Annotated in this window: 112 protein-coding genes (2 of these 112 only partly in view); 56 read left to right on the plus strand and 56 right to left on the minus strand. The window is 63.5% G+C overall.

Features of this window, described 5'->3' with window-relative positions:
* Nucleotides 1–971 carry the end of a TonB-dependent receptor gene (locus tag ACIOVF_RS19730; RefSeq protein WP_401291823.1) on the plus strand. 1,171 nt of this gene lie to the left of the window's left edge, so 971 of the gene's 2,142 nt are visible here — the last part of the coding sequence; the start codon falls outside the window, past its left edge; its stop codon occupies nucleotides 969–971.
* Nucleotides 972–1,031: 60 nt separating this feature from the next.
* Here ACIOVF_RS19730 and ACIOVF_RS19735 read toward each other — a convergent pair whose 3' ends face one another.
* A complete protein-coding gene (locus ACIOVF_RS19735) occupies nucleotides 1,032–1,943 on the minus strand; it encodes a LysR substrate-binding domain-containing protein (RefSeq protein WP_045201255.1) in 912 nt (303 codons plus the stop codon).
* Between the two features lie 99 nt (nucleotides 1,944–2,042).
* Here ACIOVF_RS19735 and ACIOVF_RS19740 point away from each other — a divergent pair, with 99 nt between their 5' ends.
* The 7 genes from ACIOVF_RS19740 to ACIOVF_RS19770 all read left to right on the plus strand — a co-directional run bounded on the left by ACIOVF_RS19740 (nucleotide 2,043) and on the right by ACIOVF_RS19770 (nucleotide 10,693).
* The gene (locus ACIOVF_RS19740; RefSeq protein WP_123567564.1) at nucleotides 2,043–3,134 is read left to right on the plus strand and encodes a tartrate dehydrogenase; all 1,092 of its coding nucleotides are present in this window, start codon (nucleotides 2,043–2,045) and stop codon (nucleotides 3,132–3,134) included.
* A 196-nt stretch (nucleotides 3,135–3,330) separates the two neighbouring features.
* Nucleotides 3,331–4,929, plus strand: coding sequence for a BCCT family transporter (locus tag ACIOVF_RS19745; protein WP_052676557.1), 1,599 nt, complete (start codon nucleotides 3,331–3,333; stop codon nucleotides 4,927–4,929).
* Nucleotides 4,930–5,100: 171 nt separating this feature from the next.
* Nucleotides 5,101–6,222 (plus strand): aromatic ring-hydroxylating dioxygenase subunit alpha, encoded by a 1,122-nt coding sequence (locus ACIOVF_RS19750; protein WP_045201252.1) that lies wholly within the window; start codon nucleotides 5,101–5,103, stop codon nucleotides 6,220–6,222.
* A gap of 51 nt (nucleotides 6,223–6,273) precedes the next feature.
* Complete coding sequence (locus tag ACIOVF_RS19755) at nucleotides 6,274–7,722, plus strand: NAD-dependent succinate-semialdehyde dehydrogenase (RefSeq protein WP_401291828.1); 1,449 nt, start codon at nucleotides 6,274–6,276, stop codon at nucleotides 7,720–7,722.
* A gap of 57 nt (nucleotides 7,723–7,779) precedes the next feature.
* On the plus strand, nucleotides 7,780–8,751 hold the full coding sequence (locus tag ACIOVF_RS19760) for a PDR/VanB family oxidoreductase (protein WP_093384445.1): 972 nt from the start codon (nucleotides 7,780–7,782) through the stop codon (nucleotides 8,749–8,751).
* A gap of 138 nt (nucleotides 8,752–8,889) precedes the next feature.
* On the plus strand, nucleotides 8,890–9,972 hold the full coding sequence (locus ACIOVF_RS19765) for a helix-turn-helix transcriptional regulator (protein WP_045201249.1): 1,083 nt from the start codon (nucleotides 8,890–8,892) through the stop codon (nucleotides 9,970–9,972).
* Nucleotides 9,973–10,003: 31 nt separating this feature from the next.
* Nucleotides 10,004–10,693, plus strand: coding sequence for a YoaK family protein (locus tag ACIOVF_RS19770; RefSeq protein ID WP_093384453.1), 690 nt, complete (start codon nucleotides 10,004–10,006; stop codon nucleotides 10,691–10,693).
* A 6-nt stretch (nucleotides 10,694–10,699) separates the two neighbouring features.
* Here the strand turns inward: ACIOVF_RS19770 and ACIOVF_RS19775 are convergent, their stop codons facing one another.
* Nucleotides 10,700–11,050 (minus strand): hypothetical protein, encoded by a 351-nt coding sequence (locus ACIOVF_RS19775; RefSeq protein WP_401291833.1) that lies wholly within the window; start codon nucleotides 11,048–11,050, stop codon nucleotides 10,700–10,702.
* A 168-nt stretch (nucleotides 11,051–11,218) separates the two neighbouring features.
* Here ACIOVF_RS19775 and ACIOVF_RS19780 point away from each other — a divergent pair, with 168 nt between their 5' ends.
* A complete protein-coding gene (locus ACIOVF_RS19780) occupies nucleotides 11,219–11,425 on the plus strand; it encodes a YceK/YidQ family lipoprotein (RefSeq protein WP_052676556.1) in 207 nt (68 codons plus the stop codon).
* Nucleotides 11,426–11,437: 12 nt separating this feature from the next.
* On the opposite strand, the gene ACIOVF_RS19785 is transcribed toward ACIOVF_RS19780, so the two are convergent.
* The 3 genes from ACIOVF_RS19785 to ACIOVF_RS19795 are packed head-to-tail and all read right to left on the minus strand — an operon-like array spanning nucleotide 11,438 to nucleotide 13,868.
* Entirely contained in the window at nucleotides 11,438–12,262 is an 825-nt protein-coding gene (locus tag ACIOVF_RS19785) for a methyltransferase domain-containing protein (RefSeq protein WP_213601731.1), read from the minus strand.
* A 26-nt stretch (nucleotides 12,263–12,288) separates the two neighbouring features.
* Entirely contained in the window at nucleotides 12,289–12,651 is a 363-nt protein-coding gene (locus ACIOVF_RS19790) for a DUF1641 domain-containing protein (protein WP_045201244.1), read from the minus strand.
* A 26-nt stretch (nucleotides 12,652–12,677) separates the two neighbouring features.
* A complete protein-coding gene (locus tag ACIOVF_RS19795; protein WP_401291837.1) occupies nucleotides 12,678–13,868 on the minus strand; it encodes an FAD/NAD(P)-binding oxidoreductase in 1,191 nt (396 codons plus the stop codon).
* A 199-nt stretch (nucleotides 13,869–14,067) separates the two neighbouring features.
* On the opposite strand from ACIOVF_RS19795, the gene ACIOVF_RS19800 reads away from it, so the two are divergent.
* Entirely contained in the window at nucleotides 14,068–14,487 is a 420-nt protein-coding gene (locus tag ACIOVF_RS19800) for an RDD family protein (protein ID WP_401291840.1), read from the plus strand.
* 1 nt (nucleotide 14,488) lies between these two features.
* On the opposite strand, the gene ACIOVF_RS19805 is transcribed toward ACIOVF_RS19800, so the two are convergent.
* Nucleotides 14,489–14,887, minus strand: a complete 399-nt coding sequence (locus ACIOVF_RS19805; RefSeq protein ID WP_045201241.1) for a hypothetical protein — start codon at nucleotides 14,885–14,887, stop codon at nucleotides 14,489–14,491.
* A 139-nt stretch (nucleotides 14,888–15,026) separates the two neighbouring features.
* On the opposite strand from ACIOVF_RS19805, the gene ACIOVF_RS19810 reads away from it, so the two are divergent.
* On the plus strand, nucleotides 15,027–16,856 hold the full coding sequence (locus tag ACIOVF_RS19810; protein ID WP_401291843.1) for an SLC13 family permease: 1,830 nt from the start codon (nucleotides 15,027–15,029) through the stop codon (nucleotides 16,854–16,856).
* On the opposite strand, the gene ACIOVF_RS19815 is transcribed toward ACIOVF_RS19810, so the two are convergent.
* Nucleotides 16,828–17,535, minus strand: coding sequence for a DUF3313 domain-containing protein (locus ACIOVF_RS19815; RefSeq protein ID WP_401291846.1), 708 nt, complete (start codon nucleotides 17,533–17,535; stop codon nucleotides 16,828–16,830). The two genes, ACIOVF_RS19810 and ACIOVF_RS19815, sit on opposite strands and share 29 nt — an antisense overlap.
* Nucleotides 17,536–17,537: 2 nt before the next feature.
* The gene (locus ACIOVF_RS19820) at nucleotides 17,538–17,849 is read right to left on the minus strand and encodes a hypothetical protein (RefSeq protein WP_401291849.1); all 312 of its coding nucleotides are present in this window, start codon (nucleotides 17,847–17,849) and stop codon (nucleotides 17,538–17,540) included.
* A gap of 120 nt (nucleotides 17,850–17,969) precedes the next feature.
* Here ACIOVF_RS19820 and ACIOVF_RS19825 point away from each other — a divergent pair, with 120 nt between their 5' ends.
* From ACIOVF_RS19825 to ACIOVF_RS19835, 3 genes are read left to right on the plus strand one after another with little or no spacing between them, the layout of a single operon-like run.
* On the plus strand, nucleotides 17,970–18,722 hold the full coding sequence (locus ACIOVF_RS19825; RefSeq protein ID WP_401291852.1) for a response regulator: 753 nt from the start codon (nucleotides 17,970–17,972) through the stop codon (nucleotides 18,720–18,722).
* A complete protein-coding gene (locus tag ACIOVF_RS19830) occupies nucleotides 18,719–20,050 on the plus strand; it encodes a cell wall metabolism sensor histidine kinase WalK (RefSeq protein WP_045201237.1) in 1,332 nt (443 codons plus the stop codon). The genes ACIOVF_RS19825 and ACIOVF_RS19830 overlap by 4 nt, the downstream gene beginning before the upstream one ends.
* Entirely contained in the window at nucleotides 20,047–20,472 is a 426-nt protein-coding gene (locus tag ACIOVF_RS19835; RefSeq protein ID WP_401291856.1) for a hypothetical protein, read from the plus strand. The genes ACIOVF_RS19830 and ACIOVF_RS19835 overlap by 4 nt, the downstream gene beginning before the upstream one ends.
* A 268-nt stretch (nucleotides 20,473–20,740) precedes the next feature.
* Here the strand turns inward: ACIOVF_RS19835 and ACIOVF_RS19840 are convergent, their stop codons facing one another.
* The 4 genes from ACIOVF_RS19840 to ACIOVF_RS19855 form a co-directional block, all read right to left on the minus strand.
* A complete protein-coding gene (locus ACIOVF_RS19840; protein ID WP_401291859.1) occupies nucleotides 20,741–22,006 on the minus strand; it encodes a hypothetical protein in 1,266 nt (421 codons plus the stop codon).
* Nucleotides 22,007–22,009: 3 nt separating this feature from the next.
* A complete protein-coding gene (locus ACIOVF_RS19845) occupies nucleotides 22,010–22,195 on the minus strand; it encodes a hypothetical protein (RefSeq protein WP_401291862.1) in 186 nt (61 codons plus the stop codon).
* Between the two features lie 103 nt (nucleotides 22,196–22,298).
* Nucleotides 22,299–22,544 (minus strand): DUF6021 family protein, encoded by a 246-nt coding sequence (locus tag ACIOVF_RS19850; protein ID WP_401291864.1) that lies wholly within the window; start codon nucleotides 22,542–22,544, stop codon nucleotides 22,299–22,301.
* 82 nt (nucleotides 22,545–22,626) lie between these two features.
* Nucleotides 22,627–23,805 carry an ATP-binding protein gene (locus ACIOVF_RS19855; protein WP_401291872.1) on the minus strand — a complete coding sequence of 393 codons (1,179 nt, stop codon included), beginning with the start codon at nucleotides 23,803–23,805 and terminating at the stop codon, nucleotides 22,627–22,629.
* Nucleotides 23,806–24,055: 250 nt separating this feature from the next.
* Here ACIOVF_RS19855 and ACIOVF_RS19860 point away from each other — a divergent pair, with 250 nt between their 5' ends.
* Nucleotides 24,056–24,298 (plus strand): hypothetical protein, encoded by a 243-nt coding sequence (locus tag ACIOVF_RS19860; RefSeq protein WP_052676555.1) that lies wholly within the window; start codon nucleotides 24,056–24,058, stop codon nucleotides 24,296–24,298.
* A gap of 46 nt (nucleotides 24,299–24,344) precedes the next feature.
* A complete protein-coding gene (locus ACIOVF_RS19865) occupies nucleotides 24,345–24,761 on the plus strand; it encodes a glycine zipper domain-containing protein (protein WP_045201232.1) in 417 nt (138 codons plus the stop codon).
* A gap of 51 nt (nucleotides 24,762–24,812) precedes the next feature.
* Here the strand turns inward: ACIOVF_RS19865 and ACIOVF_RS19870 are convergent, their stop codons facing one another.
* Both ACIOVF_RS19870 and ACIOVF_RS19875 read right to left on the minus strand, forming a co-directional pair.
* A complete protein-coding gene (locus ACIOVF_RS19870) occupies nucleotides 24,813–25,541 on the minus strand; it encodes an aspartate/glutamate racemase family protein (protein WP_045201231.1) in 729 nt (242 codons plus the stop codon).
* A gap of 22 nt (nucleotides 25,542–25,563) precedes the next feature.
* Nucleotides 25,564–27,081 (minus strand): NCS1 family nucleobase:cation symporter-1, encoded by a 1,518-nt coding sequence (locus tag ACIOVF_RS19875; RefSeq protein ID WP_045201230.1) that lies wholly within the window; start codon nucleotides 27,079–27,081, stop codon nucleotides 25,564–25,566.
* Nucleotides 27,082–27,596: 515 nt separating this feature from the next.
* Here ACIOVF_RS19875 and ACIOVF_RS19880 point away from each other — a divergent pair.
* From ACIOVF_RS19880 to ACIOVF_RS19890, 3 genes are all read left to right on the plus strand, one after another.
* Nucleotides 27,597–28,283 (plus strand): GntR family transcriptional regulator, encoded by a 687-nt coding sequence (locus ACIOVF_RS19880; protein ID WP_045201229.1) that lies wholly within the window; start codon nucleotides 27,597–27,599, stop codon nucleotides 28,281–28,283.
* A gap of 121 nt (nucleotides 28,284–28,404) precedes the next feature.
* The gene (locus ACIOVF_RS19885) at nucleotides 28,405–29,604 is read left to right on the plus strand and encodes an amidohydrolase family protein (protein WP_401291878.1); all 1,200 of its coding nucleotides are present in this window, start codon (nucleotides 28,405–28,407) and stop codon (nucleotides 29,602–29,604) included.
* 97 nt (nucleotides 29,605–29,701) lie between these two features.
* Complete coding sequence (locus tag ACIOVF_RS19890; protein WP_045201227.1) at nucleotides 29,702–30,538, plus strand: bifunctional allantoicase/(S)-ureidoglycine aminohydrolase; 837 nt, start codon at nucleotides 29,702–29,704, stop codon at nucleotides 30,536–30,538.
* 71 nt (nucleotides 30,539–30,609) lie between these two features.
* Here the strand turns inward: ACIOVF_RS19890 and ACIOVF_RS19895 are convergent, their stop codons facing one another.
* A complete protein-coding gene (locus ACIOVF_RS19895) occupies nucleotides 30,610–31,443 on the minus strand; it encodes a 5'-nucleotidase, lipoprotein e(P4) family (protein WP_401291882.1) in 834 nt (277 codons plus the stop codon).
* Between the two features lie 151 nt (nucleotides 31,444–31,594).
* Nucleotides 31,595–32,185, minus strand: coding sequence for a nucleosidase (locus ACIOVF_RS19900; protein ID WP_045201330.1), 591 nt, complete (start codon nucleotides 32,183–32,185; stop codon nucleotides 31,595–31,597).
* Between the two features lie 162 nt (nucleotides 32,186–32,347).
* Between ACIOVF_RS19900 and ACIOVF_RS19905 the strand changes: the two genes are divergently transcribed.
* Nucleotides 32,348–33,526, plus strand: a complete 1,179-nt coding sequence (locus ACIOVF_RS19905) for a diguanylate cyclase (RefSeq protein ID WP_045201225.1) — start codon at nucleotides 32,348–32,350, stop codon at nucleotides 33,524–33,526.
* A gap of 16 nt (nucleotides 33,527–33,542) precedes the next feature.
* Here ACIOVF_RS19905 and ACIOVF_RS19910 read toward each other — a convergent pair whose 3' ends face one another.
* Nucleotides 33,543–34,418, minus strand: coding sequence for a LysR substrate-binding domain-containing protein (locus ACIOVF_RS19910; protein WP_045201224.1), 876 nt, complete (start codon nucleotides 34,416–34,418; stop codon nucleotides 33,543–33,545).
* A gap of 128 nt (nucleotides 34,419–34,546) precedes the next feature.
* On the opposite strand from ACIOVF_RS19910, the gene ACIOVF_RS19915 reads away from it, so the two are divergent.
* The 3 genes from ACIOVF_RS19915 to ACIOVF_RS19925 all read left to right on the plus strand — a co-directional run bounded on the left by ACIOVF_RS19915 (nucleotide 34,547) and on the right by ACIOVF_RS19925 (nucleotide 38,511).
* Entirely contained in the window at nucleotides 34,547–35,179 is a 633-nt protein-coding gene (locus ACIOVF_RS19915) for an ankyrin repeat domain-containing protein (RefSeq protein WP_401292066.1), read from the plus strand.
* A gap of 75 nt (nucleotides 35,180–35,254) precedes the next feature.
* On the plus strand, nucleotides 35,255–35,806 hold the full coding sequence (locus ACIOVF_RS19920; protein ID WP_045201222.1) for a hypothetical protein: 552 nt from the start codon (nucleotides 35,255–35,257) through the stop codon (nucleotides 35,804–35,806).
* Nucleotides 35,785–38,511, plus strand: coding sequence for a dermonecrotic toxin domain-containing protein (locus tag ACIOVF_RS19925; RefSeq protein ID WP_045201221.1), 2,727 nt, complete (start codon nucleotides 35,785–35,787; stop codon nucleotides 38,509–38,511). The genes ACIOVF_RS19920 and ACIOVF_RS19925 overlap by 22 nt, the downstream gene beginning before the upstream one ends.
* 11 nt (nucleotides 38,512–38,522) lie before the next feature.
* On the opposite strand, the gene ACIOVF_RS19930 is transcribed toward ACIOVF_RS19925, so the two are convergent.
* Nucleotides 38,523–39,383 (minus strand): LysR family transcriptional regulator, encoded by an 861-nt coding sequence (locus tag ACIOVF_RS19930; RefSeq protein ID WP_045201220.1) that lies wholly within the window; start codon nucleotides 39,381–39,383, stop codon nucleotides 38,523–38,525.
* Between the two features lie 75 nt (nucleotides 39,384–39,458).
* The gene (locus ACIOVF_RS19935) at nucleotides 39,459–40,550 is read right to left on the minus strand and encodes a DUF3616 domain-containing protein (RefSeq protein ID WP_045201219.1); all 1,092 of its coding nucleotides are present in this window, start codon (nucleotides 40,548–40,550) and stop codon (nucleotides 39,459–39,461) included.
* 501 nt (nucleotides 40,551–41,051) lie between these two features.
* Here ACIOVF_RS19935 and ACIOVF_RS19940 point away from each other — a divergent pair.
* From ACIOVF_RS19940 to ACIOVF_RS19950, 3 genes are all read left to right on the plus strand, one after another.
* A complete protein-coding gene (locus ACIOVF_RS19940) occupies nucleotides 41,052–41,543 on the plus strand; it encodes a GNAT family N-acetyltransferase (RefSeq protein WP_045201218.1) in 492 nt (163 codons plus the stop codon).
* Nucleotides 41,544–41,979: 436 nt separating this feature from the next.
* Nucleotides 41,980–42,321, plus strand: a complete 342-nt coding sequence (locus ACIOVF_RS19945; protein WP_401291889.1) for a DUF6124 family protein — start codon at nucleotides 41,980–41,982, stop codon at nucleotides 42,319–42,321.
* A 189-nt stretch (nucleotides 42,322–42,510) separates the two neighbouring features.
* Nucleotides 42,511–43,383 carry a universal stress protein gene (locus ACIOVF_RS19950; RefSeq protein ID WP_401291892.1) on the plus strand — a complete coding sequence of 291 codons (873 nt, stop codon included), beginning with the start codon at nucleotides 42,511–42,513 and terminating at the stop codon, nucleotides 43,381–43,383.
* A gap of 208 nt (nucleotides 43,384–43,591) precedes the next feature.
* Here ACIOVF_RS19950 and ACIOVF_RS19955 read toward each other — a convergent pair whose 3' ends face one another.
* Nucleotides 43,592–44,449: a helix-turn-helix domain-containing protein gene (locus ACIOVF_RS19955; RefSeq protein WP_401291895.1), complete on the minus strand. Its 858-nt coding sequence runs from the start codon at nucleotides 44,447–44,449 to the stop codon at nucleotides 43,592–43,594.
* Nucleotides 44,450–44,605: 156 nt separating this feature from the next.
* On the opposite strand from ACIOVF_RS19955, the gene ACIOVF_RS19960 reads away from it, so the two are divergent.
* The 4 genes from ACIOVF_RS19960 (at nucleotide 44,606) to ACIOVF_RS19975 (ending at nucleotide 49,242) form a co-directional block, all read left to right on the plus strand.
* On the plus strand, nucleotides 44,606–45,163 hold the full coding sequence (locus ACIOVF_RS19960) for a GNAT family N-acetyltransferase (RefSeq protein ID WP_401291898.1): 558 nt from the start codon (nucleotides 44,606–44,608) through the stop codon (nucleotides 45,161–45,163).
* 85 nt (nucleotides 45,164–45,248) lie between these two features.
* Entirely contained in the window at nucleotides 45,249–45,764 is a 516-nt protein-coding gene (locus ACIOVF_RS19965; RefSeq protein ID WP_401291901.1) for a sigma-70 family RNA polymerase sigma factor, read from the plus strand.
* On the plus strand, nucleotides 45,761–46,684 hold the full coding sequence (locus tag ACIOVF_RS19970) for a FecR domain-containing protein (RefSeq protein WP_401291904.1): 924 nt from the start codon (nucleotides 45,761–45,763) through the stop codon (nucleotides 46,682–46,684). The genes ACIOVF_RS19965 and ACIOVF_RS19970 overlap by 4 nt, the downstream gene beginning before the upstream one ends.
* Before the next feature lie 110 nt (nucleotides 46,685–46,794).
* Complete coding sequence (locus ACIOVF_RS19975) at nucleotides 46,795–49,242, plus strand: TonB-dependent siderophore receptor (protein WP_401291907.1); 2,448 nt, start codon at nucleotides 46,795–46,797, stop codon at nucleotides 49,240–49,242.
* Between the two features lie 11 nt (nucleotides 49,243–49,253).
* Here the strand turns inward: ACIOVF_RS19975 and ACIOVF_RS19980 are convergent, their stop codons facing one another.
* Nucleotides 49,254–49,712: a GNAT family N-acetyltransferase gene (locus ACIOVF_RS19980; protein ID WP_123567529.1), complete on the minus strand. Its 459-nt coding sequence runs from the start codon at nucleotides 49,710–49,712 to the stop codon at nucleotides 49,254–49,256.
* Between the two features lie 302 nt (nucleotides 49,713–50,014).
* Here ACIOVF_RS19980 and ACIOVF_RS19985 point away from each other — a divergent pair, with 302 nt between their 5' ends.
* Both ACIOVF_RS19985 and ACIOVF_RS19990 read left to right on the plus strand, forming a co-directional pair.
* Complete coding sequence (locus ACIOVF_RS19985) at nucleotides 50,015–51,397, plus strand: pyridoxal-phosphate dependent enzyme (RefSeq protein WP_401291910.1); 1,383 nt, start codon at nucleotides 50,015–50,017, stop codon at nucleotides 51,395–51,397.
* Nucleotides 51,394–52,572 (plus strand): trans-sulfuration enzyme family protein, encoded by a 1,179-nt coding sequence (locus tag ACIOVF_RS19990; RefSeq protein WP_401291913.1) that lies wholly within the window; start codon nucleotides 51,394–51,396, stop codon nucleotides 52,570–52,572. The genes ACIOVF_RS19985 and ACIOVF_RS19990 overlap by 4 nt, the downstream gene beginning before the upstream one ends.
* A gap of 33 nt (nucleotides 52,573–52,605) precedes the next feature.
* Here ACIOVF_RS19990 and ACIOVF_RS19995 read toward each other — a convergent pair whose 3' ends face one another.
* Nucleotides 52,606–53,739 carry an aminotransferase class V-fold PLP-dependent enzyme gene (locus ACIOVF_RS19995; protein ID WP_401291915.1) on the minus strand — a complete coding sequence of 378 codons (1,134 nt, stop codon included), beginning with the start codon at nucleotides 53,737–53,739 and terminating at the stop codon, nucleotides 52,606–52,608.
* 33 nt (nucleotides 53,740–53,772) lie between these two features.
* Nucleotides 53,773–54,213, minus strand: coding sequence for a hypothetical protein (locus ACIOVF_RS20000; RefSeq protein ID WP_401291918.1), 441 nt, complete (start codon nucleotides 54,211–54,213; stop codon nucleotides 53,773–53,775).
* A gap of 190 nt (nucleotides 54,214–54,403) precedes the next feature.
* Here ACIOVF_RS20000 and ACIOVF_RS20005 point away from each other — a divergent pair, with 190 nt between their 5' ends.
* A complete protein-coding gene (locus tag ACIOVF_RS20005; RefSeq protein ID WP_401291921.1) occupies nucleotides 54,404–54,781 on the plus strand; it encodes a DUF4440 domain-containing protein in 378 nt (125 codons plus the stop codon).
* Between the two features lie 200 nt (nucleotides 54,782–54,981).
* Entirely contained in the window at nucleotides 54,982–55,776 is a 795-nt protein-coding gene (locus tag ACIOVF_RS20010; protein ID WP_401291924.1) for an aminoglycoside phosphotransferase family protein, read from the plus strand.
* A gap of 695 nt (nucleotides 55,777–56,471) precedes the next feature.
* On the opposite strand, the gene ACIOVF_RS20015 is transcribed toward ACIOVF_RS20010, so the two are convergent.
* From ACIOVF_RS20015 to ACIOVF_RS20025, 3 genes are all read right to left on the minus strand, one after another.
* Entirely contained in the window at nucleotides 56,472–58,898 is a 2,427-nt protein-coding gene (locus tag ACIOVF_RS20015; protein ID WP_401291927.1) for a TonB-dependent siderophore receptor, read from the minus strand.
* Nucleotides 58,899–59,045: 147 nt separating this feature from the next.
* Entirely contained in the window at nucleotides 59,046–59,996 is a 951-nt protein-coding gene (locus ACIOVF_RS20020; RefSeq protein WP_045201530.1) for a FecR family protein, read from the minus strand.
* 71 nt (nucleotides 59,997–60,067) lie between these two features.
* Entirely contained in the window at nucleotides 60,068–60,586 is a 519-nt protein-coding gene (locus ACIOVF_RS20025) for a sigma-70 family RNA polymerase sigma factor (protein ID WP_045201532.1), read from the minus strand.
* A 213-nt stretch (nucleotides 60,587–60,799) separates the two neighbouring features.
* Between ACIOVF_RS20025 and ACIOVF_RS20030 the strand changes: the two genes are divergently transcribed.
* Nucleotides 60,800–61,363 carry a hypothetical protein gene (locus tag ACIOVF_RS20030; RefSeq protein ID WP_045201534.1) on the plus strand — a complete coding sequence of 188 codons (564 nt, stop codon included), beginning with the start codon at nucleotides 60,800–60,802 and terminating at the stop codon, nucleotides 61,361–61,363.
* Between the two features lie 13 nt (nucleotides 61,364–61,376).
* Here the strand turns inward: ACIOVF_RS20030 and ACIOVF_RS20035 are convergent, their stop codons facing one another.
* Together ACIOVF_RS20035 and ACIOVF_RS20040 are read right to left on the minus strand one after the other, a co-directional pair.
* Nucleotides 61,377–61,910 carry an OmpA family protein gene (locus ACIOVF_RS20035; RefSeq protein WP_052676571.1) on the minus strand — a complete coding sequence of 178 codons (534 nt, stop codon included), beginning with the start codon at nucleotides 61,908–61,910 and terminating at the stop codon, nucleotides 61,377–61,379.
* A 30-nt stretch (nucleotides 61,911–61,940) separates the two neighbouring features.
* A complete protein-coding gene (locus ACIOVF_RS20040) occupies nucleotides 61,941–63,155 on the minus strand; it encodes a serine hydrolase (RefSeq protein WP_401291933.1) in 1,215 nt (404 codons plus the stop codon).
* A 118-nt stretch (nucleotides 63,156–63,273) separates the two neighbouring features.
* Here ACIOVF_RS20040 and ACIOVF_RS20045 point away from each other — a divergent pair, with 118 nt between their 5' ends.
* Entirely contained in the window at nucleotides 63,274–64,185 is a 912-nt protein-coding gene (locus tag ACIOVF_RS20045) for a LysR family transcriptional regulator (RefSeq protein ID WP_401291936.1), read from the plus strand.
* Here ACIOVF_RS20045 and ACIOVF_RS20050 read toward each other — a convergent pair.
* From ACIOVF_RS20050 to ACIOVF_RS20060, 3 genes are all read right to left on the minus strand, one after another.
* On the minus strand, nucleotides 64,152–65,654 hold the full coding sequence (locus ACIOVF_RS20050) for an amino acid racemase (RefSeq protein ID WP_401291939.1): 1,503 nt from the start codon (nucleotides 65,652–65,654) through the stop codon (nucleotides 64,152–64,154). The two genes, ACIOVF_RS20045 and ACIOVF_RS20050, sit on opposite strands and share 34 nt — an antisense overlap.
* A 31-nt stretch (nucleotides 65,655–65,685) precedes the next feature.
* Nucleotides 65,686–66,999: an MFS transporter gene (locus ACIOVF_RS20055; protein ID WP_195883659.1), complete on the minus strand. Its 1,314-nt coding sequence runs from the start codon at nucleotides 66,997–66,999 to the stop codon at nucleotides 65,686–65,688.
* A gap of 177 nt (nucleotides 67,000–67,176) precedes the next feature.
* On the minus strand, nucleotides 67,177–68,100 hold the full coding sequence (locus ACIOVF_RS20060) for a carbon-nitrogen hydrolase family protein (RefSeq protein ID WP_401291943.1): 924 nt from the start codon (nucleotides 68,098–68,100) through the stop codon (nucleotides 67,177–67,179).
* A 219-nt stretch (nucleotides 68,101–68,319) separates the two neighbouring features.
* On the opposite strand from ACIOVF_RS20060, the gene ACIOVF_RS20065 reads away from it, so the two are divergent.
* The 7 genes from ACIOVF_RS20065 to ACIOVF_RS20095 all read left to right on the plus strand — a co-directional run bounded on the left by ACIOVF_RS20065 (nucleotide 68,320) and on the right by ACIOVF_RS20095 (nucleotide 74,150).
* Nucleotides 68,320–68,775, plus strand: a complete 456-nt coding sequence (locus ACIOVF_RS20065; protein ID WP_401291946.1) for a multidrug/biocide efflux PACE transporter — start codon at nucleotides 68,320–68,322, stop codon at nucleotides 68,773–68,775.
* 61 nt (nucleotides 68,776–68,836) lie between these two features.
* Nucleotides 68,837–69,502, plus strand: coding sequence for a S24 family peptidase (locus ACIOVF_RS20070; protein ID WP_045201546.1), 666 nt, complete (start codon nucleotides 68,837–68,839; stop codon nucleotides 69,500–69,502).
* A 113-nt stretch (nucleotides 69,503–69,615) separates the two neighbouring features.
* Nucleotides 69,616–69,909, plus strand: coding sequence for a helix-turn-helix domain-containing protein (locus ACIOVF_RS20075; RefSeq protein ID WP_401291950.1), 294 nt, complete (start codon nucleotides 69,616–69,618; stop codon nucleotides 69,907–69,909).
* 99 nt (nucleotides 69,910–70,008) lie between these two features.
* On the plus strand, nucleotides 70,009–71,298 hold the full coding sequence (locus tag ACIOVF_RS20080) for an NAD(P)/FAD-dependent oxidoreductase (protein WP_401291954.1): 1,290 nt from the start codon (nucleotides 70,009–70,011) through the stop codon (nucleotides 71,296–71,298).
* A gap of 12 nt (nucleotides 71,299–71,310) precedes the next feature.
* On the plus strand, nucleotides 71,311–71,868 hold the full coding sequence (locus tag ACIOVF_RS20085; RefSeq protein WP_045201551.1) for a helix-turn-helix domain-containing protein: 558 nt from the start codon (nucleotides 71,311–71,313) through the stop codon (nucleotides 71,866–71,868).
* Between the two features lie 23 nt (nucleotides 71,869–71,891).
* Nucleotides 71,892–73,244, plus strand: a complete 1,353-nt coding sequence (locus tag ACIOVF_RS20090; protein WP_401291957.1) for a glutamine synthetase family protein — start codon at nucleotides 71,892–71,894, stop codon at nucleotides 73,242–73,244.
* A gap of 231 nt (nucleotides 73,245–73,475) precedes the next feature.
* Nucleotides 73,476–74,150 carry a polysaccharide lyase family 7 protein gene (locus ACIOVF_RS20095; protein ID WP_401291960.1) on the plus strand — a complete coding sequence of 225 codons (675 nt, stop codon included), beginning with the start codon at nucleotides 73,476–73,478 and terminating at the stop codon, nucleotides 74,148–74,150.
* On the opposite strand, the gene ACIOVF_RS20100 is transcribed toward ACIOVF_RS20095, so the two are convergent.
* On the minus strand, nucleotides 74,122–75,015 hold the full coding sequence (locus tag ACIOVF_RS20100; protein ID WP_401291963.1) for a LysR family transcriptional regulator: 894 nt from the start codon (nucleotides 75,013–75,015) through the stop codon (nucleotides 74,122–74,124). The two genes, ACIOVF_RS20095 and ACIOVF_RS20100, sit on opposite strands and share 29 nt — an antisense overlap.
* A gap of 125 nt (nucleotides 75,016–75,140) precedes the next feature.
* Here ACIOVF_RS20100 and ACIOVF_RS20105 point away from each other — a divergent pair, with 125 nt between their 5' ends.
* The 8 genes from ACIOVF_RS20105 (at nucleotide 75,141) to ACIOVF_RS20140 (ending at nucleotide 82,564) form a co-directional block, all read left to right on the plus strand.
* Nucleotides 75,141–76,202 (plus strand): agmatine/peptidylarginine deiminase, encoded by a 1,062-nt coding sequence (locus ACIOVF_RS20105; protein ID WP_093384665.1) that lies wholly within the window; start codon nucleotides 75,141–75,143, stop codon nucleotides 76,200–76,202.
* Nucleotides 76,199–77,104: an N-carbamoylputrescine amidase gene (gene aguB, locus ACIOVF_RS20110; RefSeq protein WP_213601802.1), complete on the plus strand. Its 906-nt coding sequence runs from the start codon at nucleotides 76,199–76,201 to the stop codon at nucleotides 77,102–77,104. The genes ACIOVF_RS20105 and aguB overlap by 4 nt, the downstream gene beginning before the upstream one ends.
* Complete coding sequence (locus ACIOVF_RS20115; protein ID WP_045201563.1) at nucleotides 77,101–78,192, plus strand: extracellular solute-binding protein; 1,092 nt, start codon at nucleotides 77,101–77,103, stop codon at nucleotides 78,190–78,192. The genes aguB and ACIOVF_RS20115 overlap by 4 nt, the downstream gene beginning before the upstream one ends.
* 24 nt (nucleotides 78,193–78,216) lie before the next feature.
* Nucleotides 78,217–79,329, plus strand: coding sequence for an agmatine/peptidylarginine deiminase (locus ACIOVF_RS20120; RefSeq protein ID WP_045201565.1), 1,113 nt, complete (start codon nucleotides 78,217–78,219; stop codon nucleotides 79,327–79,329).
* 191 nt (nucleotides 79,330–79,520) lie between these two features.
* Nucleotides 79,521–80,477, plus strand: coding sequence for a hypothetical protein (locus ACIOVF_RS20125; protein ID WP_045201567.1), 957 nt, complete (start codon nucleotides 79,521–79,523; stop codon nucleotides 80,475–80,477).
* A gap of 149 nt (nucleotides 80,478–80,626) precedes the next feature.
* Entirely contained in the window at nucleotides 80,627–81,466 is an 840-nt protein-coding gene (yghU, locus tag ACIOVF_RS20130; protein WP_045201569.1) for a glutathione-dependent disulfide-bond oxidoreductase, read from the plus strand.
* Between the two features lie 115 nt (nucleotides 81,467–81,581).
* Entirely contained in the window at nucleotides 81,582–82,154 is a 573-nt protein-coding gene (locus ACIOVF_RS20135) for a hypothetical protein (RefSeq protein ID WP_052676573.1), read from the plus strand.
* A gap of 80 nt (nucleotides 82,155–82,234) precedes the next feature.
* Complete coding sequence (locus ACIOVF_RS20140) at nucleotides 82,235–82,564, plus strand: hypothetical protein (protein WP_093384710.1); 330 nt, start codon at nucleotides 82,235–82,237, stop codon at nucleotides 82,562–82,564.
* Here the strand turns inward: ACIOVF_RS20140 and ACIOVF_RS20145 are convergent.
* The 3 genes from ACIOVF_RS20145 to ACIOVF_RS20155 all read right to left on the minus strand — a co-directional run bounded on the left by ACIOVF_RS20145 (nucleotide 82,561) and on the right by ACIOVF_RS20155 (nucleotide 84,581).
* Complete coding sequence (locus ACIOVF_RS20145; RefSeq protein ID WP_176794279.1) at nucleotides 82,561–82,734, minus strand: hypothetical protein; 174 nt, start codon at nucleotides 82,732–82,734, stop codon at nucleotides 82,561–82,563. The two genes, ACIOVF_RS20140 and ACIOVF_RS20145, sit on opposite strands and share 4 nt — an antisense overlap.
* Nucleotides 82,735–82,831: 97 nt before the next feature.
* Nucleotides 82,832–83,758 (minus strand): alpha/beta hydrolase, encoded by a 927-nt coding sequence (locus tag ACIOVF_RS20150; RefSeq protein WP_258610287.1) that lies wholly within the window; start codon nucleotides 83,756–83,758, stop codon nucleotides 82,832–82,834.
* A complete protein-coding gene (locus ACIOVF_RS20155; protein WP_401291972.1) occupies nucleotides 83,745–84,581 on the minus strand; it encodes an SDR family NAD(P)-dependent oxidoreductase in 837 nt (278 codons plus the stop codon). Before ACIOVF_RS20155 ends, ACIOVF_RS20150 begins: the two co-directional genes overlap by 14 nt.
* A gap of 144 nt (nucleotides 84,582–84,725) precedes the next feature.
* Between ACIOVF_RS20155 and ACIOVF_RS20160 the strand changes: the two genes are divergently transcribed.
* The 3 genes from ACIOVF_RS20160 (at nucleotide 84,726) to nudE (ending at nucleotide 87,667) form a co-directional block, all read left to right on the plus strand.
* The gene (locus ACIOVF_RS20160; protein WP_401291975.1) at nucleotides 84,726–85,769 is read left to right on the plus strand and encodes a Rieske 2Fe-2S domain-containing protein; all 1,044 of its coding nucleotides are present in this window, start codon (nucleotides 84,726–84,728) and stop codon (nucleotides 85,767–85,769) included.
* Nucleotides 85,770–85,900: 131 nt separating this feature from the next.
* Nucleotides 85,901–87,031, plus strand: a complete 1,131-nt coding sequence (locus tag ACIOVF_RS20165) for a helix-turn-helix transcriptional regulator (protein WP_195883632.1) — start codon at nucleotides 85,901–85,903, stop codon at nucleotides 87,029–87,031.
* Between the two features lie 87 nt (nucleotides 87,032–87,118).
* Entirely contained in the window at nucleotides 87,119–87,667 is a 549-nt protein-coding gene (gene nudE / locus ACIOVF_RS20170; protein WP_045201583.1) for an ADP compounds hydrolase NudE, read from the plus strand.
* A 95-nt stretch (nucleotides 87,668–87,762) separates the two neighbouring features.
* On the opposite strand, the gene dmpG is transcribed toward nudE, so the two are convergent.
* From dmpG to ACIOVF_RS20190, 4 genes are read right to left on the minus strand one after another with little or no spacing between them, the layout of a single operon-like run.
* Entirely contained in the window at nucleotides 87,763–88,797 is a 1,035-nt protein-coding gene (dmpG, locus tag ACIOVF_RS20175; protein ID WP_401291979.1) for a 4-hydroxy-2-oxovalerate aldolase, read from the minus strand.
* Nucleotides 88,798–88,810: 13 nt separating this feature from the next.
* Nucleotides 88,811–89,719: an acetaldehyde dehydrogenase (acetylating) gene (locus tag ACIOVF_RS20180; protein ID WP_045201586.1), complete on the minus strand. Its 909-nt coding sequence runs from the start codon at nucleotides 89,717–89,719 to the stop codon at nucleotides 88,811–88,813.
* Between the two features lie 18 nt (nucleotides 89,720–89,737).
* Entirely contained in the window at nucleotides 89,738–90,529 is a 792-nt protein-coding gene (locus ACIOVF_RS20185; RefSeq protein WP_401291981.1) for a fumarylacetoacetate hydrolase family protein, read from the minus strand.
* Nucleotides 90,526–91,353 (minus strand): alpha/beta fold hydrolase, encoded by an 828-nt coding sequence (locus ACIOVF_RS20190; RefSeq protein WP_401291984.1) that lies wholly within the window; start codon nucleotides 91,351–91,353, stop codon nucleotides 90,526–90,528. Before ACIOVF_RS20190 ends, ACIOVF_RS20185 begins: the two co-directional genes overlap by 4 nt.
* A 154-nt stretch (nucleotides 91,354–91,507) precedes the next feature.
* On the opposite strand from ACIOVF_RS20190, the gene ACIOVF_RS20195 reads away from it, so the two are divergent.
* A complete protein-coding gene (locus ACIOVF_RS20195; RefSeq protein ID WP_401291987.1) occupies nucleotides 91,508–92,281 on the plus strand; it encodes an SDR family oxidoreductase in 774 nt (257 codons plus the stop codon).
* 142 nt (nucleotides 92,282–92,423) lie between these two features.
* On the opposite strand, the gene ACIOVF_RS20200 is transcribed toward ACIOVF_RS20195, so the two are convergent.
* The 17 genes from ACIOVF_RS20200 to ACIOVF_RS20280 form a co-directional block, all read right to left on the minus strand.
* Nucleotides 92,424–93,626, minus strand: a complete 1,203-nt coding sequence (locus ACIOVF_RS20200) for an acetyl-CoA C-acyltransferase (RefSeq protein WP_401291990.1) — start codon at nucleotides 93,624–93,626, stop codon at nucleotides 92,424–92,426.
* A 24-nt stretch (nucleotides 93,627–93,650) separates the two neighbouring features.
* Nucleotides 93,651–94,109 carry a MaoC family dehydratase gene (locus ACIOVF_RS20205; RefSeq protein ID WP_195883627.1) on the minus strand — a complete coding sequence of 153 codons (459 nt, stop codon included), beginning with the start codon at nucleotides 94,107–94,109 and terminating at the stop codon, nucleotides 93,651–93,653.
* Between the two features lie 2 nt (nucleotides 94,110–94,111).
* Nucleotides 94,112–94,894 (minus strand): SDR family oxidoreductase, encoded by a 783-nt coding sequence (locus ACIOVF_RS20210; protein WP_045201598.1) that lies wholly within the window; start codon nucleotides 94,892–94,894, stop codon nucleotides 94,112–94,114.
* A 16-nt stretch (nucleotides 94,895–94,910) separates the two neighbouring features.
* Entirely contained in the window at nucleotides 94,911–96,098 is a 1,188-nt protein-coding gene (locus tag ACIOVF_RS20215) for an acyl-CoA dehydrogenase family protein (protein ID WP_401291994.1), read from the minus strand.
* Nucleotides 96,095–97,267: an acyl-CoA dehydrogenase family protein gene (locus tag ACIOVF_RS20220; protein ID WP_213601819.1), complete on the minus strand. Its 1,173-nt coding sequence runs from the start codon at nucleotides 97,265–97,267 to the stop codon at nucleotides 96,095–96,097. Before ACIOVF_RS20220 ends, ACIOVF_RS20215 begins: the two co-directional genes overlap by 4 nt.
* Before the next feature lie 244 nt (nucleotides 97,268–97,511).
* Nucleotides 97,512–98,387: an SDR family oxidoreductase gene (locus ACIOVF_RS20225; RefSeq protein ID WP_195883624.1), complete on the minus strand. Its 876-nt coding sequence runs from the start codon at nucleotides 98,385–98,387 to the stop codon at nucleotides 97,512–97,514.
* Between the two features lie 30 nt (nucleotides 98,388–98,417).
* Nucleotides 98,418–99,566 carry an acetyl-CoA C-acetyltransferase gene (locus ACIOVF_RS20230; protein ID WP_401291999.1) on the minus strand — a complete coding sequence of 383 codons (1,149 nt, stop codon included), beginning with the start codon at nucleotides 99,564–99,566 and terminating at the stop codon, nucleotides 98,418–98,420.
* Nucleotides 99,567–99,590: 24 nt separating this feature from the next.
* On the minus strand, nucleotides 99,591–100,637 hold the full coding sequence (locus ACIOVF_RS20235) for an acyl-CoA dehydrogenase family protein (RefSeq protein ID WP_401292002.1): 1,047 nt from the start codon (nucleotides 100,635–100,637) through the stop codon (nucleotides 99,591–99,593).
* A 10-nt stretch (nucleotides 100,638–100,647) separates the two neighbouring features.
* Nucleotides 100,648–101,814, minus strand: a complete 1,167-nt coding sequence (locus ACIOVF_RS20240; RefSeq protein ID WP_045201610.1) for an acyl-CoA dehydrogenase family protein — start codon at nucleotides 101,812–101,814, stop codon at nucleotides 100,648–100,650.
* Between the two features lie 10 nt (nucleotides 101,815–101,824).
* Nucleotides 101,825–102,580 carry an enoyl-CoA hydratase family protein gene (locus tag ACIOVF_RS20245; protein WP_045201612.1) on the minus strand — a complete coding sequence of 252 codons (756 nt, stop codon included), beginning with the start codon at nucleotides 102,578–102,580 and terminating at the stop codon, nucleotides 101,825–101,827.
* Between the two features lie 11 nt (nucleotides 102,581–102,591).
* Nucleotides 102,592–103,659: a nitronate monooxygenase family protein gene (locus ACIOVF_RS20250; protein WP_045201614.1), complete on the minus strand. Its 1,068-nt coding sequence runs from the start codon at nucleotides 103,657–103,659 to the stop codon at nucleotides 102,592–102,594.
* A 2-nt stretch (nucleotides 103,660–103,661) separates the two neighbouring features.
* Nucleotides 103,662–104,534 carry an enoyl-CoA hydratase gene (locus ACIOVF_RS20255; protein WP_195883619.1) on the minus strand — a complete coding sequence of 291 codons (873 nt, stop codon included), beginning with the start codon at nucleotides 104,532–104,534 and terminating at the stop codon, nucleotides 103,662–103,664.
* Between the two features lie 39 nt (nucleotides 104,535–104,573).
* Complete coding sequence (locus ACIOVF_RS20260) at nucleotides 104,574–105,377, minus strand: CoA-transferase subunit beta (RefSeq protein ID WP_401292007.1); 804 nt, start codon at nucleotides 105,375–105,377, stop codon at nucleotides 104,574–104,576.
* Between the two features lie 11 nt (nucleotides 105,378–105,388).
* A complete protein-coding gene (locus tag ACIOVF_RS20265) occupies nucleotides 105,389–106,270 on the minus strand; it encodes a CoA transferase subunit A (protein ID WP_401292069.1) in 882 nt (293 codons plus the stop codon).
* Nucleotides 106,271–106,281: 11 nt separating this feature from the next.
* Nucleotides 106,282–107,181, minus strand: a complete 900-nt coding sequence (locus tag ACIOVF_RS20270) for a VOC family protein (protein ID WP_401292010.1) — start codon at nucleotides 107,179–107,181, stop codon at nucleotides 106,282–106,284.
* A gap of 141 nt (nucleotides 107,182–107,322) precedes the next feature.
* Nucleotides 107,323–108,444 (minus strand): LLM class flavin-dependent oxidoreductase, encoded by a 1,122-nt coding sequence (locus ACIOVF_RS20275; protein WP_045201622.1) that lies wholly within the window; start codon nucleotides 108,442–108,444, stop codon nucleotides 107,323–107,325.
* 126 nt (nucleotides 108,445–108,570) lie between these two features.
* Nucleotides 108,571–109,755, minus strand: coding sequence for a flavin-dependent monooxygenase (locus ACIOVF_RS20280; protein ID WP_401292014.1), 1,185 nt, complete (start codon nucleotides 109,753–109,755; stop codon nucleotides 108,571–108,573).
* Between the two features lie 376 nt (nucleotides 109,756–110,131).
* Here ACIOVF_RS20280 and ACIOVF_RS20285 point away from each other — a divergent pair, with 376 nt between their 5' ends.
* Nucleotides 110,132–110,589 carry the 5' portion of a flavin reductase family protein gene (locus tag ACIOVF_RS20285; RefSeq protein WP_045201626.1) on the plus strand. It continues 58 nt past the right edge of the window, so only the first 458 of its 516 coding nucleotides appear in the window; it begins with the start codon at nucleotides 110,132–110,134; the stop codon falls past the right edge of the window.

Genomic DNA, 110,589 nt, shown 5'->3' on the forward strand with positions numbered 1-110,589 from the left:
CGCCGTACAACGATATCGGCGGCGATTTCATCGACCCGTGGCAGCCGGCGCCGGGCTACTTACACAGCGCCAGCCCGACCCGCGCGCAAACCGACAGCACCACCCGCACCTTCGCCCTGTTCGCCGAGAACCGCACCCAGTTGTCGGAGCGCTGGTCGCTGGTCACCGGCATTCGTCGCGACCAGAACCACATTGACCGCAACAACCTGGTCAACGACACCCGCAGCGACCGCAGCCTCAATGGCGGTAACTGGCGCGCCGGCCTGGTGTTCGCGGTGAATGAGCAACTGAGCCTGTACGGCCAGTACTCCACCAGCGAGGATGGCGTCAGCGACCTGGTGACCCTGAGCCCGACCCAGCAGCAGTTCGACCTGACCGAAGCCAAGCAGACCGAGTTCGGCCTCAAGCAGCTGTTCTGGGACGGCCGTGGCGAGTGGACCCTGGCGGCCTATCACATCGTCAAGAAGAAGCTGCTGGTCGACAACCCCGACACCCATCAGAAAGAACAGGCCGGCCAGCAGACCTCCGATGGCCTGGAAGCGACCCTGGAACTGGCCCTGGCCAACCAGTGGCATGTTTCGGCCAACGCCTCGGTGGTGCGCGCCAAATACGACGACTTCGACCAGGTAGTGAACGGCCAGAGCGTTTCCCGCGCCGGCAACCGCCCAAGCAACGTGCCACGGCGCACCGCCAACCTGTGGGTCAGCAAGGGCTTTGGCGACGACGTCGATGCCGGCCTGGGCCTGCGTTATGTCGATGAGCGCTATGCCAACACCGCCAACTCCCAGAGCGTGCCGGGCTTTACCGTGGTCGATGCCAACCTGGGCTGGCAGGTGCTGCCGGATGTGCGCCTGGGCTTGCAGTTGAATAACCTGCTGGACCGGCGTTATGCGGCCACCGCGCATAGCGGCGAGCAGTGGTTGATGGGGCAGCCGCGGTCGTATTTTGCGACGCTGGATTACACGTTCTGAGGTGAGGCCATCGCGGGGCAAGCCCGCTCCTACACAGGCTGTGGGAGCGGGCGTGCACCGCTAATCCGGCAAGCTATAACGCTCGGCAAAGTACTGGCGAAAAAACTCCACCGCCACCCGCACCTTGGCCGAGCTGGCCAAGGGCGAGGTGTACACCGCCCAGATGTCCGCTGGCTGGTGATACTCCGCCAGCACCTGCACCAGGCGCCCGTCGGCCAGGCTGTCGTGCACATCCCACCACGAGCGCAGCAAAATCCCCCGGCCATCCAGGCACCACTGGTGCGCCACTTCGCCGTGATTGCTCGACAGGCTGCCGGTCACCCGCACGCTCTCCTCGCCATTGGGCCCTTGCAGCTGCCAGACACCAAACGGGTGGTCGCGCTCCTTGATCACCAGGCAATCATGGCTGGCCAGCTCGGCCAGCACCCCGGGCGTGCCGCGCCGGGCCAGGTAGGCCGGCGAGGCACACAGCACCCGGCGGTTCCGGGCCAGCGGCTTGGCAATCAGGTTGGGGGCGATGGCGTTGCCGACGCGGATGTCCAGGTCGACGCCCTCTTCGATCAGGTCCACCAGGCGGTCATGCACGTCCAGGCGCACGTCCAGGCGCGGATAGCGCTCGGCCAGCTCCGACAGCGCCGGGGCGACGAAGCGCCGGCCCAGGCCCAGGCTGCTGGCAATCCGCAGCTGGCCCACCGGCTCGCGGTGCTGGGCGCTGATGTCGTCGCCCATGCGCTGCACCGCATCGAAAATCTGCTGCGCCCACTGGTACACCCGCTCGCCCTCCTCGCTCACTGTCACCCGCCGGGTGGTGCGGTGCAGCAGGCGCACTTCAAGGGTTTGCTCAAGCACGCGGATGCGCTTGCTGATGAACGCGGCCGACATGCCGAGCTCTTCGGCCACCGCCGCGAAGCTGGCGCGCTTGGCCACCTGAAGGAAGATATTGAGGTCGTCGAGGCTGGGAAGATTATTCACGATACGTGCACTAAGAATCCATGAATCACGAGATTATCTCTGAATCCTGCCCTTATAGCATGAGCCGCACCTGTTCCCTAGACAACGAGTGCGCCCCTCATGAGCAAGACTTTCAGAATCGCCGCAATTCCCGGTGACGGCATCGGCAACGAAGTCCTCCCCGAAGGCATCCGCGTGGTCGAAGCCGCCGCGCGCAAGCATGGCCTGGACATCAGCTTCGAGTTCTTCGAATGGGCCAGCTGCGACTACTACCTGGCCCACGGCAAGATGATGCCGGACGACTGGTTCGAGCAGCTCAAGGATTTCGACGCCCTGTATTTCGGTGCAGTGGGCTGGCCCGACAAAGTCCCGGACCACATCTCGCTGTGGGGCTCGCTGCTGAAGTTTCGCCGCGACTTCGACCAGTACGTGAACATCCGCCCGGTGCGCCTGTTCCCTGGCGTGCCCTGCCCGCTGGCTGGCCGTGAGCCGGGCGATATTGATTTCGTGGTGATCCGCGAGAACACCGAAGGCGAATACTCGTCCCTGGGCGGGCGCATGTTCGAAGGCACCGCCAACGAGTTCGTGCTGCAGGAGTCGGTGTTCACCCGCCGTGGTGTCGACCGTATCCTCAAGTACGCCTTCGAGGTGGCACAAACCCGCGAGCGCAAGCACGTGACCTCGGCGACCAAGTCCAACGGCATGGCCGTGAGCATGCCCTACTGGGACGAGCGCACCGCAGCCATGGCTGCCAATTATCCGGACATCACCTGGGACAAGCAGCACATTGATATCCTCTGCGCCCGCTTCGTGCTGCAGCCGGATCGCTTCGATGTGGTGGTGGCCTCGAACCTGTTCGGCGACATCCTCTCCGACCTCGGCCCGGCCTGCGCCGGCACCATCGGCATCGCGCCATCGGCCAACCTCAACCCCGAGCGCAAATTCCCGTCGCTGTTCGAGCCGGTGCACGGTTCGGCCCCGGACATCTACGGCAAGAACATCGCCAACCCGATCGCGATGATCTGGTCGGGCGCGCTGATGCTCGAGTTCCTTGGCAACGACGGCGCCGACCCGCGCTACCGCGCCGCCCACGACGACATCCTCAAGGCCATCGAGCAGGTCATTGCCGCCGGCGACACCACCCGCGACATGGGCGGGCAGAAGTCGACCCAGCAAGTCGGCGAAGCCATCAGCGCGCTGATCGAAGGTTGAGGACCAGGGGCCGATTGTCAGAATTGTCTGACAAAACGGCCCCTTGGCTCTTGCGGGTGAAGCGGATTATCTGCAGAATCTGTTAACCAAAAGATTCACGTTAACCATTAGTTAACATAGAAGCAGGGAGTGCTGCCGCAACACCCCGGATTGCCTGCCGGGTATAGCTAAGAACGCCAACGTCCAGGAGACGATGATGTCGCACAAAAATAAAAAGATAGATGTGTTCCTGATTACCGTGAGTTTGATTGCCGTGCTGCTCACTGTCATCGGCCTTGCAGCCTTCCCGGGCGAAGCCGAGCACGCGGCCAACCAGTTGTTCGAACTGTCGACCCGGACCTTCGGCACCAGTGTCCAGGTGCTGGTGTTCGGCAGCTCGCTGGCGGTGCTGTACCTGGCCTTCAGCAAGTACGGCAACATCCGTCTGGGCAGTGGCAAACCCGAGTACGCCACCGCCACCTGGGTGTTCATGTTCATCTGCGCCGGCATGGGTTCCTCGACCCTGTACTGGGGCGTGATGGAATGGGCCTACTACTACCAGACCCCGGGCCTGAACATCGCCGCCGCTACCCCCAAGGCGCTCGAGTACAGCATCAGCTACTCGTTCTTCCACTGGGGCGTCAGCGCCTGGTCGATCTATGCCCTGGCCTCGCTGGCCATGGCCTATCACTTTCATGTACGCAAGAAGAGCGGCCTGAACCTGGCCTCGATCGTTGAAGCGGTGACCGGCTTCAAGGCCACCGGCCCGGTCGGGCGCAGCGTCGACCTGATCTTTTTGCTGACCATGATGGGCGCACTGACCGTGTCGCTGGCGCTCACCGCCTCGACCCTGACCCGCGGCCTGCATGACCTGGCTGGCACCCCGGACACCTTCACCGTGCAACTGCTGGTGATCGGTGCGGTGGCGGTGATGTTCTCGCTCAGCTCCTACATCGGTATCGATGGCGGCCTGCAGCGCCTGAGCAAGATGGTCTGTATCGGCGCCCTGGTGTTTGCCCTGGTGGTGCTGCTGGTCGGCCCGACCCAGTTCACCATCAACAACACCGCCAACTCGATTGGCCTGATGATCCAGAACTACGTGCACATGAGCCTGTTCACCGACCCGGCCGGCGATGGTGCCTTTACCCGCAACTGGACGGTGTTCTACTGGCTCTGGTGGGTGTCCTACGCGCCAGGCGTGGCCATGTTCGTGACCCGCGTATCGCGCGGCCGGCAAATCAAGGAAGTGGTCATGGCCCTGCTGCTCGGTGGCAGCTTCGGTTGCTGGTTCTTCTTCGGTGCGCTGGAAAGCTACAGCATGCACCAGTTCATCACCGGCGCCGTCGACGTGCCGAAGATGCTCAGCGAACAAGGCGGCGAATCGGCGGTGACCCATCTGCTGCTGGCCTTGCCGTGGGGCCAGGTGTTCCTCGGCGTGTACCTGTTCATCATGGCGATCTTCTGCGCCTCGCACATGGACGCCGCCGCCTATGCCGTGGCCGCCACCAGCACCCGCAACCTGCGTGAAGGCGACGACCCGACGCCGACCCACCGCCTGTTCTGGTGCGTGGTGCTGACCCTGGTGCCGCTGGCCATGCTGTTCGCCAAGGCCTCGTTGTCGACCATGAAGACCGCCGTGGTGCTCACCGCCATCCCGTTCATGGTGATCCTGCTGGTGAAGATCTACGGCTTCTTCAAATGGATGATCGAAGACTACGGCCAGGTCCCGGCCTACCGCATCGAGGAAGAAGCGGCGCGCATGGCCGGTGAAGAACCGGCGCAAAAAGCCCCGCGCAGCGCCGCCGCAGTGCACTGATCACACACCTGTGGGAGCGGGCTTGCCCCGCGATAGCGATCTGAGCCTCGTACAGGCCAGATCGCGGGGCAAGCCCGCTCCTACAACAGCAGTACATTTTTTTGCCTGATTTGTTAACTGATAGATACGCGTTAACCAATAACTAAAAACCGTGCTTGTGAGACCCCGATCATGAATGACTTCAAACGCCTGCCCGCCGATTTCTGCGCCAACGCCGAAGAGGCGTTCACCATCCCAGCGAGCTTCTACACCCAGGCCGCGGTGTTCGAGCACGAGAAAGAAAACATCTTCGCCCGCAGCTGGATCTGCGTCGGCCACCGCAGTGAAGTGGCCGAGAACAACGCCTACATCACCCGTGAAGTGATCGGCGAAAGCATCATCGTCGTGCGCGGTCGCGACAGCATCCTGCGCGCCTTCTACAACGTTTGCCCGCACCGTGGCCACCAGTTGCTCAGCGGCAGCGGCAAGGCCAAGAACGTCATCACCTGCCCGTACCACGCCTGGACCTTCAAGCTCGACGGCGACCTGGCCCACGCCCGCAACTGCGACAACGTGGTCAACTTCGACAAAGAGAACTCGACCCTGGTGCAGCTGCGCGTCGAAGAATACGCAGGCTTCATCTTCATCAACATGGACATGCAAGCAGGCTCGGTCGAAGACCAGCTGCCCGGCCTGCAAGCGCGCATGCGTGAAGCCTGCGGCGTGATCGACGACCTGCACCTGGCCGCGCGCTTTGTCAGCGACACCCCGGCCAACTGGAAGTCGATCGTCGACAACTACCTCGAGTGCTACCACTGCGCCCCGGCCCACCCGGGCTTCTCCGACTCGGTCGACGTCGGCCAGTACAGCCACAGCATGCATGGCAACTGGACCCTTCAGTACGGCCTGGCGAAACCTTCGGAGCAGTCGTTCAAATTCGACGAAAGCGTCAAGGACCCCTCCTTCGCAGGTTTCTGGGCCTGGCCGTGCACCATGTTCAACGTGCCGCCAGGAGCCAACTTCATGACCGTGATCTACGAGTTCCCGGTCGATGCCGAAACCACCCTGCAGCACTACGACATCTACTTCCTCAACAAGGACATCAGCGAAGAGCAGCAAAAGCTCATCGACTGGTACCGCGAAGTGTTCCGCCCCGAAGACCTGCGCCTGGTCGAGAGCGTGCAGAAAGGCCTCAAGTCGCGCGGTTACCGTGGCCAGGGCCGGATCATGGCCGACCGCGAGCGCAGCGGCATGAGCGAGCACGGCATTGCTCACTTCCACAACCTGATCGCCGTCGCCCACCTCAACGACTGATACCGCCCGCCGCAGGCCTGACCGCCTGCGGCGCGCTTCGGAGTGCCTTGCGTGAAACTCAATGACAACAAGCTGTTCCGCCAGCAGGCCTATATTGCCGGGCGCTGGTGCGACGCCGATGACCGGCGCAGCCTGCCAGTAACCGACCCGGCCACCGGCGAGCTGCTCGGCAGCGTGCCGCTGATGGCCGGCAACGAAGCGCTGCGCGCCATCGAAGCCGCCGAAGCGGCCCTGGCCGACTGGCGCGGGCGCACCGCCAAGGAACGCGCCCAGGTGCTGCGCCGCTGGTTCGAGCTGCTGCTCGAACACGAACAGGACCTCGCCCGGCTGATGACCTTCGAACAGGGCAAGCCGCTGCACGAAGCCCTGGGTGAAATCCGCTACGCCGCCTCCTTCGTCGAATGGTTCGCCGAAGAAGGCAAGCGCGTCTATGGCGACGTGATCCCCAGCCCCGCCAACGACAAACGCCTGCTGGTGATCAAGCAAGGCATCGGCGTGTGCACCGCCATCACCCCGTGGAACTTCCCGGCGGCGATGATCACCCGCAAGGTCGCCCCGGCCCTGGCCGCTGGCTGCACCATGGTGGTCAAGCCGGCCAACGAAACACCGTTCTGCGCCCTGGCCCTGGCCGAGCTTGCCGAGCGCGCCGGGGTGCCGGCCGGGGTGTTCAGCGTGGTCACCGGCGATGCCCCGGCGATTGGCGCGCAGTTCACCGGCCACCCGAGCGTGCGCAAGCTGAGCTTTACCGGCTCGACGCCTATCGGCCGCCTGCTGATGGGCCAGTGCGCCGAGACCATCAAGAAAGTCAGCCTGGAACTGGGCGGCAACGCGCCGTTCATTGTCTTCGCCGATGCCGACATCGACGCGGCGGTCGAAGGCGCCATCGTCGCCAAGTACCGCAACGCCGGGCAGACCTGCGTGTGCGTCAACCGCTTCTACGTGCACGACAGCGTGTATGAGCAGTTTGCCCAGCGCTTCGTCGAACGCGTACGCGCCCTGGAAGTCGGCCATGGCAGCGCCGCCGGCAGCCAGATCGGCCCGCTGATCAGCGACAAGGCGGTGGCCAAGGTCCGCAGCCTGATCGACGACGCGCTCGGCAAAGGCGCCGAGCTGGTGCTCGGCGGCAAGGCCCATGCCCTGGGCGGCAATTTCTTCGAACCCACCGTGCTGGCCAACATTGGCCCGGGCATGGAGCTGCTCGAAGAAGAAATCTTCGGCCCGGTGGCGGCGCTGGTGCGCTTTAGCCGCGACGAGCAGGTCATTGCCCTGGCCAACGCCACCCAGTACGGCCTCGCCGCCTACTTCTACAGCCGCGATATCGCCCGGGTGTTCAAGGTCGCCGAGCAGCTGGAGTACGGCATGGTCGGGGTCAACACCGGGCTGATCTCCAACGAGGTCGCGCCGTTCGGTGGCATCAAGCAATCGGGCCTGGGCCGTGAAGGCTCCAAGTACGGCATCGAGGATTATCTGGAAATCAAATACCTGTGCCTGGCGGTCTGAGCACAGGTTCCGACACGCGGCAGGGCCTGCCGCGTGCTGTTGCAGTCGAGGTGAAACATGGCCAACAAGTATGAAATGTTCAGCGTGCAGGTAACCGAAGTCGAACAGGCAACGCCGCTGATCAAGCGCTTCACCCTGGCCCGCGAAGACGGCGCGCCGATGCCCGCCTTCACCGGCGGCAGCCATGTCATCGTGCAGATGCAGGGCGCCGATGGCAGCCAGTTCAGCAACGCCTATTCGCTGATGAGCGACCCGCGCGACACCCGCAGCTACCAGATCGGCGTGCGCCTTGAAGAGCAGTCCAAGGGCGGCTCGGCGTTCATGCACCAGCAGGTGCAGGTTGGCAGCCGCCTGACCATCTCCTCGCCGAACAACCTGTTCGCCCTCGACCCCAGCGCCGGGCGCCATGTGCTGATTGCCGGCGGCATCGGCATCACGCCGTTCCTGGCCCAGTTGCACGAGCTGGAAGGTGGCGCCACTGATTACGAGCTGCACTACGCCTTCCGCGCCCCGGAGCACGGTGCCTTCCAGCAGCAACTGGAAAGCGGCCCGCATGCCGGCAACACCCGTTTCTACATCGACAGCCTCGAGCGCAAGCTCGACCTCGCCGCGCTGTGCGCCGGCCTGGCTGACGATGCCCACCTGTATGTGTGCGGGCCCAAGCCGCTGATCGATGCGGTGATCGCCACCGCCGCCAAGGCCGGCATCGGCGAGCAGCGCGTGCACTGGGAGCAGTTCGCCGCCGCCCCGGTGACCGGCGCCGCCTTCACCGTGGTGCTGGCCCGTTCCGGCACCGAGCTGCAGGTCGAGGAAGGCATGACCATCCTCCAGGCCATCGAGAAGTCCAAGGCCGCCAAGGTCGAATGCCTGTGCCGCGAAGGCGTGTGCGGCACCTGCGAGACAGCGATCCTTGAAGGCGAGGCCGAGCACTTTGACCAGTACCTGAGCGATGACGAAAAGGCCGCGCAGCAGAGCATGATGCTCTGTGTCTCGCGGGCCCGCTCGGCGCGCTTGGTGTTGGATCTGTAGGCATCAAGCTCCAAGTTTCAAGCCTCAAGCTGCAAGACAGGTACGCTCAGGCTCCTCTTGCAGCTCGAAGCTTGAAGCTTGAAGCTGCCCCACAGGTATACTGGCAGGCTCTTGGCCCCCGATCAGGACACCCTGCCGATGATGGAAAACAGTTTCGCCTTTCGCCTCAAGGAACTGCTCGAGCATCACAAGCTGACGTTGCAAGCCGTCGGCACGGCCCTGGGGATCTCGCGCACGGCGGTACACAAGTGGACCCGCGGCGGCGAAATCGATTACGACAACCTGCGCAAGCTGGCCGACTTTCTCAAGGTCAACTGGATCTGGCTGCGCTACGGCGAAGAAGCCCTGCAGAACATCCAGCAGCCGCAGGTGGTCGAGCTGCCGATGACCGACCTGCGCCGGCGCTACACCGCCCAGATCATGGAAAGCGAAACGCGCATGAAGCTGGCCCAGGAAGGTGCGCGCATCGTCACCTGGGAGTGGAACCTGATCAGCGACGAAGTCACCTACTCGCCCAACGTCGAGCAGGTCTATGGCTGGCCGGTGCATCGCAACGAAGACTTCTGGGCCCACCTGCCGGCCGAAGACGTCGAGCACATGCAGGCCATGTACGCCCAGGCGGTGGCCGACGGCAGTGGCTGCGAATGCGATTTTCGCATCACCCGCCCCGACGGCGAGGTGCGCTGGATTGCTTCCCGGGCCACGGTGCTGCGCGACAGTGCCGGGCGTTCGGTGAAGATGGTCGGCATCAGCATGGACAACACCGAGCGCAAGGTCGCCGAAGAAGAACTGCGCAACAGTGAAGAGCGCTTCCGGGCGATCTTTGAACTTGCCTGGGGCGCCCTCGCCTACATCGACCCCGACGGCAGCTGGCAGCGGGTCAACAACAGCCTCTGCGAGCTGCTCGGCTACCGCGCCGAAGAACTCTACGGCATGACCTTCCAGCAGATCACCCACCCCGATGACCTGGCCGCCAACCTGCAGTTGCTGCAGGCCATGCTCGCGGGCCAGAGCGAGCGCTACGAGGTGGAAAAACGCGTGCGCCGCAAGAACGGCGAGTACCTCTGGGTGCGCGCGCGCACCTCGCTGCAGCGCCGCCAGGACGGTGCGCCGGAGCACCTGATCAGCGTGTTCGAGGACATCAGCGCCGAGCGCTGCGAGCACGAGCGCCTGCAGGCGCATATCGCCGGGCTCGAAGCACGGCTGACAGAAAAACCCTAAGCCCACTCATCGCGTATCGGGAGCGCCAAGGATGCTGCCAGGTTCCACCTCCACTTCTGCCCGGGTCGCGCGCCTGCGCGGCAGGGTCGGCTTGTATTTTGTCGCCGCGCTGTCGGTGCTGGCCGGCATGACCGACGCCATCGGCTTCATGGCCACCGGCGATTTCGTCTCGTTCATGAGCGGCAACACCACGCGCCTGGCGGTATCGCTGGGTGCCGGTGAGCTGGCGCCGATCCTGCGCATTGGCGCGGTGCTGCTGGCCTTTGTCGTCGGCAATGCCCTGGGCGTGGTAATCGCGCGCCTGAGCGGCCGCCGCCCGTGCCCGCTGCTGCTGATCATCGCCGCGCTGCTGGGGTTGGCGGCACTATTGCCCAGCACCCTGCAACTGCCGGCACTGGTCTCGGCCGTCACCGCCATGGGCATGATCAACGCGGTGGTTGAAGAGGTGAACGGCCTGCCGATCGGCCTCACCTATGTCACCGGCGCGCTCTCGCGCTTTGGCCGGGGCCTGGGCCGGGCGCTGCTGGGCGAGCGCCGGCAAGGCTGGCGGGTGCAGTTGATTCCGTGGACCGGGATGTTCGTCGGCGCCGTGCTCGGGGTGCTGCTGGAGCAGGCCTTCGATCTGGCCGCACTGCTGTTCAGCGCCCTGCTGGCCGCCGCGCTGGGCGTGATCTCGCTGAAGATCCCGCGGCGCTGGCAGCTCAGGTACATGCCGCGCTAGGCCGCTTTACAGGCAGGTGGCCAGGGCCGCCATGCGCCGCAGGGCGACATTGTCGTTGTGCTTGGCGTAGTAACTGACCGCAGTGCTGGCGCCCTTGGCCTTGATGTCGGCAAAGGACTCCGCCTCACGGGTGTAGACGGTGAAGCCGCCTTGCTTGCCAGGCTCGAGGTAGCCGCTGGCATCGACCCCGAAGACGTCCTCGTCCTGCCAGCCGAACTGGATGCACTGGGCAACCACATCCGCCGCCTTGGTCGAGGTGAAGGCCTTGGTCGGCGCCTGGCCGCGCGCCGCCTCCATGGCCGATGACGCACACCCGGCCAACAACGCTGTAGCAACCATCGCCATTACTACCCGCATGACTCATCCTCGTCAGAAAAAAGACGTGACTGTAGCATTGCCCGGGCGTCAAAGAGACAACCCGCGTGCATAAAGCCGCGGTTTCATCTGCCAAGGAAGCGCACCATCAGAACCCTCGCCTGCCTGCTGCTCAGCAGCACCCTCGCCCTCTCTGCCTGCGGCTCGATCATGGGTCGGGGCTCGGGCTACTACTCCGAGCGCCCCTCCGATGGCGCCTTCATGGGCAGCCGCTCGAATGTGGCGATGCTGTTCGCCCCGACCTACCTGCAGTACTGCTGGCCAACCCTGGTCTGCCCGGCGGCCTTTATCGTCTCGCTGCCGGTGGACGTGACCCTGGACGTGGTGCTGCTGCCCTACGACATCGCCCGGCGCTGATGCCGGGCAAATTCACAGGGTGGCGACAATAAAGGTGCGCTTGAACGGGAACAGCGTGCGGCCGTCGTCCTCCTGCGGGTAGTGCGCGTGCAACAGCTTCAGGTACTTGTCGAGAAAGGCCTGGCGTTCGACCTCGTCCAGGGCAGTGAGCACCGGGCGCAGGGCCGAAACCTTGACCCAGTCGAAGATCGGCGAATTGCCCTCGACCACCTGCAGGTGCTCGGTCTCCCAGATGTCCAGTTCGCGGGTCAGCGGCGCCAGTAAGCGGTAGTAGCTGTCCAGCGTCAGCACATTGCGCGCGGCCATGAACTTGCGCAGCTCCAGGGTCCCTAACGGCCGGCCACTGGGCCCGGGCTCGCTGAGAGCGCGCAGCATCAACTGGTACCAGGGCGCATCGCGCCAGTTGGGCATGTGCGCCGCCAGGCAGCCGCCCGCCTGCAACTGCCCGAGCAAGCGCGGCAACAGGCTTTCGTGGTCTTCGATAAAGTGCAGCACGGCGGCAGCGAACAGCAGGTTGGCCGGTTTTTGCGCCTGCCACTGGCTGACATCGACATGCAGCCAGTTGACGCTGATCGGCAGTGCCAGTGCCTCCTGGAGCATCTCGACCGAACTGTCGACGCCGAACAGCTCGGCCCGTGGCCAGCGCTCGGCGAGCAGGCGCGTGGCGATGCCGGTGCCGCAGCCCAGGTCATAGATGCATTCGGGTGAGTCCAGGTGCAGGTGGTCGAGCAATTCCAGCACCGGGCGTTCGCGCAGGCGGGCAAACTGCAGGTAGCTTTTGGGGTCCCAGGCGCTGTTGGCGCCGGGTGCGGTGGTGCGTTTACGCGGTTCGAGCATGACGGTGGTCCTCTAGCTCCGTGCGATCAATCCTGTCGTCCAATGACATTCAATACTCTGAGTACCAGGGCAAGCCCTCGACGGGTGTGCGGGTCTCGTAGCAGCAACAGCAGGCCATACAGGCTGGGGGTGGGTTGGTTGCGGGTTTGCGCCGAGGCCATGCGCAAGGCATTGCCCAGGTTCCAGCTCAGGGCCGTGGCCTCCTCGAACAGCCCCGAGAGTTTCTCGACCATGGCCGCATCGAGCAGGTCGACGAGGTCGGCGCTCAGTGACAGCAGGTCGACGACGTTGTCCAGGCGGCCGCTGTCGAGCAGCGGCTGGAGTTTGCGCACCAGGGCGTCCAGGCCCGGGTTGGCGCTCACTACGGCGGGTGAATCGATAGCATCCATGACACTCGGCTCCTCCCGTTGTCGGGTCAAAGCATTCCACGGGCCACGGCCCAGTACAGGCCGCGGTTGAATCCATTGCGCAACAGGCTGCCAAGCTTGGTCGGCGGCGTCGGCAGCACGTCGTGAAGGTAGTCGTAGCACAGCGGCATGCCCATCCCCAGGCCCATCTGCGCCGCAGCCTGGACCTTGCCGTCGTACACCGCGCAGGTGCTGCCCAGGCGGATTTCGCCGGCGATGTTGTTGGCGATTATCGGTGCCTGGTTATGGCAGGCGCCGCCGGCCTTGCTGATCGGCAGGTCGACGCTGTCGCCGATCACATACACGCCGTCCAGGCCATAGACCTGCAGGGTTTCGTGGTTGGTCGGCAGCCAGCCTTCGTTGTTCGGCGCGCGTGAGGCGCCGCTGTGCAACACAGCATCCACCGCGCGGATTGGCGGCGTGGCCATGAGAATGTCGAACGGCTGCGCGTCGCCCTCTTCGGAGTAGGCAATGCGCTGTGCGGGATCGACCTTGCTGAGGGTGAAGCCGCGCTGGAAGCGGATGTTCTTCTGTTCGAAAATGCCCGGCAGGATCTCGCCGGTGGGCCGCTGCAAGAACAGGCAATTGCGCAGCAGCTGCGCGGTGCTCGGGTAGGTGTAGATGATCTCGACCTTGTCGCGCACCCCGCGCTGGCGCAGGTAGTCGTCGAGCATCAGGGTGGTTTCCACCGGAGCGATGCCGCATTGGTGCGGCACGTTGGGGGTTTGCGGAAACGACACGGTGATGAAAATCCGCCCCTTCTCGATGCTCGCCAGGCGCTGCGCCAGTTGCCGCGCCGGCTCGTACTGGTAGAAGTGGTCGCCGGCCTCCTGCAGGCCCTCGATACGCTCCGGGGCGGGCACGCAGCCGGTGGCAATCACCAGAAAGTCATAGCCGTAGCGCTTGCCTGAGCGGGTATGCAGGGTCTGCCCGGCGAAATCGAAGTGGGTGACTTCCTGCACCTGGAAGTCGATTTCCGGGCGCAGCAACGAGCGCTGCGGGCGCTTGAGCTCGTTCTCGAAGAACTGGTTGAAGGCCACGTACATGAACGCGGGCTTGTAGTAGTGATCGGGGGAATTGGACAGCAGGGTCACGCGCACCTGCTCGCTGAGCACTTCCGGGTAGAGCTTGCTTACCAGTTGATTGGCCAGCATCGTGCCGCCGACGCCGCCACCCACAATGACAATATGCCTGGCCATTGAGTCGCATCCCTGCTGTGGATCCAATCCACATGGTTAAAGCACCGGCGACAATAAGCAAATACTCCTTGGCTATAAGTGTTAATCCATTGGTGCAAGAATTGCGAGCGCATCAGGGGGTTGCTGCCAATCCAGGCCGTGCGTTAAAGCGCCAGGAATGCGACCATCGCCCCACCTCGCAAGGATCAGCGCCATCACCATGCACGTCTCCCGCACCACCCTGATCATCCGCCGCATCGGCGCCTGGCTGCTCGATACCCTGTGCGCCCTCGGCGCCTGGTTTGTGCTGGCCGTGCTCGGCTATGGCCGTGGCGAAGACGGCATGCTGCTGATGCAGCTGCTGTACTTCCCGGTGTTTGAATACCTGATGCGCGGGCGAACCCCGGGCAAGCTGCTGCTGGGGCTGATGGTGATCAACCGCGCCGGCCAGCCGCCGAACCTGTTGCAGGCGCTGGTGCGCGGCATCACCCGGCCGTTCGAGGCCGCCTTTGGCCTGATCGTCATCTGGCTGTGCGCCGAGTCGCGCCATTGCCAGCGGCCCGGCGACTGGCTGGCGCGCACCTATGTGATCGACAGCCGCGACCTCAGGGTGCTGCGCCAGCAGGCAGGCACCGGCTAACTTACAAAGCCTCGTCGGCGTCCTCGTCTTCTTCGACTTCACGCTTGTTGGCCATGCCGTTCATCAGCCCTATCACCCCCGCCACGTACAGCCCGGCCAGGCACATGATCACCGAGGGCTCGACGCCGAAGATCATCTGCGAGATACCCGCTATCGCCAACACCAGCAGGCCGCCGAAGACGTTGGTGTCGATGTTGTGGTGATTGAGCAAAAACGTGCCCAGCAACGCCAGGGCCACCAGGCTGAAGCAGATGGCGATGTAGGAGTAGGCCTTGAAATCCCAGATCAGAAAGACATTGATCGTCGAGGTGTAGTTGATGATGTAGCCGATCAGCGTGATGCAGCCAATGAAACCCAGGGCCACGGCGGTGCCCTTCCAGTTGCTGGTGTTGTGGTCCAAAACGTTCTTCCTTGAATGAGCAAAAATCGGCGGCCACTCTACCACCGATCCGCGGCAATGCCCCGCACGCTGCAGCACATCAACGAACTGGCGCTGATTTTCTGCCAGACTTGCAGCCTTCAGGTATCAGGATGACTGCATGAACCACGATCTGCTCTGGGTACTCGGCCTGCTGTTCAGCGCCGTGGCCCTGTTCATCGCCAACCGGCCACGCATGGACGTGGTCGCCCTGCTGGTGATCGTCGCCCTGCCGCTGCTGGGCATCATCAGCGTGCAGGAAGCCCTGGCCGGTTTCAGCGACCCTAACGTGGTGCTGATCGCCGCCCTGTTCGTGATCGGCGAAGGCCTGGTGCGTACCGGCATCGCCTACCGCATCGGCGAGTGGATGGCCGACCGCGCCGGCAACAGCGAAGCGCGGCTGATTGTCTTGCTGATGGTCTGCGTCGCCGGCCTGGGCTCGGTGATGAGCTCCACCGGGGTGGTGGCGATTTTCATTCCGGTGGTGTTGAGCATTGCCGCGCGCATGCAGGTCTCGCCCAGCCGGCTGATGATGCCGCTGGCCTTCGCCGGCTTGATCAGCGGCATGCTCAGCCTGGTGGCAACCCCGCCCAACGTGGTGGTGCACAGTGAACTGGTGCGCCATGGCGAAAGCGGTTTCAGCTTCTTCAGCTTTACCCCGTTCGGCCTGGTGGTGCTGTTGCTGGGGGTTGGCTACATGCTCCTGACCCGCCACTGGCTGGGCGGTGAAGTGCGCAAGGACGGCAGCGCGCAAACCCGCCGCACCCTGCTTGACCTGATCATCGACTACAAGCTCGCCGGCCGCGAACGGCGCCTGCGCGTGCGCCCCGGTTCGCCCTTGATCGGCCACAGCCTGAGCGAACTGAAACTGCGCACCGAACACGGCGCCAGCGTGGTCGGCATCGAGCGCCAGCACAAGTTCACCACCCGCGTGCTCAGCCCCGATTCGAGCACCACGGTGCACGAAGGCGACGTGTTGCTGCTCGACCTGTTCGCGCCCAAGGACGACCTGCGCAGCCTGTGCCAGAGCATGCAACTGGAGCCGCTGCACTTCAAGGCCGCCTACTTTATCGACCAGTCCCAGGAAGTGGGCATGGCCGAAGTGGCGGTGCCGCCCGGCTCGCAATTGATCGGCAAGAGCCTGCTGGAGCTGACCTTCCGCAGCCGCTGGGGCCTCAACGTGGTGGGCCTGCGCCGCGACCAGAACGCCATCGAAGATCAACTGGTGGAAGAAAAACTCAAGCTCGGCGATACGCTGCTGGTGATCGGCACCTGGAAAGCCATTCGCCAGTTGCAGACCCAGCCGCGGGACTTCCTGGTACTGAGCCTGCCAGCGGAAATCGACAACGTCGCCCCGGCCGGCAACCGCGCGCCCTATGCGCTGATCAGCCTGGCGGTGATGGTCGGGCTGATGGTCAGCGGCGTGGTGCCCAATGTGATTGCCGCGCTGATTGGCTGCCTGCTGATGGGCGCCGGGCGCTGCATCGACATGAACAGCGCCTACCGCGCCATCCACTGGCAGAGCCTGGTGCTGATCGTCGGCATGCTGCCGTTCGCCCTGGCCCTGCAGAAAACCGGCGGCATCGCCCTGGCCGTGCACGGCCTGGTGCAGATGCTCGGCAGCGCCGGGCCCTATGTGATCCTCGCCAGCCTGTTCGCCATCACCGCGATCATCGGCCTGTTCATCTCCAACACCGCCACCGCGGTGCTGATGGCGCCGGTGGCGGTGACCACCGCCGAGCAACTGGGTGCCTCGCCCTACCCCTTCGCGATGATCGTCGCCCTGGCCGCCTCGGCGGCGTTCATGACCCCGGTGTCATCACCGGTCAACACCCTGGTGCTCGGCCCCGGCCAGTATCGCTTCGGCGATTTCGTCAAGGTCGGGGTGCCGTTCACCCTGCTGGTGATGGTGGTCAGCGTGATCATGGTGCCTTGGCTGTTTGCCCTGTGACGGCGCCGCGTTTTTGCCCCTGGAGGGTTTCGGCAGCCTGGCGCCAGTCCCGCGCCCAGCCATCAAGGACCACCTTGAGGTTGTCGGCGGTCATCACCTGATCGTCGTTCTCCAGCGGCAGGCCGGTGCCCTTGCGCACCACCTCGGCAACCACCGCGCGGCTGCCGCCGTCGAGGAACGCCGCCTCGGTGGCGATCACGCTGTCCAGGTCGCGAATACCGACGGCGCTGCTGACCCCGGCGGCGACCAGGGTCACCGGCAGGTATTCATAGTAGTGCAGCGCCTGGGTATGGGCGCCCACCGAGGTGATCGCCGGGCGGATGATCAAGGTGTGCGGACCGGGCTCCGAGACCAGCTTCAGGACCTTGCCCAGCTCGCGCTTGAGCGCCGCGTCGTAATAGCCGGTGACCGCCGTCAGGGTGGTCGCGGGGATGCGTTGGCTGGCTTCAGGCTTGGGGTAGAACTGGCTCGGGGCAATGTACACCTGGCTGTAGCGCTCCATGCGTAGCTTGGGGCTGACCCAGCGCAGCACGGCGTCGCCGGAAGCGGTCTTGTGTTCGCTCAGCTGGTCGTAGTTGCGCAAAAAGCCCGAGTACTCCTTGGGGCTGACCTTGTTCTGGCTGCAACCGGCCAGCAGCAGCGAGGCGCTCAACAGCGGTACGATCAATTGCTTGCGCATGCTCAGACTCCGAAGCCGTCATTGGCCGGGCGCGGCGTGCTGGTCGAGCGGTCCACGTGCAGCTCGCCGTGGCTCATGATCCAGTGCACCAGTTCGACCAGGGGGATCTTGTAGCTGTACTCCATCCACTGGTTGCTGGTCGGGCTGTAGCGCTCGAAATAATGGCTGAGGAGCATGTGCCTGCCATCGCTGGACAAGCCCAGGCGCGAGTCCTGGTAGCTGAGCAGCGCGTTGCGCCACATGTCCTGGGTGCGCAGGTCGAGGGTCAGCGACTGGTTGCTGTCAAAGTCTTGGGTCGGGTGGGTGGCCGGCATGGAAAACTCTCTTGAGTGAACTGGCCACAGCCTGCCCCAGGGCTTTTGCTGGCTGATGTCCGCTTTGTGTCGGCCGTGCAGGAATGTTACGAGATTGAAATAAATGACCGGCAGCGCAGAATGGTTTTAGATACGCACTTTTCACGGCCCGTGGACCACAACGTGAGCAGACTGCTGATCGTCGATGACGACCTGGAAATTTGTGCCCTGCTGAAGAAGTTCTTTGTCCGCCACGGCTATGACGTCGACCTGGCCGGCAACGGCGAGGCCATGTGGGCGGCGATCGAACAGCAGCGCCCGGACATCATCATCCTCGACCTGATGCTGCCCGGCGAAGGCGGCCTGAGCCTGTGCCAGAAACTGCGGGCCAACACCGGCATCCCGATCATCATGCTGACCGCCATGGACGAGCTCAGTGACCGCATCGTCGGCCTGGAGCTGGGCGCCGACGACTACCTGGGCAAGCCCTTCGACGCCCGCGAACTGCTCGCCCGCCTGCGCGCGGTGCAGCGCCGGGCCGGTGAGCAACTGCGCCCGACAACCGAGGAAAGCCGCCCGCTGATTCATTTCGACCACTGGCAGCTGGACGTCACCCGCCGTGAACTGCGCACCCCCGACGGGGTGATGGTGCCGCTGTCGGCCGGTGAGTTCGACCTGCTGCTGGTGTTTCTCGAACACCCGCAGCGCATCCTCACTCGCGAGCAGTTGATCGATCTGGCCCGCGGCCAGGGCCACGAGGCGTTCGACCGCAGCATCGACGTGCAGGTCAGCCGCCTGCGGCGCAAGATCGAACCCGACAGCAAGCGCCCGGAGCTGATCCGCACCGTGCGCAATGGCGGTTACCTGTTCAACGCCAAGGTCAGCCGCTCGTGATCCGCCTCGACCTGCGCCGCGACAGCATCAGCCGGCGCATCGCCCTGACCATCATCGCGGCGATGCTGACCTCGGTGGCACTCAATGTGCTGTTCGTGCAAATGGCCGGGGTCTGGGCGCGCCCGCCGTTGACCCAGACCGGCCTGCTGGAACAGATCGCCGTCACCACCCGCACCCTCGAAGCGGCGCCACCGGAACTGCGCGCGACCCTGGCCAACGCCGCCAGCAACCCGCTGCTCGAGGTGCAGTGGAGCCGCCAGCGCGCCGACCTGCAACTGCCCGGGCCGGGCGCACGGATTACCCTCGAAGAAGCCCCGCCGCTGCAGCGCCTGCTGGCCGACAGCCCACGCCAGCTTGAGGGTTTCCAGCCCAGCGACTGGCCGGCGGACAGCGCCGACGCCCATTACAAACTGGTCATGCAGATCAGCGACGGCAGCTGGCTGGCCTTCACCCCACCCTATCGCAGCTGGGGCCTGAGCTCGGCCATGCGCTTTACCATCATCGGCGTGCTGGCCCTGGTTGCCGCGCTGCTGGTGGCCTGGGTCGGCACCCGCCAGCTGGCCGGCCCGCTGCAGCGCTTCGCCCGGGCGGCGCGGCGCTTTGGCAGCGATTTTCGCGCACCGCCCATCCGTCTCGAAGGCCCGCATGAATGGCGCCAGGCGATCACTGCCTTCAACACCATGCAGGCGCAGATCCAGCACTTCGTCGCCGAGCGTACGCAGATGCTCGCCGCCATCTCCCACGACTTGCGCGCGCCCTTGACGCGCATGCGCCTGCGCGGCGAGTTCATCGACGACCCCGAGCAACAGCGCAAGCTGTTTCGTGACGTCGATGAAATGCAGAGCATGATCAATGCCGCGCTGGGTTTTTTCCGCGACGAAACCCGGCTGGAAGAAACCACCCCGTTCGACCTGGCCGAATTGCTGCAAACCCTGATCGACGACTACCGCGACCAGCAGATCGACATCGCCTTCGAAGGCCCGGCCAACCTGGTGTTCCATGGCCGGCCGCTGGGCTTGAAGCGCGCCGTGACCAACCTGGTGGAAAATGCCCTGAAGTACGCCCGCGAGCCCGAAGTGCAGTTGAGCAGCAGCGCCCACGCCATCATCATCGAAATCCGCGACCGTGGCCCGGGCATTGCCGAGGCCTCGCTGGAACAGGTGTTCATGCCGTTCTTTCGCCTGGAGTCCTCGCGCAACCGTGATACCGGTGGGGTTGGCCTGGGGCTGTCGTCGGCGCGCTCGGCAGTGCGTGAACAAGGCGGCGAACTGCTCCTGAGCAACCGCCAGGGCGGTGGCCTGGTGGCGCGTATCGAGTTGCCACGATGAGAAAATGGCGCCTGCCCCGGCTGCAATGGCGTCACCTGGCTCTTGCTCTGTACCTGCTGAGCCTGGTGCTCCCGGCGGTGCACAGCGAGGAGCACAACTGGCTGCGCGAGGAGTACAGCCAGACCATCAATTCCGGCTTCATTGCTTGCATCCTGGGCTTGCCGGCGATGCTGTTCGGCTACTTCGCCTGGCTGGCGAACCCCTTGTTCCTGGCGGCCTACCGCACTCGCAGCGACAGGCGCCGGCTGATCTATGCCGTGCTGGCGTTGCTGGCCGGGTTGTCGCTGCAGTGGCAACGGGTGAGCCTGTATGACGAGGACGGTCAGTTCACCGTTACCGGGTACACCTATGGGTATTACGTCTGGTTGCTGTCCTTTGTATGGTTGGGTGTTTGCGGCGCCAGGCGAGCAGGCGCCAGGTGATGTGCTAACAGCCTGATCAAGACAGTTGCTCCCACAATAGATCTGCATACACCGGACCTGTAGGAGCGGGCCTTGCCCCGCGATCGAGCGCGAAGCGGTCGCAATCCAGGCGCTAGCTGATGTGCTGACTGCACCGGCCTCATCGCGGGTCAAGCCCGCTCCCACAATAGATCTGCATACACCGGACCTGTAGGACGCTGGCAAAGCCCCACAGTGGAGCGGTGTCCGCTGGACCAGTGGCTGCCAAGACAGAGGCAGGTTGCCCGTCTCAGCGCTGCAGCGACTCCAGGGTCAGGCCGGCCAGGTACACCACCTTCGGGTCTGGATCATCGAGACACTGGCGCAGCGCAACCAGCACCGGTGCCAGTCTGCGTTTGCCCAGCCGACGGTTGTCGAGCACACAGGCGGCATGGCGACGAATGGCGACATGCTCGCACCCCAGGCCGCGCAGCGCTTCGTCGATATCGCTGTTGCTGATGGTGCAGTAGCTGGAGCCCGGCTTGATCACCTCCTCGGCGTCCGCTGCGCACTGCGGGTAACGCTGCAGCAGGGTTTCCAGCGGCCGGTAATCAAGTACCGGCGCCTGCGCGCCCTGATCCCGAAAGGCCCGAAGATTGGCGCAGCAACCCGCCACCGCCAAGCTCGCCAGCGCTGCGTCATCAGCCTGCGCCAGCAACCAGTCGAAATCACCCAGGTAACCCAGCGCGTTGGCGCTCCACCTGCGCGTGCTCGGCTCTGTGCCGTTGACCACTTGCAAGCGCAGCGCCGCGATTGCCGCCGGGTCGGCGACCCCGGCAAGACCCAGGAGCATCGCCGCCCGCCAGCGCTCCGGGCCCTTGTGCAGCATCTGCACCAGCGCCGCCGTGGCACTGGCACCCCGGGCAATCAGCCAGCGGCAGGCCTCTTCAGCGTCAATCGGCATAGGACGGACAAGGCAGCGCAGGTAATAACTCACCTGCTCTTGCTCTGCCAGCGCGGCTACCCGGCGACGCTCCTGGCCGGTGGCGTCCTGTTCGGGGAAGTGCAGCAGAAACTGGCGCGGCGTCAGGCTTTTGGCCGCAAGCTGCGGCCCACCGCATTCATCATGGAAGAACACGATGAAGTCCTTGGCCAGCCGTGGGTCTTTAGCGTAAATACGGTTCAGCGCCTTGGCAGCGCGCGCCACGGTCTGCACAAACCGCTGCTCGGCCGCCGTCCAGGCATCCGGCCCGGCGCGATTGGCGTAGGCTTGCATCGGCGCTTCGAGGGCACTCAGGGTGGGGTTGGCGTAATCGTCCAGCATCCAGTCCCAGCGCCAGTCCGCCGGGTTCCACTGCACGCCCCAGAAGCCTTCCTGCTTGCGCCGCGGATGATCCTCCTCCAGCGCCGCCAGGCTGTTGGCGGCAAACGACGGCAGGTCGATGACCCGCTCCTCTTCGCGGTAGCTGGCATGGAAGGCGGCGCCATACAGCGGCCCGACACCATCAGCGAGCAGCGCCTCCAGGGTGGCCCGGGCCGACTCGACCAGGCTGGTTTCCAGGGCTTTCCAGTCCATGGCTCAGCGCACCACTTGCCGCGGGCGTTGCGGGCGCAAAAAATAGCCCATGAAGAACGCGATCATCACCAGCATCGCGCCCAGGTCGGTATTGCCGCCAGGCCCGACGAACTGGAACAGCCCGGTACCCATGACAATCCCGGAGGTAACACACAGGACAAACCACACAGTTTTTTTGAGAAATTTCACGATCGATCGACATCCCTGCCAGAAAAAACAAAAGCCCGACCGAGGTCAGGCTTGAAGGCGGCCAACTTGGCGCAGATGCGGGCGCCTGTCAACTGCGCGGTTGCTAACCACCATCGGTATCAATGTCGGCGTCCTTGCGCGGTTTGTCTTCGGGCTTGGACTTGAAGTCCGGGCTGTAGTCGTTGTCCCGGGCGGCCTGGTCGGGTCGGGGCTGGTTGGGCGCCTTGGCCGGACCGGTGGGGTCGACCTGCGGATCATCGAGGTCCGGCGAGTCAGGATCGAAGCCCAGGTCATCGGGTTTAGTGGCGTGTTCAGACGAATGCGGGCCGCTGTCGCTGTGCTTGTTCATGTAGTCCTCCTGATCGCGCCTCCAGAAACCAGAGGCATGCTATTGAGAGGCCGGCGCGAACCAATCGTGCGATCGGATCTGATCAGTGGCCCGCGTCACGCGGGAAGGTTACGGTAAAGGTGGTGCCCGCCTTCTTCGATGAATTCACCACCACCTCGCCACCATGGGCGTGGACGATCTCGCGCACGATAAACAAACCAAGGCCGACGCTGCGCAGCTCGGCATTGTCGTGGCTGCCGCGGATCATCGGCTCGAACAGGTTTTCCAGCAGCTCCGGCGGGATCGGCGTACCTCGGTTGTGCACCGCCAGCACCACCCGCTCGTCCTCGAACCGCGAACTGACGATGACCTCGCTGCCGGTCGCACCATAGGCCATGGCGTTGGCCACCAGGTTGCCGACCAGTTGGTAGAGCCGGTCGCTGTCGGCGATGAACTCGCCGTCGCCCACCACCTGATGAACCAGGCGATGGTCGGGAAACACCAGGCGCAGCTCTTCAAGGCAATGGCTAATCAGTTCGTGCAGGCGCACCGGCTGCACGCTCACGGCGATGCCGCGCCCGACCTGCACCAGGGTGAAATCGAGCAAGTCGGCCACCAGGCGCTGCGCGCGATCGGCCGAATGGGTGATATGGCCCAGCACCTGGGTCTGCTTGGCATCCAGCAGGCCGCGGCCGAGCAGGTCGGCGGCCATCTTGATCGCTGCAAGGGGGTTGCGCAGGTCGTGGCTAACGATGCCGACCATCTGCTCGGCAAACAGCGCACGGTTTTCGGTGGCGGCATGCATGACCCGCAACTTGCCCTGGGCGATGTCCAGCGCCCGGCGGGTTTTCAGGTGCTTGGCCAGGTGCTGCTCGGCGAGCATCCGCGCGTTGAGCAGCGCCCGCTCGTAGCGCGGGCGGCCTTCGGCCTTGAACAGCGCCAGCTCATGAAAAACCCCACTGTCGTGCTCGCAACTGATGGCGCTGAGCATCATCGGCAAGGTGTAGCCGTCATGGTGCAGCAGGTCGAACTTGACATCGACCACCGAACCCTGGATTTGCAGCAGCGGCAACCAATAGGCCTGGTGGAACGTACGCGCATCCAGGCTCATCAGGCTTTGAATGGGGCGGCCCAGCAGTTCGTCGCGGCGATAGCCGATCCAGCGACAGAAGGTCAGGTTGACCCGCTCGATCTGGCCATTTTCGGCGGTCAACAGCAAACCGCAATCAGCATCGTCGAAGAGGATCTGCGACGCGGGAAGCGGCTGGTTCTCTGCAGGCATGGCGGCACCGACCCGGAGCGGGATGTGGCAGGCAAGACAGACAAATCGAAAAAATTATAGACCCTGCCCGGCCTTAACGACGGCTTAACCACCGCAGATTTATCCTCCAATTCCTCCCTTCAGAACGTTTGGCCCACCTCGGTGGGCCTTTTTTGTTGCGGCAAATTACAACGCTCATGGGGAAACAAAATCCCGAAAACACAGTCTGAGTTTGTACCTTCCCTACCGCCCTGCGGATCAAGGACCCTCAGTGCTGAAACAGCTGACGCAAATCGCCGTGATCACCAGCGTACTGGCCGCCTCCGGCTGCTATTACCACGATTACGACCGCGACGATTACCGCCGTGGCGACCGTGACCATCGCTACTCCCGCGACTGGGACGACCGCGACGATCACGACCATCGCAACTACAAGCGCTACCGCGATGACGACCGCTACCGCAACTACGACCATGACCGGCGTCGCGACCGTGACGACGATGATGACGACTGATCTGCCTGCTGTTCCCATAACCCCCGTATTTCCTGAGGCTAACAACATGCGTATCTCATTACCTGCATTGACGCTGGGTATCCTGCTCTCCCAGGGCGCCATGGCTGCCGGCGACGGCACCGCCGCCATTGGTGGTGGCCTGGGCGGGGCGTTGGGTAACGTGGTCGGCCAGCAGATCGGCGGCAGCACCGGCGCAGCCATTGGCGCCGGCGTCGGTGGCGCCGCCGGTAGCGCGGTCGGCGCACGCAAGGGCAACCGCACCGAAGCGGCGATCGGCGGCGGCCTGGGTTCGGCTGGTGGCTCGGTGATCGGCAACCAGGTGGGCGGGCGCACCGGCTCGACCATCGGCGCCGGCCTCGGTGGCGCGGCCGGCGGCGCCCTGGGCAACAACATCGCCGACGATAACCGTCACGATTCCAATGGGCATAAACACAAGCACAAGCGTAAGCACAAACACCGTTGAGTAAGAAAGGCCCGCACAATGCGGGCCTTTTTCATAAGTGGACCAGGCCATTCACTCCAACATCGCCCGAGGCCAGCCCAGAATCTGCTTCTGCCGCGGCTTGGCGTAGGTGCGCACCTTCGAGGTACTCAGCTTCAGGCGCACCAGCGACTCCGCCAGCGCCACCGCCGCCGTCACCCCATCGACCACCGGCACCCCGGTGCGCGCCTGGATCCGTTCCTCCAGCCCGACCATGCCGCCACAACCCAGGCAAATCACCTCGGCCTTGTCGACCTTCACTGCTTCCTCGGCTTCGCGCACCACCGACTCGATGGCCCGCTGCGGATCTTCTTCAAGCTCCAGAACCGCCAGACCACTGGCGCGCACCGAGGCGCAGCGGCTGTCCAGCCCGGCCAGCTTCAGGCGGTCTTCGATCAGCGGCACGGTGCGGTCCAGGGTGGTCACCACCGAATAGCGATGGCCGAGCAGCATCGCCACGCTGGCCGCCGCCTCGGTGATGTCCACCACCGGTACATTGAGCAGCTCCTGCAGGCCTTCGCGGCCGTGCTCGCCGTAACCGGCCTGGATCACCGCATCGAACGGCTGGTCATAGCTGAGCACCCGCTCCATCACGGCCACCGCCGCCAGGTAACTTTCAAAATTGCCCTCCACCGATTCGGCGCCAAAGCGCGGGGTCAGGCCGACGATCTCGGTGCCCGGCGAGGCCACGCTGCGTGCCTGGCGGGCGATGGCGTCGGTGATCGACTGCGTGGTGTTGACGTTTACGACCAGAATTCTCATTGCGGTATTCCTTGTGCAGAACTCAGTGCTGGGCGCTGTCGACGGCAAAGTGCTCGCCGGAACAGTCCACGTAATGTTTGTTGCGATCAGAGATCAGGTAGTACACGCCGCCGGCAATGGCGGCGCCGAAGAACCAGGAGAACGGCGTCAGGGCGCTGAAGGCCGGTACCAGCGACAGCACCACGGCGGCAATGGCCGAGGGCACCAGGGCGGCGACTGCCTTGTAGTTGACCCCGCGGGTGTAGTGATAGGTGCCGCTGGCCGCTTCGCTGTAGAGGTCGGGCACGTGCACCTGGGCTTTGCGGATCAGCCAGTAGTCGACCATGATGATCCCGTACAGCGGCCCCAGCAGCGCGCCCAGGCCGGAAAGGAAGTAGACGATCACCAGTGGGCTGTTGTAGAGGTTCCAGGGCAGGATCAGCACCGCCAGGGTGGCGCTGATCAAGCCTGCGCGGCGAAAGTTCAGGCGGCTTGGCGCCAGGCTCGAGAGCACGAAGGCCGGGGCGACGAAGTTGGCCATGATGTTCACCGCCACGGTGACGATCAGGAACGCCAGGCAACCGAGCACCAGGAATACCTTGTCGGGGATCGCCGCGACGATCTGGGTCGGGCTGTCAATCACCCGGCCATCGATGCTGAACTGCGCTCCGGCCAGCACAAAGCTGATCACCGCGAACACCAGGATGTTCACCGGCAGGCCCCAGAAGTTGCCAACGCGAATGGTCTTGCGGCACGGCGCGGAACGGGCGAAGTCGCAGAAGTTGAGGATCAGCGTGCCGTAAATCGCCAGCCACAACGCGCCACCAGCAAACACCTGGGTCCACATCGTCCAGCCGGTCAGCGGCTCGCCGACCGACCAGGCCAGGTTGCCATCGACCCGCAGGTACATCCACACCGCCAGGATCAGCACGGTGGAAAGAATCACCGGCCCGGCGAAGGATTCGTACTTGCGCACCATCTCCATGCCGAAGGTGAGGATCACCAGCTGCACCAGCCAGATGGCGATAAAACTCGCCCAGCCAAGGCTCGACAGGCCGAGGATCGCGTCCTGATCGAAGCGTGCGAGGTCCGGCGACACCGCCACCAGCAGCACCCGCAGCACCACCGAGGCCAGGTAGGTCTGGATGCCGAACCAGGCGATGGCGATCACCGCGCGGATGATCGCCGGCAACTGCGCGCCATAAATGCCGAAACTCATGCGGCTGATCACCGGGAACGGCACCCCGGTTTTCTGCCCCATGTAGCCCGAAAGGTTCATGAAGAAGTACACCAGCACGGCGCCGATGCTCAGCGCCGCAAGCATCTGCCAACCGGACAACCCGAGGGCAAACAGGCCCATGGCGAAGGAATAGTTGGCGATGTTGTGCACATCGTTGGTCCACAAGGCAAAGATGCTGTAGCCGCCCCAGCGCCGGCCTTCGGCCTTGGTTGGCGCGAGGTCGGCATTGTGCAGCCTGGGGCTCAGCGCCCCCGGCTCGAGCGGCGCGGCCTGCGGCGGCAGGTAGGCGGTTTGCAGCGGGTTGGAAGTATCCAGTTGCATGTTCCCCGGGCTCCTTCTGCAGCCCCTGAGTCAGGGTGTTGCAGCGAATTATTGTTGGATTTGAAGAGTGGGACCGCAGTGTTGGCGCTGCCCTGCGCCGATGCATACAAAGATTGCATACAATTTTTGTCTAACGATTTTCGACGAACAATATGTGTGCCAGATGGGTGGCGAAGTGGTTGAACATGCATCCTGCATACACATTTAAATTATTGATTTTTATAGAATTAATTTTTCACCTGAACACTCGAAAAGCGAATAAACCTGATCAAGTGGTCAATCGCCTACAGCGTTACGGTGAGAAAACCAGTAACGCTACGGCTAGTTTTTGTATCCATAAATTTGCTACTCAAGTACACACTTGTGTATTCAGGAACTGTCGCGGGTCAAGCCCGCTCCTACAGCTCGATGCGATTTCTGTAGGCGCGGGCTTGACCCGCGATGAGGTCATCAGTGGTGCACAGCAGCCCTCATTTACGGCATGCTTATAAGGTCAAGGCATATCGGAGCTGGTAATGACGGAAAAACACCCCGCATCGACGGTAGAGCGCGTCTACCAAGGGGTTCACGAGGCCATCAGAAAACGTACCCTGCGCCCCGGCATGAAGCTGGGCGAGTCGTCGTTGGCCGAGCTGTTCAAGGTCAGCCGCACCTCGGTGCGCGCCGCCCTCAAGCAACTGGAAGCCGACGGCCTGGTGTCCACCGAGCTGAACAAGGGCGCCTGGGTCTCGCTGCCCAGCGACGATGACATCCGCTCGGTGTTCGAAACCCGTCGGCTGATCGAAATCGGCATCGTCACCGAACTGTGCCGCCGCGCAGATCCCGCCATCCTCGCCCCGCTGCACCAGCACGTTGCCGCCGAAGAAGCCGCCGCCGACGCCGGCGACCATGGCCGCTACGTCCACCTGCTGGGCGAATTCCACCTGCGCCTGGCCGAGGTGCTCGACAACCCGGTACTGCTCGACTGGTTCCGCAAGCTGATCGAGCGCGGCTCGCTGTACGCCTCGACCCTGGATGACGAGCGCCACGAAGCCTGTCGCGGCAACGAGCACCTGCGCCTGCTGGGCTTTATCGAAGCCGGTGACCAGGCCGCCGCCATCGAGCTGGTGTGCACCCACCTGCGCGGCATCGAAGAGGCGATTCTCAAAGCCACGCAAACGCTCAAGGCCGACTATCACCCGCTCAAGCACCTGCTGGGCTGAGCCCGCCTCAAGCCCGGGGTTCGCATTCAGAAAACCACTGCAACCGATTCCAATATTTAATTTGTGGATAGGTGCGGTCTTTCTATAGGGTGTGAATCAGTAGCAGGCAAAGGGCTGGAAAATGATCGATCGAGTATTCGTCAACGCTGTTGCTGCCGATGGCAGCCCGCTCAACCTCGCGGTTGCCGACGGGCGCATTGTCAGCCTGGGCAGCGAACGTGCGCCCAGCGCAGGTGCCGAGGTCGTCGACCTGGCTGGCCACCTGGTGCTGCCCGGCCTGATCGACGGCCACATTCACCTGGACAAGAGTTTTGTCGGCGATCGCTGGCACCCGCATCAAGCGGTGGGCAGCCTGCGTGAACGCCTGGCCATCGAAAAACGCGAACTGGCCGCTGCCCCGCCGATGCTCGAACGTGCCGAGGCGCTGATCCGCCAGGCAGTAGCGTTCGGCACCGTGGCCATGCGCAGCCATGTCGACGTCGACGCCACCACCGGCCTGCGCAACCTGCAGGCAGTGCTGGAGGCGCGGGAGAAATGGCGCGGCATCGTTGATATCGAGCTGGTGGCCTTCCCGCAAGCCGGGGTGATGTCCTGCCCTGGCACTGCGCAGGTGCTGGAAGCGGCAATTCGTGAAGGCGCTGACGTGATCGGCGGCATCGACCCGACCACCCTCGACGGCGACGCCGACGGTCAGCTCGATGCGGTCTTCGGCATTGCCGAGCGCCATGCGGTGAAGATCGACATCCACCTGCACGAGCCCGGCCTGCAAGGCATCGAACAACTGCAACGGATCGCCGCCCGCACCCGTGCCGCCGGCCTCGATGGCCGCGTCGCGGTCAGCCACGCCTATGCCCTGGGCCAGGTCGACGACGACGTCGTGGCGCGTACCGCTACCACCCTCGCCGAGGCCGGGGTAGCGATCATGACCAACGCTCCGGGCGATCATGGCTTCCCGCCGATCTTGCGCCTGCGCGCCGCCGGGGTGAACGTGTTCGCCGGCAACGACAATATCCGCGATGCCTGGTGGCCCTACGGCAACGCCGACATGCTCCAGCGCGCCATGCTGATCGGCTACCGCTCGGGCTTCTACAGTGATGAAGATTTGAACGTGGCACTGGCCATGGCCACTACGGCCGGTGCGGCAGTGCTGGGCAAAAGCGACTACGGTCTGAAGGTCGGCAACGAAGCGACCTTTATCGTGCTCAAGGCTGACAACGGCGCCGCTGCGGTTGCCGCCGCACCTGCCGAGCGCCGCCTGGTGCGCCGCGGCCAGTTGGTGCCGGCAGCGCCGGCCCTGCAGTTCGAGGTCCGCGCCCGCTGAACAAACATGTTTCTGCCGGCTTGCGCCGCAGAGAAAGACAATCGCCCACGGGCGATGCAACACAAAACCCCAGAACAACAACGACAGAAGGTGTTCCATGTCGAAGTCCAATTACTACGCTCCCCACGGCGGCCATCCGGCGCAGACCGAACTGCTGACCGACCGTGCCATGTTCACCGAGGCCTACGCGGTCATCCCCAAAGGCGTGATGCGTGACATCGTCACCAGCCACCTGCCGTTCTGGGACAAGATGCGCATGTGGGTCATCGCCCGCCCGCTGACCGGCTTCTCCGAGACCTTCTCGCAGTACATCGTCGAAGTGGCGCCAGAAGGCGGCAGCGAGCGTCCTGAGCTGGACAAGAACGCCGAAGCGGTATTGTTCGTGGTCGAAGGCGAAATCGACATCACCCTGCAAGGCAAGCCGTACACCCTCAAGGAAGGCGGCTACGCCTTCATTCCACCGGCCGCCGAGTGGAGCCTGCGCAACAACAGTGGCAAGAACGTCACCTTCCACTGGATCCGCAAGCACTACCAGGTGGTTGAAGGCCTGGCCCTGCCGGAAGCGTTCGTCACCAACGAAAAAGACATCGCGCCGATCCCGATGCCGGGTACCGACGGCGCCTGGGTCACCACCCGCTTCGTCGACATGGCCGACATGCGTCACGACATGCACGTCAACATTGTCACCTTCCAGCCAGGCGGCGTGATTCCGTTCGCCGAGACCCACGTCATGGAGCACGGCCTGTACGTGCTCGAAGGTAAAGCCGTTTACCGCCTGAACCAGGACTGGGTCGAGGTCGAGGCCGGTGACTTCATGTGGCTGCGCGCCTTCTGCCCGCAGGCTTGCTACTCCGGCGGCCCGGGCCCGTTCCGCTACCTGCTGTACAAGGATGTAAACCGTCACATGAACCTGGTGCTCAACCCGCAGCGCTAAGTTTCACGCTGGCATTGAAAATCCCGCAGGCCTCACGGCCTGCGGGATTTTTTGTTTCAGGGCCGGGTCAATCAGCTGGCCGGCTTCCAGGCGCCCTGCTCTGCCGCCTCGCGGAATTTGGCCCGGTTGGCCGGGGTGTCGGCCGGTTCCGACTCGCCGAAAATAGCCTTGAGCCAATGGCCGTCGGTGGGGTTGGGGAAGATGATGTACTGGCCGCCAAACTTGCTGCGGCTGGCGTCCACCAATTGCCCACGCTGCTCGACCTTGTCGACGTAGAAGCTGCGCTCGAAGTCGTTGAGGTTGTCACCGAGCATCAGCAGCACGTTGTACTGCTCGGCGATCTTGTGCTGGGCCGGCTCCTTGTTCGAGCTTTCACGCAGGATGGTCACGTGGGCTTCGTCGGCATACGGCACCTTGAGCGCGCGCAGGTTGTTGAGCGCGTACTCGTAGGTCTTGTCGCCCTGGTCGCGGCTGGAAACGTAGAAAACCTCTACCCCACGGGATTTCGCATACTCAAGAAACTCCAGCGCCCCCGGGGTCAGGGTCGGGCCATTGGCGGCGACCCAGCGGTCCCACACCGCGTCATCGAAGAACTCCTTGTCCTGGCCGATCAGAAAGCCCCAGTAGGTGTTGCTGCTGAGGATGGTGTCATCGATATCGCTGATGATCGCAGGCTTCTTGTCGCCCGGCTTCTGCTGGGCCAGGGCCTGGTCCAGGCGCGCCTTGGCGACGTTGAAACCCTGGTAGTACAGGGCGCGGAACTCGGCCGCGGTCTGGCGCCAGGCCACTGCATCGACCAGCAGGTTGGAGCGTACGGTGGTTTCGGGGGTGGTGGCTTGCGCGTGAACCAGAGGGGTGGCCAGCAACAGCAAGGCCAGAGAGATCGCGTTCTTGAGCTGAGGCATTCGGGGCGTTCCTTGTGATCTCCCGCTCTTGGGCGGCGGGAGTCGGCTACTCATACCGCACGCAGCCAGGCGCCACAATCGCCGCGACGCGCAGGCGCAACAATGTGGCGCACCCGCGCATCTTGGCCGGTTTCAGGCCGCCACCACAGGCTCAACCCTGGGGGCTGAACAGCACCCGCTTGAAGGCTTCGGCGGCCAGGTGCACCTGCACCGACCAGTCGTCTGCAGCGTCGCTGCCAGCGTCATCGGAAATGTACTTAAGGCACAGGAAGGGAATACCTTCGTTGCGCGCGATCAGCGCCAACACGTAGGCCTCCATGTCGACGATGTCGTACGGGGCAGCGCCGTGACTGATTTCGAAGCTGTCACCGCTGCCGCAAATGCCCAACGGCAAGCCCGCAACGCGCTGGCCATGCTCAAGCAGCACCGGGATGTCGGAGAGCGGCGTCTCGTAGCGGGCAAAACCCAGCGGCGTGACGTCCATGTCGCGCTGCACGAAGCCTGTGCAGCACACCAGCGCGCCCTTGCCATGGCCGGCGCTGCCGGCCGAACCGAGGTTGACGATCAGTTTGGGCTTGCGTTGCTGGATGGCCTTGGTCAGGGCAATGGCGGCATTGACCTTGCCGATGCCGGTGAACAGCGTGTTCATCTCGGTAAACAGCTCGCCGGCCTCTGCCTCGAGGGCGAAGACGAACAGGGTGTCGGCCAGGGAAATATCGGGAAATTGCTGGGTCAGCATCATGGAGCGAAGATTCCGAATGGGCTGCAGATCGGCCATCAGCATAGCCCAAGCCGCAGTTCAAGGCAGCCGGATGCTGACAATGCAATGGCGGCTCGGCTAGCATGCCGCTGAAAACCGGCGCTGGCCGGTGGGCCACCCGGCCATGAGCGGAGAGCGATACCCTTGCTGCTGAGCATCCCGACCCTGTTGCTGGTGGCCATTTTCATCTTTGCCTTGATGGGCCTGCTGACCCTGCACGCCTGGAGCCGCGGCGTGCGCGAGCGAACCCTGGGTTACCTGGGCAGCATGCTGTTGCTTGCCGCTGGCGGCACGGCGTTGATCAGCCTGCGCGGTAACGCCCCGGACTTTATCGCCCTGGTGCTGGGCAACATGGTGCTGCTGCTCAGCGCCGCGTTGAACTGGGCCAGCATGCGCGCGTTCAGCGGACGCCCGGCGCACCTGCCGGGGATTTTCGCTGGCGCCCTGTTCTGGTTTACCTGGTCGCTGACGCCAGGCTTTACCGATGACCTGGGCCTGCGCGTGACGGTGTATTCCATGCTCACTGCCTGCTACGGCTGCCTGGCGGTGCTTGAGCTGTGGCGCGACCGCAAGCGCCTGGAAGTCGCCTACCTGCCAACCCTGCTCCTGCTGCTGGGCCACAGCGGCTTCTACTGCGTGCGCAGCTTCGCCGACCATGGCGTATCGCTGGAACAGGCGATCGCCAGCGACGGCCACGGCACCGGGTTTTTCTCGTTCATGCTGTTCGAGTCGATGCTCTACGCCATCGGCATCGCCTACGTGACCCTGGCCATGGTCCGCGAACGCACCGAGCTCAAGTTCAAGGCTGCCGCCTACACCGACCCGCTGACCGACATCGGCAACCGCCGCGCCTTCATGTCGCGCGGTGCCGAACTGCTGGCCGACTGCGCCCGGCGTGGCGAGCCGGTGAGCCTGCTGCTGTGCGACCTCGATCATTTCAAGCGCCTCAATGATGTCTACGGCCACCAGACCGGCGACCAGGCGCTGATCGCCTTCAGCCAGGTGACCCGCCTGAGCGTGCGCGAGGAAGATGTCTTCGCCCGTATCGGCGGCGAAGAGTTCGCCTGCCTGCTGGCCAACACCGACGAGCACTCGGCGCTGCGCGTGGCCCGGCGCATCTGCAGCAGCTTTTATGAATTGCCGCTGCTTGAGCCTGGGCTGCTCAGCGTCAGCATCGGCATCGTCGGCGCCAGCCGCCCGGGCGAGCACGACCTGTCGCGCCTGTTGTCGATGGCCGACAACGCCCTGTACGCGGCCAAGCGCCAGGGCCGCAACCGCGTCCAGCTGTACCGCCCTGCCGCGCAGCCTGCCGATACGCTGTGAGCCTGGCGAAACCGCCCTACTCGCTGGCCAGGGTGCGCGCCAGTTCCGCGGCCAGTTCCTTGACCATGGCATCGGCGGTCGGCCGATGAATGATCGCCACTTCCATGGCATCGATCGACGGCAAGCCGTGTTCCGAAGTCAGCTTTAAATGCTCGGCGGTAACCGCCCGCAGCGGCAGCAGGCTGATGCCCATGCCGTTGGCCACCGCCGCCTGCAGGCCGCTGAGGCTGGAGCTGGTGAAACTGATGCGCCAACGGCGGCCCATGCGCTCGATGGCGCCGATCATGTCGTCGCGGTACAGGCCGCGCGGCGGAAAAGTCACCAGCGGCACCGGGTCCTGGTCGAAGGCCGGGTTCTTGGCGCTGTCGATCCATTGCAGCTTCTCGGGCCAGCAGGCCACCGCCTCACGGCTGTTGCGCCGCTGCTTGAGCAAAATCAGGTCGAGCTCGCCGTTGTCATAGCTGGCGCTGAGGTCGCGGCACAGGCCGCTGGTGACCTCCAGCTTGACCTGCGGATGCTTGCGGTTGAAGGTCGAGAGCAAATGGGTGGTGCGCCCGGCGGCAAAGTCTTCCGGCACGCCCAGGCGCACGGTCACCGCCACCGTGGCGCCCGACATCGCCTCAAGCATCTCGTCGTTGTAGGCAAGCATCTGCCGGGCGTAACCGAGCAGCGTCTGCCCGGCGTCGGTGGCCAGCACGTCGCGGTTGCCGCGCTCGAGCAGCTTGTGCCCGACCATCTCCTCCAGCCGCCTGACCTTCTGGCTGACCGTCGACTGGGTTGAATGCAGGCGCGCCGCCGCCGTGGTGAAACTGCCGCAGTCGCTGACCATCACCACCGCGCGCAACAGGTCAAGATCAAACAGCGGCCTATTCGATTTTTCACTGACAGACATGCTTTTATTTAACTTCTAAATAAGGAGCCCGACTTTTAACATGGCCCGACCCTGCGAGCAATCGCCCACCAGGAGGTACTGCCATGCTCCTTGAGCGCCTGTCCACCCACCTTGCAATGGTGTTTGCCATGCTCACATCGCTGACTGCCAGTGCCGACGGCGGCACCCTTGAAAACCAACTGCGCAGCGCCGCCGAAAACGGCCAGGCCGCCCAGGTACGCAGCCTGCTCGACCAGGGCGCTGCGCTGGAAGCCCGCGACAAAATGGGCCGCACACCACTGCTGCTGGCCACCCACAACAACCAGGTCGACGCCGCCAAAGTGCTGATCGACGCCGGCGCCGACGTCAACGCCAAGGACTCGATCGAAGACAGCCCCTACCTGTACGCCGGCGCCCGTGGCCACAACGACATTCTTAAACTGACCCTGGCCCACGGCGCCGACCTCACCAGCACCAACCGCTACGGCGGCACCGCACTGATACCGGCAGCCGAACGCGGCCACGTCGAAACAGTACGCCTGCTGATAGCCGCAGGTGTCGCGGTTGACCAGGTCAACAAACTGCACTGGACCGCCCTGCTCGAAGCCATCATCCTCGGCGACGGCGGCCAGCGGCATGTCGAGATCGTGCGTGAGCTGATCAAGGCCGGGGCGGATGTCAACTTGGCTGATGGTAAGGGGGTGACGCCGCTGCACCATGCGCGGCAACGGGGTTACAAAGAAATGCAGGCGCTGCTGGAACAGGCGGGTGCGAAAAGCTGAGCGCGATAGATAGTTACCCCAGCCCTGCTCCTACCCCTGATTAGGCTGCGAAACTCCAGAGCGAGGAGTTTCACCATGAGCCAATCAGCGCCGCCCCCGACAACGTCTACAAGCCCCCCCGCAAGCTGGGACCTGCTGCACATCAGCCAACGGCTACAACAGCGTCCGACACTGTCGGACGTTGCCAACAACCTGGTCCACGCACTCATCCCCGACGCCACGAGGACAGCGGTGGACCCGGCGCCGTTCTATCTCGCACAGCCCTGCGGGCGTTCTACCCCGCTTGCGGATCTGATAATCCAGCGCTACCTGCTCAATATGGCTATTGAGCTTCCAGTGGATAGCGTGGTGACTCAAATCTCCAATGGCACAGAGTCGGGGGCGACCTTGATCAGCCAAGCGGACCTCAGCGAAATCCTTGATATCGGTGGCCCGCGATTGCCAAGGGTCTTTGAGTCACAACTGCTCGACTTCTGGAACGCTCAGGATGAGCACGCACTGAACTTGCTGCAGCGAATTTCACTGTTTGTGGCAGGCGACATGCAGGCAGAGGCAAGCAAACTCCTGACGGCCAACCGCAATGGCTGCAACTGCCGGCCAGCATTGTGTTCTTCAAGCCAAGCCTGAGTGACGGTGCGCAGCAAGGCATCGCCATCAGGCACACCGACCGCTCAGCCAACGCGGTGCTGTATACCCTCAACAGCGGGCTCGTTATTTATCCCAGTGCCGATGCGCTTGAAGCTCATTTGAGCGATCAGCTCAGCGATCCCAGCCCCGGATTTCGTCCTGAGCAGAATGTTTTCGAGGCGTTCGCAACGGGGTTGCTGGAGCAACAACTGCAGGGGTTATCAACCATTGTGCCTGGCGACTTCAAAACCTCGACCGCACTGGCTCAGCACGTCGACCAGCTGATCAACCTCAACGAACTGTTCTGCCGGTTTCGTCCACCGTCACTCTCGGCCTCGGCTCATTCGAGCGATCCACTGCCGGCCTGGATGCACCAGGCCAGTACTGCCGACCGGCAACTGATCGCCCGGCAACTCGCCGCGCTGGCAGCGCTTGAGCAGTCAAGCCAGGCCATCGCCCTGCCCAGCCTGGAGCGTTACACCGCGAAAGTACTCGATGCGCAGATGAAGCGCGACCACCCAGGGCAGGGACTACCGCCCGCAGCTGATTTCATCGTGCAGGTCATCGACTATACGCCACCGTTCTTTGACCCTTTGCACCTGACGCCGGGCAGCTCTTCTCATCCGCAAACGCCGCGCTCGCTGATTGAGGTAGCGGCCCTCAACACCCAGGCGCTGCCGCTGGAGCGTTCGCAGATCAGCTTGCAGTCGGGTAAACCGGTACCGAGCTGGGCAACCGCTGCCTACTTTCGCCAGCTGATCAGCCGTGTTGATGTGGGCAAGACCTACCCGGCACTGCTGCAACACACATTGCTCGACGACGCGCCGCAGGCAAGCACCCAACAAGCACTGTTTGTCGAGCGCTTGCGCATCCTGCTGCCGATTCTGCTGATCACCCCCAGGCCGGAGGGCAAAAGCGTACTCACAGAACCTGCACGCCGCTGCGTGGACGCCGCCTTCACCCCAGGCAACGACCCGCTCAGCGACAGCATCCAGTTCGCTCACCTGGCCTTGCAACTGAGCCACAACGCAAGCCCGGCCGTGCCAGCGCAAGGTCTATTCATTATTGAACCGGCAGGCTCAGCACCCAGCCTGTTGGTGTTGTACGCACCCCAATGCACCCCGCAACTGATGGAGTTCAGTTCGCGCGCGGCGCTGCTATCGCGCCTGAAACAACCTGGGCCATTGCATGAAACTGTGCTCGGCGCCCTGCCTGAAGGGCAGGTCCGTACCGCGCTGCGCCGGGGTGACAACTGGAGCCCTGCGCTGGACAGCAACTACCTTGGCGGCGAGCTTGGCTTGAGGCATGAGTCGATCTTGTTGGCCCAGGCTCCCATCACCAGCCATGCACTGGGTCTTGTCTACCAGGCCAACGCGCGGTCGCTCATCGAACAGGCCCGCCAGGCCACAACCTCCAATGCCGAGCAGCACTGGTTAAGTGCAGAACAGACCCTCGGTATGCTGCTGTCGGTATTGCTGCCTATGCTTGAGGGACCGCTCGCTGATATCGCCTGGATTGCCCAGTTCTATGCCAGTGTCTATGCACTGCATACAGCGGCGCAGAACCAAGACTCCCAAGCGCAAAAGAGCGCACTGGTGCAAGTGCTGATACAGCTATCGCTTATGCTCATTCATGAGAGCGTGCGCACAGGCAAGGTTGGTTCCAGGCAAGCCCAGCCGGCAAGAGAACTGGGCAATGCCATCCGCAAACGCCGCTCGCTCCTGAACTTGCCCCAACAACCCACCGCCACCTTGCTGGATTTCAGCGGATGGAGTTCCCCTGCCCTTTCCCGGCAAAACCTCGAACGGTTGCGTGCTCTGGCCATTGCACCGATCGACCCTCTGGATGGCGCGTTGAGCGATCAAAATGAACAAGGCTTGTTCATTCATCAGGGGCAACGCTGCGTGCGCCTGCCCCAAGGGTGGTTTCGCATCGAACAAGGCGCGGATGAGGCCTGGAGAATCATTGATCCACACACCTCTGCACCTGGCCCACACATCGCCCGTGGCAGCGCAGGCACTTGGCAACTCGACCTGCGTTTGCACCTGCGCGGCGGCGCGCCGGTTTCCAATGCGGCGCTTAAACGACTGCATACCCAGTTAAGCCAAGCCCGCCTGCTGCTCGCGCAGGAAGCGCACGAGATCGCGGCAGGCGAGCACTTTCGCGGGCTGCCGATAGAAGTCGAAGAACAGCTGGAAAGCAAAGCCCAAGCCCGACGAGTCTGCGCCACCGCCCTGGAAAAGCAGATTGCCAACTCACCTGATCAAAGCACCTTGCAAACCATCAGCCAGCTGCGCTCAAGTGCCCAACGCTTGCAGCGTGCGGGGCGACGCCTGCGTATCGAACGCCTGAAAACCTTACCCCCTACTGCCACCGGGATAGACTTTCTGCAGGAGCAAAACGAGATTGTCATCACCCGCCTGGGTGAGCGCACCGATGTATCGGGTGGCAAGGGCACGGACTTTCTTCAGGAGTTCTCGGTACAGGATCGCCGAGGCAAACCCCTGGCCTATGCGCACTTCCACTACAGCTCTGCCAGCAGCGCCGAGTCCAACTTCCAGGCCGCTCACCTCAAAAAGCCCGAGCAGCGCTTCATGGGTTTGAGCGGGCAAAAGGATCAGGCAAGCCGAGGAATGCCGGTAACCGCCATCTACCGTGATCGCATCAGCCCGCAACTGGCGCGCAAACTGTTTTTCAAAGACTGACCTTGCAGCGCTTAGCTGCTTTCCAGCAGACGATCGAGCAACCACAACCCCGCCGGCCCCGGCGGGGTCAGCTTCGACCAGGCCACATCCACTGCAATCGGCCGCGGCCAGCCGCGCAGCTTGAGCTCGGTGAGCTGGCCATGGCCGTACTGGCGGACCAAGCCGTGGGGCAACTCGGCCCAGCCAAAGCCCTCCTCGGTCATCTCCAGCAGCATCAGATAATCCGGCGCCGACCACACCCGCCCCTGGGGTTTGTTGACACTGTCGGTGTAGGTATTCAAATACAACTGCCGATGCCCGGCCAGGTGCGCCTGGGTCGGCTGCGCAAGCTGCGCCAAGGGGTGGCTGCTGGCGACGAAAATGCCCATCTGCGCCTGCGCCGCCAAGCGCGTCGCGGCCACATCCGCCGGGTAGCCGGGTTGCGCCGCGAGCATGCCCAGATGTGCGCGGCCACTCTGCAGCAGGTTCAGCACGTCGCCCGCCTCGGCGATCATGCATTCCAGCTCGATGTCCTGATAGCGCTGCTCGAACAGCTGCATCACCCGGTTGTCCGGGTTGAGCTGATGCATGTCGGAAAACACAATGGTCAGCCGCGGCTCGACCTTGTCCGCCAGGCGAATGCTCAACTGGTCGAGGCGCTCGCTGGCGGCGAGGATCTCCTGCACATGGCCGAGCACCTTGCGCCCGGCTTCGGTGAGCAGCGGTTGCCGGGCCTGGCGGTCGAACAGGGTAACGCCCAGGTCGGCTTCGAGGTTGGCGATGGCGGCGCTGACGGTGGATTGGCTTTTGCGCAGCTTGCGCGCGGCGGCGGAGAACGAGCCGAGGGCGGCGGCTTCGACGAAAGCTTGCAGGGCTTCTGGGGAGTAGCGCATTGGGGGTATCGGTTTTTTCGATGCTGGTAGCCGCAGTGTAGCGGCAAAAGCGATCTCAATGCCGCGCAGCCGCCGTTAACTTAGGGTAAACAGGTCGCCTTCCACACTGCGGTCGCCATGTTTACGACGCTGCGCTGCGGCGTCGTAGACGATCAGCAAAAGCTCGCTCTGCTTCTCAGCCGACTGGAACAAACACATACCCTCGGCATGGTCGTCGCCGTTGCCGAACGGTACCTCCAGCACCCTCTGCAATTGATCGGCAAACACCACCTGCTCTTCATCGGCCGCAAAGCCGCCGCGCCAACGGAACACCGTGACCGGGCCATCCAGGTCCATGGACGGCCCGGCCAGAATCAGCAGCTCGTCGCCGCGGCTGCACAGGTCGCGCACCCCCAGGCCGTTGAGCGCAAAGAAGTGCTTGCGGTAGCGGCGCCCGTCCGGGCCGATCTTCTTCAGCACCAGGGTGTCGGTGGAGTCGCCATCGGCTTCAGGCTCGATCTCCAGCAGCACGCTCCAGCCGCGCAGCACCGGCCCCCGCAGCCCCAACAGCAGGCGCGAGCCGATGACGGCCAAGCCCTCGATATCGAAACCGTTGTCTTTGCCCGGGATGCGCAAAAAGTCGCGTAGCTGATCGTCCCTGGCAATTTCCGCCGTGAGGTCGTTGCCGAGCGCATTGCCATGCAACTGCGCCGCCGTACGTCCATCGCCATCCAGCTTGTCGGCAAGCACATAACTGTCGTTCTGCTGCACCACCGGGAGGCGCGCCAACAGAAAGCGATTGCCATCCGCCTCTACCGTCGACAGGCGCTTGATGTTCTTCTGCGCAGGTTTGTCGGCGTCCGCCTTCTTGCGCTTGAGGCTATGGGAGCCGACGACCCAGAGATAACCCGCGTCAGCGGCATAAGCCAGGCCCTCGATATCGATCTCGGCATCTGCATCGGGTATGGGCAGGCGCAGATACTTCATCAGCGGGAAGGAGTGGTGCTCATCGCACGTCACCGCCCCACCGGATACTGCGGGCTGGATGGTCAGGCGTTCGAGGCTGGTGGTTTCGTCGTTGGCCAGCCACAGCGTGTTGCCGATCTGCAGGGCAACTGAAAGGCCATCGCGCAATGAGGCAGATGCTGGATTAAAGCGCAGCATCAGGGTGTTGGCTGGCTTGTTCATGGGGGCTCGCCTGGGTTGATGCGAAGGTGTGTGAAGGCTAGTGGCTGTTGGGTAGGAATCAAGGTTGTTGGCAGGGGGGCTGACTCTGCGGCACTTCTTTTGGTTGTGGCGGCTGGGCGTGGGGCGCCGTCATGCGTGCCGGGTTTCTTGATCGCTGGCCTGGGAGCCGGCGGATAGCCGCTGCTCTCTTGGTTAGAGTGGCCGAGAAGCCACCTATCGTGAAGGGCTGTAATCGACCCAAAGCTGCCGGTGGCGAAAGGAAGCAATCGGCCAAAAGCGGTCAAAAACAATCATCCAACAATGTCGTCCCGGTCAACAGCTTCGGAGTGCTTAGCTACGCTCTAGGGCGTATATGCCATGACCAGCGTTGAAGTCGTAGCGTATCCGTTGAACAGCGGATGCGTGCGCCGCGATCGCTGTATGGCGCGTTTTTATTCAATCTGTGTCTAACATTCTCCTATTGACCGCCCTACCATCGGCCGCTCCGTCCAGGTGCATACGATGAAAGATATTCCCGGCAACATCGATTTTTCAGGCTTGACGGCCCGTCGGCTAGGGCCAAATGACCGTGAGATCATTTGTGTGCACCGTGAAACGATGTTCCTTGAGGCGGGAGGAGACCCATCGGAGTTGCGGGTGATGACTGAGCACTTCCGGCCCTGGTTGCACCAGCGCCTATTCGATGGCCGCTACTACGGTTTTGCGCTGATGGACACGGGGCAGCCTGTGGCGGCGATAGGTCTGATGACTATCGACTGGCCACCTCATCCGTCCCATCCGGCCTTAGACCAGCGCGGCTATGTGCTAAATGTTTTCGTCGAACCTGCTTACCGGCGCCGGGGCCTGGCTTCAACCCTGATGAAGTTGGCTGAAGCCGAATTTGCGCAACGCGGAATGAGTTTTGCCGTGCTACACGCGACCAAGGCCGGCAAGCCGGTGTATGAAGGACTGGGCTGGGCGAATACATCTGAGATGGCAAAAACCGTTTCGTGATTTGACTGCCTATCTAGGAGCCTGGTCGCCGATTCTAGCTGTTGATGAAAGGCTGCTTCGGGTCGAAAGCAGCCGATCACGACTAATCGCTGACGCCCCAAAGCGGCCGGTGGCGAACTGCAGAAATTGTAAAGGGCCAAATGCCCTCATTCAGAATCCCAGCTTGAATCCCCACCCCAACCCCGTTACCCTCCCCCAGTCGCTGCAAATTCAGCGACTCGGGCTTGGCGGTCCGGAACGAAGGCGCAAAGCGCCCCACAATCACCCTCGCAGGCGCTTTTTTTGTGCCCGCGATGATGCTTTATGGCGGGCTGCGCATGGACTTCTTCGGAAGTGCCGGGTTCCTTCGTACCGGTCCGCCAACCTTGCGTAGTCCGTCACCCTTCCCTGCTTGGCGGCAGGCGGTGGCGGATCCTTTCTACGAAGGAGCACCACCATGACCAAACCCGTCCCCGATCCACCCCTCAGCACCCAAACCAGCACCACCTTCGGCTCCTGCAATGGCAGCCACGATCCGCTGTTCGCTGTGCGTGCCGGCGTCTCGTCCGAAGACGCGCTGATCCACACCTCCACCCTGCTCAAAAGCGCCTACCAGACCAACGCCCACGCCTGTGAACGGGTCGATGCCGAGGTGCGCGGGTTGCTTTGGGCCACCGAGCAGTCGCTGGAGATGAGCATCGCGCTGGTCGACTCATTGCTGGATGAGGTCGAAGCGCGCTCGGCAACCGCTGCGTTGTTACGCCGTTCGCTGCAAGCAGGGCAAGCGGCGGTGGAGTGATCGCCTGCGCTTGTTCTGGGCCGCCGATGCGGCCCGCTTATCCCGTGCTGTAGCGTTGCCTTCCCTACTCCTTTGACCCAAATCAAGCCGCCGGGCCTGGTTCGCGAGACGATGGCTGCAAGCAAGGAATGGATCGACACCGGCCTCGGCCATCGATCCCTGTGCGCGGCATTGCATAAGGAGCCCCCCATGAGCCCGCTGAACCACGTTCTGGTCGCCACCGACCTGTCTTCTTCCGCCCGCAACGCGGCAGAGCGCGCTGCACTGCTGTGCAAGGCGCAGCCTGCGGCGCTGGACCTGCTGTATGTGGCCAACCCTGCACCCTACGAGCGATTGAAGCAGGTGCTGGTGCCCGATGAAGATTTACTGAACCGGGTGCTGGAAACCGCCGGCGAAAATGTTCACGCCCTGGCCACGATGCTGTTCGAGCGCTATGAGATCAGCGCGGGCGTGCAGGTGGCGCCCGGCTCGGTGGTGACTGAAATTACCCGGGTGGTGCAGGACAAACGCAGCAACTTGTTGGTGTGTGGGGCCAAGGGCCAGAGCCTGGCCCGGCGCCTGCTGGGCTCGACCGTGCAGCGCACGCTCAACCGCATGCTCTGCCCGATGCTGGTGGTCAAGCAGGCGCCGCGCGACGCTTACCGCAGCGTGCTGGTGCCGGTGGATTTTTCACCCTCGTCGCTGCGCGCCATCGAACGTGCGAAAAAGCTGGCACCGCAGGCCGAGATCATTCTGTTGCATGTGTACGAAGCGCCCTTTGAAGGCAGCATGCGCTTTGCCCACATCGACCAGGACACCCTCACCCACTACCGCAACGTCATCAAGAAAGATGCCGTGGAGCAACTGGCGGCCTTGAGCGAAGCTGCAGGGGTCGGCGATGCCCGGCAGGTCGTGGTGCACGGCGACCCGGCCTGGCGGATTGTCGAGAAAGAGCAGGAGCTGGACTGCGATCTGATCGTCATCGGCAAGCAGGGCGACAGCGCGCTGGAAGAGCTGTTGATCGGCAGCGTTACCAAGCATGTGCTGAATGAATCGCAGTGTGATGTGTTGGTGTCGTTGTAGGTTGTAGGCCGGCATGCACCGACCCGGTGGGAGTCGATCGCGATCCAGCCACATCTGATGTGCTGACTGCGCCGGCCTCATCGCGGGTCAAGCCCGCTCCCACAATGTGCACCTGCATTCAACGGCCCGGTGGGAGCTGGCCTTGCCGGCGATCGAGCGCGAAGCGGTCGTGATCCAGGCGCCACCTGATGTGCTGGCTGTACTGGCCTCATCGCGGGTCGCCACCCGCTTGCTGCTCATGCCTTCGATAGCCCGTCAGCGACACTCCGGTTTGGCGCTTGAAGTAGCGGCACAGGTAGGACGCGTCAGCAAAGTTGAGCTTGTCTGCGATCTGCCCGATCGCAAGGTCGCTGTATGAAAGCAGCGCCTTGATCTCCAGGGTCACTTGCCGGTCGATCAGGCCTTTGGGGCTGTCGTTGAAAAACGCCCTGGTGAGCTGTGACAGGTAGAACGGCGTGATGCTGAGCGCGTCGGCATAGAACTTCACGTCGCGGTGGCGCAGGCAGTTTTTGCCGATCAGTTCCCAGAAGCGCCAACTGAGCATCTCCTTGCGGCTGAATTCCCTGCGGCCTTTTTCCAGGCTGGGCAGTTGTTCGGCAATCTTCAAAAAGAAGGTCTGCAGCTGGTTGCGCAGCATGATGTGCCGGTAGCCGGGACAGCTGCGGGCAATATCGCGCATGTGCATCAGCCAGCCGTCCAGCAGCGGCCGCTCTGCCCTGGCCGGTATGCAGTGGGGATGGTCATGCAGAAACACGAACAAGGGGTTGGGCAGCGGGTAGGCAACCTCCGCGGCAAAGCCTTTGGGCATCAGGCAGTAAAACACCCTGAAGCCGCGTGAGCGACGCTTGAGCAAGGCAATGCTGTCTTCGGCCAGCACCAGCACATCGCCGCGCCGGACCGCATGCTCGTTGAAGTTGAGGGTGAAGCAGGCACGTCCCGACAGGCACACCAGCAGCGTGATGTAGGCATGCCCGAACGCCAGCGGCAGCCCTACCCCATCGGCCAGCGTGGTGTCGCCCAGGCGCAGCGGCTCGTCAGGCGCATAAAGTTTGGGAATGTGCTGCATAGTGGCCCACGTCAACCCGGTACAAGAGGCCTGAGCCTATCACGCCAGGCCATGGAGTTTCGAAAAGTACCGAAAGTGCCGAGGTACTGCTGTTTGCCGATCAGCCGCTTGCCACTACCGTGTCTTACCTGAATCAAGCCAACCCGAGAACAGCACATGAGACTGGAAACACCACGGCTGCTGCTGCGCCCCTGGCACGCCGACGATGCCGCCGACTTGTACGAATACGCCAGCGACGAGCGCGTCGGCCCCATCGCAGGCTGGCCCCCGCACACCAGTGTCGAGCACAGCGCCGAGATCATTCGCAGCGTGTTCAGTCACCCCGAGGTGTATGCGCTGCAACTCAAGGACAACCAGCGGGCGGTGGGTTGCGTCGGCATTCTCATCGGCGCCAACAGCAACTTCGACATCAGTGAGCAGGAAGTCGAAATCGCCTACTGGATCGGGGTGCCGTACTGGGGCCAGGGCCTGGTTCCGGAGGCGGTGCGCGAAGTGATGCGCCACGGCTTCGAAACCCTCAAGCTCAAGGCGTTGTGGTGCGGCTACTTTGCCAACAACAGCCAGTCGTTTGCTGCCCAATCGAAATGTGGCTTTCGCCATCACCACACCGAAGAGAACAAATACAACCCGTTCCTGCAGGACTATCGGACCGAACACATCAGCTGCATCACTTACCCGCAGTGGTTGCAACAGTACCAACCGGCAGGCCGCTGAAAACCGCGGCGCTTCCCTGCGGCCGCTGTCTCTCTTACAATCGCGACAAATTCCTATTCGCATTGGTTGTCGTTGAGAGAGCGGGATGTCCACACCAGGCTGTGATACAGAGCGCCATGAGCACCTGCAGACGCTTTACCAGGATTACAACGGCTGGCTGCGTGGCTGGTTGCGCAAGCGTCTGAACAACTCGGCCGATGCGGCGGATCTGGCCCAGGACACCTTCGTGCGCGTCCTGCTGGCGCGCACATCCGGCACCTTGCTCGAGCCTCGGCGCTACCTGGCGACCATTGCCCGTGGCCTGGTGATTGACCTCTACCGGCGCCGCAGCCTCGAACAAGCCTACCTTGAAGCCCTGGCGCTGCGCCCCGAGGTGCACGCGCCATCGGCCGAGGCGCGGGCGTTGATCTTCGACAGCCTGATGGCCATCGACCGCATGCTCGACGGGCTCGGTGCGCGCACCCGGCAGATCTTCCTTGCCGTGCAACTGGACGGGCTCACCTACGAGAAAACCGCCGAACGGCTCGGGGTCTCGGTGACGACGGTGCGCAAACATCTGACCAGTGCGCTGATGCACTGCCTGCTGCTGGATGAAGCATGAAGCGCATTCTTGCCCAGGCGGTGGACTGGTATGTGCGCCTGCACGAGAGCACCGTCAGCGAAGCGACCCGCAGCCAATGGCAGGCCTGGCTGGCCGCCGACCCGCAACACGCCGCGGCCTGGAAGCGTATCGAACAGCTGCAGCAACGCCTGACCCAGGCGCCGAGCGCCCTCGCCTCCAGCACCCTCGAACGGGCCCGCCACGGGCGACGGGCGACGCTGAAAACCTTCGCCCTGTTGCTCGGTGCCGGTGTGCTCGGCTGGCAGGGTTACCAGGCTTCGCCCTGGCGCGCGGACTACACCACGCGGGTGGGGCAACGGCGTAGCCTGAGCCTCGCCGATGGCAGCCGGCTGGTGCTCGACACCGATACCCGGGTCGATGTGCGCTTCGATCAGCAGCAACGGTTGATCATCCTGCGCCAGGGCGAAATCCTCGTCGAAACCGCCAAGGACGCCCGCCCCCTGAGCGTGCAGAGTGACCAAGGCCTCATCCTCGCCCTGGGCACGCGCTTTACCGTGCGCCAAGGTGATGGCGTCACCCGGGTGAGCGTCGAGGCGCACGCCGTCGAGGTGCGTCCGCGCCTGGCAACGGCGCAAGCCGTGCGCGTTGATGCCGGGCACACATTGAGCTTCGCCGCCGACCGTGTTGGCCCCGTGCAGCGCGCGCCGGCACAGGCCTCGGCCTGGACCCGCGGCCTGCTGGTAGCGATCGACTGGCGGCTGCAGGACCTGCTCGCCGAGCTCTCGCGCTATCGCCATGGCTACCTGGGCTGCGCCGCCGATGTGGCCGATTTGCGCCTTTCCGGCACCTTTTTGCTGGATGACAGCGAGGCGGTGCTGGCCAACCTTGAGGCCTCCCTGCCAGTGCAACTGCGCCGGGTAACGCGCTACTGGGTGCGGGTGGAAAGCCGCACGGCCTGAGGGTGAAAAATATTTTCAACGTTTGGGTAACAGATTTTCATTCCTGTTTCGGCTCTTCCTGCACGTGCGCATCAGACGCAGCCCCTGCCAACCCGAACAGGAACCTTTGCATGTCCTTCCAACCGTCTTTTCTCGGCCGCAGCATCCACCGCGCGGCGCTTGCCCTGGGCTTGTCCGGCTCGCTGCTGGCGCTGACGCCAGCCTGGGCCAAAGCGCAGGCCTACGACATCCCCGCCGGCAGCCTGTCGCTGGCGCTGAGCCAGTTCGCCGCAGCCAACGGTGTGATGATCACCTTCAGCTCCGAAGACACGGCCGGGCTGTCATCGCCGGGTTTGCAGGGCGATTTTGAACTGGACCAGGGCTTTGCCAGGCTGCTGCAAGGCAGTGGCTTGCGCGTGGTGCAGGCCGGCGACAAGCGCTACGTGCTGGCCAAGGCTGACAGCAGCGCCGCCGTGGAACTCGGCGCCACCAGCATCAACGCCGCCGGCCTGGGCGCCACCACTGAAGGCAGCGGCTCGTACACCACCGGCATCACCAGTACCGCCACCAAACTGCCGCTGTCGCTGCGCGAAACACCGCAATCGATCAGCGTGGTCACCCGTCAGCGCATGGACGATCAGGGCCTCAACGATCTCACCGAAGTACTCAAGCAAACCCCAGGCCTGTCGGTGCAGAGCCTGGGCAGCGAACGCTTCAACATCTACGCGCGTGGCTACAGCGTCGACAATTACCAGTTCGACGGCATTCCCACCACACTCGACATTGTCAGCCAGGTCTCGGCGCAAAGCCTTGCCGACATGGCGATCTACGACCGCGTCGAAGTGCTGCGTGGCGCCACCGGCCTGATGACCGGTGCCGGCGACCCATCGGCGACCATCAACATGGTGCGCAAGCGCCCCACCGCCGACTTCAAGGGCCACTTCACGGCAGGCCTGGGCTCGTGGGACAAGTACCGCACCGAGCTCGACCTGTCCGGCCCGCTGACCCCGACCGGCAACCTGCGCGGGCGCATGGTCGCGGCCTATCAGCAGAACAACAGCTACGTCGACCACTACTCCCAGGAAAAGCAGATTTTCTACGGGATTGTTGAAGCGGACCTGAGCGACAACACCCTGCTCACGGTCGGCGCCGACTACCAGAAAAACAACCCGCAAGGCTCGTCCTCGGTGGCCTTCCCGCTGTTCTACAGCAACGGCCAGCAAACCGATTTTTCGCGCTCGACCAACAGCGCCGCGCGCTGGAGCAGCAACCCCCAGGATGTCCTCAACACCTTCGCCAGCCTCGAACACAAGCTGGGTTACGACTGGAGCCTGAAGGTGGCCGTCAACCAGATGTACATCAACCGCGATGACTACAAGCTGGCCACCGCCAGTTGGGGCTTCCCCGACATCAACACCGGCGCCGGGGTGCGCCTGTACGGTGGCGCCGGCAGCACCTGGCAGAAGCAAACCGGCGTCGATGTTCAGGCCCAGGGGCCTTTCCAGTTGTTCGGCCGCCAGCATGAGCTGATCGTCGGCTACAACTTCTCCCGCTACGAAAACCGCCACTCGCCCCTGCGCGGCACCGCCATCGAAGGCACCTCGGTCAATTTCTACGACTGGGACAACTACACCAAACAGCCGAACACCAGCAACGGCAAGCTGTATGACGGCGACACCAGCATCTACCAGAACGGCACCTACATCGCCACGCGCCTGCGCCCGACCGACGCGCTGTCGATCATCCTTGGCGCCCGCGCCAGCGACTACAAGTACAACTACGACATGGAATACGTGCTGACCCCCAACAGCAACCGCAATACCCAGTACCGCGAGAGCGGCGTGGTCACGCCCTACGCCGGTGTGGTCTACGACCTCAACGACATTCACTCGGTGTATGCCAGCTACACCAGCATCTACAAGCCACAAAGCGTGCGCGACGCCAGCGGGGCGACCCTCGAGCCGCGCGAAGGCGACAACTATGAAATCGGCCTGAAGAGCGAGTTCTTCGGGGGTCGCCTGAACACCAGCATCGCGGCGTATGAAATCAAGCAGGACAACCTGGCGGTGATCAACCCCGGCCAGGTCATCCCCGGCACCACCTCGGCGGCCTACAAGGCCGTCAGCGGCGCCACCACCCGCGGCTTCGAGATCGAAGCCAACGGCGAGCTGCTGCCGGACTGGAACCTCGCCGCCAGCTACAACCACAGCATCACCGAAGACGCCGACGACCAGCGCATCAACACTGAAGCGCCGGCGAACATGCTCAAGCTGTGGAGCACCTACCGCCTGCCCGGCGACTTCAACCGCCTGACCGTCGGTGGCGGCGCCAACTGGCAGAGTGGCACCCACATCACCGTGACCCCGAGCACCGCGATGGGCACGGTCAAGGCCAAGCAACAGCAGTTCACCGTGGTCAACCTGATGGCCCGCTACCAACTGAGCGAGCAGCTTAGCGCCACCCTCAACGTCAACAACCTGTTCGACAAGAAGTACATCAGCGCCCTGGACACCACCTTCTTCAGCGGCTACTACGGTGAACCGCGTAATGTGATGCTCTCTACCAAGTACAGCTTCTGAAATCGAGGTGCTTACAACGCCATTCGGTACTCGATAACCCCAGGCTTTTCGGCAATCCAGTCATAGAGCCGTTGGGCGGTGTGATTGGACTCCTGGGTGTGCCAGTACAGCCGGTCGCAGTGGTGCTCCCGCGCTTGCCCTTGCACGTACTCGATCAGCTGCTTGCCGAGCAGCTGGCCGCGCACGCCGGGGCAGACGTACAGGTCTTCGAGGTAGCAGAAGTCGTTACGGCCCCAGGTCGAGCGATGGAAGACGAAATGGACGAAGCCGTGGACCTGTTCGCCGTCAGCGGCCACCGCGCAATGCACGGGTTCGCGGCTGTCGAAGAAGCGCGCCCAGGTGGTCTGGGTGGTCGGCATGCCGATGTCGACCTTGTAGAACGCCTGATACTGGGCCCAGTGCGCGCACCATTGCTTGAAGTCGTTTTGCGTGACGGGGCGGATCGATACAACGGGATGTGCTGCGGTCATGGTCAATCCTTAGTGACGGTAGAAACTGCAGCGATTTATAGCGCGACAATGGCTTGGTTAAACCATCCAGTTTTGAATGGTTGAGCAGACCACTTACCATCTGAATGTGCCGGCTGCACCGGCCTCATCGCTGGCAAGCCAGCTCCCACAGGTCCGGTGCTTGCAGTTCCACTGTGGGAGCCGGACTTGCCGGCGATCGAGCGCGCAGCGCTCGCAGTACCGGCTGGCTGCAGACGGTTGCAGGGGTTGCAATCCCGGCCTATGTTCCATGCGAGGCTTTACCTGCGCTGCGAGGTGACTCCATGGCGAACGACTCCCGCCCGGCCGTGCTCGAACTGATCGGCAATACGCCGCTGGTGCGTGTCAGCCGCTTCGATACCGGCCTGTGCACGCTGTTTCTCAAGCTCGAATCACAGAACCCCGGCGGCTCGATCAAAGACCGTATCGGCCTGGCGATGATCGACGCCGCCGAGCGCGATGGCCGCCTGCGCCCCGGCGGTACCATCGTCGAGGCCACCGCCGGCAACACCGGCCTGGGCCTGGCCCTGGTCGGCCGCGCCAAGGGCTACCGGGTGGTGCTGGTGGTGCCCGACAAGATGTCTACCGAGAAGGTCCTGCACCTCAAGGCCATGGGCGCCGAGGTGCACATCACCCGCTCCGACGTCGGCAAGGGCCATCCCGATTACTACCAGGATGTCGCCGCGCGGCTGGCGCAGGAAATTCCCGATGCGTTCTTCGCCGACCAGTTCAACAACCCGGCCAACCCGCTGGCCCATGAGTGCAGCACCGCGCCGGAGATCTGGGCGCAAACCCAGCATGATGTCGATGCCATCGTCGTCGGTGTTGGCTCGGCCGGCACCCTGACCGGGCTGACCCGCTTCTTTCGCCGCCTGCAGCCGAACCTGGCGATGATACTGGCCGACCCGGTCGGTTCGGTGGTCGCCGAATACAGCCGCAGCGCCACTCTCGGCACTCCCGGTTCCTGGGCGGTCGAGGGCATCGGCGAGGACTTCATCCCGTCGATTGCCGACCTTTCCAGCGTGCGCCAGGCCTACTCCATCAGCGATGAAGAAAGCTTCGATCACGCCCGCCAACTGCTGCGCGCCGAAGGCATTCTCGGCGGCTCGTCGACCGGCACCTTGCTGGCGGCCGCGCTGCGCTACTGCCGCGAGCAAACCGAACCGAAGCGGGTGGTCAGTTTTGTTTGCGACACCGGCACCCGCTACCTGTCCAAGGTCTACAACGACCAGTGGATGACCGACCAGGGCCTGCTGGCGCGCAAACACTATGGCGACTTGCGCGACCTGATCGCGCGGCGTTTCGAGGATGGCCGGGTGATCAGCGTCGGCCCCGACGACACCCTGCTCACCGCCTTCCAGCGCATGCGCCTGGCCGATGTCTCGCAACTGCCGGTGCTGGTCAACGGCCAGAAGCTGGTCGGGGTGATCGATGAGTCCGACATCCTGCTCGGTGTGCACCAGGACGCTTCGCACTTTCACCTGAGCGTGGCCAGCGCGATGACCGCCAAGCTCAAGCTGGAAACCCTGGCCCCCAGCGCCAGCCTGGCGCAGCTGCAGGCCGAGCTCGACCGTGGGCTGGTGGCGATCATTGAAGACGCTGACGGCTTTTACGGCGTGATTACCCGTGTCGATTTGCTCAATCACCTACGCAGGTCCTTACCATGAGCCAGCACGATGAAAACGGCGCGCCACGCGCCTTCGCCACCCGCGTGATCCATGCCGGGCAGGCACCAGACCCGTCCACCGGGGCATTGATGCCGCCGATCTACGCCAACTCCACCTACTTGCAGCAAAGCCCCGGGGTGCACAAGGGCCTCGACTACGGCCGCTCGCACAACCCCACGCGCTGGGCCCTGGAGCGCTGCGTGGCGGACCTTGAGGGCGGCACTCAGGCGTTCGCCTTCGCCTCCGGGCTGGCGGCGATCGCCAACGTGCTCGAGCTGCTCGATGCCGGCGCCCACGTGGTCTCGGGCAATGACTTGTACGGCGGTACCTTCCGCCTGTTCGAACGGGTGCGCCGGCGCAGCGCCGGGCACCGCTTCAGCTTCGTCGACCTGGCCGACCTTTCGGCATTCGAAGCGGCGCTTGAGGCCGACACGCGGATGGTCTGGGTCGAGACCCCGAGCAACCCCTTGCTGCGCCTGACCGACCTTGCCGCGGTCGCGCGTATCTGCCGCCAGCGCGGCATCATCTGCGTGGCCGACAACACCTTCGCCAGCCCGTGGGTGCAGCGCCCGCTGGAGCTGGGCTTCGATATCGTCCTGCACTCGACCACCAAGTACCTCAACGGCCACTCCGACGTGATCGGCGGCATCGCCGTGGTCGGCAACAACCCGGAGCTGGCCGAGCGCCTGGGCTTTTTGCAGAACTCGGTGGGCGCCATTGCCGGGCCGTTCGACGCCTTTCTCACCCTGCGCGGGGTGAAGACCCTGGCGCTGCGCATGGAGCGCCACTGCAGCAATGCCCTGGAACTTGCGCAATGGCTTGAGCGTCAGCCGCAGGTGGCACGGGTCTACTACCCAGGCCTGGCCTCGCACCCGCAGCACGCGCTGGCGCGCCAGCAGATGCGTGGCTTTGGCGGGATGATCTCCCTTGACCTGAACAGCGACCTGGCCGGCGCCAAGCGCTTTCTTGAAGCGGTGCAGATCTTCGCCCTGGCCGAGAGCCTGGGCGGGGTCGAAAGCCTGATCGAACACCCGGCGATCATGACCCACGCCAGCATCCCGGCAGAGAACCGCGCGCAACTGGGCATCGGCGATGCCCTGGTGCGCTTGTCGGTGGGGGTCGAGGATGTCGACGACCTGCGCGCTGACCTGGCCCAGGCGCTGGCGCAGGTTTGAGTGGTCGGGGTGCTGGTGGCTGGGTGAGCGGGCTTAGTTCACCATCACCTCGTCCAGTGCCTGCTCGAGGGTGCTGACCGTGCGCTCGATATTGTGCAGCTTTTCGAGCCCGAACAGGCCGATGCGGAAGGTCTGGAAGTCGGCCGGCTCGTCGCATTGCAGCGGCACGCCGGCGGCGATCTGCAGGCCCTGGACGGCAAATTTCTTGCCGTTCTTGATATCGCCATCATCGGTGTAGCTCACCACCACGCCAGGGGCCTGAAAGCCGGCGGCGGCCACGCTTTTGATGCCTTTGCCGGTCAACATTGCGCGCACCCGATCGCCCAGAGCCTGTTGCTCGCCGCGCAGCTTGTCGAACCCGTAGGCTTGCATCTCTTTCATCACCTCGTTGAATCGCGCAAGGGAATCGCTGGGCATGGTCGCATGGTAGGCATGTCCGCCCTGCTCATAAGCCTGCATGATCTGCAGCCACTTTTTCAGGTCGCAGGCAAAGCTGCTGCTTTGCGTCTGCTCGATGCGCTCGAGGGCCAAAGCGCTGAACATCACCAGGGCGCAGCAAGGGGAAGCGCTCCAGCCTTTTTGCGGTGCGCTGATCAGCAGGTCGACTGCGCATTTGTGCATATCCACCCAAATCGTGCCTGAGGCGATGCAGTCCAGCACGAACAGGCCACCCACCGCATGCACGGCATCACCAACGGCCCGCAGGTAATCATCGGGCAGGATAATCCCTGAGGAGGTTTCAACGTGAGGGGCGAAGACAACCTGCGGCTTGTGCGTCGCAATGGCTGCCAGCACTTCATCCAGAGCGGGTGGCGCGTAGGCCGCCTGGCGACCCGCGTCGAGCGGCCGGGCTTTGAGCACCGTGGTGGCCGCCGGGATGTTGCCCATCTCAAGGATCTGGCTCCAGCGATAACTGAACCAGCCGTTGCGTATCACCAGGCATTGCTGGGCGCTGGCAAACTGTCGCGCAACCGCTTCCATGCCGAACGTGCCGCTGCCCGGGACCACCGCAACAGCCTGGGCGTTGTAGACCTGTTTAAGGGTCGTGGAGATGTTGTTCATCACGCCTTGAAAGGACTGCGACATGTGGTTGAGCGAACGGTCGGTGTAGACCACCGAGTACTCGACCAGCCCCTCAGGATCAATACTGGGATATAGCTTTGACATGGAGTGACTCCTTTGGCAGAGATATCAGTGGTATTACTCGGGAATGCCGGTCAACGTATGCACTACCCGCATTGCACAAGGCGGTCGAGCCGCTTGCGGGTCGATCTGTTCGCATTTCTTCAGCAGCGGATAGGCATCGGCAAACTTCATGGCCGCCACTTGTTCAGCGTGCTGCTGCGAAACAAAGCAGTGCTCGAACCGGAAGGCGGCATACACCTCGGGCAGCAGTGCCGGATAATCGTAAACCTCGTCGACGATACTCTTTAGCATCTTTGACATCTGCCCGTCGGCCGCGGGGGAAATCCTCGTGAGCAGATCACCCTTGGCGACGCCCGCTTGCCTGGCCGCAATGACTTCCTTCGACGCACCGATGGATGCCTGCATTCCCTGCGGAAACGGACAATCAGACGCCGCCAATGCCGAGGCCGACGCCATGCAACTCAGTAAAGTGAAAACAGCAGCCATCCTTGTCATGGAACTTCCTTATGTGTAGCAAGCATTGTTGAAATAAGCTGCGGATTCTAACCGATACCAGATGATGTGTGCTCCATTGACCTGGTCCGCTGCGGGGTTTGGCGATGTATAGCGACGGTCGAAGTCAGGCTGTCGCTACCGCCACGCCGTGGCGCGCAGGCATGGTGAATCGCAGACGGAGGTCAATTAGATGAAAATTTCGAAGGCATGTCTGGAGCCTGTTATTCACGCACTGGAGGCGAGCCTGCTTGAACGCAAGACTCGCCTTGATCGCGACATGCTGACCCGCCTGCTGGCTCAGGACTTCGTCGAGTTTGGCGCGCAGGGTATCGCCTGGAACCGGTCACAAACCATCGACGCTTTGCTGATGCAGGATTTTGTCCAGCGTCAGATCACCGATTTTCAGATTCGTATCCTCTCCGAAAAGGTGGTGCTGGCCACCTATCGGTGCACGGTCGATAGCCCGAACGGCACCCGTGATTCTTTGAGAAGCTCCATCTGGCGCCGGCTGGGAGACGATTGGCAGATGGCATTCCACCAAGGTACGAGAAGGGCAGCAGAAATTTGATCAGCTATTGGTGCCATGCTTGGGTGAGTGGCCGCTTTGGGTTGTGGATTCAACCGGTCGATAGCGGTCAGTGGCGATCGGCCGTTTTCGACCCAAAGCGGCCGGTCGGAGAAGGCAGCAACCCGCCAAAACCGGACATTTAGTCTCACGTCTCAATCATTCATAATGCTGCTCCGGAAAGTGCGAAAGTTAATGAATTCATGTTTGATCAATACTTGAAACGATGGGAACTGACCATCGACGGTGATGCTTTCGCCTCGCTGAATGGACATCTACTGCCCGTTCGCCACCACGGCCTACCAGCCATGCTCAAAATTTCGCAAGAGCTGGAAGAGCGGGCAGGCAATCTGCTCATGGCTTGGTGGGACGGTGAAGGAGCAGCTCCAGTGCTGGCACATGACGGTGAGGCCTTACTCATGGAGCGTGCGAACGGCTCGGTCTCCCTGGCGCACATGGTGAGCTGCGGCCAGGACGACGAGGCTACTCGTATTATCTGTGCGGTGGTCCGCCGCCTCCACATACCAAGTACAAAACCGCTGCCTGCTTTGGTCCCCCTGGTTAACCGGTTCGAAGCCTTATGGAGCGCAGAGGCAACGCACAGAGGAGTCTTTGAACACTGTGCAGAAACCGCCCGCCAACTTTTAGGTGCACCTCGCGAAGTCACGGTACTGCATGGCGACATCCATCACGGAAATGTCTTGGATTTTGGCGCCAAGGGATGGCTCGCTATCGATCCTAAGGGACTGTACGGTGAGCGCGGCTTCGATTACGCGAATATTTTCTGCAATCCGGATAGCAAAAGCGCTTTGGCTCCAGGGTGTTTCGAGCGCCGTATAGGGGTCGTGGCACACGCCTCCGAAATTGATCGCCACAGGTTGTTGCAGTGGGTGCTCGCATGGGCGGGGTTGTCAGCAGCCTGGATGCTCGAGGACGACATTGAGCCGGATGCCCCCCTTGAGGTGGCGAAGCTTGCAGCGTTGGCGCTCGGTTTGTGAGTTGGCCAGTGGCTAAGGTCCATGTGATGGATTGGACGCACTAAGCACAAACCGCACTAAAACACTGGCTTGTAGACTCAGCTCAATTTCCTCGTACCATTTCTGTACCACCACACCCTTCGCAAGTGACGTTCCGCAATGTAGAAAGTCCGTCTACATTCGGGGCAGCTAACGGCCCAAAGCGGTCAGTTGTCAGCTCCGATAACTGCCTCAAGTAGCTGGCCTTCGAAGTATTCCGTGTCATCGCGGGGCTCTGTATCCAACCGCCGCCTAGCCTCAGCCAACATTTGAGGAACTGCGATTCGCTGATTCAGAAAAGTAGCGACCATGAGATCTGAAAGCTCTTTAAAGGGCGTGTCCCAGGCATCTCGACAGCGTTGTAGTAACGTTGTCGGCGCCTCTCCTTTCCAAGGGCCAATGATGCTGGTTAGTGTCGTCGGTTGGGCCATTGGCATCTGTTCGTGCTGGTTGGGAAAAGGGATCTTACCGACAGTTCTAACGCAGTGCGAAGCACAACGATCCGTTGCGACTGAGCGTGATGTTCTTCCAAGCGGCTGCTACAGCCGCTTGAAAATCGGTTTATTGACCGGTGCTCACGATCGTGGGCGGCAAGGCGGCCTTCATCGCAAGACCAGGCCGTTGAAGTGGCAGCCGATGTGATACACACAAAGCCCTCTGCAACGTCCGGCTCGCAACTAGTTCTCGTAGCGTAGGGTGATGGCAAAGTTGCGGGGTTCGCCGTAATAGTTTCCGGTGTCTTGACTAAAAATCGCGGTGTAGTACTTCTCGTCGAAAACATTGTTGAGGTTCAATTGAACGCTCAGGTTCTGGTCGATTCGAAAGTTAGCGTTCAGGTCCACAAGGCTGTAGGCACTCTGCGAAATATCGTTCAGGTACAGCTTGCTCTGATGGTAGACGCTGGTCCCCACTCGCCATTGATCCAACTTCCCTGGCAGCTGATAGGTGGTGGCGGCCTTGAACAGTCGCTGTGGCGAATTTTCTGTGCCATAAGCGTCACCCTTTTTGGTACCAGCGACGTATTTTGGATGACTGTAGGTGTAGCCCATCAAGGCATTCCAGCCGGGCATCAACTCGCCTGAAACCTCTGCCTCGAACCCGCGGTTTCGCACTTTCGCACCCTCGGTGTAGCACCGCGAATCACGCGTTGGCCCGCAGACACGTCCAGCATCGGGAACGACCTGCGCAAGGCCTGACTGATCCACCTGGAAGAGCGCCAGGGCGGTATTCAACCTGCCATCGAACAGCTCGTTTTTCACGCCGACTTCGTAGTTACTGCCCGTCGTGGGTTCCAGCAATGTGTTGTCGACGCTGTAGTTGCCCTGCATCTTATAGATCTCGGTATAGCTGGCGTACACCGAGGTGTTGTCATTGACGTCGTAGACGATGCCGCCGTAAGGGATGACCTTGCGATTTTCCTTGAAGCGGTCCGTCTCCCAGGGGCCTTGGGTGTCGTAATCGACCCAGCTCAAACGGCTGCCGAGAATGACGTGCAGATCATCGAGCGGATTGAGGCGGGTGGCGGCATATATGCCCTTGTCCTTACGCACATGGCGGCTGGGCGTCAGGCTGCCGACTATGTGCGGTTCAGGGAACTGCGAGGTGTCAAAGTCCAGAATGTCGACGATAGGGTTCACGCTTGATGAGCCTGTCACGTACTGCAGCCTGTCGCGCCTCATGTTGGTCCCTATCACCACCTCATGCTTGCCCCCCAGCAGGGTGAATGCGCCGTTAAGCGCCGCGTCGAGATTGATCTGTTCGTCATCGTAACGGGCGCTGTTCGGCCAGTACTGCATCGTCGAATCGGAGTCTTTGCTGTGATACCCAACCTGAGCGAGAAAATCTGCATTGGACCAGATCAGATTGGTGGCGACGGTGAGGTTCCAGTCCTCATTGAAGCTGTGCTTGATATCGGCAAAAACGTTGCGGTTGATCTTGTCCAGGTGGGCCCACTTACCGGCGAACGACTTCGAACGCGAGAAGTTGTAAGAACTGCCATCCAGGTGGGTGGGCAAACCACCCCAGTCGTAGCCGCCGTTATTGTCCTGCTGGAAAGATGCCCCCACCGCGATCGTGGTCGAGTCACTCAAGTCGGCTTCGCCAATGGCGTAGAACAGCTGATTGTCCTTGTCAGCGTAGTCCTGGTAGCTATTTCGACTGTTGTACATCAGGACCGTACGGCCACGCAGGGTGCCCTCTGCGTTCAGGGGGCCGCCAACATCGAGTTGCGTGCGGTAGTTGTCCCACGAGCCAGCACCGAGCTCCGCCTTGAGTTGGTATTCACGCGTCGGTCGCTTGCGCACCATATTTATCGCCGCAGACGGGTTACCTGCCCCTTGCATCAGGCCTGTCGCACCTCGGACAATTTCCACCCGGTCATACATGGCCATGTTGTTCACTGACATGACGTCCATCGAGAAACTTTCCGTGACGCTGCTCGGCAGGCCATCGAACTGCAAGTCGTCGACCTGGAACCCTCGCGAGTAGTAAAGCGCACGCTCTGTGCCGAACCCTTTAACCGTGCTGATGCCTGTCGCTGCCCTTGCAACGTCTTCCAACGACTGCATGTTCTGGTCATCCATCTGTTGCCGAGTGACCACACTGATGGACTGAGGCGTTTCACGCGGCGAAAGCCCCAACCTTGTCGCCGTGTTGGTAAGGCCAGTGGTATAGGCGCCGGTCCCCTCAGTTGTCGAGGCCAGCCTGAGTGCATTCACATCGGTAACGCCCAGCTCCAGCACTGCCGAATCAGTCGATAGCTTGCGCAAGGTCAGCGTCTTGTCATTGACGAACTCATAACCGAAACCACTGCCGCTGAGCAGATGATCGAGCGCCTCATTGACCTTGTAGGGCCCGCTCAACCCAGCGCTGTTCATTCCACTTACCTCGTCGGAATTGAAAATGATGCGCAGGCCGGCTTGATCGGCGAATCGGGTTAGTGCGCTGTCCAGTGGCTGGGCAGCGATATTGAAGAGCTGAGTGACAGCGAAGGCTTCGGAGCCCCTGGCATGAACATCGACCGGTGCCAGCAGTCCGAGCAAGGCAGCCAGTGCCATTGCCTGGCGCAACGAATGCGCACGGGTACGTAAGGAGACATGAAACATGAAAGCAACCTTTCCCTAGAGTTGGCTGCGCGACTTTAATGTGAATGATTCGCGCTTCGTATCTACGACGAAACGACGTGGAGGACCTTGCCAAAGAATTTTCATTTTTTTGCAAGGTGCTCTCCGGGAAGGGATGCTGGCCCTGTATCAGCGCTTGGGCCGCACCAGCGTGAGTAACGGCAACCGAGTGATGCGAAGTGGCTGCGTTTGCTCAAGCGCATTGAGCGCAGCGTGTGGATCCTCCACTTCGAATGTGCCGCTGATACGCCGTGCCGCCAGCGTTTCATCCGTCAGGTAGAGGACGCCTGGGATGTACCGGTCGAGTTCGGCGAGCACCTCACCCAGCGGCCGCGCATTGAAAATCAATTTGCCTCGCTGCCAGGTGGCGACATCCTGCACATCGACTTCCACCGCCATCTGCGGCGCCAGACCCTGGCGATAGGCCGTGGATTGCCCTGCGGGCAGACGCAGGGTCTCCCCGCCCGAACTGAGCTGGACTATCCCTTCGCTCACCTGGACGGTGACTTTGTCGCCGCGCTGATCCACATCGAAACGTGTGCCGATTGCCTGCACATCACCTTGAGCGGCGTGAACGATGAAAGGCCGCGATGAATCCTTGGCAACTTCGAAGAGTGCTTCCCCTTGATACAGCGTGATGCCACGTTGGTTATGGCTGTAATTCACCGACAGCACGGTGTCACCATTCATCCACAGCCGACTGCCGTCTTCAAGGCGCAATTCCCGTCGCTCGCCAGGGTCTGTCACATGATCGGCATAGAGCGCTGACCAGGGGCGTTGCAGCGCTGCACTGAACACCACTATTGCAACACAAGCAGCCATGCCGGCTGCCCATAAAGCGCGTACAGGTTTACGACGTTTCTCGGGGGGCGGAGCAACGAATTGTCGGGCTTTTTGTGTGAGGGGGAACGCGCCCCACAATGCCTCGGCCCTGCTTGCGGCGTGAGCATGGAACGCAGAGCGCTGGCACCAGTTGTCATAGGCCAGGTGATCGGCTGTAGTAGCCCGACCTGAGTGCAGATGCACCAGCATCTCGATGGCCTGGTCTTCCAGATCGGAAGGATCAACACTGTCGGTCATGGGTTCTTCAAGCTTGGAAGTGTGAAGAGGCGTCCGAGTCTGGGGGGGCACGTTCATATAAGGCAAGCGGTTCATCTCCACTGCGTCCGGCTCAGCGAGTCGCGACAATGACGTACAGCTTGAACAATGTACTTCCCCACGGTGCTTTCGGAAACGCCGAGTCTTATGGCGATCTGCGCATGGGTCAGCCCCTCGAGACGGTTGAGCAGTAGCGCCAACCTTGCGTTGGTTGGCAACTTGTCCATGGCGATATCGAGCTGTGCCAAAGCCTCATCTGTGATCAGAGCAGTCTCTGGTGAAGGGCGTGGATCGCATACCTCCAGGGCCTGTGATTCATCGGCATGCAAGGCATTGAGTCGCCCCTCCCGACGCATACGATCAATGGCCAGGTTGCCAGCTATGCGGAACAGAAACGCGCGAGGCTCCTGTATCGGTTCGCCCGCCGGCAGGTTAACCAAACGCAGATAGGTATCCTGGGCCACATCGGCAGCTTGCTCAACGTTACCCAACCGCCGAGCCAGGAACGCCAACAGTTCTGCGTAGTGCTCATGGAAGTTGGTTAGCAAATCAGAGGTGCCAATGCGTGACATGCTCAGCCCTATTTCGGTGAACCGGCCCCGCCGGAGAGCGGCGAATACTACATTAACTGAGAAGCATTATTAAATGGATTAAGAGCAGCGGCCCGTTTTGCAGCGGAGTTCCGCGCAGACACGTCGGTGATTAAAGCCGACAGTCAAACCCAGCCTTAAGGCAATGGCGTCAATTTGATATCATGGCTGTCAGTCGAAGCAAGGAACTGCTCCATGATCTCACGCGCAAAAAAAATCCTCTGCCTGCCTGGCATTCTGCTGCTGGCGGCAGTTTCCTCCCAGGCTGTCGCTGGGCACTTCGTCATTGACATGCAAACCGATGAAGGCCGCAAGCTGGCGAAAACCATCGGCACCGATAAGTACCGCTACGCCTTGTTCAACGAGTTCAGCAAGGACGCGCCGTACAGTGCGATCGCGCTGAGCAACTCGGAGGGTTTCAAGGACGGCGTTGTCGTTTACAACGCCGTCATCAATGCCACGGAACAGGGCGCAAAAATGATCTTCACGCAGTTTGTCGACTGCGGGAAGCTGCAGACCAATGAGGGCTTTATTGAAGTCAACGATCAGCCGATCAAGGTGCTGCATGAGTGCCGCGAGGAAAAACCAGGCACCAAGGTGTCGATCTTCCTGCCGGTCTCCGATGCCGCGCAGCACTATATCTACAACGCCTTCGCCAAGGATGTCCCGGTGAAGGTCAGGATGGATAAACACCCCGTGGTGTTTCCAACCGACGGTTTCCTTGAGGCCTGGAGCGTGAGAAACAAGAAGGCGCTTTGAACTCAAACCCTGCTCACTGTTGCTCAAACTCATAGCCCAAACTGTGCCCATGGCTGACCCACTCCACCACGCCCCGGCGGTTGAGCTTCAAGTCGTCCTTGCCACTGCCCTCGCGCACCGGTGAATGCTCGCCATAGGCGTGAACATTCACCTGTTCATACAAGGCGCCGTACTTGACCAGGTAATAGGCAATCATCGCGGCACGCGCCTGGGCCAGGACGAAGTTCTGCTCGGGCGAGCCGATGTCATCGGTATGGCCCTCGACAAAGACTTCGGCCTCGGGATGGCTCACCAGGTAGTTGGCCACATAGGCAAGCCTGGCCTGATAAGGCGGCTCGATCGCCGAGCTGTCGGTGTCGAAATACACCACCAGGCCGCCGGCCACATCGGGCTCATCCGACAGCGCTTGCAGGGCGCGCTGGTTGTTGGCATCGGCCTCGGCCGCCGAGACGAACAGCGAGTGTTCGCTGGTGCTTGCAGGGTTGCTGCAGCCTGTCGCCGTCAATACCAACAGCACGGGCAGGAAGCAGCGCAGATAACGGTTCATAGGCCCCTCTTCTCGTCTACAGGATCGCAACTAACCCGCGCACAACAGGCACACGCCCAGCCATTGGTACACCTTGAGCAACAGGTAGTCCCAGGCCCGACTGAACCAGCCGCCCTCTTCCACGCTTTCCATCACCACCAGCGGCTTGCTGGCGACGTGTTTTGAGCCCACCTGGAAGTTGACCACCCCCACCACCTGCCCCGCCTGCAACGGCGCGTGAAGTTCGGCGGTGTCGACGATGGCGCTGGCCTGCACCTCGGCCGAGTGCCCGTAGGGCACGCTGATGGTCGCTTGCGCGCCGGCATTGAGCTTGACGTTGCGGGTCTGGCCAAACCACACCCGCTTGCTCATGAACACTTCGTCGGCCTGGATCGGCGTCACCGTCTCGAATGCGCGAAAGCCCCACTTGAGCAGTTTTTCCGACTCTTGAAAGCGCAGCCGATCGGACTTGGCGCCCATCACCACGGCAATCAGGCGGCGCCCGTCACGTTGCGCCGAGGTGACCAGGCTGTAGCCGCCTGCGCTGGAGTTGCCGGTCTTTAAACCGTCGACATCCAGGCTGGTACTCCACAACAGGCGGTTGCGGTTGTATTGCTGAACGTTGTTGAAGGCGAAGGCCTTTTGTTTGTACAAGGCGTACTCCGCCGGCAACTCGGCAATCAGCGCACGGCTGAGTATCGCCATGTCGCGGGCACTGCTGTATTGCCCTTCGGCGGCCAGGCCATGGACGGTCTTGAACTGGGTATTGGTCAGGCCAAGTTTGCCGGCCTGTTCATTCATCAGGTCGATAAAGGCGTTTTCGCTGCCGGCAATGTAAGTGGCCAGGGCAATGCAGGCGTCATTGCCAGACTGCACCACAACCCCGGCATTGAGGTCTTGTACCGAGACCCGGTCGCCGGGCTTGAGAAACATCAACGAAGAACCCTGCAAGTGCGGATTGCCTGCGGCCCAGGCATCGTGCTCGATGGTCACCCGGTCACTGGCGCTGAGTGCGCCGGACTGCAGAGCCTCGCCGATCACATAACTGCTCATGATCTTCACCAGGCTGGCAGGGTCGATGCGCGCATCGGCATTGCCCTGGGCCAGGACTTCGCCACTTTCATAGTCCATCAACATCCACGATTCGGCGGCGACGCCCGGTGCCGCGACAAGGTCTGCAGCACTTACCGTAAAAGACGCACTGGCCACTAACCACGGTGCAAGTAATACACACAACAACCCCTTAACTACTGCTGAACCTTTCATACGCTCCCAAACTCGACTGCCCAACTCATCAGCCACTGCAAATACGCTGATGAAGTATTTGTCTGCGGATTGTGCGTACGCCTATACTATAAATCAATCAACTATCAAGATATCTGATATGCATAGCATTGATATCGACTCTGTCGACTTGAACTTACTGCAAGTGTTTGTCGCCCTGATCGAAGAAGGCGGTGCCAGCCGCGCTGCGCTGCGCCTGGGGGTGACCCAGCCTGCGGTCAGTGCGGCCCTTGCGCGGCTTCGGGAAATTTACGCCGACCCGTTGTTCGAACGCACCGGCCGTGGCCTGCGCCCGACCCTGCGCGCCAACGAGCTGGCGCCGCTGATTGGCGAGGCCCTCAATCGCTGCCGGCAAGCCTTTGCGTTGTCGGTCGCGGGTAAAGACATCAAGGGCCGGACCATCACCATCGGCCTCTCCGACGACAGCGAAATCGCCCTGGGGCAAAGCTTGGTGGCGCTGATCGATGAACAACTGCACGGCCTGCGCATTCTGTTCCGCCAGACCCACAGCGGCCTGGTGCAGGACATGCTCATGCATCATCAGATCGATATCGCCGTGTCTGCCGGCGGGCTGTCGTCGCCGCTGATTGCCCGCCACCGCCTGGGCCGCGGCAACTACCTGTGCATCGCCGATGCTGACAACAGCATTCCCAGCAGCGCCGAGGACTACGCCCAGCGGCCGCACCTGCTGGTGTCGTCGGGCGGTTTCGTCGGCATCGTCGACGAGGGGCTGAATGCGGCCGGCTACAAGCGCAGCATCCGCGCCTCGACCTCGCACTTTGCCGCAGTGCCGTTTCTGCTGGTGGGCTCGAAGCTGATCACCACGGTGCCCACCCACGCCGCCCGGGCCATGGAACGGGTCAGCACCCTGCAGACCTTTCCCTGCCCGGTGCCGCTGCCCTCCTACGACCTGGAAATCGGCACGCGGGTGGGCAGCAAGCACGACAGCACGCTGCAAACGGTCAAGTCGCTGATCATTCAACTGGTGGACAACACCTTCTGTCTGTCCTGAGGCCGGGCATCGAGCGCCAGTTGCACGCACGCGCGGGCCAGTACCGTGGTCGGGTCGACCACCGCCACCCGGTGCCGGCCCAGGCCCATGGCCGGCGCCGGGCTGAGCACCAGCGGCAGCTCAGTGCAGCCCAGAATCAACACCCCGGCACCCAGCTCGCACAGGTGCTCGGCGACCACCAGCAACTGCTCCTTGCAGATGCCCTCGGTAAACCCGGCCTTGATCCCGCGCGCGCCGTAAATGGCCTCCATCACCAGCGCCTGGTATTCGTGCCCCGGGGTGATCAGCTGCAAGCCGGCCGCCCGCGCGGCCTCATGATAGACAGCGCTTTGCAACGTGCCCGAGGTGGCCAGCAGCCCCACTGGCGTGCTCGCGCCATGCTGCTCGACGATGCAGGCGATGGTCTCGTCGAGCATGTTGACGATCGGCACCTCAAGGTGCGGCTGGATACGCGCTACGAACGCATGAGCGGTGTTGCACGGGATGGCGATGGCATCGGCACCGGCGTCCGCCAGGCGCTGGCAGGTGGCGTAGAGGGCAATGGTCGGATCGGTTTCAGCCCTGAGCAGGTTCGCGGTGCGGTCGGGAATCTGCGGGTTGTGCTCGACCACCATTTTGATGTGGTCCTGATCCTTGCCGGCGGGCGTGTTGGCCACGACCTTATCCATGAAGTCCACCGTTGCCGCCGGCCCCACGCCGCCGACGACGCCGAGCTTGAACGGCGCCTCGGCGCGCCGGTAGTGCTCACTGGCGGCGTAGTCGGCATAGATCGCATTGCTGTCGAGCATGGCGATGCCGCTGCGCTGCAAGGCCGCGCAGACCAGGGCCAGTTCGGTCATGCCCGGTATGATGACGGCCGCGCCCTGCGCCTGCAGCGCGTCAGCCAGGCGCTGTACGGCTTCGAGCGGCGCGCCGTCGAGCCCGCCGTGCTTGATGCCAGCGTCGCCGTACACCGCCGCCATCAAGGCTGCCTGCTCGGCCGCCGGCGGGTAGCTGAGGCGGTAGTCGCCGCCCAGGTAGCGCTCGAACAGCCCGGACCCGCGAACCACATCCGAGGCCAGCACGCCGAGCACCGTCCCCGGCGCATACCGGCCGGCAATGTGCTGCTTGAGCGCCGCCATCATGTCGAGAATACGCAGGCTCAGTTGCTCCTGGATCTCGCCAAGGAAGGTATGGCTGGCGAAGCACGGCAGCATCACCGTCTCGATACCGCGGGCCTCGAACGCCTTGCACAGTTCATAGACATAGAACTTGCGCGAGGCGACGCTGGCCCCGGCGTAAAGGGGCAACGCGGCGTCGCTGAAAGCCTGCTGCTCCAGCAGCAGGTGGCAGTTGAACTGCTCGGCCAGCACGTGGCGCGAGCGGGTCAGCTTGTAGAACAGGTCTGCCCCGGCCAGCGCCCCCAAGCCGCCGATCACGCCGATTTTGCGTACCGCGACAGCTTCATCCGATTGCACTTTTGTCTTCATTGCCTTGACCTGTTGGTGGCTTGCGTCGGGTTCACAGTGATTCGCAGACTTCACCCTGCACCGCCAGCGTTGGGCTCTCTTTGATAAGCCGGGCCGGCAGCGCCAGGATCAGCGCGCCAGCGCCGACCACCAGCAAGCCGGCGAACAGGTACAGGCCGATATCCAGGCTGCCGGTGCTGGCCTTGACCAGCCCCAGCACCGTTGGGCTGGTGAAGCCGCCGAACAGCGCCAGGGAGTTGATCAGGGCAATGCCGCCGGCAGCTGATTCACTGCCCAGGTAACGGGTGGGGATGGTCCAGAACAACGGCATCGAGGCATACAGCCCGACCGCCGCCACGCTCAGGGTCACCAGGCCCAGCACCAGGTTGCCCGGCACCAGGGTGCAGGCGATCAACGCGCAGGCGGCCACCAGCATGCAGCTTGCCAGGTGCCAGCGGCGCTCGCCGACGGCATCGGAATGCCTGCCGATGACGATCATGCCCACGGCGCTGGCGATGTAGGGCACCGCCGTCAGCAGGCCAATATGGAAAGGGTCGTCGACGCCGTAGCTTTTGATCATCCCCGGCAGCCAGAAACCGAGAATGTAGAGCCCGGCCATTACCGAGAAATACACCAGCGCCAGGGCATAGATGCGCGGGTCGCGCACCACCACACCGAGTGCGTGGCTTGTGCTGCCGGTGGGCGTGCCAACCTCTGCGGCGATGCGCTGGCGCTCTTCGCGGCTCAGCCATGTTGCCTGCTCGGGCCGGTCGATCAGCAGGAAGCCGGCCAGAATACCGAGGATGACCGCCGGCGCCCCTTCGAGCAGGAACATCCACTGCCAGCCGTGCAAATCATGCACGCCTTCCATGGCGCGAATGATCCAGCCCGACAGCGGCCCGCCGAGAATGCCGGCGATGGCAATGGCCGACATGAACACGGCGATCACGCTGCCGCGCATGCGCACCGGAAACCAGTAGGTCAGGTAAAGGATGATGCCCGGGAAGAACCCGGCTTCGAACACCCCGAGGAAAAACCGCGCCAGGTAGAACTGCAAAGGCGTCTGCACAAACATCATGCAAGACGACACCAGCCCCCAGGAAATCATGATGCGCATGATGGTCTTGCGCGCACCGATGCGGGTCAGCAGCAGGTTGCTGGGCACTTCAAACAGCACATAACCGAGGAAAAACACCCCGGCGCCGAGCCCGTAGACCGCATCGCTGAAGTTCAGGTCCTGTTGCATGCGCAACGCGGCGAAACCGATATTGACCCGGTCCAGGTAAGAAACGATGTAGCTGACAAACAGCAGCGGCAATATCTTCCAGGCGATCTTGCGGTACAACAGGTGCGAACCAGTATTCATTTCTGACAAGCCTCTAGTATTTTTGTTATTGGTGCAGGGCAACGCAAAGCGCAGAAACTTCAAAGCAACGATCAACCGCAGAGCGTGTCGGAATCGACAGGCACCTGGCTTCAGGACGAAGCCAGGTGTGCAGCAACATCAGGGCAACCGGCGCACGCGCGCCCTGCCCACTTCGGGTTATTGCTGGAACTTCACCGAGCTTTTCGCCCGTTCATCAACCAGCAAGGTGAAGACATCCGGGCGCGAATAGTGGCCGACCACATCAAAGTCATACCGCGCTTTGACCAGCTCGGCCGAATCGATCTGCGCCACGAGCAAACCGGGGCCGTGCTTCAATGGCCCGGCAATCACCTCGCCCATGGGGCCGATGATCACGCTGTTGCCCTGCATCAGCGGTCGGTCGTCATCCCAGTGCGGCAGGCTGGTACCCAGGTCGCGTGGCGACGGCTGGTACTGGCAGGCGCTGACCAGAAAACAGCGCCCTTCGTGGGCGATATGGCGCATGGAGATTTGCCAGTTGTCGCGCTCGTCCACCGTCGGCGCGCACCACACCTCGATGCCTTTGGCGTACATCGCCGTGCGCAGCAGCGGCATGTGGTTTTCCCAGCAGATTGCCGCGCCGATCTTGCCCACCGGGGTATCGATCACCGGCAAGGTCGAGCCGTCGCCCTGGCCCCAGATCAGCCGTTCGCTGCCGGTCGGCATGAGTTTGCGGTGGTTGGCCACCAGGCCCTGCTCCGGCGAGAAGAACAGCGCCGAACAGAACAACGAGCTGCCACTGCGCTCGATGACACCGACCACCAGGTGCGCGCCGGTACGTTGCGCCAGGGCTGCGAGTTCGGCGGTTTCGGCGCCCGGCACATCGATGGCATTGGCGAAATAGCGCTCAAAGGCCTGGCGGCCTTCCGGCAGGCGATAGCCCATGTAGGTGCCGAAGATTTCGCCTTTCGGATAGCCGCCCAACAGGGCTTCGGGCATGACCACCAGCTGGGCGCCAGCGGCCTTTATTTCAGCCTCGTAGGCAAGAATCGCCTCCAGGGTGGGTTGTTTGCCGTCGGGGTGCGAACCCAGTTGCAGTGCTGCCACAGTAGAGAAGGTCATGGGTCGTTATTCTTGGGTGATGGATGGTGTGTGCATGCTCCTCCGGCGCTTGATATCGAGCAATCCGCCAAAAATTAAATCTGATATCAATTGTACTGATATCAGCACTTGAGCCAGGCAACCCCATCAATCCATCGCTTTTAGCGATGGAACCTATTTTTTAATTAAGCAAAAAACCGATGAGAATGGCCTCACCGAAACACACCTTCAGGTGACGTCATGAAACTGCAAGCCTCCCAGAAATCCTTTGCTGAACGCATCGTCCACGCCGTCGGCTTCGAACTGATCGCCGTGCTGATCTGCGCACCGATCGGCGCCTGGCTGCTGAACCGCTCGATGCTGGAAATGGGCGCGCTGGCGGTGATGCTGTCGACCGTGGCGATGATCTGGAACATGCTCTACAACGCGGCGTTCGACCGTCTCTGGCCGGTCAGCCGGGTCGCGCGTACGGTCAAGGTCCGTGCCCTTCACGCCAGCGGCTTTGAAACTGGCTTTGTGCTGATCGGCGTGCCGATCGCAGCGCTGATGCTCGACGTGTCGCTGGTGCAGGCGTTCTTGCTGGAGATCGGTTTCTTCGCCTTCATGCTGCCCTACACCATGGCCTACAACTGGGCCTACGACCTGCTGCGCCAGCGCCTGCTGAGCGCACCGGCAAGCGTAGTGCGGGTGCAATAATCGCGTGAGTAACGCCGGGCCCCTCTTTAGCATCGAGCTAAATAGTGGCATTCTGCACCCCATGGATATCTACGCGATTCGCAAGCACAACCTGCTGCAGTTGCTCGGCACCCAACGCAAGGCCAGCTGTGCCGAGCGCTGGGGCATGAGCCCGGCGCACCTGAGCCAGATCCTGTCGCTGCGCACAGAAAAAAACCTCGGCGATGAAGTGGCCCGGCGCATCGAGCAGGCCGAGCGCCTGCCTGCCGGCTGGATGGATGTGCTACAGGGCGAGGCTGGTGTACCGGCCAGCGGCGAGTTCGTCAGCATCGCCCACTTCGACATTCGCGGCTCGATGGGCAACGGCAACACGCCGCCGGCCCATGTCGAAGTAATCCGCGACCTGACCGTGCACCTGGACTGGCTGCGCGGCCAGGGCATCAGTTTTTCTGCCGCGCACAACCTGGCAATCATCAGCGGCGATGGCGACAGCATGGCCGGCACCTTCAACGACGGCGACCCGCTGCTGGTCGACCGTGGCATTCACGAGGTGCGCAGCGACGCCATCTACGTGTTCAGCCTCGACGGCGACTTGTTCGTCAAACGCCTGCAACGCCTGACCGATGGCGCCTTGCGGATGATTGCCGACAATCCGCTGTACCCGCCGGTATTGATCGAAGGCGCGGCGCTGGAAAAACTGCACATTCATGGCCGGGTGCTACTAGTTTGGAACGCACGAAGAGTATGATGGCAAAACAACCGACCGCTTTGGTCGGTTAATGGACACTAGACAACAGCAGTAGGATGTAGCGATTCCAGCAACGGATTGCTCGACCGAATCCGTGTGACTGAGATCGAATCATGAGCGGTAATCTGTGGGTGTGGGAAGAAGAAGAGCTGCTGGCAATGCGCAGGGCATTTGCTGCACTCAAGGCCGGGCAACCCCAGGCAGAGCGGGTGTCGCAGCGGCGTATGGCCGCCGAGATGGGCGTCAGCGTCACCACCCTGAATGCCTATATGACCGGCAAGCGGGCGCTGGACGTCAAGTTCGCGCTGATGTTTGAACGCCTCACCGGCATCCACACGCGCAGCTACAGCCCGCGCCTGGCTGACGAGATCGCAAGCCACCGGCACCATCACAAACCTGCGGTCTAGAGCCTGCGCGCCATTGAACGTTGAGCCTCGCTTGGCCTCGTGAAATTTATCTGGTAGTTTTTCATGAAAAAATACCAATAAAAATTCATGAGGTCCGTCGTGTTCAAGCAATCCGCCCAGCATGTCGCCAGCTATTACGCCCAGACCTACCCCGCCGCCATCCCTCTGCGCCCTACCCTGCAGGAACGCCTGGACACCGAGGTGCTGATCATCGGCGCCGGCTTCAGCGGCCTGCACACCGCCCTGCGCCTGGCGCTCGCCGGCAAGCGGGTGACCCTGGTGGAAGCCAGCCGGGTGGCCTGGGCGGCGTCCGGGCGCAATGGCGGGCAGGCGTTGCTGGGGTGGTCGTGCGACATGCCGCCGCTGGAAAAGGCCCTTGGCCAGGAACGCGCACGGTGCCTGTGGGACAGCATGCGCTGGGCCGCCAGCGAGCTGCGTGAATTGCCCGAGCGCCACGGTTTTGCCGTCGATTACCAGCGTGGCAGCCTGTGGGCGGCGGTGCTACCGCGACGGGTGGCCATGCTCCACGAGGCCAGGCACGAAGCCGAAACTAAATGGGGCTATGACCAGTTGCGGGTGATCGAGCGCGACGAATTACCCGAATGGATCGGCAGCCCGCGCTACCAGGCCGCGCTGTACGATGCCGAAGGCGCCCACCTCAACCCGCTGAAACTGGCCCAGGGCCTGGCCAACGCCCTCGAAGCGGCCGGCGGGCGGATCTTCGAGCAAAGCCGGGTGCTCAGCTACCGCGATACCCCGGCAGGCTTTGTCGCCCGCACTGAGAAAGGCGAAATCCGCAGCGACGTGCTGGTGCTGGCCTGCAACGCCTACATCGACCAGCTCGACCGACCACTGTCGCAGCGCCTGCTGCCGGTGGGCTCCTATCAGGTGGCCACCGTGCCCCTGGACCCGGCCCTGGCCCGTTCGCTGCTGCCGCGCAACAGCTGCGTGATCGACAACCAGTTCGTCCCCGACTACTTCCGCCTGACCCCGGACCAGCGCCTGCTGTTCGGAGGCGGCTGTACCTACCTGGGCGGCATCCCCAAGGACGTTGCCGCTGCCACCCGCCCGGTGCTGGAACGGGCCTTCCCGCAGCTACAGGGCGTGGCGATCGACTACGCCTGGGGCGGGCATATCGATTGCAGCCTGCGCCGCACCCCGGACATCGGCCGTCAGGGCCAGCGCTACTGGCTGCAGGGCTTCTCCGGGCATGGCGTGCTGCCGACCCTGGCCGGCGCCCGCGCGGTGAGTGATGCGATCCTTGGCAACCACGATTTGCTGGCGTTGTACCAGGCCATCGACAACGGCCGTTTCCCCGGTGGCGACCTGCTCGCCGCGCCGCTGGAAGCTGCCGGCAAAGCCTGGTACCGCCTGCGCGACACTATTTGAGAGAGCCCCTTTATGGACATGCAGGAAGAAATCGAAAGCCTGGCGATCCTTATTCGCGACCTGCGCAAGCACCGCAACCTGACCCTCGGCGAGCTGGCCGAACGCATCGACCGCTCGGTGGGCTTTCTGTCCCAGGTCGAGCGCGGCCTGTCGCGCCCGACCGTGGCCGACCTCACCGCCATCAGCGAAACCCTGTGCGTGCCGACCACCTACTTCTACAACCTGAGCAAGCCGCGGCAAGTCGACTGGGTCACCCGCCCCGGCGAACGGCGCACCCTGTATTACGCCGCCGGAGTCACCGACGTGCTGGTCTCGCCCAAGCTCAACGGCGGTTTCTCGATGCTTGAAAGCCACCTGGCGCCCGGCGCCAGCAGCGGTGACGGGCACCTGGACGACAGCTCCGAGCAAGGCGGGTTTGTCCTCGAAGGCGAGTTGAGCCTGTGGCTCGATGACGCCCCAGAGCCGGTCACCCTGCAGGCCAACGACAGCTTCCAGTTGCCGGCGCACAGCCAGTTCCGCTACGCCAACCTGACCGAACACAGTACCCGGGTGCTCTGGGTATTCCGTTGAAACCAAGCGCAGGATCGCACGTGATGACAACAATAAAAGACTGCCCTGATCTGCTTAGTGAAGTACGCGCATTTCGCGCCGAGCATCCTCAGGTGCGTTATGTCGACCTGATCAGCCTGGACATCCCCGGGCACTTTTATGGCAAGCGCTACCCGATCGACATGCTCGAAAAAGTCGCCGCCGGCAGCGCCCTGAAACTGCCGCAGAACTGCGTGCTGCTCGGTGTTCAGGGCGGCCTGCACCCGATCGGCGACTACTGCTTCAACGACGGCGACCCGGACGCGCCACGGCGGCTGATCCCCGGCACCCTCAAGCCGGTGCGCTGGGAGAACCAGCCGCTGGGGCAGATGCTGATCAGCTCTGACGGCACCGCCGCGCCCATTGAGTTCGAGCCCCGAGAAGTGCTAGCGCGGGTGCTGCAACGCCTGGAACGGCGCGGCATTCGCCCGGTGGTGGCCTTTGAGCTTGAGTTCTACCTGTTCGACCGCGCGCTCAAAGACGGCCTGCCGCAGTTCCCCCGCGACCCGTTCAGCGGCGATGCCGATGACCAGCCGAACATGCACATCGAACGCCTGTCGCGCTACTCCGACGTGCTGCGGGACATGGTCGAGGCCGCCAACGAGCAAGGCGTGGATGCCAACGTGATTACCGCAGAACTGGGCCCTGGGCAGTTCGAAATCAACTTCGGCCACTGCGACGACGGCCTGCGCGCCGCCGACTGGGCCGCGCTGTTCGCCCGCAGCACCCGTGGCGTGGCGCTCAAGCACGGCCTGCGCGCCAGCTTCATGAGCAAGCCCTACCTCGACGCGCCGGGCAGCGGCATGCACGTGCATGTCAGCCTCTACGACCAACAGGGCAACAACCTGCTGGCCGCCGACAACCAGCGCCCGCTGCGCCATGCCGTGGCTGGCTGCCTGGAGTTGCTGGCGCAGTGCATGCCGATCTTTGCCGCCAACCACAACGCGATGCGCCGCTACGGCGCCATGGTCAACGCTGCCAGCCGCGCCAGCTGGGGCTTTGAAGACCGCGACGCGTGCATCCGCATCCCCGAATCGGACCCACGCAACCTGCGCATCGAACACCGTCTGGCCGGCGCCGACGCCAACCCATACCTGGTGCTGGCAGCGATTTTAAGTGGCATGGAACACGGTTTGGAGGCCGGCAAAGAGCCGATTGCGCCGCTCAACGAAGACCGCAGCAGCGGCATCGACTTTCCCAAGGACATGCTCGCGGCGGTGGCGGCCATGCGTCATCACCCGGTGGTCAATGAGCGGTTGGGGAGTGAGTTCGTCATGGTCTATTGCGAGAACAAGAGGCAGGACCACCTGGCGTTCATGCATGAAGTAAGTGCGCGGGAGTATCGCTGGTTTCTTTAACGACTGAGGGCAAAACCCTTGCTGGCTGTACCGGCCTCATCGCTGGCAAGCCAGCTCCCACAGGGTGCGGTGTATACAGATCCATTGTGGGAGCCGGACTTGCCGGCGATCGAGCGCGAAGCGGTCGTAATTTATTTAGCCATTGACGCCACTTTAGCTTGCAGCTAAATATTAGCTCAAGCCCACATCCATTTCAGAGAGGGCCCACACCGAAAACCGAAGGAGAAACCCATGAGCGTCAACATTGACCGCCTAACAATCACCACCCCGGTACCCAAGTCCACCAGCGACCCCACCGCCCTGGAACTGACCGGCGCCCAGGCCCTGGCGCAGTTGCCGAAAATCATCGCCAGGCTCGACGACGGCTCGGTCCGCTTCACCGCCCCAACCAAGGGCGCCTCAAGCAAAAGCACCCACCGCACCCGCTGCGAATGGAAAGAACCGACCTACTGGTCGCTCGCCAGCGCCAGCAAACACCACAACCACCAGAGCATGACCCTGAGCAAGGTCAACGCGGCGCAGAAGGTGGTGATCTCGCAACTGCACGTCAAAGACGACGACAGCCCGGTGGTCAAGGTGTTCTGGAACAAGGGCAAGCTCACCTATGGCTTTCGCCGAAGCTACAACCAGAGCGCCCCGGCCAGCGTCACCCTGCTGGCCAATGTGCCGCTGGGCACCGCGTTCGAGATCATTCTCGATGTCACCGCCAAGGGCGTGGTGACCCTCGCTGCCACCTGCAAGGGCAGCACCGCCAGCAGCGGACCATTGCAGATGGATGCCAGCTGGAACAGCCGCACCTTCAACTTCCACGGCGGCGTCTACAACCAGGTTGATTACAGTGACAGCACGCCGGCCAGCGACGGCTCGGTCTGCATCCTCAGCGCGCTGGCGCTGGGTCACCATTAAGCCCTGAGCCCTCTGCCAGGCACTGCTCAAGCCACTGGCAAAAACTCACAGTCAAGGCCTCCCCTTCACTGATGCGGTGCACCAGCCATGCCCACTTGGGCCCGCGCACGGTCTGCTCGGTCAGCGCCACCAGGTTGCCTTGCGCACGCGCCTGCCCGGCCAGCAAGCCACTCACCAGGGCAATGCCCAAGCCCTGGCTGGCAGCGTCAAGCAACTGCCCGGGGTCGGAAAAATTCAGGCCCTGCAGCTTCTGCCCCACAGCCTCGCCACCCTGGGTGTGCCAGTAGCTCCAGTCCATTTCCCGCTCACCGTGCAGGGTGGTCCGCTGCGCCATGTCGAGGTCCAGCAGGCGCGGGTGACAGGCCGGGTACAACCGATCCTGCAACAAAACGTGAAAGCTGCAATCGGCCTGGGCGCTGATGTCGTCGCGCACGGCAATGTCGATGGTCTGGGTGGTCATGTCAGGGATTTCATCGCTGGTGAACAGCCACAGGTCCACCTCCGGGTGCCGCCGATGAAAGTCGCCCAGGTGCGGCACCAGCCAGTGCCGGGCGAATGCCGGCGTGGTGTTGACCACCAGTTGGTTGGGCTTGCGGTACTGCTCCAGGCGACGGATCCCGACGGTCAGTTGCTGCAGCATCACCTGGGTGGTGCTGAGCAGGTCGTGGCCGGCATCGGTAAGCGACACGCTGCGCCCTTCGCGAAAGAACAGCGGTTGCTCCAGGTAGTTTTCCAGGCTGCGGATCTGCTGGCTGATCGCCGATTGGGTCAGGTGCAGCTCTTCGGCAGCCTTGTGAAAACTGCCCAGGCGCGCCGCCGCTTCAAAACCGCGCAGCGTGTTCAGAGGTGGCCAGTGTTTCAGCATGATTGATAAGCCCAGCTAATCATATATCGGCAAAATCCATCGTTTGTTCAGGTGCAGACCCCAGTTATAGCATGGACACCCCGGCAACCTTGCTGAAAACAATTACTTAACTGAAGGGTATTGCAATGCACAACGACAGCGCCAACAACAACGGCTGGTTCATGCCCGCCGAATGGGCTCGCCACGCTGCCACCTGGATGGTCTGGCCGCACAACCAGGCCCTGTGGGAGTCGACCTGGGGCGTCACCCTGGCCGCTGTGCAGGTGGATTTCGCCCGGGTCGCCAACGCCATCGCCCGCTTCGAGCCGGTGAAAATGGTCGTCGACCCCAGCGCCGTCAGCCAGGCCCGGGCGCTGTGCGGGGCCAACATCGAGCTGATCGAAATCGCCGTCAACGACAGCTGGTGCCGCGACTCCGGCCCAAGCTTCATCTGCCACCCGCAACAGGGCCTGGCCGGGGTCAGCTGGCGCTTCAACGCCTGGGGCGGCAAGTCGGCCCACGACCTCGATGAAGGCCTGGCCCGGCGCGTGCTCAATGGCCTGGGCCTGCCGTGCTTCGGCAGTTTTCTGGCCAACGAAGGCGGCGCGATTCATGTCGATGGCGACGGCACGCTGATCACCACCGAATCGGTCCTGCTCAACCCCAACCGCAACCCGGGCCTGGGCAAGCAGGACATGGAAGAAATCTTCGTCCGCCTGCTGGGGGTGAACAAGGTCATCTGGCTGCCGGGCGACCCGGACTACGTCACTGGCGACATGACCGATGGCCACGTCGACGGCGTCTGCGCGTTCGCCCGGCCGGGCGTGCTGCTGGTCGATGCCACCGAAGATCAAACCTCGGTCTACGCCCAGGTGGCGAAGGAGAACCGCCGCGCCCTGGAACTGGCGACCGACGCCCGTGGCCGCAGTTTCGAGCTGATCGACCTGTACGAAGCCTCCGCTGCGGTCGACACCGATGCCGAAGTGTTCTGCGCCTCCTACACCAACTTCTACCTGTGCAACGACGCGGTGATCATGCCCGCCTACGGCATCGACGCCGACCAGCAGGCCGCCGCCACCCTGCAGCAGGCCTTCCCCGGCCGCAGCGTGGTACCGGTGCAAATCAACCAGCTGGCCCATGGCGGTGGCGGCGTGCATTGCATCACCCAGCAGCAACCGGCCTGGCCCCTGAAAGGAGCCAAGCCATGAGCGCGCTGAGCGTCGCCAGCCTGCAGCTGGCCTGCAGCTGGAACCTTGAAGACAACCTCGATAACGCCGAGCGGCTGGTGCGCGAGGCGGCGGCGGCCGGGGCCAGGCTGATCCTGCTGCCCGAGCTGTTCGCCACGCCGTACTTCTGCATCGAGCAATGCCACGAGCACCTGGCCCTGGCGCAACCCTATGAAAACAGCCCGCTGTTGCAGCGCTTTGCCGCCCTGGCGGCGGAACTGAACGTGGTATTGCCGCTGAGCTGGTTCGAGCAGGCCGGCAATGCCTACTTCAATTCGCTGACCGTCGCCGATGCCGACGGGCGCTTGCTCGGCGTCTACCGCAAGACCCACATCCCCAACGCCATCGGCTACCAGGAAAAGGAATACTTCAGCCCCGGCGATACCGGTTTCAAGGTCTGGGACACCGCCGTCGGGCGCCTGGGCGTGGGCATCTGCTGGGACCAGTGGTTCCCCGAGACCGCCCGCTGCCTGGCCTTGCAAGGTGCAGAAATCCTTTTGTTCCCCACCGCCATCGGCTCCGAGCCCGGCGCTGCGGCGCTGGATTCGCGCGACCATTGGCAACTGACCCAGCGCGGCCACGCCGCCGCCAACATCCTCCCGGTGATCACCGCCAACCGCACCGGCGTTGAAGTGGCGCGCAGCGATGCCGAGCTGCACATGCGTTTTTATGGATCGTCGTTCATCACCGACCACAAGGGCCGCCTGCTGGCCGAAGCCGATCGCGACAGCCCTTGCATGCTGCTGGCCGAGCTGGACCTGGCGCACATGCGCGAAGAGCGCCTGACCTGGGGCATCTACCGCGACCGCCGCCCGGAAATGTACGCCACCCTGTTGAGCCTGGACGGCCGTCACCCACACAGCACCTGGAGGCATGGCGCATGAACAGCCTGAAAACCCTGCTCGCCCTTTCCCTGGCCCTGGGCTGCAGCCTGGCCAACGCCGAAGACAAAGTGCTGCGCCTGTACAACTGGGCCGATTACTTTGCCGAAGACACCCTCAAGGATTTCACCGCCCAGACCGGCATCAAGGTCATTTATGACGTCATGGACAGCAGCGAAACCCTCGAGGCCAAGCTGCTCTCGGGCAACAGCGGCTACGACCTGATTTTCCCCGGCGACACCGTGGCCGAACGCCTGGCCCGCGCCGGCGCCCTGCAAAAGCTCGACCCGGCCAAACTCGAACACCTGGCAGACATCGAGCCCGGCCTGCAGCGCCTGCACCAGCGCTACCCCAACTCGCGCGAGAGCACCGTGCCCTACACCTGGGGCAGCATCGGCCTGACCTACAACCGCGCGGCCATCGAGCAGCGCATCGCCAATGCCCCGGTCAACAGCCTCGACCTGCTGTTCAAGCCAGAAAACGCCGCGTTGCTGGCCGACTGCGGCATCTCGATGATCGACTCGCCCGACGAAGTGCTGGCGGTGGTGCTGCACTACCTGGGCAAGGACCCGCGCAGCGGCAAGGCCGATGATTTGCTCGCCGCCCGGCAGATGCTCGGGGCAATCAAACCGTACATCCGCAAGTTCCAGTCGCAGCCGGTGACCCAGCTGGTCAATGGCGACACCTGCATTTCCCTCGGTTACAGCGGCGACATGATCCAGGCCCAGCGCACCGCCGATGCTGCCGGTAAAAAGGTCGAGTTCCGCTACCACATCCCGGTGGAAGGCACGACCATCTGGATGGACAGCATGGCCATTCCCGCCGATGCCGCCCACCCGGAATACGCCTACGCTTTTATCAACTTCGTCATGCAGCCGCAGCAGATGGCCGCCATCAGTTCGTTCACCGGCTACCCCACCTCCAGCGCCAAGGCACGGCCGCTGGTCGAGCCGCAGATGCGTGACAACCCGGACATTTACGTCAGCGACGATACCTACGCGCGGCTGATCCCGGGCAAGGACATTACCCAGAAAGACATGCGCGCGCGCATGCGTACCTGGACCACCCTCAAGACTTCCTCGGCCCATTGAGCCGTCACTACGAGAGCCACACCGATGACACCCCGTCGTACCTTTCTCAAGCATCTGTCAGTCGCCGCCGGCATTGCCGGCCTGGGCCTGGGCCCGTTGCGCCTGGCCATGGCCGCTGACCAGCGCTGGTTCATGCCCGAAGAAGACCAGGCCCAGCGGCGGATCTTCCTGGCGTTTGCCGCCGCCGAAAATGTCTGGGAAGACCAGGCGGACGCGGTCAACAGCTGCATCGCACAACTGGCCCGGACCATCGCCCGCTACCAGCCGGTCAGCGTACTCTGCCGCCCCGAAGACCTGGCCGATGCACGCGAGCAATGTGGCAGCGACAACATCGAGTTCCTGCCCATGGCGCTGGACGACATCTGGATCCGCGATTACGGCGGCTGCTTCGTCATCGACGACGACGGCAACAGCGCGCTGATGGACTTCAACTTCAACGGCTGGGGCAACAAGCAACGCCACCGCAACGACAGCCGCGTGGCGGCAACGCTGAGCGAAACCCTGAACGTGCCCTACCTGCAAAGCGAGCTGACCGGCGAAGGCGGCGGCATCGAAGTGGACGGCCACGGCACGGCGATCATCACCGAAAGCTGCTGGGTCAATGCCAACCGCAACCCCGACTGGAGCCGCAGCGATGTCGAGGCCGAGCTTAAAGCCAACCTTGGCCTGCGCAAGATCATCTGGCTGCCGGGCATCAAGGGTCAGGACATTACCGATGCCCACGTCGACTTCTACGCGCGCTTCGTCGAGCCGGGGGTGGTGATCGCCAACCTCGACAACGACCCGGACTCCTACGATTACCGGGTCACCCGCAAGCACCTGGAAATCCTCAAGCAGGCCACCGACGCCGACGGCCGCCGCTTGACCGTGCACCTGCTGCCGCCACCGGGCAAATTGCGCAGCAACCGCTTTACCCGCGACAACCCGGAGTTTGCCGCCGGTTACATCAACTACCTGCCGATCAATGGCGCGGTGATTGCCCCGCAGTTTGGCGACCCGAAAGCTGACCAGTACTGCAAGCAGTTGCTGGCCAAGTTGTACCCGGGGCGGACCATCGAGCAGGTCGATATCGACCCGATTGCTGCGGGCGGCGGCGGAATTCATTGCGTCAGCAAGAACAGGCCGGCGACTGATTAGCCCCGAGCAAACGACTTAGCTTAATCGGCGATAAGAAACACCGTTATAAACGCCAAGTTCCAATCTGATTAATTATCATCAGACCTGACCTTTACAAACCAATAAAAAGCGCTATTGTTCTCTTCGCCAGGGACTGGCAATTTGATGTCATTGAGCCTTGGCATTAAACCCCACGACAAGGATGAGCGAAAATGGGCAGAAGCAATAGTGTCAACAAACTGTTGGAAGAAGAGAAAAAGAACCGTGAACGGCTTGAGCAGATCTCCAGGGACTTGATCACCCAACAGAAAAATGCTGAATCCGAATTACAGGCAGACCAGATTCAATTTTATACAAACAGCCAACGCACCTGGAAGTATTCTTCCTACGTCACCGGGGCGAATTCAGATTTCCAGCTTTCAGACACCTGGAGCCTTGAGAATCTGAAGAAAATAATCGATCAGATCACCAATGCAGTCGTCGGCACGGTCACCGGTACCATCACCGGTCTGCCGGAAGGTACCACGGCCTCGCCTGATGCAACCAAAACCAACGCCAGCGGTGGTTTGACCGAAGACACTCGGCTAATGATCGCCGCCAACTGCCTTAACCTGCTGTCGGGCCTGATCAACTCGTTCGGCCACTCAAGCAAGATTCAGGTGAGCACTGCAAAAAGTAGCGTACCGCTCGGCCAAGGCTTGAGAATTTTTGCATCGGTTGCCTGCAATGTGTCTCAGGAGCGAAGTTTCTTCAATAACAAAATCATGAGCTGCTACCGCTATTGCTACAACGTCAACTATTCACTCGACGAGTTCTCCGAGCAAGCCGAAAGAACATTGGTTGCACAGTACGAGTTGACCCTCAACGCACTGAACACCGCGGCAAAACTCAACTATGACAACTTCGTTTCAAAACAGATCGATATTCGCCAATACATGGAGACCGCCGACTACATTGAAGAAAAAACCGTGCAAGTCGTTGCCAAGATCGAAGCATTAAAACGTAAAGATGGTGACCTTGCCGGTATTTCCACGCTGTACCAAAAACAACTGGCATTCCTTCAAGGTTGCAAGGTCGAGTTTGGCTTTGACAGCAAGGTTTCGACACATATTCAAGGGCAGGTGGATAAATTCTCCGGTGATTCGAAAGTTGCACTAGGCAAACGTTAATCCACGCAGTATTTGCCCTGCCGGCGCAATGCCGGCAGGGCAAAGCGGTGCCCGATACCATGATCGGGCAGTTGCTTGCAGGCCTGTTTGACAACCTCTCATACCAGGCCCGAACATGAGCCCCTCGAGCACACCAGGAGGTTCATCGCATGAGCAAGGCACCCTACGTCCCGCCTCGGGTCTGGCAGCACGACGCGCCGTCGGGCGGCGAGTTCGCCAACATCAACCGCCCGGTGGCCGGCCCGACCCACGACAAGGCCCTGCCGCTGGGCAAGCAGCCGCTGCAACTGTACTCCCTGGCCACGCCCAATGGCGTCAAGGTCACCATCCTCCTCGAAGAGCTGCTGGCCCTCGGGCATGCCGGCGCCGAGTACGACGCCTGGCTGATTCGCATCAGCGAGGGTGAGCAGTTCTCCAGCGGTTTCGTCGAGATCAACCCCAACTCGAAGATCCCCGCCCTGCTCGACCGCAGCGTGCAACCGCCGGTGCGGGTGTTCGAGTCGGGTTCGATCCTGCTCTACCTTGCAGAAAAATTCGCCGAGTTCCTGCCCCGCGACCCAGCGGGTCGAACCGAAACCCTCAACTGGCTGTTCTGGCAGATGGGCGCAGCGCCCTACCTGGGCGGCGGCTTCGGCCACTTCTATGCCTACGCGCCAGAAAAATTCGAATACCCGATCAACCGCTTCAGCATGGAAACCAAGCGCCAACTGGATGTGCTCGACCAGCGCCTGGCGCAAAGCGCGTACCTGGCCGGCGACAGCTACACCATCGCCGATATCGCCGTCTGGTCCTGGTACGGCCAACTGGCGCTGGGCAGGCTGTATTCGGCGGGCGAGTTCCTCAGCGTGCAGGACTACACCCACGTGCAACGCTGGGCGCAAGCCATTGCCGAGCGCCCGGCGGTCGTCCGCGGCCTGCGGGTCAACCGCACCTGGGGCGATGAAGCCAGCCAGGTGCCCGAGCGGCATTCGGCGCAGGACCTGGACTGAGGCAACAGTATTCGACATCAAACGCGAGTACTGTGCGACAAACACTGGCAGGGATAGCCATTGTGCTCCACTGTCAGGTCAAGCAAACGACCCTGAAGCGAGATAACTGAAGAACATGAAGTTCACCACACGCACCGCAATCATCACCCTTGGCGCCTCTGCTCTCCTGGCGGGCTGCAACAACGAACCTGAGTACAAGGTCACCGGCACCAACGCCAACGAAATAAGCCAGTACAACCAGCAGCGCGAAAGCGCCGCCGCTTACCTGACCAAAGTTCAGGCTTATGTCGCTGAGATCAAGGCCATGGAAGCGCTTCCGGTTGGCCCTGCCCTGCCTGCGCAACACCAGAAGATGCAAGCACTTAAAGTCGAAGGCGACGGAGTTGGCTCAATTGTTTCTCCGCTTTCTCACTGCCGAGCAAGCGGCTACGCAGCCTCGGAATACTGGCAAACCGTAGCAGGCATGATCACGACTCAGCCCCCTTCCGCTGCCCTTGAAAGCTTTGCCAGCGAGGTCCAGCAATGCCAGCAGCAACTGCAAAACCCACCCAAGGCCATCACCTACATTGAAGGGCCTGCCGATAAGCAACCAGCTTACCCGGGCTGCCTGGAAATCATGGCACTGGGTGAGGAAGACGGCGATACCCGGACATGGAGCTGCCCTACCGAATCCATGCCTTCGACATGAGCCTTTAACGCCCACAGGCGGCGCTCAGACCTCAAACAAGCGCCGTCCACTACAAGAATCAAGGGCTAATCAAATCCAGGATGGAGCACTACAAATCACTGTTACAGGCGCTGTTCTTCTTTGCGCTGACCTTCGGCCTTGGCTATCTGTCGATACGCCGCATGCGCAAGCTGCGCGAGGCCGTCGATAGCGAGTTCGAAGCGGCGCTGCGCCGCCTGCACATCGACCACCACGAAGTGCTGCTCGACCGCACCCAGCGCCAGTATCACCCGGAGACGACCCAGGTGCACCGGATACTGCGCGATGACCAAGGCCAGCACTACCTGTACGTGCACATCAGCGGCTCGCCCGGGGTCCTCCAGCCACTGAGCCGCGAGCGGGCGCTGCTGGCCCTGGGCAACAAGGCCTAGGGCATCAGCCTGGCGACGCTCGGCACCGGGATGTAACACGGCTGGAAGCTGGGCTGGCAGTAATAGGCCATGGTCACCGGCGCCGGCAGCGGGCGGGTCAGCAAGGCGCTATAGACAGCGCCAAAGGCGCAGACGGTCAAGGCAAGGCAAATTGTTCTTGTTGTTTTCATGGCCATTCCACCACAGGTGAGGAAAAGACGTTGTGCGCTCAAGACTAGAAACTGCTGCGACAACCTGCTTCGTCCAAACGGACTAGGCCGCCGCCATTCAGCCCAGCGCCCGGCGCAGGTCGGCCGCGGCCCCGGCCAGGGCCAAGGCAGCGCCCTCGACAAACGCGCTCATGCTGATAAAGCCATGCACCATGCCCTGGCAACGCTCCAGGCGGGTGGCCACACCTGCTTGTTGCAAACGTTGGGCAAAGGCTTCGCCTTCGTCGCGCAATGGGTCGTACTCGGCGGTGATCAGGGTGGTGGCGGGTAAACCCTCCAGTGACTCGGCGAGCAGCGGCGAGGCCAGTGGCTCCTCGACCTGCTCGGGCTGTTGCAGGTAGCTGCGCCAGAACCAGGCCATCATCGCCCGCGACAACAGATACCCTTCGCCATACACCTGGTACGACGGGGTGTCGCAGCGGCCATCGGTGACCGGGTAGAACAGGCACTGGTAGCGAATCTGCGGGCCCTGGCGCTCTGCGGCCAGGCGGCTGACGGCGATCGCCAGGTTGGCCCCGGCGCTGTCGCCGGCCACGGCCAGGCGGCTGCCGTCGACGCCCAGGCTGGCGGCATGTTCGACCAGCCAGCAGGTGGCGGCATAGCAATCGAGCGGCGCCGCCGGAAAGCGCGCTTCCGGTGCCAGCCGGTAGGCGACCGACACCACCACCGCGCCAGTGGCGCTGGCCAGTGCCCGGCACAGATGGTCATGGGTATCGAGGGTGCCGATGACAAAGCCGCCGCCGTGGAAGAACACCAGCAGCGCCAGGTTGTCTTGCGCCAGCGGCCGGTACAGGCGGGCATCCAGCTCGCCAGCGGCGCCCGCCACGCGCAGGTCGCGCACTTCGGCCATTTGCGCGCCAGGGATCGGCGGCAACAGGTGGTCGGCATATTGCCGATACTGCACGGCATCGAGCCGGTGGTAGTCGGGCTCCCCCTGGGCGCTGAACTGTTCGAGCACGGCGGCGATCTGTTTATCGAGCGGCATGGGCGTCTCCTTCGGCGATCATCTGGAACTGCGGGTTGGTTTCTTCAAGGATGCTGCGCAGGCGCAGCTCCAGGGCGGGCTTGAAGTCTTTGTGCGGGAAGATCCAGAAACGCCGCTCGGCCAGCGCGGCGAATACCTGGGCGGCCAGCTCGCGGGGCGTCATGCCCTGGCGAATGTGCTCGTCGAGCACGGCGCTGAAAGTGGCGTCGGCCTGCTCGCGGGCCTGGTTGGAGGCCATGATGTCACTGGCCACCGGCCCCGGGCAGAGCACCGACACCGAGACCTGCGCGCCGAGCATGTCCAGCTCGTACTTGAGGGTTTCGGATAACGCCACCACCGCCTGCTTGGTGACGTTGTAGGGCGCCATCAACGGACTGCTGAGCAAGCCGGCGAGCGACGCGGTGTTGATCACCTGGGCCGGGTGGCCCTGCTCGAGCATCATCGGCACAAAGCTGCGGATGCCATTGATCACCCCTTGCAGGTTGATGGCGAGCATGCGCTGCCACTGCTCGTGGCTGATCTGCCAGCTGTAGCCGGTCTGCATCACCCCGGCATTGTTGAACAGCAGGTCGACCCGCTGAAAATGCGCCAGGGCGACATCGCGCAGGCGCTCGACCTGGGCCACATCGCTGACGTCGGTCAGCTGGGCAATGGCCTGCACGCCCTGGCCTTGCAGTTGCGCGCTCAGCGCCTGCAAACCCGGGCCATCGACATCGGCCAGTACCAGCTGCATGCCCAGCCCTGCCGCATGCTCGGCCAGGCCCCGGCCGATCCCGCTGGCGGCGCCGGTAATCACCGCCACCCGCCCCTGCTCGTTGCTCATTGCGTTCTCCTGCTGCTGGCTTGATTGCGCCAGTAGAGCCGTCAGCCCACGGCCGGCCATCGTCCGTTCAGACGATGCCTGCTGGTACAGGGGCGGCAGAATCACTCGCACAGCACACCCCGTGATACCCCGGAGAACAATAAGATGAGCACCCTGCACCGCATTGAAGCCAAGCTGCTGGAAGACCGTTACGCCCGTGGTTGGCACTGCCTGGGCCTGGCCGCGCACTACCGCGACGGCAAGGCCCACCGCCTGGACGTGTTTGGCACCCGCCTGGTGGCGTTCCAGGGTGAAGACGGCCAGCTGAACATTCTCGACGGCTTTTGCCCGCACATGGGCGCCGACCTGAGCACCGGCTGCATCGAAGGCAACTCGATTCGCTGCCCGTTCCACAGCTGGCGCTGGGGCGCCGATGGCGTGTGCGACGACATTCCCTACGCCAAGCGCATTCCACCGCGGGCCAAGGTCAAGCGCTGGCCGATCATGGAAGAAAACCAGCTGCTGTTCGTCTGGAACGACCCGCAAGGCAACCCGCCGATTGCCGAGCAGACGATCCCGCGCATCGACGCCTGCTTCAGTGACCAGTGGGCCGCCTGGGAAGTGGCCGAACTGCAGATCGACACCAACTGCCGCGAGCTGATCGACAACGTCGCCGACATGGCCCACTTCGGCACCGTGCATGGCGCGCCGGTGGCCGAGTTCAGCAACGTCTTCGCAGGCCACCTGGCCACCCAGGTCATGCGTGCGCGCAGCGAGCGGCTGTCTGGCGACAGCGAGCTGAGCACGGAGGCCACCTACTTCGGCCCGGCCTACCAGATCACCGAAATGACCGGGGCGATGAACGGCCAGCCGATCCATTCGATCCTGCTCAACTGCCATGTGCCGATCGACCTCAACAGCTTCACCCTGCGCTACGGCGTGCTGGTGAAAAAGATCCCCGGCCTGAGCGAGGAGCAGAACCAGGCCATGGCCAAGGCCTACGTGCAGCAGGCCCAGGCGGCTTTCTACGAAGACGTGGCGATCTGGCACAGCAAGACCCGGGTCGACAATCCGCTGCTGTGCGACGGCGACGGCCCGGTGTACCAGCTGCGGCGCTGGTATGAGCAGTTCTATACCGACGTCGACCTGCTGCCTGCCGAAACCGCCGACAGCAAGCGTTTCGTGGTGCTTGACGGCGAGCGCGCCTGAGCCTTGCCGAGCGCTTTGGACAGGCGTGCGCTACGCCTGTCCGGATGCGTGTACGGAGCGTTGCGTGCACGCGTTAACGCCGACTATTCTCTGCCATCGCCAACGCTAATAATAAAAAATGGTAGTTCCCTATGCAGCCGTGCCTCACCCTCGAGTCATTCAGCGACTTGCTCGGTCACCTCTATCAAGGGCCGATGGAGAACATTCCCTGGGTCACCTTCCTCAACCAGCTCAACCTGCAGCTACAGAGCAAATACGTCACGTTCATTCTGCGCCCGCCCAGCGCCCACGTTGACGGCCTGATGGTCAACACCACCGGCAGTTCGAGCGAAACCACCGCCTCGTACAACAAGCACTTCTTCGCCCTCGACCCGTTCGTCGACCTGCCCAACCGCGAAGTGGTGACCCTCGCCAGCTACGTCTCCAACGACGAGCTGTTGCAATCGGAGTTCTACAAGAACTTCCTTGAACCCGTGGACGTGTTCCATATCCTCGGGGCCGACATCAATACCGGCGACGGCGCCCAATGCCGCATCCGCATCAGCCGCGGGCGCGATGAGCAGGCCTTCGGCGACCAGGAAAAAACCCTGCTGGCGCGCTTCATCCCGCACCTGGAGCGCTCGATCAAACTGCACATGCAGCTCAACCGCATCGAGACCGAACGCAACCTCTACGCCGGCGCCGTCGACCAGCTGGCGGTGGGCACCATCATCCTCGACGAAACCGGCAAGGTGCTGCAGACCAACCAGGTTGCCGAGCGGCTGATCCAGGAAAAGGACGGCATCAAGCTGGTCAATGACGGCTTGCAGGTTGGCACCGCGCGCGACACCCAGGAGTTCCGCCGGCTGGTCAAGCAATCACTGCTGTCGCAAAAAAGCAGCAACCCCTCGGTGGTCGAGGCCATGCGCGTACAACGCCCGTCCGGGCGCGCCGACCTTGGCATCATCGTGCGCTCGGTGCCGCTGTCGACCTGGAGCGAAGGCAAGCAATGCCCGACCGTGGTGATCTTCATCAGCGACCCCGAGCAGCAATCCTCGGCGCCGCAGGAGATCGTCCGGGCGCTGTTCGATTTCACCCCGGCCGAAACCCAGCTGGCGATGCTGCTGGCCAACGGCCTGACCCTGGACGAAGCCTCGGAGGAACTGGGCATCAGCCGCAACACTTCGCGGGCGCACCTGCGTTCGACCTTTTCCAAGACCGGCGTGACCCGCCAGACCATGCTCGTGCGCTTGATCTTGCGCAGCGTGGCGACCCTCGGCTGAAGCACCCGCCCTCGTCCGCTTGGACGATGGCGGGTTGCCGGGCACAGCGCACAGTGCAGGTATCCACCCGCCGCCAGGGGCCTGCACATGCGCAACTGTCCGACCATCCTCAAGACCGAACTGCTGGCCCAAAGCAGTCATTTCCAGATCGAAGCCCTGCACCTGCAGTTCAGCAACGGCCAGCGGCGCATCTACGAACGCTTGCGCGGCACCGGCTACCGCTCGGTGATGCTGGTGGCGATGCCCGACCCCGAGCACGTGCTGCTGGTGCGCGAGTACGCGGTGGGCGTAGAGGGCACCATCCTCGGCCTGCCCAAGGGCGGTGCCGAGGCGCATGAAAGCTACCTGCAGGCGGCCCAGCGCGAGCTGTGCGAAGAAGTCGGCCTGAGGGCGGCGCGGCTGACCGAGCTGGGCGAACTGACCTTGGCGCCCGGGCATTTGTGTCATCGTTATCGGGTGGTGCTGGCCCAGGACCTGAGCCCCTGTGCTCTGCAAGGTGACGAGCCGGAGCCGCTGGAATGCATCAAGGTGCCGCTGGCGCAGATCCCGGCACGGGTGGCCAGTGGCGAGTTGCATGAGGCCCGGGCCATTGCCGCGTTGTTCATGGCCATGGGAGCGCTGGCTCAACTGCGATGAGGCCGCTGCACTCGATCGCGGGTCAAGCCCGCTCCCACAGAATTGTGCGGGACCTGTGGGAGCGGGCTTGACCCGCGATGAAGCCAGCGCGCACCTCAGGTCGGCATCACCCCTCGCGCCCGCGACATTGTCAGGGCCAGGTCTTCGATCATGTCTTCCTGACCGCCCACCGTGCCGCGCCGCCCCAGCTCCACCAGCAGGTCGCGGGCAGCAATGCCGTACTTGAGCTCGGCACGCTTGGCAAACAGCAAGAACGAGCTGTACACCCCGGCATAGCCCAGGGTCAGGGCATCGCGGTCAAGGCGGATCGGTTGGTCCATCATCGGCACCACCAGGTCCTCGGCGACGTCCATGATCCGGTACAGGTCAACGCCGCTGCTCACGCCCATGCGCTCCAGCACGGCGACGAACACTTCCAGCGGCGTGTTGCCCGCCCCCGCCCCCAACCCGGCCACCGAGCCATCGATGCGCACGGCGCCAGCCTCGATGGCCGCCAGCGAGTTGGCAATCGCCATGCCCAGGTTGTGATGGCCATGAAAACCGACTTCGGTGCCGGCGCTTAAACCTGCCCGCAATACGCCAATCTTCTCGCTGACTTCAGTCGGCAGCATGTAGCCCGCCGAATCGGTGCAGTAGATGCAATTGGCGCCGTAGCTTTCCATCAGCCGCGCCTGTTCCAGCAGCTTTTGCGCGCTGACCCTGTGCGCCATCATCAGAAAGCCGACGGTATCCAGGCCCATCTTCGCCGCCATGCCGATGTGCTGGCCGGAAACATCCGCCTCGGTGCAGTGGGTCGCCACGCGGATGGTCGAGACGCCATGCTCATGGGCCATTTTCAGGTGATCGAGGGTGCCGATCCCCGGCAGCAGCAAGGCCGATACCTTGGCCTGCTTGAGGGTGGGAATTACCGCGGCGAAGTATTCCTCATCGCTGTGGGCGGCAAAGCCGTAGTTCAGCGAAGCGCCACCCAGGCCATCGCCATGGGTGATTTCAATCAGCGGCACGCCGGCGGCATCCAGGCCGCTGGCCACTGCGATCATCTGTTCCAGGCTGATCTGGTGACGCTTGGCGTGCATCCCGTCGCGCAGGCTCATGTCGTGCAGACGGACGCTTTTACCTTGCAGATTCATGGCAGTTCTCCACTCAACGGACGGGCAGTTGCAGGGTGCCCTTGTGGGCTTCTTCGGCAAACATCTCGGCGGTGCGCAAACCGGCAGCGGTCATGATGTCGAGGTTGCCGGCAGACTTGGGCAGGAAGTCGCCGAGGCCTTCGACCTCGATGAAGATCGACACCTTGCGGCCATCGAAAATCGGCCCGTTGATCAGGGTGTAGCCGGGCACGTAGCGCTGCACCTCCTTGACCATGCTCAACACCGAGGCGCGAATGGCCTCGCGGTCGGGCTCTTCGTCGGTCAGGCAGTGGATGGTGTCGCGCATCATCAGCGGCGGTTCGGCAGGGTTGATGACGATGATCGCCTTGCCGCGCCGGGCACCGCCGATCTGCTCGACGGCACCGGCAGTAGTGCGGGTGAACTCGTCGATGTTCTGCCGGGTGCCCGGGCCCACCGAGCCGGACGACACCGTGGCGACGATTTCGCCATAGGCCACCGACTGGATGCGCGACACCGCCGCGACCATGGGGATGGTCGCCTGGCCGCCGCAGGTGACCATGTTGACGTTCATCGCCAGGCTCGCCGCGTGCTGCTTGAGGTTGACCGGCGGCACGCAGAACGGGCCGATGGCCGCCGGCGTGAGGTCGACCATGATCACCCCCAACTCGTTGAGCTTGCGGCTGTTATGCGCATGCACATAGGCCGAGGTGGCATCGAAGGCGATGCGGATATCGTCGTCGAGGACATGTGGCAATAATCCGTCCAGGCCGTCGGCGGTGGTCTTCACCCCCAGCTCACGAGCGCGCTTGAGGCCTTCGGACTGCGGGTCGACGCCGACCATCCACACCGGCTCGATCCACTCGGAGCGGCACATTTTCATCAGCAAGTCGGTGCCGATGTTGCCCGGCCCGATAATCGCCGCTTTCAGTTTTTTGCTCATTCGCTTGAACCTCGCACGTCACGCACAGAACGACACCCGGGCGCTGCCCAGGCCGTCGATGGTCAGGGCAAACTGGTCGCCGGCCCGTGCAGGCTCCAGCGGCACCAGCGAGCCGGAAAGGATGATTTCCCCGGCCTTGAACGGGATGCCGAAGGCGCCCAGGGTGTTGGCCAGCCAGGCCACCGCGGTCAGCGGGTTGCCTTGCACCGCCGAGCCAAGGCCCTCGCTGATCAGCTCGCCGTTCTTGAACACCTGCATGCGCAGGTTCGGCAGGTCGAGCCGGCGCGGATCGACCTGGCTGTCGCCGAGCACGAACACCCCGCAGGAAGCGTTGTCGGCGACGGTGTCCTGGATGCGGATGCGCCAGTCCTGGATGCGCGAATCGACAATCTCGAAACACGGCATCACGTACTCGGTGGCGGCCAGCACATCGGCCTCGGTGACGCCGGGGCCGACCAGGTCATGCTTGAGCTTGAAGGCGATCTCGCCTTCGGCGCGCGGCTGGATCAGGCGGTTGGCGCCGAGGGAAATCTGCGCGCCATCGGCAAAGGCCATCTGCTCGGTGATAAAACCGAAATCCGGCTGGTGCACATTAAGCATGCGCTGCACCGCCGCCGAGGTGACGCCGATCTTCTTGCCGACGATGCGGTCACCCGCCGCCACCCGCCGCTCGATGCTGTAGAGCGAGATATGGTAGGCATCCTCGATGCTGATGGTCTCCCAGCGCTCGCTCAAGGGCGCCAGGGTGCTGGCGCTGCACAGGGCCTGGTACAGCTCTTCGCCATACTGGCGACGCAATTGCTCGCTCATGCCCGCGCCTCCCCAAGAAACGCCAGGCATTCACGGTTGAACAGCTCGCGGTGCTCGACCATCACCCAGTGTCCGCATTCGCTGAGCAGCACAAAGCGGATCCGCCTGCAGGCTGCAAGCAGGGTCTGCGCCCCGGAGGCCGGGCAGAACTTGTCGTTGATCCCCCAAAAGCCGAGGATCGGGCACTGCAGTTCAGGCAAGCGTGAGGTCAGGTTCGGCACCTGCATGCTGGTCAGCACGCAGGCCGGTTGCTGGCTCACCACCGCCACGCGTTCGACCACGGTTTCATCGCTGATCAGCGCCGGGTCGAACAACTGCAGGCTGAGCAGGCGGCGCATGCCGGCGGCATCGTTGAGCTCGCCGTTGGCAAAGGCCGCGCCCATCTTCTGGATGCCTTCCATTTGCAGGTAGTACTGCTCCTTGTCCATCAGCCCGCCAGGGGCCATGAGCACCAGGCGGCTGACCCGCCCAGGCTGGTCCAGCGCCAGCTTGATGGCAATGGCGCCACCCAGGGAATTGCCGACCAGCACGCAGCGCTGGATATCCAGGGCATCGAGCAGGCCGCTGAGGGCGCTGACGAAAAAGTCCAGGCTGTAGACCGTTTGCGGCTTGCTCGAAGCGCCGTAGCCGGGCAGGTCGGGGACGATCACCCGGTAGCCGGCCGCAGCGAATGCCGGGTAGTTCTGTTTGAAGTTGCTGTGCCCGCTGGCACCCGGGCCGCTGCCGTGGATGAACACCACCGCCTCGCCCGTGCCAACGTCCTGGTAATGCAGCTGCAGACCATCGGCCAGCGTTACCACGTGCCCTTGCGCGGATGCGCCCATGAGGTGTCCTCCCGGCTTGTTGTTGTACCGGGATTATTCAGAGCGGCCAGGGCGCCAACATCGTCCGTCAGGACTACTAGTCCCTTCGGACGTTGGCCCCTGCCCGCGCGCTGCCTAGCATCGAGCTCATTACTGTGGCGAACACGAGGCAGGCATGCACGACCCAATGGATTTTCGCGGCAAGGTGGTACTGGTGACCGGTGGTGGCAAGGGTGTGGGCCGCGGCATCAGCCGGCGCTTTCTTGAATGTGGCGCCGAGGTGGTGATCTGCGGGCGCCAGGCGCCTGCGACACTGCCGGCCAGTGGCGGGCGCGAGGCGCTGTTCCTGGCCTGCGATGTGCGTGACATCGAGCAGGTCCAGCAGATGATGACGGCTTTAGTCGAGCGCTTCGGGCGCCTCGATGTACTGGTCAACAACGCCGGCGGCGCGCCCTATGCCGAAGCCGCCAGCGCCTCGCCGCGCTTCAGCGAATCGATCATCCGCCTCAACCTGCTGGCGCCGCTGAACCTCAGCCAGCTGGCCAACCGCATCATGCAGGCCCAGGCCGAGGGCGGCAGCATCATCAACATCTGCAGCGTCAGCGCCACCCGCCCTTCCCCCGGCACCGCTGCCTACGGCGCGGCCAAGGCCGGCTTGCTCAACCTGAGCCGCTCGCTGGCGGTGGAATGGGCACCCAAGGTGCGGGTCAACGCTGTCACCGCCGGGCTGATCCTCACCGAGCAGGCGGCCCTGCACTATGGCGATGAAAGCGACCTGGCCGAGGTGGCCGCGACCATCCCCCTGCAACGCCTGGCCAGCCCCGAAGACATTGGCGACAGTTGCCTGTACCTGGCCTCATCGCTGGCCCGTTATGTCAGTGGCGCCGACATTGCCGTGCATGGCGGTGGCGAGCGCCCGGCGTTCCTCGACGCGGCAAAATCGCCGTAAGCGCTCCCCCTGCGCAAGGCCACACCCTGGCGGGTGTGAGCCTTGCTTGCGCGCTATTGCGGCTCGCGCACGCTGAAGTTGACCTCGCTCCAGTAGGCTTGCATGGTCTGGATCCGGCCGTGCTCATCAAAACGGTTCATGCTTAGGCCACCTCGAACAATGCAGCGGCACCCATGCCGCCGCCAATACACATGCTCACCACCACGTAACGTACGCCGCGGCGCTTGCCCTCGATCAAGGCGTGGCCAACCATGCGCGCCCCCGACATGCCGAACGGGTGACCGATGGCAATCGCCCCGCCATTGACGTTCAGGCGCTGGTTGTCGATGCCTAAGGTATCGCGGCAGTACAGGACCTGGCTGGCGAAGGCTTCGTTGAGTTCCCACAGGCCGATGTCCTCGACTTTCAGGCCGTGGCGCTTGAGCAGTTTGGCAATCGCATAGACCGGACCGATGCCCATCTCGTCGGCATTGCAACCGGCCACCGCCAGGCCGCGATAGATGCCCAGCGGCGCCAGGCCGCGCTGCTCGGCGAGCTTGGCGTTCATCAATACCGAGGCCGAAGCGCCGTCAGACAACTGCGAGGCGTTACCGGCGGTAATGAAGCGCCCGGCCTCGGTCCACTGCCCGCCCTGCCATACAGGCTCCAGTGCAGCGAGGCTGGCCAGGCTGGTGTCGGCGCGATTGCATTCGTCGTGCAGCAGGGCCACGGTCTCGTAACGGGTCTCGCCGCTGGCCTTGTCGATGATCGCCTTGCGCGTGCTCAGCGGCGCCAGCTCCAGGTCGAACAGGCCCGCGGCTTGCGCCTGGGCAGTGCGCAACTGGCTTTGCAGGGCATAGGCATCCTGCTCGTGGCGCGTCACACCATAGCGCTGGGCGACGATCTCGCCGGTTTCGATCATCGGGATATAGGCCTGCGGGTCGCGCTCAAGCACGGCGCCGGACTGGTTGCGGTAGAGGTTCTTGTGCTTGTTCTGCACCAGCGAGATCGACTCCAGGCCGCCGGCGACGGCGATGTCGATTTCGTTGCAGATAATGCCCTTGGCCGCCAGGGCAATGCTCATCAGGCCCGAGGCGCATTGGCGCTCCACGGCCATCCCGGCTACCGACGGCGGCAGGCCGCCGGCAATCGCACACAAGCGCCCGAGGTTGTAGGCCTGGGTGCCCTGCTGGGCGGCGGCGCCGATGATCACATCGTCGACCTGCCCGGCCTCGATCCCCGCGCGCCGCACGGCCTCGCGCACCACATGGCCGCCGAGGGCCGGCGCTTCGGTGTCGTTGAAGGCACCGCGAAAGGCCTTGCCGATCGGCGTGCGCGCGGTTGAAACGATAACGGCTTCATTCATGTTCACATGCTCCGATGCCTGGACTCAGGCGGGGTAATAACGGCTGATGGTGTCGACCACACAACCCGGGCGCTGCTGGCCCTCGATCTCGACGCTGACGCGGATCAGCGCCTGCACACCGCCTTTGACCTGCTCGGCGCTGATCAGCTGGGCGTTGCCGCGCACCCGCGAACCCACCGGCACCACGCTGGGAAACCGCACGCGCTCGCAGCCGTAGTTGACGCCCATGGCGATGCCGCGCACCTCGACGATCTGCGGCAGGAACAGGTTGACCAGCGCCAGGCTCAGGTAACCGTGGGCGATGCAGGCCCCAAACGGGCCGCTGGCGGCGCGTTGCGGGTCGACATGAATCCACTGGTGATCGCCACTGGCCTCGGCGAACAGGTCGATGCGCGCCTGGTCGATGAGCAGCCAGTCGCTGACCCCCAGGACTTCACCGACGGCGTCTTGCAGCGCGTGCGGGGTTTCGAATAGGCGCGTCATGCTCAGGCCCTCTGGCTGGAAACCGACAGCACTTCGCCGGTCATGTACGAGCTGTAGTCGCTGGCCAGGAACATCATCACGTTGGCCACCTCCCAGACTTCGGCGGCGCGGCCGAAGGCTTCGTTGGCCGCCAGTTGCTCGAGCACTGCCTGGGGCGCCGAGCGGGCGAGAAAATCATGCAGGGCAATGCTCGGGCTGACCGCATTGATGCGGATGCCGTGACTGGCCGCCTCGACCGCCGCGCAACGGGTCAGGGCCATGACCCCGGCCTTGGCTGCGGCGTAGTGCGACTGCTCCTTCTGGGCCCGCCAGCCAAGCACCGAGGCGTTGTTGACGATCACCCCGGCGCGCCGAGCCATCATCTTCGGCAGCATGGCGCGAGTCATACGCATGGTGCCGGTGAGGGTAACATCGAGGACCCGCTGCCATTCTTCGTCGGGCATTTCCACCAGCGCCCGCGAGCCACCGAGGCCGGCGTTGTTGATCAGCACGTCGACGCCGTGCAGGTCGCGCTCGGCGCAGCTCACCAGGTGCTGCACCTGGGCTTCGTCGGTGACGTTGCAGAGCACGCCGAAGACCTCGGCAAGCCCGGTGGCCTCGCGGATCTTGCTCACTGCCTCAAGCAGGCGGCCTTGGTGGATATCACTGATCATCAGGGCCCGGCAGCCCTCTTCGGCGGCGCGCAAGGCAGCGGAAAAACCGATCCCGGAACCTGCCGCCGCAGTGATCAGCACGGACTTGCCGCGCAACAGGCCATGGCCCGCTACATAGTTGGGGGTGGACATCGACTAACTCCTTGGGTCAGGGACGCAGGCGCGGTTCTTTGGGCATGCCCAGGGCGCGCTCGGCAATGATGTTGCGCTGGATCTCGTTGCTGCCGCCGTACAGGGTGTCGGCGCGGCTGAACAGGTACAGCGATTGCAGCCGGGTCAGCTGGTAGGGCGCGGCCTCGAGCAGTTCGGCCTCGGGCCCGAGCACGTCCATGGCCAGCTTGCCGAGGTTGGCGTGCCAGCTGGACCAGAACAGCTTGTAGATGGTCGCCTCCTTGCGCAGCGCGCCGTCCTGGGCGCCGGAAAGCATGCGCAGCGAGTTGAAGCGCATGATCCGCAAGCCGCACCAGGCTTCGGCCAGGCGCTGGCGCAGCAGCGGGTCGCGGGCTGCGCCGTTGGCCTTGGCGATGGCGATGATCTCGTTCAGTTCGTTGGCAAACTGCATCTGCTGGCCAAGGGTCGAAACCCCGCGCTCAAAACCGAGCAAGGCCATGGCGATCTTCCAGCCATCGCCAGGCGACCCGATGAGGTTGGCGGCGTCGGTGCGGGCGTTGTCGAAGAACACTTCGTTGAATTCCGAAGTGCCGGTCATCTGCTCGATCGGCCGCACGCTGATGCCGGCCTGGGCCATCGGCACCAGCAGGAACGACAGGCCGCGATGGCCGACGCTGCCAGGCTCGGTACGGGCGATCACAAAGCACCAGTCCGACTCATGGGCCAGCGAAGTCCAGACCTTCTGGCCGTTGATCACCCAGCTGCCGCCCTCAAGGCTGGCGCGGGTCTTGACGTTGGCAAGGTCAGAGCCTGCGCCCGGTTCCGAGTAGCCCTGGCACCAGAACTGCGTGCCGCTGACGATAGCGGGCAGCAGGCGGCGCTTTTGCTCGTCGTTGCCGAAGGCGGCGATGGTCGGCCCGGCCAGGCCTTCGCCGATATGGCCCATGCGCCCGGGGCCGCCAGCACGGGCGTATTCTTCGTGGAAGATCACCTGCTGGCTGATCGACAGGCCCCGGCCACCATGCTCCGGCGCCCAGCCGACGCAAGTCCAGCGGCCCTCGGCCAGCTTGCGCTCCCAGGCTTTGCGCTGCTGCGGGAACATGTGCTCATCACCCGGGCCGCCGCGAAAACGCAGGGGCTCGAACTCGCCGCAGAGGTTGGCGGCCAGCCAGCCGGCGACCTCCTGGCGAAACTGCTCGTCCTGTTCACTGAAACTGAGCTTCATGGCTGCTCTCCGATGATCAGCGTGGCGATCTGCTGCAGATGCCAGGCCGGCGCGCCGAGGTAGCTCTCGCTGGCGCGGGCACGCTTGAAATACAGGTGCGGGTCGTATTCCCAGGTAAAGCCGACGCCGCCATGCAGCTGGATCGACTCCGCCGCACAGTGAAAATAGCTGTGCGAGCACTGCGCCTTGGCCAGGGCGGCGGCCAGCGGCAGCTCGGCGGCCACCTGCGGGTCGCCGTCGGGGTCGAGCACTTCCTGGGCGACACAGGCGGCGTAGTAACTGGCCGAGCGCGCGCATTCGACCTGCAGCATCATGTCGGCGGCGCGGTGCTTGAGCGCCTGGAAGCTGGCGATCGGGCGGCCGAACTGCTGGCGCTCCTGCATGTAGGCGACGCTCAGGTCGAGCACCTGCTGGGCGCCGCCGACCTGCTCGGCGGCAAGCCCGATGCAGGCCAGTTGCAGCACCTTGTGCAAGGTCGGCCAGGCGTTGCCGACCTCGCCCAGCAGCGCCTCGGGGCCCAGGTACACGCGGTTGAACTCAAGGCGCGCCAGGCGTCGGGTCTGGTCCATGGTCGGCAGCCACTGGCGCTCGATACCGTCACGGTCGGCCTCGACGGCGAACAGGCTGATGCCAGATTCACCGCTGCTGCCGGGCGTGCGCGCGGCGACGATCAACAGCCCGGCGCTGTCGCCATCGATCACCTGGCCGAACAGGCCATCGACGACAAAGCCCTGGCCTTCGGCGCTGGCGCTGGCCTGGATATCCTCCGCGGCCCAGCCGCTGCCGCGGGTGAAGGCCAGGGTGGCGGTAAGACGGCCCTCGGCGATAGGCGCAAGCCAGGTGCTTTTCTGCGCCTGGTTGCCGGCCAGCAGCAAAGCGGGTGTGGCCAGGCAGGCGGTAGCGAAAAACGGCGAACAGAACAGCCGCCGGCCCATCTGTTCGAGCAGGATGTTCAGCTCGACAAAGCCCAGGCCCAGGCCGCCGTAGGCTTCGGGGATGTGGATCGCCGGCCAGTACATCTCGGTGCACAGGCGTTGCCAGAGTGCCGGGTCATAGCCTTTGTCGCTGGCCATGGCCGCGCGCACGGCGGCGCAATGGGAGACATCGGCGAGAAAGCCCTCGGCCGAAGTACGGATCATTTCCTGCTCGTCGCTGAATGCAAATTCCATCGCGGCGCCTTTTACTCGTCTGGCGGAAGTACCGGCGAGTGTGGCCAGATGTGCGGGCGACAGAATCGTTTGCCTCGCCTAGTCCGGATGGCCGATGCGCCTGGGGTGCGGCCGATCGCGGGTCAAGTCGGGTCGCCGCACCGCCGCTCCCACAGGATTGGCAGTGCCTTCAAGACGGGTAACGCAAAAAAGCCGCGCCACCCTCACAGATGGCGCGGCCCGCCTAAGCGGCGCACAACCTCAATCAACTGCCATAGACTTTCTGCGCCGGCAGCGCCTCGGCCAGCAGTTGCTGCACCGCCGCACCCACCTCAGCCAGCGCCCAGCGGCCCTGGTTGTCCACCTGGGGCCCGCGCCGCCAGCCGTCGGCAATCGACAACTTGCCGCCCTCGACTTCGAACATCTGCCCGGTCACCGCCTGGGACGCCGCCGACCCCAACCACACCACCAGCGGCGCGACGTTCTCCGGAGCAAAGTAGTCAAAGCCCTGCTCCGGGCGCTTCATCACCTCGGCAAACACCGCTTCGGTCATGCCGGTACGCGCCGCCGGGGCCAGGGCGTTGGCGGTAATGCCGTAGCGCCCAAGCTCCGCTGCCTGCACCAGGGTCAGCGAAGCAATCCCGCCCTTGGCCGCGGCATAGTTGGCCTGGCCAATCGAGCCCTGCAAACCGGCGCCGGAGCTGGTGTTGATGATCCGCGCAGTGAGCCTGGCGCCGCCCTTGGCCTGCTCGCGCCAATAGCGCACGGCATGGCTGGCCAGGCAGAAGTGGCCCTTGAGGTGCACGGCCATCACCGCATCCCAGTCGGCCTCGGTGAGGCTGGCGAACATGCGGTCGCGGCAGATGCCGGCGTTGTTGACCAGCACATCCAGGCCGCCAAAAGTCTCGATGGCCTGGCGCACGATCAGCCCGGCGTCGTCATAGCGGGTGATGTCGTCGCTGTTGGCCACGGCCACGCCGCCTGCCGCCTGGATCTGTTCGACCACGGCCTGGGCCGCATCGCGGTTGATGTCGTTGACCAGCACTTTCGCGCCTTCGCTGGCAAAAGCCTGGGCATAGGCGCGGCCGAGCCCGCCACCGGCGCCGGTGATGATCACTACGCGGTTCTCGCAGCTGTGCATTGTCGCTCTCCCCTGTGTGGTTGCGGGCGCTTAAAGGCGCTCGATAATGGTCACGTTGGCCTGGCCGCCGCCTTCGCACATGGTCTGCAGGCCATAGCGCCCGCCACTGCGCTCCAGCTCATGGAGCAGGCTGCACATCAGCCGCGTGCCGGTGGCGCCCAGCGGGTGGCCGAGGGCGATGGCGCCGCCGTTGACGTTGGTCTGCGCATGGGGGTAGCCGGTCTCCTTGAGCCAGGCCATGGCCACCGAAGCAAAGGCTTCGTTGATTTCCACCCGATCGATGTTAGCCAGGGTCATGCCGGCACGCTTGAGCGCATGGGCAGTGGCCGGGATCGGTGCGGTGAGCATCCATACCGGGTCGTCGCCGCGCACGCTGAGGTGATGGATGCGCGCCCGCGGCGTCAGGCCGTAGCGCTTCAAGGCCGCCTCCGAGACGATCAGCAGCGCACTGGCGGCGTCGCAGGTCTGGCTCGACACCGCCGCCGTGACCCGCTCGCAGCCAAACAGGTATTCCAGCTCGGCCATTTTCGCCAGGCTGGTGTGGCGCGGGGTTTCGTCGTGCTCGACCCCTGCCAGCGGCACGATCTCGCGCTCGAAGTACCCCTGCTCGATGGCATGCAGGGCCCGCCGATGGGACTCCAGCGCATAGACTTCCAGCTCGGCGCGGCTCAGCCGCCAGTGTTCGGCAATCATCTGCGCCGCGCGAAACTGGGTCGGTGGCTGCGCGCCGTAACGCCGCACCCAGCCTGTCGAGCCGCTGAACGGGTCGCTAAAGCCCAGGGGTTCGGCGGCGGTCATGGCCGAGGAAATCGGGATCTGGGTCATGGTCTGCACGCCACCGGCGATCACCACGTCCTGGGTGCCGCTCATCACCGCCTGCGCGGCAAAGTGCACGGCCTGCTGGGACGAGCCGCACTGGCGGTCGATGGTGGTGCCGGGCACCACTTGCGAAAGGCCGGCCGCCAGCCAGCTGGTACGGGCGATGTCGCCGGCCAGCGGGCCGATGGTGTCGACACAGCCGAAGATCACGTCGTCGTAGTCGTCTTCGGGAATGCCGTTGCGCTCGACCAGCGCGCGCAGCACATGGGCGCCCAGGTCGGCGGCGTGGATCTGGCTCAGGCCGCCCTTGCGCCGCCCGGTGGGGGTGCGCAGGGCGTCGACGATATAGGCTTCAGGCATGCTCTACCTCAACAGGAAACAGGATCAGAAGGTGCTGCCGGCGCCAATCGCCAGGCCGCTTTCGAACAGCGCGGTACGCACCCGCGCCTTGTGCAGGCCGCGGTCGCCCCAGCATTTGTCCAGGGCCCAGGCACGCTTCATGAACAGCTGCAGGTCGACCTCCCAGGTGTAACCCATGGCGCCATGCACCTGAATGGCGTTCTTCGCCGCCAGCGCCGCTGCTTCGGCGCAGGCGAGCTTGGCGTGCGACACTTGCACGGCCTGGCCCGGCAGGTTGTGGGCGACGGCATGGGCGGCGCGGTACAGCGGGCCCTTGGCGAATTCGATGTGCACCGCGACGTTGGCCATCAGGTGCTTGACCGCCTGGAACGAGCCCACCGGCTTGCCGAACTGCTTGCGCTCGAAGCTGTAGTCCACCGCCAGATCAACCATGCGCTTGGCCAGCCCCAGCAGTTGCGCGGCATTGCCCAGGGCGCCGCGGTTGAAGGCATCAGCCCACAGCTGCCGCCCTTGCTCAGCGCTGGCAACACAAGTAGACGCACTCGGCGTCCACTGCACCTGGAACAACTGGCGGCTGGGGTCGACCGACACATTGCGGGTCAGGCTGACTGCGCTGCGCTCCACGGCATGCACCTCGTCGCCATGGGCCAGCAACAGCAGCCCGGCCACATGCGCATCGCTGACCAGCGGGTTGCCCGGCTCGGCCACCGCCAGGCGCGCCTGGCCCTCGGCAACCTGCGCCAGCCAATGCTGGCGGCGCGGCGCGTCGACACCCGCGAGCAGCGGCACGCCCACCAGCATGGTCTCGACCAGCGGTTCGGGCAGCCCGGCGTAACCGCACTCCTGGGCCAGGAGGATGAAATCCAGCGCGTTCATGCCCATGCCACCGCAGGTTTGCGGCACGGTGATGGCGCTCAGGCCCAGGTCTACCAGTTGCCCCCACAGCGCATCACAGCGCCCGCTGTCGCTTTGCCACAGTTCACGCAGGCGTTCCGGGGGCACTTCGTTGAGCAAAAAACTGCGCACGTTGTCCTGGAACAGCAATTGATCGCTGCTGAAACTAAAGTCCATGGTCTGCTCCTCAGGCGCGAGGCATGCCGAGCATGCGCTCGGCGATGATGTTGCGCTGAATCTCGTTGGTGCCGGCGTAGATCGGCCCGGCCTGGGCAAACAGGAAGCCATCCAGCCACTGGCCGACATCGCCGGCGGCGGGTGCCTCGGGCAGCAGTTCGGCGCGCAGGCCAAGGATGCTCAGGGCGGTTTCGTGCATGCGCTGGTCGAGCTCCGACCAGAAGATCTTGTTGGTCGAGGATTCCGGGCCGATCTTGCCGCCCTTGCCCAGTTTCGAGGCGCTCATGTAGGTCGCCAGGGTGTAGGCCTCGGCGTCCAGCCAGGCGCGCATCACCGCCTCGGCAATCGCCGGGTCGCGGTCGGCAGCTTCACGGTTGTCCAGGTACAACTGCACCAGGCGCCGGGCGGTTTCCTGGAAGCGCGCCGGCGAGCGCAGCATCAATCCGCGCTCGAAACCTGCGGTGGACATCGCCACGTGCCAGCCCATGCCCTCGCCGCCCAGGGCGTTCTCTACCGGCACCTTGACGTCGTCGAAGAAGATCTCGGCAAAGCCCGGCAAGCCATTGAGCTGCGCAATCGGCCGCACGCTGATGCCGGGGCTGTCGAGCGGCAACAGGATGAAGGTCAGGCCGTGGTGGCGCTGGGAATCGGGGTCGGTGCGAAAGATGCCGAACAGCCAGTCGGCCCAGACCGCGCGGGTCGACCAGGTTTTCTGGCCGTTGATCACATAGTGGTCGCCAACCCGCTCGGCGCGGGAGCGGATCGCCGCCATGTCGGAACCTGCGCCCGGCTCCGACCAGCCCTGGGCCCAGATGTCCTGGCCGGTGGCCATGCGCGGCAGAAAGCGCGCTTTCTGCGCTTCGCTGCCGTATTCCATCAGGGTCGGGCCGAGCAGAAAGATGCCGTTCTGGTTGACCCGTGCCGGCGCCCCGGCGCGGTAGTACTCTTCTTCGAAAATCAGCCATTCGATCAGGTCGCAACCGCGCCCGCCGAGTTCGGTCGGCCAGGTGACCATGCCCCAGCGGCCTTCATTGAGGCGGGCCTCCCAGGCCCGGTGCTGGGCAAAACCGAGTTCGGTGTCGAACGATTGCAACGCTTGCGCCGGTACGTTGGCCGCGAGCCAGGCCCGGGCCTCGGCACGCAAGGCCTGTTGCGCCGGTGTGTAAGTCAGGTCCATCGCAGTACCTTCAGCCGTTGAAGTGGGCATCGCGTTTCTCGACGAACGAGTCACGCGCTTCCTGGGAATCCTGGGTGCGGTAGGCTTCGAGGGTGAAGCCCTGCTCCCAGCGGTATTTGTCTTCGAGATTGCCGTCCTCGATGCCGTTGAGCGCCTCCTTGGCCAGGGCGATCATCGCCGGGCTCTTGGCGGCAATGCTGCGGGCGATCTGTAGCGCGGTGTCGCGCAACGCCTCACGCTTGACCACCCGCTCGACGGCGCCCAGGCGGTAGGCCTCGGCGGCATCGATCATCTCGCCGGTGAAGTACATGTGACGGACCTTCTGCACCGGGAACAGGCGCTGCAGGTGGGCACCGCCACCCATGGCGCCGCGGTCCACCTCGGGCACGCCAAAGCGTGCGCAGTCGGCGGCGACGACGATGTCGGCAGCGCCGCAGATACCGATGCCGCCACCAAGGACAAAGCCGTGCACGGCAACGATCACCGGTTTCGGGTTGCGGTGGATGGCCTTGAAGCTGTCGTAGTTGCCCTTGTTGACCGCGACGATCAGGTTGCCGTCGGCGGCCAGTTCCTTGATATCGACCCCGGCGCAAAAACCACGGCCTTCGGCGCGGATGACGATCACCCGCACCTGCGCATCGCAGCCCAGCGCTTCAATGGCGCTGGCGATTGCCGCCCAGCCCTGGCAGTCGAAAGCATTCACCGGTGGCCGGTCGAAGACCAGCTCGGCAATGCCGTTGTCGATACTGACGCTAAATGTGCTCATGCCCTTCCCCTTCATGAAATACGGCGGCTCAGTTCGCCCAGGCGCGCTTGCGCGTCACCGACGATCTGCGCGATCAGTTCGGCGCAGCTGGGCAGGCTGTGAATGTTCGCTGCCACTTGCCCGGCCGGCAGTACGCCCTCGGCGGGCAGGCCGTCGACCATGGCCTTCTGGATCACCATCGGCGCGTTGGCGGCCATCAGTGCCTGCGCCGCGCTCAGCTCGCCGCTGCCGCGCATCTTCAGCGCGCTGGCGAGCAACTGCGCCAGGCTGGTGCCGCTGTGGCGGCGGTAGGCCAGGCCACTTTTGAGCGCCAGCAACCAGCGCTTGAGGCCGCCGCTGGCTTCCAGCGCATCGAGCAGTTCGTTGCGGATCATTCGTTGCGGCATGCCGTCGATGGCGCGGCTGACGATCACCGCCGCCGGGTCGTTGACTGCCAGGTAGCGGGCCAGGGTCGCACTCGGCACCGGGCTTTCGGCGCTCATCAAAAAGCGTGTGCCCATGGCAATGCCAGCGGCGCCATAGGCCAGGGCGGCGACCAGGCCCTGACCGTCCTTGAAGCCGCCAGCGGCGACCACCGGCACCTTGAGCGCCTCGACCACCTGGCCGAGCAGCAGCGAAGTCGGCACCGCGCCGGTATGCCCGCCGCCCTCGCCGCCCTGGATGGTCACCGCGTCGGCGCCCATTTCCACCGCCTTTTGCGCATGCTTGAGGGCGCCAACGGTGGGGATGCAGACCACGCCGGCATCTTTCAGTCGGGCGATCATCTGCTTGCCCGGCGAACGGCTGTAGCTGACCGCCTTGACTTTGTGCCGAAGCACCAGCTCGACGATGTCGGCGGCATTGGCCTGGTACATGTGAAAATTGACCCCGAACGGCTGGTCGCTAAGGCGCCGGGTCTCGACGATCGCCGCTTCCATGCGTGCCGGCTCGATGGTCGCGCCGGCAAGAAAACCGAAGCCGCCGGCGTTACCGGTGGCCGCCACCAGGCGCGGCTCGGCAACCCAGCCCATGGCGGTCTGGATGATCGGGTAGCGACAGCCCAACAGTTCGGTGAGCGGCGTTTGCAGGCAGACCGTCATGCTTACGCCCCCTCCGGCTTGCGCTGGGCACTGGCCATGGCGCGGGCGTCATAACCGCCCAGGCGGTCGCCGGACACCAGCTCGTTGTGGGCGTGAGCGAAGTGATGCAGGCCGAAGACCATGTCCATGGTCGCGCGCTTGCCCATCAAATCCTCGGCGTTGTTCACCGCCTGCTTGCTCAGTTGCAGGCCCAGGCGCGGCATTTGCGCGATGCGCTCGGCGATGGCCAGGGTTTCCGGCTCCAGGGCCTCGCGCGCCACCACCCGGTTGACCATACCCATCTGGTAGGCCCGCGGCGCCGGCATCGGCGTGCCCATGAACAGGAATTCCTTGGCGATCCGCGGGTTGAGCTCATGCACGTGGGCAAAGTATTCGACCCCGGGGATGCCCATGCGCACCACCGGATCAGTGAAGTAGGCATCCTCGCTGGCGACGATCAGGTCACAGACCCAGGCCAGCATCAGGCCGCCGGCAATGCACGCGCCCTGGACCATGGCGATGGTCGGCTTGGGCATCTCGCGCCAGCGCCGGCACATGCCCAGGTACACCTCCTGCTCGCGGGCATAGAGAAACTCGCCGCCCGGTTTGTCGACGTGGTCGTACCACAGGCTGACGCGCTCGAAGCTCTGGTTGACGTCGCGCTCCGGGGTGCCGATGTCGTGACCGGCGGAAAAATGCCGGCCGGCCCCGCACAGCACGATGACCTTGACCGCGTCGTCGGCGCAGGCCCGGCGAAACGCCGCGTCCAGCGCGTAGGTCATGCGCGAGTTCTGCGCATTGTGGTACTGCGGGCGGTTCATGGTGACCATGGCCACCGCGCCACGGACCTCGTACAGCACCACCTCGGCCTGGTTGTTATTGTTCTGTTCGCTCATCGATTGCTACTCCGGCAAGGCGTACTGCCCGGGCCTGGCTCAACGCAGGTTGCGCTGGCCGGCGGGGTTGTCTTTCAACTGGCTGGCCCGCAGGTTGTGCGGGTCGAGGCGCCTGATCAGCTGCAACTGCGCCTCGCTGGGCGCGGCAGTAACCGGGCAATCGGCGTCCACCTGCAAGGCGAAGCCGGTGTTGTCCTGCACCTCATCGACACTCACCCCCGGGTGCAGCGAGCGGATCCGTACCTGGTGCTGCGGGCCGTGGAAATCGAGGACGCACAGGTCAGTGACGATCAGACGGATATCCACCTCATCCAGCGCCCAGCCTCGGGCCAGGCGCGCCGGGTTGTAGCCGATCGAGGAGACCATATCGACCTCGCCTTCGACGAACACCCGGCGGTTGTGGTTGGGCACGAAGAACGAGTTGGCATGGCTGATCGAGTTGCCCGGCAGGCCGCGCACCCCGAGCATCTGCGCCTTGGGCCGGGCGTAGTCGCCGATGCATGAGAGGTTGGCCTGGCCGAAGCGGTCGATCTGGATCGGGCCGACCAGGGCATGGCGCTTGCCGCCCCAGACGTTGTCGAAAATCCGTGCAAAACCCATCCAGCTGTCGCGCTTGGGTTGATAGCCGTTGCGTGCGCCGAGGGGCACAGGTTCCGCGACCATGTAGGCTTCGGAATCGGTCATCAGCAACTGCGGGTTGCTGGTCAGCATGCTCAGGGAGGCGGCCAGGCGCGGGATCACCCCGATGCCGGTGGCCAGGACTTCACCGTCGTCGCGCCAGGCCTCGGAGGCGGCGCAGATCATCAGTTCGGCGAGGCTGTACGTCGTAGCTGGCGTGGTCATAGAAAACTCGCTTAGAAAACCGGCAGGGGAAGCTGACGGATGGCGCCCAGGCCACCGACCTGTTCCAGGTACTGCTCGTGGGAGCAGGCGACAAATTGCTCGACATAGGTCTGCCAGCCCTCCTCGGCCTGGGCCGAGGCGGTGTAGGCCTTCAAATGCGGCACATCGAAACCGTACAGCGGCGCGCATGACGAGGGGTGCGCACCGCCCGGCACATGGGCCACGGCGGTGGTCAGGTTGCGCTCCCAAAACACCTGGTGCGCGCGCTCCGGCGCACTGTGGAAGTAGTCGCTGTCGACCAGCTGATCGCAGGTCACGTAGCTGTGGCGGGCGGCGCGCACGAACAGGTCGTCCATGTAGTGGTCGGGGCCGCTGATCTGGCAGACCCCGCGGGCATCGGCACGGTCGACGTGGATCAGTGCCGCGTCGAGGTCAAGCGCCGGCATCGCCACCCAGTCCTTGCCGTCGGCATAGGGCGAGGCCACCAGTTTGATTTGCGGGTTGTGGCGCAGCACATCGGTGCCCAGGCCGACCGCCGTGGGAATGAACGGCACGCCCATGGCCGCCGCGCGCAGGCCAAGCAGGAGCATGCCTTCGTCGATCTCCATGACCTCGATGGCGGCGTCCTGGCGGGCCTTGCGAAAGTACGGCTCGAGCGGAATGAAATCGAGCGAGACGAAGGCGAATACCAGCTTCTTCACCTTGCCCGCGGCGCAAAGCATGCCGACATCGGCACCGCCGTAGGCGACCACGGTCAGGTCCTTGAGGTCGGAACGCAGGATCTCGCGGATCAGCGCCATGGGCTTGCGCCGCGGGCCCCAGCCCCCGATGCCGAGGGTCATGCCGTCGCGCAGCTGGCCGACCATCTGCGCCGTGGTCATTTGTTTGTCCATCATCGTTGTCCTCATGGGCGGCCGACACTGAAGTCGTGGCCCCAGTGGCTGACCACCGTGCTTTCGAAGGGGGTGTGCTGGTTCCAGTCGACCACCAGGCCGTCACAGCCGTACTCCAGGTCAAAGCCTGAAGGGGTTTTCATGTAGAACGAGACCATCTGGTCGTTGGTGTGCTGGCCGAGGGTGGCCGAGAGCTTGACGCCGTGGGCGTGCATGCGGTCCAGGGCGCGGCCGACCTCGTCGAGGCCGTCGACCTCGACCATCATGTGCACACAGCCATGGGGCACCGGGCATTCGAAGATCGCCAGGGAGTGGTGACGGCCATTGTTGCAGTGCAGAAAATGAATGCGCTTTTCCGCCTCGGCCGGGTCAGGGGTGAAGCGCACTTTCATCAGGTCCGAGAGGCCAAAGCCCATGACCCGCTGATAAAAATCGCGGCAGCGCTCAAAGGTTGGCGCCGGCAGCACCACGTGGCCCATGCCCAGCTCATGGGTGACAAAGCCCTTGACTGCCACCGGCGAGACAAAGCGGGCGAAATCCTGGCGCGGGCCCCAGAACAGTTCGTGGCGGTTGCCGTCCGGGTCGCAGAACTGCGCCACCGCCTGGACCTTGCGCAGCTCGGCCTGGGCGGCATTGCCGCGCTCGACGGCGATATCGGCCTGCTGCAGCTCGGCGATTGCCTGCTCGAAGGCGGCCTCGCCGGCCAGCTCCCAGCCACAGGCGCCGAAGCTGTCCTGGTCGCTGTGCAACACCAGGAGGCGGTACGGGCGATCGTCCATTTTCAGGTACAGCCGGGCGCTGTCAGCGCCCTCGCCGGCCACCATCATGCCCAGCACCTGGGTTGCGTAATGACGCCATTGCGCCAGGTCGGTGGACAGCAGGGTGACGTAACCCAGGCCGCGGATATCCATGCTTGTTGTCCTCGCGTTGATCGACGTGTTGAGCGCTATTCAAGCCCGCTGCACAAGGCCGGGCATCGTCTGTTGGGACTAGCGCTATCGGGTGAATTTCGCGGGTCTGTGGGAGCAGGCTTGACCCGCGATGCTTTCACCTCACTGCTTGCGAAAATGCGGAATCACCTTCTCGCCGATGTTGCGCAGGGTCTCCAGCTGCGCCCATTGCGGCACCGTGCCCATCTGGCAGATGAACAGGATCTCGTCGGCGCCGGCATCAATCAGGCGTTGCACGTAACCGATGCAGTCCTCGACCGTGCCGTAGGCATGGTTGGGGTTCATCATCGCCATGGTCGGGTCGGAGAAGTCGACGCTGACTTCCTCGGAGGCAAAGCGCGACTTGATCACTGCCTGGCCGTTGCCGTCGACGTAGGTGTCGTCTTTCCACTTTTGCGGGTCTGGCCGCTCGCCGCCGCCGTACCAGTAGCCCAGCGACTCCATGAAGTAGCGCTGGCCACGGATGCCGATGCGCCGCGCCAGTTCGTTGTCGTCGAGGACGATGGCCGGGCACAGCGCGGCGATGTGGCGGTTGGGGCGAAAGCCGACCTGCTGCTTGGCGTCACGGTTGTCCCAGGCCTGGTGGTACACCTCGACCTTCTTGGCGATTTCCTCCGGGCCACCGAAACCCAGCACCAGCGCGCCCATGCCACGCCCGCCGGCGTTCTTCAGCGATTCGGTGTTGGTGCAGGCCAGGTACATCGGCGGGTGCGGGTCCTGGTACGGCTTGGGGTGGATCGGCCGCTTGGGGATCTGCACGAAGTCGCCGTGGTGCTCGATCTCGTCCTGGACGAAAATTTTCGGGATCAGGTACATGGCTTCATCGATCTGCGGCTGCAGGGTCGCCAGGTCGTAGCCGAAGGTGCCGGCCTCCTGCTGGGTACCGCCCTTGCCCACGCCGAAATGCACCCGGCCCTTGGATAGCAGGTCGAGGGTAGCGATGCGCTCGGCGACCTTGACCGGGTGGTTCATCGCCGGCGGCAGGCACACCACGCCATGGCCGATGCCGATGCGCTCGGTCTTGCCGGCGACAAAGGCGAGCATGGTTTCTGGCGCCGACATGTGCGAGTAATTGCTCAGGGCGGTGTGTTCCACGCACCAGAAGGTGTCGAAACCGAGCTGGTCGGCCAGTACTGCCTGCTCGACGGTGTCATCGAAGATCTTGCGGTCGCCTTCGCGGCTGGAGTCCACCGTCTGTGCTTCGTAAATCAATGAGAATTTCATGCTTGATCCTTGTTCTTGTTAACGGCTCGGTCGGCGCCAGGGACCCGCGCCTTGCCACCATGCTCGGGGATCGCCGCGCCGCTCGAATCCCGCAAACGGACTAGCCGGTTTCTGTGATCTGGCGCTTCAGAGGAAGAAGTCGCTGCTGTCCTGGCCCATGCTCACGCCGCCCAGGTTCCAGGCGTACTTGGCCGGGTTGTTGGCAACGTGGGCGCGGCCGGTATGAATGTCGCGAAAGGCGCGGTTGATGGCGTGGCTGCAGAAAATCGTCGAGGCGCCGCTGTTGAACATCAGCTCGGCCACCGCCTTGGCGCACTTGTCGGCGACCAGCGCCGAGTCGTAGCGCATCTTCACCCGCGTCTGCATGGCCAGGGCGTCGCCGGCCTCGGCGGCCTTGAGCATGAAATCGAAGTTGCGCAGCAGCACCGTGCGGCACTCGTCGACGCAGACCATGGCATTGGCCAGGGCGGTTTGCGCCGCCGGGTCCTGGAGCATCTTGCGCCCGTCATTGACCCCGACCCGGCTGCGGTTGTGCTCGACGAACAGATCGATCGCGCCCTGCAGGGCGCCAATGGCCGACGACGACACCGCGCGCACGAAGATCTGCCCGAACGGCAGGCGGAACAGCGGCGCGCTGTTGACCGCGTTGCCCGGGCTGTACTGCATGAAACCGTCAGCAGCGCGGTGGGTGCGGTACTCCGGGACGAAGGCATCGCTCACCTGGATGTCGTGGGAGCCGGTCGCCTCCAGGCCCATGACATTCCAGTTGTCGATGATCTGGTAGTCGCTGCGCGGCACCAGGAAGGTCCGGTAGTCCGGCGCCCCGCCCGCCTCTTGCGGCGGCACCAGGGCGCCAAGGAAGGCCCACTGGCAATGCTTGCTGCCCGACGAAAAGCCCCAGCGGCCGCTGAGCTTGAAGCCGCCCTCGACCCGCTCGACCTTGCCCACCGGCATATAGGACGACGAAATCAGCACGCTGGAATCCTCGCCCCAGACATCCTCGGCGGCGCGGTCGTCGAACAGCGCCAGTTGCCAGTTGTGGATGGCCACCACCCCCAGCACCCAGGCCGAGGACATGCAGCCTTCGGCGAGGGTCATCTGCACCTCGAAAAAGTCCCGCGGCTGCAGCTCGTAGCCTTGCCAGCGCGCCGGCTGAAGGATGCGGAAAAACCCGGCGTCGTGGAAATCGCGCAGGGTTTCTTCCGGTAGCTGGCCACGTTGCGCGGCATGGGCGGCACGTTCACGCAGGATCGGCACCAGCTCGCGGGCGCGCTGGGCCAGACGCTGGCGTATCAGGTCGTGATTGAGCATGTTGTTGTTCTCCTCTGATCACCCCGTCCGCCGGGGCGCGCGTGCAGCAGAGGCGCAACCGGCCTCTGCCCCGGCATTCAAGCAAGGCGCCCGACGGCCAACATCCCTCAAACGGACCATGCCGCGACGGCGTGGCTCGACTTGGGTTTGTACGAAAAGTCGCCGAGCGGCGATCAGGCAAGGCGAAAACAGGCGAGGAACGGCCGGGGTCGCGCACGACTTTACGAGTTGTAAATGAGCATTCCGAGCCTGTTTTCAACGCAGCATGATCGTCGCGCAGGCACTTTCCGTACAAACCCTAGTCCCCTCGGACGATGTTGGGCCTTGCACCGATTGCAAGAATTCATCGCACTCCAAGCCAACCAGAGGCCGTGCGATGAACAACAACACTCTCAAAGCCGACATGCTCCAGGCCATGCGCCGCCTGGCCAAGTCCGTGACCATCATCAGTACCAGCAACGGCACCCAGCGCTTCGCCATGGCCGCCACTGCGGTCGACTCGCTGAGCACCGAGCCGCCGTCGCTGCTGATCTGCGTCAACACCAGCGCCTCACCGCATGCCGCCCTGGCGGACGGCGCCGACTTCTGCGTGAACATCCTCGGCGTCGAGCAACAAGACCTGGCGCACCTGTGCAGCGGCGCGATCAAGGGCGAGGCGCGCTTCGAGCGCGGCAACTGGCAGACCAGCGAAGAAGGCATTCCGTTTCTGGCCGACGCGCAGTCATCGATTCTTTGCCGCCAGGACGGGCGCATGACCTATGGCACCCACACCATTTTCATTGGCCGCATCCTGCGCATCCGCACCAGCGCCAGCATCACCCCGCTGGTCTATCT

The organism is Pseudomonas sp. NPDC087612 (assembly GCF_044743505.1).
Lineage (GTDB): Bacteria > Pseudomonadota > Gammaproteobacteria > Pseudomonadales > Pseudomonadaceae > Aquipseudomonas.

Coding starts and splice junctions, on each gene's coding strand:
- ACIOVF_RS20180 (WP_045201586.1), bottom strand. CDS start 89,719: ATGAGCAAAAAACTGAAAGCGGCGATTATCGGGCCGGGCAACATCGGC.
- ACIOVF_RS19785 (WP_213601731.1), bottom strand. CDS start 12,262: ATGCTCGAACCGCGTAAACGCACCACCGCACCCGGCGCCAACAGCGCC.
- ACIOVF_RS20265 (WP_401292069.1), bottom strand. CDS start 106,270: ATGGACAAACAAATGACCACGGCGCAGATGGTCGGCCAGCTGCGCGAC.
- ACIOVF_RS20135 (WP_052676573.1), top strand. CDS start 81,582: ATGAAGTTCACCACACGCACCGCAATCATCACCCTTGGCGCCTCTGCT.
- ACIOVF_RS19810 (WP_401291843.1), top strand. CDS start 15,027: ATGAACCACGATCTGCTCTGGGTACTCGGCCTGCTGTTCAGCGCCGTG.
- ACIOVF_RS19790 (WP_045201244.1), bottom strand. CDS start 12,651: ATGGATGCTATCGATTCACCCGCCGTAGTGAGCGCCAACCCGGGCCTG.
- ACIOVF_RS20035 (WP_052676571.1), bottom strand. CDS start 61,910: ATGAACCGTTATCTGCGCTGCTTCCTGCCCGTGCTGTTGGTATTGACG.
- ACIOVF_RS20000 (WP_401291918.1), bottom strand. CDS start 54,213: ATGACAAGGATGGCTGCTGTTTTCACTTTACTGAGTTGCATGGCGTCG.
- ACIOVF_RS20160 (WP_401291975.1), top strand. CDS start 84,726: ATGAGCACCCTGCACCGCATTGAAGCCAAGCTGCTGGAAGACCGTTAC.
- ACIOVF_RS19820 (WP_401291849.1), bottom strand. CDS start 17,849: ATGCCGGCCACCCACCCGACCCAAGACTTTGACAGCAACCAGTCGCTG.
- ACIOVF_RS20120 (WP_045201565.1), top strand. CDS start 78,217: ATGACACCCCGTCGTACCTTTCTCAAGCATCTGTCAGTCGCCGCCGGC.
- ACIOVF_RS19770 (WP_093384453.1), top strand. CDS start 10,004: ATGCTGCCAGGTTCCACCTCCACTTCTGCCCGGGTCGCGCGCCTGCGC.
- ACIOVF_RS19950 (WP_401291892.1), top strand. CDS start 42,511: ATGAGCCCGCTGAACCACGTTCTGGTCGCCACCGACCTGTCTTCTTCC.
- ACIOVF_RS20030 (WP_045201534.1), top strand. CDS start 60,800: ATGATCTCACGCGCAAAAAAAATCCTCTGCCTGCCTGGCATTCTGCTG.
- ACIOVF_RS19945 (WP_401291889.1), top strand. CDS start 41,980: ATGACCAAACCCGTCCCCGATCCACCCCTCAGCACCCAAACCAGCACC.
- ACIOVF_RS20205 (WP_195883627.1), bottom strand. CDS start 94,109: ATGACGCGCCTATTCGAAACCCCGCACGCGCTGCAAGACGCCGTCGGT.
- ACIOVF_RS20150 (WP_258610287.1), bottom strand. CDS start 83,758: ATGCCGCTCGATAAACAGATCGCCGCCGTGCTCGAACAGTTCAGCGCC.
- ACIOVF_RS19970 (WP_401291904.1), top strand. CDS start 45,761: ATGAAGCGCATTCTTGCCCAGGCGGTGGACTGGTATGTGCGCCTGCAC.
- ACIOVF_RS20145 (WP_176794279.1), bottom strand. CDS start 82,734: ATGAAAACAACAAGAACAATTTGCCTTGCCTTGACCGTCTGCGCCTTT.
- ACIOVF_RS20140 (WP_093384710.1), top strand. CDS start 82,235: ATGGAGCACTACAAATCACTGTTACAGGCGCTGTTCTTCTTTGCGCTG.
- ACIOVF_RS20185 (WP_401291981.1), bottom strand. CDS start 90,529: ATGAGCGAGCAATTGCGTCGCCAGTATGGCGAAGAGCTGTACCAGGCC.
- ACIOVF_RS19890 (WP_045201227.1), top strand. CDS start 29,702: ATGTCGAAGTCCAATTACTACGCTCCCCACGGCGGCCATCCGGCGCAG.
- ACIOVF_RS20155 (WP_401291972.1), bottom strand. CDS start 84,581: ATGAGCAACGAGCAGGGGCGGGTGGCGGTGATTACCGGCGCCGCCAGC.
- ACIOVF_RS20025 (WP_045201532.1), bottom strand. CDS start 60,586: ATGTCACGCATTGGCACCTCTGATTTGCTAACCAACTTCCATGAGCAC.
- ACIOVF_RS19740 (WP_123567564.1), top strand. CDS start 2,043: ATGAGCAAGACTTTCAGAATCGCCGCAATTCCCGGTGACGGCATCGGC.
- ACIOVF_RS20070 (WP_045201546.1), top strand. CDS start 68,837: ATGGATATCTACGCGATTCGCAAGCACAACCTGCTGCAGTTGCTCGGC.
- ACIOVF_RS19780 (WP_052676556.1), top strand. CDS start 11,219: ATGGGTCGGGGCTCGGGCTACTACTCCGAGCGCCCCTCCGATGGCGCC.
- ACIOVF_RS20210 (WP_045201598.1), bottom strand. CDS start 94,894: ATGTCCACCCCCAACTATGTAGCGGGCCATGGCCTGTTGCGCGGCAAG.
- ACIOVF_RS20260 (WP_401292007.1), bottom strand. CDS start 105,377: ATGACCACGCCAGCTACGACGTACAGCCTCGCCGAACTGATGATCTGC.
- ACIOVF_RS20280 (WP_401292014.1), bottom strand. CDS start 109,755: ATGCTCAATCACGACCTGATACGCCAGCGTCTGGCCCAGCGCGCCCGC.
- ACIOVF_RS20230 (WP_401291999.1), bottom strand. CDS start 99,566: ATGCCTGAAGCCTATATCGTCGACGCCCTGCGCACCCCCACCGGGCGG.
- ACIOVF_RS20200 (WP_401291990.1), bottom strand. CDS start 93,626: ATGAATGAAGCCGTTATCGTTTCAACCGCGCGCACGCCGATCGGCAAG.
- ACIOVF_RS19900 (WP_045201330.1), bottom strand. CDS start 32,185: ATGATGCTGACCCAGCAATTTCCCGATATTTCCCTGGCCGACACCCTG.
- ACIOVF_RS20015 (WP_401291927.1), bottom strand. CDS start 58,898: ATGTTTCATGTCTCCTTACGTACCCGTGCGCATTCGTTGCGCCAGGCA.
- ACIOVF_RS19955 (WP_401291895.1), bottom strand. CDS start 44,449: ATGCAGCACATTCCCAAACTTTATGCGCCTGACGAGCCGCTGCGCCTG.
- nudE (WP_045201583.1), top strand. CDS start 87,119: ATGCGCAACTGTCCGACCATCCTCAAGACCGAACTGCTGGCCCAAAGC.
- ACIOVF_RS19800 (WP_401291840.1), top strand. CDS start 14,068: ATGCACGTCTCCCGCACCACCCTGATCATCCGCCGCATCGGCGCCTGG.
- ACIOVF_RS20240 (WP_045201610.1), bottom strand. CDS start 101,814: ATGGACCTGACTTACACACCGGCGCAACAGGCCTTGCGTGCCGAGGCC.
- ACIOVF_RS19765 (WP_045201249.1), top strand. CDS start 8,890: ATGATGGAAAACAGTTTCGCCTTTCGCCTCAAGGAACTGCTCGAGCAT.
- ACIOVF_RS20020 (WP_045201530.1), bottom strand. CDS start 59,996: ATGACCGACAGTGTTGATCCTTCCGATCTGGAAGACCAGGCCATCGAG.
- ACIOVF_RS19930 (WP_045201220.1), bottom strand. CDS start 39,383: ATGCGCTACTCCCCAGAAGCCCTGCAAGCTTTCGTCGAAGCCGCCGCC.
- ACIOVF_RS20220 (WP_213601819.1), bottom strand. CDS start 97,267: ATGGAATTTGCATTCAGCGACGAGCAGGAAATGATCCGTACTTCGGCC.
- ACIOVF_RS19835 (WP_401291856.1), top strand. CDS start 20,047: ATGAGAAAATGGCGCCTGCCCCGGCTGCAATGGCGTCACCTGGCTCTT.
- ACIOVF_RS20275 (WP_045201622.1), bottom strand. CDS start 108,444: ATGAAATTCTCATTGATTTACGAAGCACAGACGGTGGACTCCAGCCGC.
- ACIOVF_RS19760 (WP_093384445.1), top strand. CDS start 7,780: ATGGCCAACAAGTATGAAATGTTCAGCGTGCAGGTAACCGAAGTCGAA.
- ACIOVF_RS20255 (WP_195883619.1), bottom strand. CDS start 104,534: ATGAGCGAACAGAACAATAACAACCAGGCCGAGGTGGTGCTGTACGAG.
- ACIOVF_RS20100 (WP_401291963.1), bottom strand. CDS start 75,015: ATGCTGAAACACTGGCCACCTCTGAACACGCTGCGCGGTTTTGAAGCG.
- ACIOVF_RS19795 (WP_401291837.1), bottom strand. CDS start 13,868: ATGGCCAGGCATATTGTCATTGTGGGTGGCGGCGTCGGCGGCACGATG.
- ACIOVF_RS19850 (WP_401291864.1), bottom strand. CDS start 22,544: ATGAACAAGCACAGCGACAGCGGCCCGCATTCGTCTGAACACGCCACT.
- ACIOVF_RS19825 (WP_401291852.1), top strand. CDS start 17,970: ATGGTTTTAGATACGCACTTTTCACGGCCCGTGGACCACAACGTGAGC.
- ACIOVF_RS20235 (WP_401292002.1), bottom strand. CDS start 100,637: ATGGACTTTAGTTTCAGCAGCGATCAATTGCTGTTCCAGGACAACGTG.
- ACIOVF_RS19990 (WP_401291913.1), top strand. CDS start 51,394: ATGAGCCAGCACGATGAAAACGGCGCGCCACGCGCCTTCGCCACCCGC.
- ACIOVF_RS20190 (WP_401291984.1), bottom strand. CDS start 91,353: ATGGGCGCATCCGCGCAAGGGCACGTGGTAACGCTGGCCGATGGTCTG.
- ACIOVF_RS19910 (WP_045201224.1), bottom strand. CDS start 34,418: ATGTCTGTCAGTGAAAAATCGAATAGGCCGCTGTTTGATCTTGACCTG.
- ACIOVF_RS20115 (WP_045201563.1), top strand. CDS start 77,101: ATGAACAGCCTGAAAACCCTGCTCGCCCTTTCCCTGGCCCTGGGCTGC.
- ACIOVF_RS20195 (WP_401291987.1), top strand. CDS start 91,508: ATGCACGACCCAATGGATTTTCGCGGCAAGGTGGTACTGGTGACCGGT.
- ACIOVF_RS19875 (WP_045201230.1), bottom strand. CDS start 27,081: ATGCAACTGGATACTTCCAACCCGCTGCAAACCGCCTACCTGCCGCCG.
- ACIOVF_RS20040 (WP_401291933.1), bottom strand. CDS start 63,155: ATGAAAGGTTCAGCAGTAGTTAAGGGGTTGTTGTGTGTATTACTTGCA.
- ACIOVF_RS19920 (WP_045201222.1), top strand. CDS start 35,255: ATGAGCCAATCAGCGCCGCCCCCGACAACGTCTACAAGCCCCCCCGCA.
- ACIOVF_RS20095 (WP_401291960.1), top strand. CDS start 73,476: ATGAGCGTCAACATTGACCGCCTAACAATCACCACCCCGGTACCCAAG.
- ACIOVF_RS19855 (WP_401291872.1), bottom strand. CDS start 23,805: ATGCCTGCAGAGAACCAGCCGCTTCCCGCGTCGCAGATCCTCTTCGAC.
- ACIOVF_RS19750 (WP_045201252.1), top strand. CDS start 5,101: ATGAATGACTTCAAACGCCTGCCCGCCGATTTCTGCGCCAACGCCGAA.
- ACIOVF_RS20010 (WP_401291924.1), top strand. CDS start 54,982: ATGTTTGATCAATACTTGAAACGATGGGAACTGACCATCGACGGTGAT.
- ACIOVF_RS20005 (WP_401291921.1), top strand. CDS start 54,404: ATGAAAATTTCGAAGGCATGTCTGGAGCCTGTTATTCACGCACTGGAG.
- ACIOVF_RS20165 (WP_195883632.1), top strand. CDS start 85,901: ATGCAGCCGTGCCTCACCCTCGAGTCATTCAGCGACTTGCTCGGTCAC.
- ACIOVF_RS19975 (WP_401291907.1), top strand. CDS start 46,795: ATGTCCTTCCAACCGTCTTTTCTCGGCCGCAGCATCCACCGCGCGGCG.
- ACIOVF_RS19960 (WP_401291898.1), top strand. CDS start 44,606: ATGAGACTGGAAACACCACGGCTGCTGCTGCGCCCCTGGCACGCCGAC.
- ACIOVF_RS19965 (WP_401291901.1), top strand. CDS start 45,249: ATGTCCACACCAGGCTGTGATACAGAGCGCCATGAGCACCTGCAGACG.
- ACIOVF_RS20225 (WP_195883624.1), bottom strand. CDS start 98,387: ATGCACAGCTGCGAGAACCGCGTAGTGATCATCACCGGCGCCGGTGGC.
- ACIOVF_RS20250 (WP_045201614.1), bottom strand. CDS start 103,659: ATGACGGTCTGCCTGCAAACGCCGCTCACCGAACTGTTGGGCTGTCGC.
- ACIOVF_RS20075 (WP_401291950.1), top strand. CDS start 69,616: ATGAGCGGTAATCTGTGGGTGTGGGAAGAAGAAGAGCTGCTGGCAATG.
- ACIOVF_RS19870 (WP_045201231.1), bottom strand. CDS start 25,541: ATGAGAATTCTGGTCGTAAACGTCAACACCACGCAGTCGATCACCGAC.
- ACIOVF_RS20090 (WP_401291957.1), top strand. CDS start 71,892: ATGACAACAATAAAAGACTGCCCTGATCTGCTTAGTGAAGTACGCGCA.
- ACIOVF_RS19980 (WP_123567529.1), bottom strand. CDS start 49,712: ATGACCGCAGCACATCCCGTTGTATCGATCCGCCCCGTCACGCAAAAC.
- dmpG (WP_401291979.1), bottom strand. CDS start 88,797: ATGAATCTGCAAGGTAAAAGCGTCCGTCTGCACGACATGAGCCTGCGC.
- ACIOVF_RS19915 (WP_401292066.1), top strand. CDS start 34,547: ATGCTCACATCGCTGACTGCCAGTGCCGACGGCGGCACCCTTGAAAAC.
- ACIOVF_RS20270 (WP_401292010.1), bottom strand. CDS start 107,181: ATGGATATCCGCGGCCTGGGTTACGTCACCCTGCTGTCCACCGACCTG.
- ACIOVF_RS19775 (WP_401291833.1), bottom strand. CDS start 11,050: ATGCGGGTAGTAATGGCGATGGTTGCTACAGCGTTGTTGGCCGGGTGT.
- ACIOVF_RS20060 (WP_401291943.1), bottom strand. CDS start 68,100: ATGACCTTCTCTACTGTGGCAGCACTGCAACTGGGTTCGCACCCCGAC.
- ACIOVF_RS19885 (WP_401291878.1), top strand. CDS start 28,405: ATGATCGATCGAGTATTCGTCAACGCTGTTGCTGCCGATGGCAGCCCG.
- ACIOVF_RS19865 (WP_045201232.1), top strand. CDS start 24,345: ATGCGTATCTCATTACCTGCATTGACGCTGGGTATCCTGCTCTCCCAG.
- ACIOVF_RS19995 (WP_401291915.1), bottom strand. CDS start 53,739: ATGTCAAAGCTATATCCCAGTATTGATCCTGAGGGGCTGGTCGAGTAC.
- ACIOVF_RS20050 (WP_401291939.1), bottom strand. CDS start 65,654: ATGAAGACAAAAGTGCAATCGGATGAAGCTGTCGCGGTACGCAAAATC.
- ACIOVF_RS19815 (WP_401291846.1), bottom strand. CDS start 17,535: ATGCGCAAGCAATTGATCGTACCGCTGTTGAGCGCCTCGCTGCTGCTG.
- aguB (WP_213601802.1), top strand. CDS start 76,199: ATGAGCGCGCTGAGCGTCGCCAGCCTGCAGCTGGCCTGCAGCTGGAAC.
- ACIOVF_RS20045 (WP_401291936.1), top strand. CDS start 63,274: ATGCATAGCATTGATATCGACTCTGTCGACTTGAACTTACTGCAAGTG.
- ACIOVF_RS19935 (WP_045201219.1), bottom strand. CDS start 40,550: ATGAACAAGCCAGCCAACACCCTGATGCTGCGCTTTAATCCAGCATCT.
- ACIOVF_RS19940 (WP_045201218.1), top strand. CDS start 41,052: ATGAAAGATATTCCCGGCAACATCGATTTTTCAGGCTTGACGGCCCGT.
- ACIOVF_RS20105 (WP_093384665.1), top strand. CDS start 75,141: ATGCACAACGACAGCGCCAACAACAACGGCTGGTTCATGCCCGCCGAA.
- ACIOVF_RS19985 (WP_401291910.1), top strand. CDS start 50,015: ATGGCGAACGACTCCCGCCCGGCCGTGCTCGAACTGATCGGCAATACG.
- ACIOVF_RS20085 (WP_045201551.1), top strand. CDS start 71,311: ATGGACATGCAGGAAGAAATCGAAAGCCTGGCGATCCTTATTCGCGAC.
- ACIOVF_RS20245 (WP_045201612.1), bottom strand. CDS start 102,580: ATGAGCACATTTAGCGTCAGTATCGACAACGGCATTGCCGAGCTGGTC.
- ACIOVF_RS19895 (WP_401291882.1), bottom strand. CDS start 31,443: ATGCCTCAGCTCAAGAACGCGATCTCTCTGGCCTTGCTGTTGCTGGCC.
- yghU (WP_045201569.1), top strand. CDS start 80,627: ATGAGCAAGGCACCCTACGTCCCGCCTCGGGTCTGGCAGCACGACGCG.
- ACIOVF_RS19840 (WP_401291859.1), bottom strand. CDS start 22,006: ATGGACTGGAAAGCCCTGGAAACCAGCCTGGTCGAGTCGGCCCGGGCC.
- ACIOVF_RS19745 (WP_052676557.1), top strand. CDS start 3,331: ATGTCGCACAAAAATAAAAAGATAGATGTGTTCCTGATTACCGTGAGT.
- ACIOVF_RS20065 (WP_401291946.1), top strand. CDS start 68,320: ATGAAACTGCAAGCCTCCCAGAAATCCTTTGCTGAACGCATCGTCCAC.
- ACIOVF_RS20125 (WP_045201567.1), top strand. CDS start 79,521: ATGGGCAGAAGCAATAGTGTCAACAAACTGTTGGAAGAAGAGAAAAAG.
- ACIOVF_RS19880 (WP_045201229.1), top strand. CDS start 27,597: ATGACGGAAAAACACCCCGCATCGACGGTAGAGCGCGTCTACCAAGGG.
- ACIOVF_RS20055 (WP_195883659.1), bottom strand. CDS start 66,999: ATGAATACTGGTTCGCACCTGTTGTACCGCAAGATCGCCTGGAAGATA.
- ACIOVF_RS20215 (WP_401291994.1), bottom strand. CDS start 96,098: ATGAAGCTCAGTTTCAGTGAACAGGACGAGCAGTTTCGCCAGGAGGTC.